The sequence below is a fragment of the Mucilaginibacter flavidus genome, assembly GCF_024055575.1.
GTDB classification, from domain to species: Bacteria; Bacteroidota; Bacteroidia; order Sphingobacteriales; family Sphingobacteriaceae; genus Mucilaginibacter; species Mucilaginibacter flavidus.
The window spans coordinates 115344-230686 of the sequence record NZ_JAMXOE010000003.1; the positions used below are offsets into that span (position 1 = coordinate 115344).

General features: G+C 43.1%; 102 protein-coding genes. 49 read left to right on the top strand and 53 right to left on the bottom strand.

From position 1 onward, the window contains the following. Positions 1 to 8: 8 nt before the first annotated feature. Complete coding sequence (locus NAF19_RS08385) at positions 9 to 1976, top strand: sialate O-acetylesterase (protein WP_252789472.1); 1968 nt, start codon at positions 9 to 11, stop codon at positions 1974 to 1976. Positions 1977 to 2032: 56 nt separating this feature from the next. On the opposite strand, the gene lysS is transcribed toward NAF19_RS08385, so the two are convergent. Beyond that, positions 2033 to 3754 (bottom strand): lysine--tRNA ligase, encoded by a 1722-nt coding sequence (gene lysS, locus NAF19_RS08390; protein ID WP_252789474.1) that lies wholly within the window; start codon positions 3752 to 3754, stop codon positions 2033 to 2035. Between the two features lie 165 nt (positions 3755 to 3919). Between lysS and NAF19_RS08395 the strand changes: the two genes are divergently transcribed. The 3 genes from NAF19_RS08395 to NAF19_RS08405 all read left to right on the top strand — a co-directional run bounded on the left by NAF19_RS08395 (position 3920) and on the right by NAF19_RS08405 (position 6276). After that, positions 3920 to 4603 carry an HAD family hydrolase gene (locus NAF19_RS08395; RefSeq protein ID WP_252789476.1) on the top strand — a complete coding sequence of 228 codons (684 nt, stop codon included), beginning with the start codon at positions 3920 to 3922 and terminating at the stop codon, positions 4601 to 4603. Positions 4604 to 4606: 3 nt separating this feature from the next. Further along, positions 4607 to 5497: a helix-turn-helix domain-containing protein gene (locus NAF19_RS08400; protein WP_252789477.1), complete on the top strand. Its 891-nt coding sequence runs from the start codon at positions 4607 to 4609 to the stop codon at positions 5495 to 5497. A gap of 107 nt (positions 5498 to 5604) precedes the next feature. After that, positions 5605 to 6276: an SDR family NAD(P)-dependent oxidoreductase gene (locus NAF19_RS08405; protein ID WP_252789479.1), complete on the top strand. Its 672-nt coding sequence runs from the start codon at positions 5605 to 5607 to the stop codon at positions 6274 to 6276. A gap of 1 nt (position 6277) precedes the next feature. Here the strand turns inward: NAF19_RS08405 and NAF19_RS08410 are convergent, their stop codons facing one another. Genes NAF19_RS08410 through NAF19_RS08420 form a run of 3 tightly spaced genes read right to left on the bottom strand, consistent with a single transcriptional unit; the run spans position 6278 to position 9380 of the window. Next, entirely contained in the window at positions 6278 to 7003 is a 726-nt protein-coding gene (locus NAF19_RS08410; protein ID WP_252789481.1) for a CPBP family glutamic-type intramembrane protease, read from the bottom strand. 27 nt (positions 7004 to 7030) lie between these two features. Then, a complete protein-coding gene (locus NAF19_RS08415; protein WP_252789482.1) occupies positions 7031 to 7456 on the bottom strand; it encodes an SMI1/KNR4 family protein in 426 nt (141 codons plus the stop codon). Between the two features lie 10 nt (positions 7457 to 7466). Beyond that, positions 7467 to 9380: an AMP-dependent synthetase/ligase gene (locus NAF19_RS08420; RefSeq protein WP_252789484.1), complete on the bottom strand. Its 1914-nt coding sequence runs from the start codon at positions 9378 to 9380 to the stop codon at positions 7467 to 7469. Between the two features lie 324 nt (positions 9381 to 9704). On the opposite strand from NAF19_RS08420, the gene NAF19_RS08425 reads away from it, so the two are divergent. Then, positions 9705 to 10085, top strand: a complete 381-nt coding sequence (locus NAF19_RS08425; RefSeq protein ID WP_252789485.1) for a nuclear transport factor 2 family protein — start codon at positions 9705 to 9707, stop codon at positions 10083 to 10085. A 35-nt stretch (positions 10086 to 10120) separates the two neighbouring features. Here the strand turns inward: NAF19_RS08425 and NAF19_RS08430 are convergent, their stop codons facing one another. The 4 genes from NAF19_RS08430 to NAF19_RS08445 all read right to left on the bottom strand — a co-directional run bounded on the left by NAF19_RS08430 (position 10121) and on the right by NAF19_RS08445 (position 13081). Then, a complete protein-coding gene (locus NAF19_RS08430; RefSeq protein ID WP_252789486.1) occupies positions 10121 to 10879 on the bottom strand; it encodes a DUF2625 domain-containing protein in 759 nt (252 codons plus the stop codon). 81 nt (positions 10880 to 10960) lie between these two features. Further along, entirely contained in the window at positions 10961 to 11287 is a 327-nt protein-coding gene (locus NAF19_RS08435) for a HesB/IscA family protein (RefSeq protein WP_252789489.1), read from the bottom strand. Between the two features lie 85 nt (positions 11288 to 11372). Continuing rightward, the gene (iscU, locus tag NAF19_RS08440) at positions 11373 to 11786 is read right to left on the bottom strand and encodes a Fe-S cluster assembly scaffold IscU (RefSeq protein ID WP_073401315.1); all 414 of its coding nucleotides are present in this window, start codon (positions 11784 to 11786) and stop codon (positions 11373 to 11375) included. A gap of 83 nt (positions 11787 to 11869) precedes the next feature. Further along, positions 11870 to 13081, bottom strand: coding sequence for an IscS subfamily cysteine desulfurase (locus tag NAF19_RS08445; RefSeq protein WP_252789491.1), 1212 nt, complete (start codon positions 13079 to 13081; stop codon positions 11870 to 11872). A gap of 105 nt (positions 13082 to 13186) precedes the next feature. On the opposite strand from NAF19_RS08445, the gene mce reads away from it, so the two are divergent. The 9 genes from mce to NAF19_RS08490 all read left to right on the top strand — a co-directional run bounded on the left by mce (position 13187) and on the right by NAF19_RS08490 (position 20859). Continuing rightward, positions 13187 to 13588, top strand: coding sequence for a methylmalonyl-CoA epimerase (gene mce, locus NAF19_RS08450; RefSeq protein ID WP_252789493.1), 402 nt, complete (start codon positions 13187 to 13189; stop codon positions 13586 to 13588). Between the two features lie 307 nt (positions 13589 to 13895). Further along, positions 13896 to 15272: a right-handed parallel beta-helix repeat-containing protein gene (locus NAF19_RS08455; protein ID WP_252789494.1), complete on the top strand. Its 1377-nt coding sequence runs from the start codon at positions 13896 to 13898 to the stop codon at positions 15270 to 15272. Positions 15273 to 15446: 174 nt separating this feature from the next. Continuing rightward, a complete protein-coding gene (locus NAF19_RS08460) occupies positions 15447 to 15695 on the top strand; it encodes a type B 50S ribosomal protein L31 (RefSeq protein ID WP_252789496.1) in 249 nt (82 codons plus the stop codon). A gap of 68 nt (positions 15696 to 15763) precedes the next feature. Further along, positions 15764 to 16948 (top strand): GlmU family protein, encoded by a 1185-nt coding sequence (locus NAF19_RS08465; RefSeq protein WP_252789498.1) that lies wholly within the window; start codon positions 15764 to 15766, stop codon positions 16946 to 16948. Positions 16949 to 17060: 112 nt separating this feature from the next. Further along, on the top strand, positions 17061 to 17825 hold the full coding sequence (gene tpiA, locus NAF19_RS08470; RefSeq protein ID WP_252789499.1) for a triose-phosphate isomerase: 765 nt from the start codon (positions 17061 to 17063) through the stop codon (positions 17823 to 17825). 110 nt (positions 17826 to 17935) lie between these two features. Continuing rightward, positions 17936 to 18358: a hypothetical protein gene (locus NAF19_RS08475; RefSeq protein ID WP_252789501.1), complete on the top strand. Its 423-nt coding sequence runs from the start codon at positions 17936 to 17938 to the stop codon at positions 18356 to 18358. A gap of 83 nt (positions 18359 to 18441) precedes the next feature. Further along, positions 18442 to 19278 carry a 50S ribosomal protein L11 methyltransferase gene (prmA, locus tag NAF19_RS08480; RefSeq protein WP_252789503.1) on the top strand — a complete coding sequence of 279 codons (837 nt, stop codon included), beginning with the start codon at positions 18442 to 18444 and terminating at the stop codon, positions 19276 to 19278. A 186-nt stretch (positions 19279 to 19464) separates the two neighbouring features. Beyond that, on the top strand, positions 19465 to 20313 hold the full coding sequence (locus NAF19_RS08485; RefSeq protein ID WP_252789504.1) for a universal stress protein: 849 nt from the start codon (positions 19465 to 19467) through the stop codon (positions 20311 to 20313). A gap of 204 nt (positions 20314 to 20517) precedes the next feature. Next, the gene (locus NAF19_RS08490; RefSeq protein ID WP_252789506.1) at positions 20518 to 20859 is read left to right on the top strand and encodes a helix-turn-helix domain-containing protein; all 342 of its coding nucleotides are present in this window, start codon (positions 20518 to 20520) and stop codon (positions 20857 to 20859) included. Positions 20860 to 21092: 233 nt separating this feature from the next. Here the strand turns inward: NAF19_RS08490 and NAF19_RS08495 are convergent, their stop codons facing one another. The 8 genes from NAF19_RS08495 to NAF19_RS08530 all read right to left on the bottom strand — a co-directional run bounded on the left by NAF19_RS08495 (position 21093) and on the right by NAF19_RS08530 (position 27351). Then, complete coding sequence (locus tag NAF19_RS08495; RefSeq protein WP_252789508.1) at positions 21093 to 22214, bottom strand: GNAT family N-acetyltransferase; 1122 nt, start codon at positions 22212 to 22214, stop codon at positions 21093 to 21095. Positions 22215 to 22390: 176 nt separating this feature from the next. Further along, positions 22391 to 22579, bottom strand: coding sequence for a hypothetical protein (locus NAF19_RS08500; RefSeq protein WP_252789510.1), 189 nt, complete (start codon positions 22577 to 22579; stop codon positions 22391 to 22393). A gap of 165 nt (positions 22580 to 22744) precedes the next feature. Continuing rightward, complete coding sequence (gene scpB, locus NAF19_RS08505) at positions 22745 to 23305, bottom strand: SMC-Scp complex subunit ScpB (protein WP_252789512.1); 561 nt, start codon at positions 23303 to 23305, stop codon at positions 22745 to 22747. Between the two features lie 182 nt (positions 23306 to 23487). Further along, entirely contained in the window at positions 23488 to 24612 is a 1125-nt protein-coding gene (mqnC, locus tag NAF19_RS08510; RefSeq protein ID WP_252789514.1) for a cyclic dehypoxanthinyl futalosine synthase, read from the bottom strand. Positions 24613 to 24712: 100 nt separating this feature from the next. After that, a complete protein-coding gene (locus NAF19_RS08515; RefSeq protein ID WP_252789515.1) occupies positions 24713 to 26248 on the bottom strand; it encodes an ATP-binding cassette domain-containing protein in 1536 nt (511 codons plus the stop codon). A 129-nt stretch (positions 26249 to 26377) separates the two neighbouring features. Beyond that, a complete protein-coding gene (locus tag NAF19_RS08520) occupies positions 26378 to 26599 on the bottom strand; it encodes a hypothetical protein (RefSeq protein ID WP_252789517.1) in 222 nt (73 codons plus the stop codon). Between the two features lie 140 nt (positions 26600 to 26739). Further along, the gene (locus NAF19_RS08525; protein ID WP_252789519.1) at positions 26740 to 26946 is read right to left on the bottom strand and encodes a hypothetical protein; all 207 of its coding nucleotides are present in this window, start codon (positions 26944 to 26946) and stop codon (positions 26740 to 26742) included. 129 nt (positions 26947 to 27075) lie between these two features. Then, entirely contained in the window at positions 27076 to 27351 is a 276-nt protein-coding gene (locus NAF19_RS08530) for a hypothetical protein (RefSeq protein ID WP_252789521.1), read from the bottom strand. Between the two features lie 269 nt (positions 27352 to 27620). On the opposite strand from NAF19_RS08530, the gene NAF19_RS08535 reads away from it, so the two are divergent. Both NAF19_RS08535 and NAF19_RS08540 read left to right on the top strand, forming a co-directional pair. Continuing rightward, complete coding sequence (locus NAF19_RS08535; RefSeq protein WP_252789522.1) at positions 27621 to 28190, top strand: RNA polymerase sigma factor; 570 nt, start codon at positions 27621 to 27623, stop codon at positions 28188 to 28190. 13 nt (positions 28191 to 28203) lie between these two features. Further along, the gene (locus NAF19_RS08540; RefSeq protein WP_252789525.1) at positions 28204 to 29304 is read left to right on the top strand and encodes a S1C family serine protease; all 1101 of its coding nucleotides are present in this window, start codon (positions 28204 to 28206) and stop codon (positions 29302 to 29304) included. 337 nt (positions 29305 to 29641) lie between these two features. Here the strand turns inward: NAF19_RS08540 and NAF19_RS08545 are convergent, their stop codons facing one another. The 4 genes from NAF19_RS08545 to pdxH form a co-directional block, all read right to left on the bottom strand. Beyond that, positions 29642 to 30766 (bottom strand): NADH-quinone oxidoreductase subunit D, encoded by a 1125-nt coding sequence (locus NAF19_RS08545; RefSeq protein ID WP_252789743.1) that lies wholly within the window; start codon positions 30764 to 30766, stop codon positions 29642 to 29644. Positions 30767 to 31044: 278 nt separating this feature from the next. Beyond that, positions 31045 to 31887 carry a cupin-like domain-containing protein gene (locus NAF19_RS08550; RefSeq protein WP_252789527.1) on the bottom strand — a complete coding sequence of 281 codons (843 nt, stop codon included), beginning with the start codon at positions 31885 to 31887 and terminating at the stop codon, positions 31045 to 31047. A 223-nt stretch (positions 31888 to 32110) separates the two neighbouring features. Continuing rightward, positions 32111 to 32608, bottom strand: a complete 498-nt coding sequence (locus NAF19_RS08555; RefSeq protein ID WP_252789529.1) for an NADH-quinone oxidoreductase subunit C — start codon at positions 32606 to 32608, stop codon at positions 32111 to 32113. Continuing rightward, positions 32605 to 33252, bottom strand: coding sequence for a pyridoxamine 5'-phosphate oxidase (gene pdxH, locus NAF19_RS08560; RefSeq protein WP_252789531.1), 648 nt, complete (start codon positions 33250 to 33252; stop codon positions 32605 to 32607). Before pdxH ends, NAF19_RS08555 begins: the two co-directional genes overlap by 4 nt. A gap of 211 nt (positions 33253 to 33463) precedes the next feature. Between pdxH and NAF19_RS08565 the strand changes: the two genes are divergently transcribed. Beyond that, positions 33464 to 34027 carry a YqgE/AlgH family protein gene (locus NAF19_RS08565; RefSeq protein ID WP_252789533.1) on the top strand — a complete coding sequence of 188 codons (564 nt, stop codon included), beginning with the start codon at positions 33464 to 33466 and terminating at the stop codon, positions 34025 to 34027. 104 nt (positions 34028 to 34131) lie between these two features. On the opposite strand, the gene purE is transcribed toward NAF19_RS08565, so the two are convergent. The 3 genes from purE to NAF19_RS08580 form a co-directional block, all read right to left on the bottom strand. Beyond that, entirely contained in the window at positions 34132 to 34629 is a 498-nt protein-coding gene (gene purE / locus NAF19_RS08570; protein WP_252789535.1) for a 5-(carboxyamino)imidazole ribonucleotide mutase, read from the bottom strand. 171 nt (positions 34630 to 34800) lie between these two features. Continuing rightward, on the bottom strand, positions 34801 to 35940 hold the full coding sequence (locus NAF19_RS08575; RefSeq protein ID WP_252789538.1) for a 5-(carboxyamino)imidazole ribonucleotide synthase: 1140 nt from the start codon (positions 35938 to 35940) through the stop codon (positions 34801 to 34803). 49 nt (positions 35941 to 35989) lie between these two features. After that, a complete protein-coding gene (locus NAF19_RS08580) occupies positions 35990 to 36382 on the bottom strand; it encodes a hypothetical protein (protein ID WP_252789539.1) in 393 nt (130 codons plus the stop codon). 176 nt (positions 36383 to 36558) lie between these two features. Between NAF19_RS08580 and NAF19_RS08585 the strand changes: the two genes are divergently transcribed. Next, positions 36559 to 38016, top strand: coding sequence for an NADP-dependent isocitrate dehydrogenase (locus NAF19_RS08585; RefSeq protein ID WP_252789541.1), 1458 nt, complete (start codon positions 36559 to 36561; stop codon positions 38014 to 38016). Between the two features lie 56 nt (positions 38017 to 38072). On the opposite strand, the gene NAF19_RS08590 is transcribed toward NAF19_RS08585, so the two are convergent. After that, on the bottom strand, positions 38073 to 38549 hold the full coding sequence (locus NAF19_RS08590; RefSeq protein ID WP_252789542.1) for a hypothetical protein: 477 nt from the start codon (positions 38547 to 38549) through the stop codon (positions 38073 to 38075). Positions 38550 to 38812: 263 nt separating this feature from the next. Between NAF19_RS08590 and NAF19_RS08595 the strand changes: the two genes are divergently transcribed. Continuing rightward, entirely contained in the window at positions 38813 to 39406 is a 594-nt protein-coding gene (locus NAF19_RS08595) for a fasciclin domain-containing protein (RefSeq protein ID WP_252789544.1), read from the top strand. A 104-nt stretch (positions 39407 to 39510) separates the two neighbouring features. On the opposite strand, the gene NAF19_RS08600 is transcribed toward NAF19_RS08595, so the two are convergent. The 4 genes from NAF19_RS08600 to NAF19_RS08615 all read right to left on the bottom strand — a co-directional run bounded on the left by NAF19_RS08600 (position 39511) and on the right by NAF19_RS08615 (position 42086). Continuing rightward, on the bottom strand, positions 39511 to 40416 hold the full coding sequence (locus NAF19_RS08600; RefSeq protein WP_252789546.1) for an alpha/beta hydrolase: 906 nt from the start codon (positions 40414 to 40416) through the stop codon (positions 39511 to 39513). A gap of 104 nt (positions 40417 to 40520) precedes the next feature. Beyond that, positions 40521 to 40850, bottom strand: coding sequence for a GIY-YIG nuclease family protein (locus NAF19_RS08605; protein ID WP_252789547.1), 330 nt, complete (start codon positions 40848 to 40850; stop codon positions 40521 to 40523). A 149-nt stretch (positions 40851 to 40999) separates the two neighbouring features. Next, positions 41000 to 41482 carry an NADH-quinone oxidoreductase subunit B gene (locus tag NAF19_RS08610; protein ID WP_305884788.1) on the bottom strand — a complete coding sequence of 161 codons (483 nt, stop codon included), beginning with the start codon at positions 41480 to 41482 and terminating at the stop codon, positions 41000 to 41002. Beyond that, positions 41472 to 42086: an NADH-quinone oxidoreductase subunit A gene (locus NAF19_RS08615; RefSeq protein ID WP_252789548.1), complete on the bottom strand. Its 615-nt coding sequence runs from the start codon at positions 42084 to 42086 to the stop codon at positions 41472 to 41474. Before NAF19_RS08615 ends, NAF19_RS08610 begins: the two co-directional genes overlap by 11 nt. Here NAF19_RS08615 and NAF19_RS08620 point away from each other — a divergent pair. Beyond that, on the top strand, positions 42085 to 43299 hold the full coding sequence (locus NAF19_RS08620; protein WP_252789550.1) for a BaiN/RdsA family NAD(P)/FAD-dependent oxidoreductase: 1215 nt from the start codon (positions 42085 to 42087) through the stop codon (positions 43297 to 43299). The genes NAF19_RS08615 and NAF19_RS08620 overlap by 2 nt on opposite strands. A gap of 84 nt (positions 43300 to 43383) precedes the next feature. Here NAF19_RS08620 and NAF19_RS08625 read toward each other — a convergent pair whose 3' ends face one another. After that, positions 43384 to 44058, bottom strand: a complete 675-nt coding sequence (locus tag NAF19_RS08625; RefSeq protein ID WP_252789552.1) for a hypothetical protein — start codon at positions 44056 to 44058, stop codon at positions 43384 to 43386. A 193-nt stretch (positions 44059 to 44251) separates the two neighbouring features. Here NAF19_RS08625 and NAF19_RS08630 point away from each other — a divergent pair, with 193 nt between their 5' ends. Further along, positions 44252 to 45268, top strand: coding sequence for a threonine aldolase family protein (locus NAF19_RS08630; protein ID WP_370362864.1), 1017 nt, complete (start codon positions 44252 to 44254; stop codon positions 45266 to 45268). A gap of 75 nt (positions 45269 to 45343) precedes the next feature. Here the strand turns inward: NAF19_RS08630 and NAF19_RS08635 are convergent, their stop codons facing one another. Further along, positions 45344 to 46372, bottom strand: coding sequence for an aldo/keto reductase (locus NAF19_RS08635; RefSeq protein ID WP_252789554.1), 1029 nt, complete (start codon positions 46370 to 46372; stop codon positions 45344 to 45346). Positions 46373 to 46624: 252 nt separating this feature from the next. Here NAF19_RS08635 and NAF19_RS08640 point away from each other — a divergent pair, with 252 nt between their 5' ends. Continuing rightward, entirely contained in the window at positions 46625 to 47632 is a 1008-nt protein-coding gene (locus NAF19_RS08640; RefSeq protein WP_252789556.1) for a DNA topoisomerase IB, read from the top strand. Positions 47633 to 47740: 108 nt separating this feature from the next. On the opposite strand, the gene NAF19_RS08645 is transcribed toward NAF19_RS08640, so the two are convergent. The 3 genes from NAF19_RS08645 to NAF19_RS08655 form a co-directional block, all read right to left on the bottom strand. Beyond that, the gene (locus tag NAF19_RS08645; RefSeq protein ID WP_252789557.1) at positions 47741 to 49669 is read right to left on the bottom strand and encodes a M56 family metallopeptidase; all 1929 of its coding nucleotides are present in this window, start codon (positions 49667 to 49669) and stop codon (positions 47741 to 47743) included. A gap of 5 nt (positions 49670 to 49674) precedes the next feature. Then, positions 49675 to 50037 carry a BlaI/MecI/CopY family transcriptional regulator gene (locus tag NAF19_RS08650; protein ID WP_252789559.1) on the bottom strand — a complete coding sequence of 121 codons (363 nt, stop codon included), beginning with the start codon at positions 50035 to 50037 and terminating at the stop codon, positions 49675 to 49677. Between the two features lie 86 nt (positions 50038 to 50123). After that, complete coding sequence (locus tag NAF19_RS08655; protein WP_252789561.1) at positions 50124 to 50993, bottom strand: hypothetical protein; 870 nt, start codon at positions 50991 to 50993, stop codon at positions 50124 to 50126. A gap of 211 nt (positions 50994 to 51204) precedes the next feature. Between NAF19_RS08655 and NAF19_RS08660 the strand changes: the two genes are divergently transcribed. Together NAF19_RS08660 and NAF19_RS08665 are read left to right on the top strand one after the other, a co-directional pair. Beyond that, positions 51205 to 51681 carry a c-type cytochrome gene (locus NAF19_RS08660; RefSeq protein ID WP_252789562.1) on the top strand — a complete coding sequence of 159 codons (477 nt, stop codon included), beginning with the start codon at positions 51205 to 51207 and terminating at the stop codon, positions 51679 to 51681. 63 nt (positions 51682 to 51744) lie between these two features. Then, complete coding sequence (locus NAF19_RS08665) at positions 51745 to 52263, top strand: GNAT family N-acetyltransferase (protein WP_252789564.1); 519 nt, start codon at positions 51745 to 51747, stop codon at positions 52261 to 52263. On the opposite strand, the gene NAF19_RS08670 is transcribed toward NAF19_RS08665, so the two are convergent. After that, entirely contained in the window at positions 52256 to 52447 is a 192-nt protein-coding gene (locus NAF19_RS08670) for a hypothetical protein (RefSeq protein ID WP_252789566.1), read from the bottom strand. The genes NAF19_RS08665 and NAF19_RS08670 overlap by 8 nt on opposite strands. Positions 52448 to 52767: 320 nt before the next feature. Here NAF19_RS08670 and accC point away from each other — a divergent pair, with 320 nt between their 5' ends. Beyond that, on the top strand, positions 52768 to 54249 hold the full coding sequence (accC, locus tag NAF19_RS08675; RefSeq protein WP_252789567.1) for an acetyl-CoA carboxylase biotin carboxylase subunit: 1482 nt from the start codon (positions 52768 to 52770) through the stop codon (positions 54247 to 54249). A 12-nt stretch (positions 54250 to 54261) separates the two neighbouring features. After that, on the top strand, positions 54262 to 54678 hold the full coding sequence (locus tag NAF19_RS08680; RefSeq protein WP_252789569.1) for a hypothetical protein: 417 nt from the start codon (positions 54262 to 54264) through the stop codon (positions 54676 to 54678). Here the strand turns inward: NAF19_RS08680 and NAF19_RS08685 are convergent. After that, on the bottom strand, positions 54675 to 55133 hold the full coding sequence (locus NAF19_RS08685) for an NUDIX hydrolase (RefSeq protein WP_252789571.1): 459 nt from the start codon (positions 55131 to 55133) through the stop codon (positions 54675 to 54677). The genes NAF19_RS08680 and NAF19_RS08685 overlap by 4 nt on opposite strands. A gap of 79 nt (positions 55134 to 55212) precedes the next feature. On the opposite strand from NAF19_RS08685, the gene NAF19_RS08690 reads away from it, so the two are divergent. Both NAF19_RS08690 and NAF19_RS08695 read left to right on the top strand, forming a co-directional pair. Then, complete coding sequence (locus NAF19_RS08690; protein WP_252789573.1) at positions 55213 to 55710, top strand: SRPBCC family protein; 498 nt, start codon at positions 55213 to 55215, stop codon at positions 55708 to 55710. Between the two features lie 133 nt (positions 55711 to 55843). After that, complete coding sequence (locus NAF19_RS08695) at positions 55844 to 56428, top strand: riboflavin synthase (protein WP_252789574.1); 585 nt, start codon at positions 55844 to 55846, stop codon at positions 56426 to 56428. Between the two features lie 194 nt (positions 56429 to 56622). Here the strand turns inward: NAF19_RS08695 and NAF19_RS08700 are convergent, their stop codons facing one another. After that, positions 56623 to 57768 (bottom strand): tetratricopeptide repeat protein, encoded by a 1146-nt coding sequence (locus NAF19_RS08700; protein WP_252789575.1) that lies wholly within the window; start codon positions 57766 to 57768, stop codon positions 56623 to 56625. Positions 57769 to 57862: 94 nt separating this feature from the next. On the opposite strand from NAF19_RS08700, the gene NAF19_RS08705 reads away from it, so the two are divergent. After that, positions 57863 to 58153: a hypothetical protein gene (locus NAF19_RS08705; protein ID WP_252789576.1), complete on the top strand. Its 291-nt coding sequence runs from the start codon at positions 57863 to 57865 to the stop codon at positions 58151 to 58153. 114 nt (positions 58154 to 58267) lie between these two features. Here the strand turns inward: NAF19_RS08705 and NAF19_RS08710 are convergent, their stop codons facing one another. Both NAF19_RS08710 and hscA read right to left on the bottom strand, forming a co-directional pair. Next, positions 58268 to 59254, bottom strand: coding sequence for a hypothetical protein (locus NAF19_RS08710; protein WP_252789577.1), 987 nt, complete (start codon positions 59252 to 59254; stop codon positions 58268 to 58270). A 129-nt stretch (positions 59255 to 59383) separates the two neighbouring features. Next, the gene (gene hscA / locus NAF19_RS08715) at positions 59384 to 61240 is read right to left on the bottom strand and encodes a Fe-S protein assembly chaperone HscA (protein WP_252789579.1); all 1857 of its coding nucleotides are present in this window, start codon (positions 61238 to 61240) and stop codon (positions 59384 to 59386) included. A gap of 177 nt (positions 61241 to 61417) precedes the next feature. On the opposite strand from hscA, the gene NAF19_RS08720 reads away from it, so the two are divergent. Beyond that, positions 61418 to 64237, top strand: coding sequence for a TolB family protein (locus NAF19_RS08720; protein WP_252789580.1), 2820 nt, complete (start codon positions 61418 to 61420; stop codon positions 64235 to 64237). Between the two features lie 113 nt (positions 64238 to 64350). Next, the gene (locus NAF19_RS08725; protein WP_252789582.1) at positions 64351 to 64776 is read left to right on the top strand and encodes a hypothetical protein; all 426 of its coding nucleotides are present in this window, start codon (positions 64351 to 64353) and stop codon (positions 64774 to 64776) included. 29 nt (positions 64777 to 64805) lie between these two features. Here NAF19_RS08725 and NAF19_RS08730 read toward each other — a convergent pair whose 3' ends face one another. Then, on the bottom strand, positions 64806 to 65516 hold the full coding sequence (locus NAF19_RS08730) for a hypothetical protein (RefSeq protein WP_252789583.1): 711 nt from the start codon (positions 65514 to 65516) through the stop codon (positions 64806 to 64808). Positions 65517 to 65594: 78 nt separating this feature from the next. After that, complete coding sequence (locus NAF19_RS08735; protein WP_252789585.1) at positions 65595 to 66929, bottom strand: sensor histidine kinase; 1335 nt, start codon at positions 66927 to 66929, stop codon at positions 65595 to 65597. 244 nt (positions 66930 to 67173) lie between these two features. On the opposite strand from NAF19_RS08735, the gene clpB reads away from it, so the two are divergent. The 5 genes from clpB to NAF19_RS08760 all read left to right on the top strand — a co-directional run bounded on the left by clpB (position 67174) and on the right by NAF19_RS08760 (position 75864). Further along, positions 67174 to 69792, top strand: a complete 2619-nt coding sequence (clpB, locus tag NAF19_RS08740; RefSeq protein ID WP_252789587.1) for an ATP-dependent chaperone ClpB — start codon at positions 67174 to 67176, stop codon at positions 69790 to 69792. Between the two features lie 274 nt (positions 69793 to 70066). After that, positions 70067 to 72232, top strand: a complete 2166-nt coding sequence (locus tag NAF19_RS08745; RefSeq protein WP_252789588.1) for a glycoside hydrolase family 3 protein — start codon at positions 70067 to 70069, stop codon at positions 72230 to 72232. A gap of 174 nt (positions 72233 to 72406) precedes the next feature. Next, positions 72407 to 72868: a DUF4268 domain-containing protein gene (locus tag NAF19_RS08750; protein ID WP_252789590.1), complete on the top strand. Its 462-nt coding sequence runs from the start codon at positions 72407 to 72409 to the stop codon at positions 72866 to 72868. A gap of 821 nt (positions 72869 to 73689) precedes the next feature. Beyond that, the gene (locus NAF19_RS08755; RefSeq protein ID WP_252789592.1) at positions 73690 to 75036 is read left to right on the top strand and encodes a PhoH family protein; all 1347 of its coding nucleotides are present in this window, start codon (positions 73690 to 73692) and stop codon (positions 75034 to 75036) included. Positions 75037 to 75042: 6 nt separating this feature from the next. Further along, positions 75043 to 75864 (top strand): hypothetical protein, encoded by an 822-nt coding sequence (locus NAF19_RS08760; RefSeq protein ID WP_252789593.1) that lies wholly within the window; start codon positions 75043 to 75045, stop codon positions 75862 to 75864. 1 nt (position 75865) lies between these two features. Here NAF19_RS08760 and NAF19_RS08765 read toward each other — a convergent pair whose 3' ends face one another. Continuing rightward, a complete protein-coding gene (locus NAF19_RS08765; RefSeq protein WP_252789595.1) occupies positions 75866 to 78010 on the bottom strand; it encodes an FUSC family membrane protein in 2145 nt (714 codons plus the stop codon). Positions 78011 to 78245: 235 nt separating this feature from the next. Here NAF19_RS08765 and NAF19_RS08770 point away from each other — a divergent pair, with 235 nt between their 5' ends. The 3 genes from NAF19_RS08770 to tmk all read left to right on the top strand — a co-directional run bounded on the left by NAF19_RS08770 (position 78246) and on the right by tmk (position 82301). Further along, positions 78246 to 80828, top strand: a complete 2583-nt coding sequence (locus tag NAF19_RS08770; RefSeq protein ID WP_252789597.1) for a phosphoenolpyruvate carboxylase — start codon at positions 78246 to 78248, stop codon at positions 80826 to 80828. Positions 80829 to 81059: 231 nt separating this feature from the next. Further along, positions 81060 to 81587, top strand: a complete 528-nt coding sequence (locus NAF19_RS08775) for a DUF4142 domain-containing protein (RefSeq protein WP_252789598.1) — start codon at positions 81060 to 81062, stop codon at positions 81585 to 81587. Between the two features lie 75 nt (positions 81588 to 81662). Next, positions 81663 to 82301 (top strand): dTMP kinase, encoded by a 639-nt coding sequence (tmk, locus tag NAF19_RS08780; RefSeq protein ID WP_252789601.1) that lies wholly within the window; start codon positions 81663 to 81665, stop codon positions 82299 to 82301. A gap of 20 nt (positions 82302 to 82321) precedes the next feature. On the opposite strand, the gene NAF19_RS30560 is transcribed toward tmk, so the two are convergent. Together NAF19_RS30560 and NAF19_RS08785 are read right to left on the bottom strand one after the other, a co-directional pair. Further along, a complete protein-coding gene (locus NAF19_RS30560; RefSeq protein ID WP_256484252.1) occupies positions 82322 to 82447 on the bottom strand; it encodes a hypothetical protein in 126 nt (41 codons plus the stop codon). A 144-nt stretch (positions 82448 to 82591) separates the two neighbouring features. Next, entirely contained in the window at positions 82592 to 83794 is a 1203-nt protein-coding gene (locus NAF19_RS08785) for a DUF763 domain-containing protein (protein WP_252789602.1), read from the bottom strand. Positions 83795 to 83989: 195 nt separating this feature from the next. Here NAF19_RS08785 and NAF19_RS08790 point away from each other — a divergent pair, with 195 nt between their 5' ends. Together NAF19_RS08790 and NAF19_RS08795 are read left to right on the top strand one after the other, a co-directional pair. Then, positions 83990 to 85411, top strand: coding sequence for an MFS transporter (locus tag NAF19_RS08790; RefSeq protein WP_252789604.1), 1422 nt, complete (start codon positions 83990 to 83992; stop codon positions 85409 to 85411). A gap of 2 nt (positions 85412 to 85413) precedes the next feature. Continuing rightward, positions 85414 to 86262, top strand: a complete 849-nt coding sequence (locus NAF19_RS08795; RefSeq protein WP_252789607.1) for an ROK family protein — start codon at positions 85414 to 85416, stop codon at positions 86260 to 86262. Positions 86263 to 86347: 85 nt separating this feature from the next. Here NAF19_RS08795 and guaB read toward each other — a convergent pair whose 3' ends face one another. The 4 genes from guaB to NAF19_RS08815 all read right to left on the bottom strand — a co-directional run bounded on the left by guaB (position 86348) and on the right by NAF19_RS08815 (position 91880). Beyond that, a complete protein-coding gene (gene guaB / locus NAF19_RS08800) occupies positions 86348 to 87817 on the bottom strand; it encodes an IMP dehydrogenase (protein WP_252789609.1) in 1470 nt (489 codons plus the stop codon). A 157-nt stretch (positions 87818 to 87974) separates the two neighbouring features. Beyond that, the gene (locus NAF19_RS08805) at positions 87975 to 89042 is read right to left on the bottom strand and encodes a DNA topoisomerase subunit B (protein ID WP_252789611.1); all 1068 of its coding nucleotides are present in this window, start codon (positions 89040 to 89042) and stop codon (positions 87975 to 87977) included. 180 nt (positions 89043 to 89222) lie between these two features. Further along, positions 89223 to 90503, bottom strand: a complete 1281-nt coding sequence (locus NAF19_RS08810) for a M16 family metallopeptidase (RefSeq protein ID WP_252789612.1) — start codon at positions 90501 to 90503, stop codon at positions 89223 to 89225. Between the two features lie 135 nt (positions 90504 to 90638). Then, on the bottom strand, positions 90639 to 91880 hold the full coding sequence (locus NAF19_RS08815) for a M16 family metallopeptidase (protein ID WP_252789614.1): 1242 nt from the start codon (positions 91878 to 91880) through the stop codon (positions 90639 to 90641). A gap of 149 nt (positions 91881 to 92029) precedes the next feature. On the opposite strand from NAF19_RS08815, the gene NAF19_RS08820 reads away from it, so the two are divergent. After that, positions 92030 to 92587, top strand: a complete 558-nt coding sequence (locus tag NAF19_RS08820; protein WP_252789616.1) for a HEAT-like fold family protein — start codon at positions 92030 to 92032, stop codon at positions 92585 to 92587. A 147-nt stretch (positions 92588 to 92734) separates the two neighbouring features. On the opposite strand, the gene NAF19_RS08825 is transcribed toward NAF19_RS08820, so the two are convergent. After that, positions 92735 to 93106 (bottom strand): phosphoribosylpyrophosphate synthetase, encoded by a 372-nt coding sequence (locus NAF19_RS08825; protein WP_252789618.1) that lies wholly within the window; start codon positions 93104 to 93106, stop codon positions 92735 to 92737. Positions 93107 to 93297: 191 nt separating this feature from the next. On the opposite strand from NAF19_RS08825, the gene NAF19_RS08830 reads away from it, so the two are divergent. Further along, the gene (locus NAF19_RS08830) at positions 93298 to 95631 is read left to right on the top strand and encodes an SMP-30/gluconolactonase/LRE family protein (protein ID WP_252789620.1); all 2334 of its coding nucleotides are present in this window, start codon (positions 93298 to 93300) and stop codon (positions 95629 to 95631) included. 58 nt (positions 95632 to 95689) lie between these two features. Here the strand turns inward: NAF19_RS08830 and NAF19_RS08835 are convergent, their stop codons facing one another. The 3 genes from NAF19_RS08835 to NAF19_RS08845 all read right to left on the bottom strand — a co-directional run bounded on the left by NAF19_RS08835 (position 95690) and on the right by NAF19_RS08845 (position 100260). Next, a complete protein-coding gene (locus NAF19_RS08835) occupies positions 95690 to 97618 on the bottom strand; it encodes an LTA synthase family protein (protein WP_252789622.1) in 1929 nt (642 codons plus the stop codon). Between the two features lie 337 nt (positions 97619 to 97955). Then, positions 97956 to 98786: a tetratricopeptide repeat protein gene (locus NAF19_RS08840; RefSeq protein ID WP_252789624.1), complete on the bottom strand. Its 831-nt coding sequence runs from the start codon at positions 98784 to 98786 to the stop codon at positions 97956 to 97958. 115 nt (positions 98787 to 98901) lie between these two features. Beyond that, the gene (locus NAF19_RS08845) at positions 98902 to 100260 is read right to left on the bottom strand and encodes a cystathionine beta-synthase (protein WP_252789626.1); all 1359 of its coding nucleotides are present in this window, start codon (positions 100258 to 100260) and stop codon (positions 98902 to 98904) included. A 201-nt stretch (positions 100261 to 100461) separates the two neighbouring features. Between NAF19_RS08845 and NAF19_RS08850 the strand changes: the two genes are divergently transcribed. From NAF19_RS08850 to NAF19_RS08875, 6 genes are all read left to right on the top strand, one after another. Next, on the top strand, positions 100462 to 100941 hold the full coding sequence (locus tag NAF19_RS08850) for a hypothetical protein (protein WP_252789628.1): 480 nt from the start codon (positions 100462 to 100464) through the stop codon (positions 100939 to 100941). Then, positions 100938 to 106370: an alpha-2-macroglobulin family protein gene (locus NAF19_RS08855; RefSeq protein ID WP_252789630.1), complete on the top strand. Its 5433-nt coding sequence runs from the start codon at positions 100938 to 100940 to the stop codon at positions 106368 to 106370. The genes NAF19_RS08850 and NAF19_RS08855 overlap by 4 nt, the downstream gene beginning before the upstream one ends. 18 nt (positions 106371 to 106388) lie before the next feature. Next, positions 106389 to 106838, top strand: a complete 450-nt coding sequence (locus tag NAF19_RS08860; protein ID WP_252789631.1) for a hypothetical protein — start codon at positions 106389 to 106391, stop codon at positions 106836 to 106838. A gap of 338 nt (positions 106839 to 107176) precedes the next feature. Then, positions 107177 to 110167: a SusC/RagA family TonB-linked outer membrane protein gene (locus NAF19_RS08865; protein ID WP_252789633.1), complete on the top strand. Its 2991-nt coding sequence runs from the start codon at positions 107177 to 107179 to the stop codon at positions 110165 to 110167. A gap of 21 nt (positions 110168 to 110188) precedes the next feature. Next, positions 110189 to 111781, top strand: a complete 1593-nt coding sequence (locus NAF19_RS08870) for a RagB/SusD family nutrient uptake outer membrane protein (RefSeq protein WP_252789635.1) — start codon at positions 110189 to 110191, stop codon at positions 111779 to 111781. A 10-nt stretch (positions 111782 to 111791) separates the two neighbouring features. Further along, complete coding sequence (locus tag NAF19_RS08875; protein WP_252789637.1) at positions 111792 to 112862, top strand: phosphatidylinositol-specific phospholipase C1-like protein; 1071 nt, start codon at positions 111792 to 111794, stop codon at positions 112860 to 112862. A 75-nt stretch (positions 112863 to 112937) separates the two neighbouring features. Here NAF19_RS08875 and NAF19_RS08880 read toward each other — a convergent pair whose 3' ends face one another. Together NAF19_RS08880 and clpX are read right to left on the bottom strand one after the other, a co-directional pair. Beyond that, positions 112938 to 113798, bottom strand: a complete 861-nt coding sequence (locus NAF19_RS08880) for an AMP nucleosidase (protein ID WP_252789639.1) — start codon at positions 113796 to 113798, stop codon at positions 112938 to 112940. A gap of 211 nt (positions 113799 to 114009) precedes the next feature. Beyond that, entirely contained in the window at positions 114010 to 115248 is a 1239-nt protein-coding gene (gene clpX, locus NAF19_RS08885; protein WP_252789641.1) for an ATP-dependent Clp protease ATP-binding subunit ClpX, read from the bottom strand. Between the last annotated feature and the right edge of the window lie 95 nt (positions 115249 to 115343).

Below are 115343 nucleotides of genomic sequence, written 5' to 3' on the forward strand. Positions count from 1 at the left end.
TATTTTTTATGAAATTTTTAGCTATTGTTTTTACGGCTTTGTTTGCCGCTACTGCCTGTTATGCGCAGTTATCGACCTCCAAATTATTTGGCAACCACATGGTGTTGCAGCGCAATCATAACATCCCGGTTTGGGGCCATAGTGATAAAAAAGCACGGGTTACGGTTATCATCAACGGCCAGATGGTGGCAACAAAGGCCGATGATAACGGAAGCTGGAGTTTAACCCTCCCACCCATGAAGGAAGGAGGGCCTTACGTAATGAATGTAGCTTCTGGTAAAGAACTAATCTCATATTCTGATGTAATGCTTGGTGAGGTCTGGCTTTGTTCAGGCCAATCAAATATGGAGTTCCAGTTAAAGAACGCATACGGGTACAAAGCCGAACAAAAGGTGGCGGATAAGATGCCTGTCCGCCAATTTCATGTGCAGGATAAACTAAGCCTGACCCCTGAAAAAGAAGTTGCAGGCGGCGAATGGGTATTGGCATCTGCAAATACGGTAGGTGATTTTACTGCTGTGGGGTATTTTTATGCGAAACAATTGGCCCAAAACCTGCATGTAACAATCGGCCTTATCAGCAGTAGTTGGGGTGGCACGGAGGCCGAAGATTGGATAAGCCGTGAAAGTATGGCCGCTTCGCCGGAGTTTACGGCGATTGTGCCAAACCTGCCGCATAATGCAGACGAATTGAAACTTCGCGCCGATAAGCAATTAAAGGCCTGGGCTTACCATAATGGTCCGGTTGTAAATTACATACCGTTGGAACTTGCTGGTAAACCTGCCAATTTTTTTGATAGCTGGCAGCATGGCTACGTACCCGGCGCTTGGGAATGGAATGGTAAACTATACTCGTATCGCGGGCAGGGCTTTATGCAGCGTACCTTGGGGTTGGATAGTTCTTATTCGTCGGTTAGCTCGACACTGTCGCTTGGGCAAACAGATGCCGATATGGCGGTTTATATAAATGGAAAGTTATTAAGTAAAGACGGCACGCCCGGTAATACCCTATTTACCGTACCAGCCGGTACCTGGAAAGGTGGGTTGAACAGCCTGCTGATAAATTTGCAATCGGCACAGAAAAATCCATCGTGGTTTGGGATCGGGCTAAACGGCACCGGGGCCAATGATCTGAATATCCGCTTTGCGGATACCACAGTTAATTTGGCCGATGGCAACTGGCACGTAATGCCCGATTTAAGCAAACCTTACCATTTTGATTTTCTGCCAAATAACAGCGCGTTTTCGCTGTATAACGCCATGATTAACCCGTTGATCCCTTACGCAATTGCCGGTGTAATCTGGTACCAGGGTGAATCAAACGCCGACAGGGCTTACCAATACCGCACTGTTTTCCCGATGCTGATTAACGATTGGCGCGCCAAATGGAAGGAGCAGCTGCCGTTTTTGTTCGTGCAGATTTCGGCTTTCGGCACCTCGCAAAGCAGTAATTTCGGCAGTAATTGGGCTGAACTGCGCGAGGCGCAAAATATGGCATTGCAGTTGCCAAATACGGGTGTTGCCATTACCACCGATATCGGCGATGCATTTAATATCCACCCGAAAGATAAAGCAGATGTTGGTTACCGCCTGGCGGCTACAGCGCTAACACAGGTTTATCACCAACAAGGGTTTTTCCAAAGCCCGCTGTTTACATCAGCTGATTTCAGCAATGGCTATGCAATGGTGAATTTCAACCACGCTGAAAATGGTTTAATGGCAAAAGATATTTACGGCTATGTAAAAGGCTTTGAACTTGCCGGCGCCGACCACAAATTTTATTACGCACAGGCAGTGATAACTGATAAGAACAAAGTAAAAGTATGGTGCAGTGCTGTACCCAACCCGGTTGCCGTACGCTATGGCTGGACAAATGCTCCCCTTGACGCTAATTTATTCAGTATACAAGGTTTCCCGGTGAGCCCGTTTCGGTCGGATAGTTGGGATGGGATTACGGTTGGGCATAAGTTTGAATAAAAAAGGGGTATCGAAATTGTTCGATATCCCTTTTTTAATGTAGAAACAAAATGTTTTTATGCAAACCAGGCCATTACTAATTCCTTATCGGGCATGGTAATATCCAGTTTTAATTTTTTGCGCATGCCGCCAAGGTCGTTAAATACCTTGTTGGGGTTGGCTGCTTTTAAATCTTCCAATGTATTAATGCCCATTTTATTCAATACGGGCACCCACTCAGCAGGTACGCCAATATGAATAAAGTCATCGGCAGTAACAGTTTTTGCTTTTTTCTCAGGGCGCATTTGCGGGAAGAATAGTACTTCCTGTATGGTGCTCTGATTGGTCATCAGCATAACCAAACGGTCGATACCTATACCCAGGCCAGACGTTGGCGGCATACCGTATTCAAGCGCACGCAAAAAGTCATCATCCATAGCCATGGCTTCATCATCACCGCGACCGGCTAATACCAGTTGTTCTTCCAGGCGTTCGCGCTGGTCAATGGCGTCGTTTAATTCCGAATACGCGTTGGCAATTTCCTTGCCATTTACAAATAGTTCGAAACGCTCAACCAATCCTGGTTTGCTGCGGTGCTTTTTGGCAAGCGGCGTCATTTCGATCGGGTAGTCGGTAATATAAGTCGGCTGTATAAGATTGTGCTCTACCTTTGCGCTAAATATCTCATCAACAAGCTTCCCTTTTCCCATGGTGTCGTTTACTTCGATACCAAGTTCTTTACATGTTTCACGTAAACCGGCTTCGTCCATGCCCGATACATCAATCCCGGTATATTTCAGGATCGAATCATACATCGACAATTTCTCGTATGGGCCAGCAAAGTTTATCTCGTTGGCGCCCACCTGCACTACCGGGATGCCGGTAACCGTGCGGGCAACAATTTCCAGGCACTCCTCAACCATGGCCATCATCCAGTTATAATCCTTGTATGCCACGTATATTTCCATGCTGGTAAATTCAGGGTTATGGGTACGGTCCATGCCCTCGTTACGGAACATTTTACCAAACTCATAAACACCGTCGAAACCGGCAACTATCAATCGCTTTAAATATAATTCGTTAGCTATGCGCAAATATAATGGCATATCCAGTGTGTTGTGGTGCGTATTAAACGGGCGGGCCGCTGCGCCGCCGTGCACAGGCTGTAATATTGGAGTTTCCACTTCCATCCAGCCTTGTTTGTTAAAGTACTCACGCATGCTGCTGATTACTTTCGAACGCTTTATGAATATCTGCCTGTACTCAGGGTTAACGGTTAAATCAACATAGCGCATCCTGTAGCGCAATTCAGGGTCGGTAAAGGCATCATGAACCTGTCCGTCTTCCCCACGTTTAACCACCGGCAACGGCTTCAGTGATTTCGAAAGCAAAACCAGTTCTTGTACGTGAACAGAAATTTCGCCGGTTTGAGTGGTAAAGACAAAACCCTTTACACCTATATAGTCCCCAAGGTCCATTAGGTTTTTGAAAACCGTGTTGTACATGGTTTTATCTTCACCAGGGCAAATATCATCCCGTTTAAGGTATATCTGTAATCTTCCTGTTGTGTCCTGCAATTCGGCAAAGGAGGCATTGCCCATAATGCGGCGCGTCATGATACGGCCGGCAAGGGTAACCTTTTTATAATGGTCCGGGAAGCGTACAAAGTTATCGTGTATATCCTGCGCAAAAGCAGTTACTTTATATTCTTCTGCGGGATAAGGGTTTATTCCTAAGTCGCGCAATTTCTGTAACGATTTACGGCGTTCAATTTCCTGTTCGGATAGGGCAGTGCTCATATTTTTAATAAAGCTGCAAAAATAGCGTTTTTGAGGCAAAAGGAGAAGGAAGATGCGAGATTTGAGGCCGGATATTTTAGATCGACAGAACCTGTTAGTGCAGATTTAGATTTGACAACTTTTAAAAAGTTGTCAAATCTTCCATACCAACATATCTTTGCCTTTATGAATTTAAAAGTAATTGCATTTGATGCCGATGATACACTTTGGGTAAATGAACCCTATTTCAGGCATACTGAAGAGCAGTTTTACGAATTGCTTGGCGGGTTTGCGTCGCAGCACGAACTGGAGCGTGAGTTACTTAAAACCGAGATTGAAAATCTCACCCTCTATGGATACGGAATAAAAGGTTTTATACTGTCGATGATAGAAACTGCGCTGCGGGTTACAAATAATACTATCACCAGCGAATTTGTTGGGCAGATACTGGATTTGGGAAAACAAATGCTTAACCAGCCGATAGAGTTGCTCGAGGGTGTTGAGGATGTGCTTAAAGCTTTAAAGGGGAAATACAGGTTGGTAGTGGCTACCAAAGGCGATCTGCTCGACCAGGAGCGCAAGCTAAAAAAATCGGGTTTGTCGCATTATTTTCACCATATCGAAATCATGTCGGAAAAAGACGATGCCAACTACCTGAAACTCATTCGCCACCTTGATATTAAACCCGGTGAACTGATGATGGTGGGCAACTCATTAAAAAGCGACATTTTACCGGTGCTGAATGTTGGCGGTTACGGCGTGCATGTGCCTTATCATATTACCTGGGCGCACGAGCAAATTGAGCATAGCATTGAGGACGAAAAGTTTAAAAGTGTTGTTAGCATTAAAGATATTCTTGAATTTTTATAGCCGATGAGTCAACTAACCGAAACAGCGATTCCATCATATTCATTAAAAGACACCAGCCTGGTTGGCAACAGTTTGTTTGAGATAATTGATATGAACGGGCAATATCCTCAGCAGTTTGAGTTGTTCTTAAGTCCTCACCGCAAGGATTTTTATTTTTTGGCGCTGGTGAGGCAAGGTAGCAGCCGGCATTGGATTGATATGGTGCCTTATACCTTAAAGCCGGACTCGTTTTATTTTACAGTGCCGCACCAAATTCATTTGAAAGAAAGATCCAAATCATCAGTCGGGAAGATTTTATGTTTTACAGATGAATTTTTGGCAATGGAGGAAAACGCTTCGCTGAAACAACTGCCGATTATCAAAAACCAGCTTAGCGGTCACGAGCTTAACCTAACCGCAGAAAACATAGCGTTTATCGAAGACGTGATGAACAAAATGCAGGCTGAATATGCTGAAAAAAAGAATTGGCTTAATGGTATGTTGCTGGGCTATTTGCGTGTATTATTGATTTATTTGAGCCGGTTATATAACGAACAGTTTAAAAGCGAAGAACCATCGGCCGACCGCATGCTACTGAAGAACTTCAGGCAGCTGATTGATGAACAGTATACCGAATTGCATGATGTAGCCGCTTATGCCGATCAGCTTAATATTTCTGCAGGCCACCTGGGCGAGGTTATAAAACAACAAAGCGGCAAAACTGCTATCGAACTTATTCACGAGCGGGTGGTGCTTGAGGCGCAAAGGCTGTTATTTCATACCGACCTCTCGATAAAGGAAATTGCCTGGCAGCTTGGTTTTGAGGATGCATCTTATTTTAACCGCTTTTTTAAAAGGCTTATTGCCGAAACGCCTATGCATTACCGCAAACAAAACCGCGAAATGTACCATTAATGCCTGCCTGAGTGAAGTTTTAGGAAGCCGCCTGTCCATACCTTTGTCCTATTCAAAACAAAAGGAAACAATGAAAAAAGTATTGATAACAGGCGCCAATAAAAGTATTGGCTTCGAAACGCCTATTTGCTTTAGGATATTATGTTTATTTAGGCAGCCGCGATTTGGAAAAAGGCGAAGCAACGGCAAAGCAACTGCAGTCGGCCAATGTAAAGGCAATACAGATTGATATTAGCAACTCTCAGTCGATAGCCGAAGCGCGGAAAAATATCGGTGAGTTGGACGTGCTGATAAATAACGCAGGCATCAGCGGCGGCTTTCCGCAGGATACTCACTCAACTTCTATCGCAACCATACGCCAAGTTTTTGACACCAATTTTTTCGGGACTATACAGGTTACACAGGCTTTTATTGATTTGCTTAGGAAATCGCCTGAACCGCGGATTGTAAATGTAACTTCGGGCCTGGCATCGTTAACCTTGCATAACGATCCGGCGTGGCAATACTATAAGGTGAAGGGAGCCGCATACGGGCCTTCGAAAACAGCATTGAACGCTTATACCGTTGTGTTAGCCTATGAGTTAAAAGATACCGCCTTTAAAGTGAATGTGGTAGACCCTGGTTATACCGCAACAGACTTTAATCACCATAGCGGCCCCCGGAATGTAACCGATGCAGCTGCCGATGTAGTAAAATTTGCCGTCCTGGATGCCGACGGGCCAAGCGGTATGTTTTATAGTGTGGATAATAATCCTGAAACAGGTGTTAGCCCCTGGTAAATTACATCCGCCCTGCGGTAAGCAAAAGCGATACACAGTTAATTATACAATGCAACGCATATCCCCACCAAAAACCATTTTTAAAACGGATAAACGTTATTGCCCAGCCCATTAAAAGCTGCGGCAATACGTATATGGGGTAAATCCATATCAGCGGCCATTGAATGGGTATGTAGTTGCCAATGTGCATTAAGCCAAATAAGCACATGGATAGGATAATTAACTGCTTACGGAAGCGGTGATCGCTAATGGAGAGGCCTGCCGGCACAAACAACATACCAGCCGTATAAATCAATACGCATGTGCTCAGCTGCAAGGCCAGGTTTAAACCTTTAATTTGAGTGAGATTATGAAAAATAGCGCCTGTAAATAAAAATACAGCAACCGAGCAAGCCAGCGCAATATGCCGTTTTTTTAAGGATAATGGGAGCCGGAAAACAACTTCTTCCAACAAGGGGCCGATGAGGGCGATGTAAACCACAGCCCGCCAATAACCCATTTTTTGAAAGAAATGTTTCATGCCGTCACGCCCTGCATTGCTAATCGTTTTTGCATGTAGTGTATGCACAACAAAATGGTCAGCAAGTACAATAAGTGGTGCGACTAAAAATAATGCGAGGAAAAGCAAGCCGTAGGTTTTGAAAAGGGTTGCTAAGCGCTCACCAACAGTTTGTGGTGATAACGAAAGTTCGGGAAACTGGCCAACGGTTAATAACTCTTTAAGCACAATGTAAGGATTAATGATCCGATTTAGTTATTTAAACCATCTTTCACCATTTGCCAGTCTTTGGATAAAATCTGTAAATGATGAACCAATGGCGATATTGTACTCTTTATCCAAGTCTATTAAAGGCGATAACACTATTCTGTACTTATTGCCTTCAAGAAATTCGATAGCTATAAATTCACTGCTCCCATTATTGCCAATACCAATAACATCGGGCATAGATTCAAATATTCCGTAGTTTAAATTGTAATCCATTAAAGCATCTGGATCTAAAAGGCGCAAAAACTCATTCCCAATAAAGTCGTCAAAGGGCTCAAAGTTTTCCAGGTAATACCTATAATCTTCGGGCAATTTGAATTTTATCAGGTCTTCAATTTCACTGCAAATACCACATGGGGTTACCTCTTTGAAATTAAAGCGATTGTCGATTAATAATTGCCCCAATGTATCCATTTTCAACATGTCAATCTGCTTCCGTCTCCCCTAAATACAAATCATCAATATCCTTCGCATATTTCTTTTCGATTACTTTGCGCTTGGCTTTCATGGTGGGGGTTATTTCGCCATCCTCAATGCTGAAAGGTTTGCGTTTTACCCGAAAGTTTTTTATTCGCTCAAATTTTGCCAGTTCGTTCGAGAATTTTTTGATATCCTGGCCAATCCATTCTACAATTTCTTTGTCATCGATAAATACGTCCGGCTTTTCAAAAAATTCATTGCTTAGTTTAAAAACTTCCTGCAGGGTTTCCTTCGCCGGTACAATTATGGCGGTAATGTACTCGCGTTTATCGCCAATTAAAAATAACTGTTCAATTTTGGGGCTTTTTAAATAGGTGTTTTCAACAGGTGTGGGGTATATGTTTTTACCATAGGCATTTACCAGCATGTTCTTCAACCTGTCGGTTATTTGCAGGTTGCCCCTGAAATACCGGCCAATATCGCCAGTATGGAACCAGCCATCCGCATCAATAACTGTCGCAGTTTCTTCTGGTTTGTTCCAATAGCCCTTCATCACACAATGCCCACGCACAATTATCTCACCTTCTTCCGATTGGAAATCTTCTTTAAAAGTATCGTGTGTTTGTATGGTATAAATTTGTTTGGTATCCACGTTTTGTATGGCCACCTCAATACCAGGAATAATACGTCCAACTGTACCGTAAATTATACGGTGATCCTCGGTAACTGACATTACCGGCGCTGTTTCTGTCAGCCCAAAGCCTTCCAGTATTTTGATTCCTAAATCGCCAAAAAACTCACCGATATTTTTAGGCAGAGCGCCGCCGCCAGACAGCATGATTTTTAATCTGCCGCCGGTCTTCTCCTTTATTTTACTGAATACCAATTTTTCGGCGAGTGCATGCTGGCTGCTCAATATCAGGCCCGGAGTTTTACCGGCTTCCTTTTTTAACCTAACCTCGCGGCCTACTTTAAGGGCCCACAAAAATATTTTCGATTTTACGCCGCCTGCGCTGGTGCCGTTTTTCATGGCCTTGTCGTGTATGCGCTCCAGTAAGCGGGGCACGCAGTTCATTATGGTGGGCCTAACTTCGGCCATGTTTTTTGCAAGCAGGTCGAGGCTTTGCGCAAAGGCTATCCGGCTGCCAGTAAAAAGGCAAACATGGTAAGTTGCGGTACGTTCAAATACATGCGATAGTGGCAAAAACGACAAGAAGATATCTGCGGTTTCAATAATCGGAATTTGTATTAAGCTTACCCTGGCATTTTCGGTAAGGTTATAATGGGTAAGCATCACACCTTTTGGCGTGCCGGTTGTGCCCGAAGTATAAATAAGGCACGATAAATCAGACGGTAAAATGCTTTCCCGGGCACCGTTAATCGCTCTTGTATAACTATCAACCAACGTTAAACCTTCCTCAATCACTTGTTTGAAGCCAATAACCCCTGCGTTGAGCGTTAGCTTGGCTACCGATTTTTCGAAATCGTCAAATGTCGGTATTACCCGTATTAAGTTGGGGCAGTTATTGGCTATCCGAACAATTTTCCGTAATAGGAAAGGGTTGCCGACAATAATCGTCCGTGCACCGGAGTCATTTAAAATATACTCTATATCCGTTTCTGAGAGGGTAGGGTAGATGGAGGTATTTACGGCGCCTATTTGCTGCAGCGCCTGGTCGTAATAAACGTAATCGGGGCCGTTTTCAACTATCAGGGCCAGCCTGTCGCCTTTTTTTATGCCGATGCTTAGTAACCAGGCCGAAATGGCATCTATCTTCTCAAGCGCCTGCCGGTAGCTGATCTCCACCCATACATCGCCAACTTTGTGGCTCATAAAGGTTTCAGTATCGGGATGGATGTTTTTTACAATATTGCGGATGAGGCTGGGGATAGTTGATTGTTCAGCGGCCGTGTTCATTCGTATAAAAAGGGTTTATAATGATAACAAATCTATTAAATGATTTCACAGATTGAAGAATATTTTAACACGATTAGAGGATTGAAAGGATTTTCAGGATTTGATTGGGATTTTGATTTTTTAAACTACATTTATGGCATAATTACTTTAACCACATATAAAATCAGGATTACCAAAAATCCGGCCTGCTAAACAGGTTGTTTTAGGTTGATTTACAAATTAGCCAGGGTACGTTACACCCAATTTCTTTCAAATTAATTAATACAATTTTGATACTTTAAGCATCTGCATTATTATGCGCTTTGCTTTTAATAATGATAAAAAATGGAACAAAAATCCAACAAAGAAATATTAGCCGACATGTATAGGCACATTATTCGCGATTTGCGCATTGATTTATTGGACGTATACGTCCACGAGGATTATATACAGCATAGCCCCATGCTGCCAGATGGAAAAGCCGGGCTGCTGAAAGCTTTAACTTATTTAAAAGCAATGCCAAAACCCGTAGAAGCGAGTCCTTCGCCGGTGGTGCGAATGATAGCGGAAGGCGATTTAGTAATGGCCCATCTTGATGTTACATTTATGGGTAAGCGCCGGGCAGTTATAGATATTTTCAGGTTTAGGGATGGCAAAGTAATTGAGCATTGGGATGTACAGCAGGATGTGCCGGATGAGATGCCACATGGGAATGGGATGTTTTAAAACTAATAAGCCCCGAATTTTCGGGGCTTATTAGTTTATTTTGTTATCGGTAACTGTTTTAACGCATCAGTCTCTAACCGGTATATTTCTTCAATGGGGACAACTTTGCGACTGTCTTTTTCTATATCCTTGCCTTCAACGGTCCACGTAAACGGGTAGATAGAAAATCCTTTATTGCCTGTTATTCCGGTCATATCGGCCCGCCAGCTCTTCCATCTTAACTTGTCATAAAATTGATCCATATTCCCCACCAAACAAAAATCGATAAACTCTGAGTAACCTATATGTAGCGATTCCCATTTTAAATCATCGGGCGCCAGGTAGTAAACCTTTCCCAACTCAGGGCCTAAAGCGCCGCCATTAATAGCAAAAAAGCCACCTATCACATCGTCGGCGACTAACAAAAATTGAGGCTTTTCTCCAAACTCCTTAAATGTTTTTCCTTTGTTCCATTCGGATAATGTGCGATCCAGTTTTTCATTTCCCGAACCTAATATTCTTATCCAGCCGTCATCAATTAAAATCCCACCAGAAAAATAAACGATAGCACCCATTATTGAATGCGTAGTTACCTGTGTTTGGTACAAAGTTTCGTTTGCCTTTGCCGGGTTTACAGGCAGAATTTCAAATTTATTCCGGGCTATTTTGGTAGCGTGCATAAATGCACCCCAGCCTGAAGTATCAGCAGTTAGCTCCTCAACCGGTCGCATTTTGCTCTGAGCAATAGAACTATTAATTCGGGCCAGCAAAAAGAAGCTTAGAATAAACAGGCTTAGTTTGAACGGATTTTTCATGACGTGTAAATATAGGAGGTAATATAAAACAAAAAAAAGCCCCGAAAAACGGGGCTTTTGAATTATAAAATATTTTGTGTTTTATACAGAAAAACTTTCCCCACACCCGCAAGTCCTGCTTGCATTCGGATTATGGAAATTAAACCCTTTGCCATTCAGTCCGTCCGAAAAATCAAGCTCGGTGCCGGCCAGGTAAAGGAACGATTTCATATCAAGGGCAATGCGTATATCCCGGTCTTCAAAAAACTGGTCGCCTTTTTTTATTTCGTTATCAAAATCAAGGTTGTATGATAAGCCCGAACATCCCCCTCCCTGTACAGATACCCTCAAGAAATAAGAAGCATCAAGCCCGGAATCAGTCATGAGATGATCTATTTTGCTTTTTGCTTTATCAGTTATTGTTATCATTTTTTGTTTAGATTCAAGAATCAAGAAAGCAAGAATCAAGAAAAATTAGTCTTGAATCTTGACTCTTATGGTCTTGGCTCTGTTCTTAGTGATGTACTTTTTCGCTTTCAATTGGCGCCATACCGTTTTTTACGCGGTAATCGTTAATTGCTGCTTTAATAGCATCTTCGGCCAATACCGAGCAGTGAATTTTTACCGGTGGCAAAGCCAGTTCTTCAACAATATCCATGTTGTCAATCTTCATGGCATCGTCAATGCTTTTACCTTTAAGCCATTCTGTAGCTAATGATGATGATGCAATAGCCGAACCGCAGCCGAATGTTTTAAACTTGGCGTCAGTAATCATATTGTTATCATCAACCTGGATTTGCAGGCGCATAACGTCGCCGCATTCAGGGGCACCAACCAAACCTGTACCTACCTTGTGGTTACTTTTGTCCAAAGTGCCAACATTGCGGGGGTTGGTGTAGTGGTCAATTACTTTTTCTGAATAAGCCATTTTTATCTTTATTAATAGTCGTTGTAATAGTTGTTATATCAAAAATAATTCCGAAATCGACAATCCGACTCCCGAAATCAATATTAATGTTCTGCCCACTCAATCGAGTCAAGGTCAATTCCTTCTTTAAACATTTCCCAAAGTGGTGAAAGTTCACGAAGGTGGGTTACTGCTTTTTTGGTTACCTCAACAGCGTAGTCAACTTCCTCATCGGTTGTAAACCTGCCCAAGCCAAAACGGATTGAAGAATGCGCCAAATCGTCTGACAAACCAAGGCTTTTCAACACGTATGATGGCTCCAATGAAGCTGATGTACAGGCCGAACCGGATGACACTGCCAGATCTTTCATAGCCATCATTAAGCCTTCGCCTTCAACATATTTGAAGGAAATATTGGCTACATGTGGTAAGCGATGCTCAACATTGCCGTTTACATAGCTTTCTTCTAGCACAGTTAATTCAGCCTGCAGCCTGTCGCGCATTACAGATAAGCGTTTTGCTTCGCTTTCCATTTCAAGTCCGCAAAGCTCACAAGCTTTACCAAGACCAACAATACCCGGAACGTTCAAGGTGCCAGAACGCATGCCGCGCTCGTGGCCGCCACCGTCCATTTGAGCGGTAACTTTAACCCTTGGGCCTTTGCGGCGCACGTATAATGCACCAACGCCCTTAGGTCCGTATATTTTGTGTGCCGATAAAGCCAGTAAGTCGATACCGTCTTTATTTACATCCACAGGGATTTTGCCAACTGCTTGCACAGCATCTGTCATAAACAATGCGCCGTGTTTGTGTGCAATGGCAGATATTTCTTTTATGGGTTGGATAACGCCGATCTCGTTATTGCCATACATTACCGATACCAGGATAGTTTCAGGTGTCATAGCTGCTTCAAGCAGGGCAAGGTCAAGTATGCCATCTTCTTTAACAGGCAGGTAAGTAACTTTTCCGCCTAGTTTTTCAACGTGTTTGCAGGCATCCAGCACAGCTTTATGTTCTGTAACCGTGGTTATAATATGGTTGCCTTTTTCTTTGTACATCTCAAACACGCCTTTAATTGCAAGGTTGTCTGACTCTGTTGCACCCGATGTGAAAATAATTTCCTTTTCGCTGGCGCCTATTAATTTGGCCACCTGCTCGCGCGCATAATCGACACCTTCTTCGGCTACCCAGCCAAATGGGTGGTTACGGCTTGCGGCATTGCCAAATTTTGTAGTGAAATAAGGCAGCATGGCCTCAAGTACCCTTGGGTCCATCGGCGTTGTGGCGTTATTATCTAAATAGATCGGGAGATTCATAGTTCAAAAATATTAACAAAACAAAGGTAGGTAACTTTTATTTAAAATCATTAAAAATAAGGACTAAAATACCTTAAACCAGTCAATAATTTACAATATTTGGACATGAAGAAGATAGAGCATATTGGAATTGCCGTAAGTAACCTGCAAACCGCCGGCGAGATATACCAAAAGCTGCTGAATACAACTGTTTATAAAACAGAAGAAGTGCTATCTGAAGGAGTAAAAACGGCTTTTTTGATGAATGGGCCCAATAAAATAGAGTTGCTGGAAGCTACCAACCCCGACAGCCCGATAGCCAAATTTATCGCTAAAAAAGGGGAGGGGATACATCATATAGCGTTTGATGTGAGCGATATAAGGGCCGAAATGTCGAGGTTAAAGACTGAAGGTTTTGTGTTGTTGAATGATGAACCAAAGCCAGGTGCTGATAATAAACTGGTTTGTTTTGTGCACCCCAAGAGTGCGAATGGGGTGCTGATAGAGTTGTGCCAGGAGGTTAAATAACAGGTAGCTTTTTTGAGAAAGTGGGTTTACGTTGGGTTTACACTTTTTAGGGTTTACACTTTATTATATCGTTGATAATCAAATATTTAAGTCGAAATACTATATGACTTGGGGTTTGCACTGTTAACTCAAAATATAAGCACTCCACTTATCTGCAAAATTTCCGAAAAGTTAAGAAAACCATATCTTCAGGCAACAATCCGTCCAAAATAACGTATTAAACGACTGTAAGTCGTTTTGATCAAATCGAAAAATAAAGCATCACGACTAAAAGCAGATTTCAGTTGAAACGGATAGTTTGTGAACGATGAACAGTAACTACATGATGCGTGGAATAATAGCAATAATGGCCTTAGCATCATTTACGATGTGTGCCAAAAAAACGGTAGGTGTTGAAATCGGACAGCCGGCCGGCGACACAATAACTAATCCTGTAAACCCCACCGATCCCACAATTGATTGTACCTATACTGTTCGGCCACCTCAATGGCAGGTTGACGGAACTAAAATAACAGCAGGATCTGTTTTATGCATACCCGCGGGAACCAGGGGGGCTTTATTATTAAAAAATTTGAAGGGCACTGCCGACAAACCGATTATTATTATAAATAAGGGTGGCCAGGTAATTTTTACAGCAGCGCTTACCGCTGGGTACGCATTTAAAACACAAAATTGCCAGTACTTTAAGATAAAGGGGAATGGTGCATCCGGCATAAAATATGGATTTGCAGTAGATGGTGGTAACATCGGCATGACGATGGATGATCTCAGCTCTGACTTTGAAATTCAAAATGTTGAAGTCCGCAATAGCGGATTTGCCGGCATCATGGCAAAAACGGACCCGACATGTGATGCAGCAACGCAACGTGGTCACTTCACCATGAAAAATGTACTGCTGCACGATAATTATGTACATAAAACCGGTGGCGAAGGCTTTTATATCGGCAATTCTTTCTATGCAGATGGAATGTCGATAGCATGTGGCAAGGTTTTACCTCACGACGTAGTAAATGCCAGGGTGTACAATAACATTACCGATTCCACGGGTTGCGAAGGTATACAGGTTGGCAGTGCCGTTTCAGGATGCGAGATTTATGGTAATACAGTTAAGTCGCCGGGATTAACACCTTTTGCAAACGGCCAGAACAATGGCATACAAATAGGCGAGGGCACCGGCGGGAAATGTTATAACAATCTTATTAAAAACGCACCCGGCAACGGGATAATAGTATTGGGCCTTGGCGACAACCTGGTGTTTAACAATTATATTCTTAACTCCGGCGACAACGGCATTTTTGCGGATTCGAGGTATACGCCTGGGCCTAATTTTCAGTTTATAAATAATACCATTGTCGCGCCAGCATCTGATGGCATTAAGTTAGACTCCGAAACTATCCCGATGAATACCGTTATTAATAATGTTATTATAAATCCCGGGTCCGGCACCGCCGTGTTCAAAAAGAGCAGTAGTGTTAAGCTCACGGCATCAAATAACTTTATTAATAAAGATATCAACACCTGCAAGTTTATTAATTATACCGGCGGTGACTTTCATTTGCAACCGTCGTCCCCGCTTATCGACGCCGGTGTAGATATGTCATCGTATGGTGTAGCTTTTGACTATTATCATATTGTGCGCCCATCCGGCATCGGTTTTGATATCGGGGCGACGGAATACAAATAGAACCGGGATTGAGCGGATTTGGGGATTTTCTCGATTTTAATCACAGCTAATCCCAATCCGATGAATCCTTGAATCCGTTTAATCCTGGTTCAGACACAAAAAATAAATTACCTATTTCTACTTTTAAATATAATTACTACATTTGCACCTCTTTTATAAGGAAGTTATAACACAATGAAAAAAGATCTGCATCCATCAAACTATAGATTAGTTGTTTTTAAAGACATGTCGAACGACTACGCTTTTATAACTAAATCATGCATCGACAGCCGCGAGACCATAAAATGGGAAGATGGCAATGATTACCCGTTGATTAAATTAGAAATTTCGCATACATCGCACCCTTTCTACACCGGTAAAATGAAACTGGTTGATACTGCAGGGCGTATTGATAAATTCCGTACCCGTTACAACAAAAAGTAATTTTGCTTTTTCGATAAAATATTTACGAGTCTCCCGGTACATCGGGGGACTTTTTTTATTTTTGCAGCATGGCTATTATCTTATTCGACGATAACGCACACCAAACACTTCTGCCTTTAACTTTTACCCGGCCGGTTGCCGATTTACGAATCGGTATACTTACCATTGCGGAAAAGTGGGGGAAATATTTAAATCTTTCAGCCTCGTACCATACCCAGCCCTGGCTGCAGGGCAAGTTTCCCTTTAAAATAGAGCAGGAGAACATATTCATTTTTGGTGGCGTTTGCCCCGACGAATATTTGCTCGACGTAATAGCTAAGCTGCAAAATGGCGGGGCATTAAAATATGCCGACCAATTATTGGCTGTAAGGCTAAATGCTGCCGATGCCGCAGATTTTGATCCGAAAGCCGATTTTTCATCTGTCACCGTCCTGGAGAATACCCCGGTAATCATCAGGTTTCCAGAGGATATTTTCCGCAAAAACGATATTGAGCTTCGCAAGGACTATACGCTGCTTACCAAAGGCCGCACCAGCGCGACTATCGATGCGACTAATATTATTATAGGTAACGATTTTTTTGCCGAGGAAGGCGCTATTGCTCATTGCTCAACCTTTAACACCACCAACGGGCCAATTTACCTGGCCGCCAAAACCGAGGTCTGGGAAGGTTCCCACATACGCGGTGCTTTTGCCATTTGCGAAAACTCGCATGTAAAAATGGGCTCAAAAATTTATGGCGCAACCACCGTTGGACCGTATTGCAGGGTAGGGGGCGAAATAAACAATGCTGTTATTTGGGGTTATTCGTCAAAAGGACATGAAGGTTATTTAGGAAATGCTGTTTTAGGCGAATGGTGCAACATAGGCGCCGATACCAATAACTCGAACCTTAAAAATAATTACGATGGCGTGAAGCTGTGGGATTACAATACCCAGCGCTTCCGCAAAACCGGCCTCCAATTCTGCGGACTAATAATGGCCGATCATGCCAAGTGCGCTATCAACACCATGTTTAACACAGGTACAGTAGTGGGCGTAAGCGCCAATGTATTTGGCGCTGGTTTTCCCCGCAATTTTGTACCCGATTTTTCGTGGGGCGGCGCACAGGGCTACGAGGTGTATTCCATAAAAAAAATGTTTGAAACTGCCGAACGTGTTTTTGCCCGCCGCGATCACCGTACGTTTGATGAACACGAAAAGCATATTTTACAGGCAGTATTTGAACTAACGGAAGAATTTAGGCGCTTTTAGTGAGCGGTTGAATAAGTTGATTAGGTGAATGGTTAATCAACAATCAACAGGCATAACAATTTGACCCAACTCAATCAACTCAATCAACATAATCCAATTAATCAACTTTAAAATGAGAAAAAAAATTGTCGCTGGAAACTGGAAAATGAACCTTGACTATAACGAAGGTTTGGCCCTGTTTTCTGAAATCATAAATATGTTTAAAGACGAGGCTACCGGACAGCAACATGCTGTGGTTTGCAGCCCGTTTATACACTTGCATAGCCTGGTGCAATTGGCAAAAGGTTATCATAATGTAGGCGTTGGCGCACAAAATGCCCACCAGGCCGAAGCCGGTGCCTATACCGGTGAAATTTCAGCCAAAATGGTTAAATCTGTTGGTGCAGGTTATGTTATTTTGGGCCACTCAGAGCGCCGCCAGTATTTTGGTGAAAGTAACGAATTGCTTGCCAAAAAAACGGACACCGCTTTAGCTCACGATCTTACCCCAATATTTTGTATAGGCGAAACATTGCAGGAGCGCGAAGCTAACCAGCATTTTGATATTATTAAAAGCCAGCTGGTTGAAGGTATCTTCCATTTGGATGCAACGCAATTTGGCAAACTTGTAATTGCTTATGAGCCGGTTTGGGCTATTGGTACGGGCGTAACCGCATCGTCAGACCAGGCACAGGAGATACACGCCTTTATCCGTAAGGAAATTGCCGCGAAATACAACCAGCAGGTAGCCAATGACACCTCCATTTTGTACGGTGGCAGCTGCAACCCCAAAAACGCCCCAGAGCTTTTTGCCCAGCCAGATATTGATGGCGGTTTGATCGGCGGCGCATCGCTTAAGTCGCGCGATTTTATCGATATTGTGAAAGTGTTTAACTAGAAGTCCGAAAGACCGAAAGTCAGTAAAGTCCGAAAGACGAAAGGTGTTGTAGTTCACTGCAAGTCATCTTCCGGACTTTCGGACTTTTCCGACTTCGGACTCCCATCCCCATGAAAAAGCTGCTGCGATTCTTTCTGCCGCCTTTTATTGGCTTTTCCGCTTTTTTTGTGGGGATACGGTACAGCTCGCTCTATTTTGAACTAAAATTTGATGAGATGGGCCTGGGCGACCTGAAAAGCTTTATGGCTTTTTACCGGTACACAATGCCCTTGCTGTTTGTTGTTGCTGTGTTAACGCAATTATTGGTGATAGCGCCTGTATGGCGTGCCATGAAGGTGAAGACTGCCGCAGACAAGATAAACGTCATCATCGACCTTTGTTTTATATGCGTTTTATTTGCCTTCGGGATAGCTTACATCATTTGGGACCCCCACGCGGGCATTAACAGACTGGTTAAGCTCACCGGTTTCCTATCAGCAGTACAATTGGCTTATTGGTTTATAAATTTGATAATATTGTATTTGATAGAATAGGAACCGCTGAATTTTTTGATTTCGCTGATTGTTTGTTCAGGGAAAAAACTCAAATCACTCGTCTTAAATCTCATATCTAAAAAATGAACTACTACGAATTACTTTTTACCACTATAACTACCGAGGATTATCAGCAGGATTTACTGATAAATGCTTTGGGCGAAATTGGGTTTGATACTTTTGAGGAGCTTGATTTTGGGTTTAAAGCCTACATACCAGCAAACGATTTTAATCAGCAGTTGCTCGACGAAACGCTAACTGCTTACCAGGATATGTTTACGTTTAGCTACGACATTACGCTGATACCACAAAAAAACTGGAATGAGGTGTGGGAGAGTAATTTTGAGCCGATTGAAATTGGTAACCAGATTTTTGTGCGGGCTACCTTTCACCAGCCAAGGCCCGAGTTTAAATACGAGATTGTTATCGATCCTAAAATGGCGTTCGGCACCGGGCACCATCAAACCACATCAATGATGCTGCAACTGATGCTTGAGAATGATTTTTCAGGTAAGAAAGTACTTGACATGGGCTGCGGTACAGGTATTTTAGCCATAATGGCATCCAAACTTGGCGCTGCGGAGATTGTCGCTATTGATTATGACCCGGTTTGCTATGAAAGCACTATCGAGAACGCTAATTTGAATAATACCGATAACATTACGGCTCTTTGCGGTTCGAAAGAAGTTATACCGGCAGTAGTTTTCGATACCATATTGGCCAACATCAACCGTAATATCCTTATAGATCAGATGGAAAGCTACAGTGAAGTGCTGAAACCGGGCAACGAGATTTATTTCAGCGGATTTTACGAAACGCCCGATCTGGAAATAATTACAGATGAGGCCCGTAAATATGGCCTGAAATATATCAGCCACAAAAAGGATAAGGACTGGGTTGCCGCCAAGTTTGTAAAGTAAAGAAACAATGCTGCGCATCTTTACTCCATAGGGTCGTACCGTATATTTACATTAACACTATGTAAATATTTACTAATTTTTTTCTTATATTTAGGGTAATAAATTAATGTTGTTTTTTTAACTCGAACGATATTAATTTATTTGGTAATGCGTTTCCATTGTAGCTTGCAACACTGATTTGGTGAAATGAAAACTTATCTTGTCCCTATTGATTTTTCGGCCGCGGCTGAACATGCTGCCGAATTTGCCGCTGCATTGAGCCACCAAACCGAGGTTGAGCACATTATTTTGTTGAATGCCTACTACGTTTCGATGTACGAAACTATACTGCCTAACCCCGATATGGTGTTGGTGAGAGAAGAGGAAGTTGAACAAAATGCCGCCGAAAGGCTGCGAAACCTGGAGAAATACGCAGAAAAGCTTCAGGAAAAGGTCAGGCCGGGTGTTAAAATAACCACGCATCTAAACCGTACCCACCTGTTGCGGGCGGTTGTCGAAAATGCAATCAGTAAAAATGCCGACCTCGTTATACTGGGGAGCAAGGGCAACAGTAGCAACAGCGATGCAAAAATAGGCAGCCACGTTGTTAAAATTGCAAAAGCATGCCCGGTTCCGGTAATTGTCGTGCCGCCGGTGTATGGCATCGAAGACATTAACCGTGTTGTGGTGGCCTGCGACTTTAATAAAGTGACGGAAGCTGCGCCGTTGGCTTCATTAATAAAGGTATTAAACCGGAGAAAGTTTAACCCCTTGGTTGTAAATATTGATAATAGAGCAGGTACTGCAGAAGGGGAGGCCGAAAAAATAGCAGAAGGTACTGCCCTTTATGATACCTTGAAGCCATATCACCCTAAGTATTATTTTATTAACCACCCGGATATTATTAATGGCATACTGCATTTTGCCAAGCAGCATGATGCCCAGATAGTGATAGCGCTTCCGCATAAGTATAGTTTTTTACAGTCGTTATTACATACAAGCATATCGCAGCAATTGCTCGAGAGTTCTGCTGTACCGGTATTATTATTAAAATAGCTAATATGATTTTGAATGCTTTTTAAAGGAAACGAACAATTATTAGCTATAAATAATAATTATTAATATATTAGATTTTTTAAAGTAATAGTTCAGCTTCTGCCTCAAATAAAATATTATACAAAATAGTTGATAATTAGATAGATATTAGATATTATTGTAACTTTATTAACTATCGCGAAATCTTTTAACCTTTAATATTAAATGAAGACACTCGGAAAAAAAATCAGGTTATTACGCCACCAAAAAGGATGGAGCCAGGAGGATGTTGCTAAAAGATTGGATATTTCTATCCCTGCCTTTTCGAAAATTGAAACGGGTATTACCGATATCAATTTATCAAGGCTTGAGCAGATAGCTGCTTTGTTTGAAATGTCGGTAGTGCAATTACTTACTTTTACTGATGCCGAACAGGATCAGAAAGTAATTAATGAGCTGGAAACCATTAACAAAAAATTAATGGACCGCGAAACGGAAGTTATCGATCTGCAAAAAAAGGTTATAGAGTTATTTGAAGAATTAAGGCACAACAAAATAACTGCCTGAAAATAGTCGGCACGAATGAGCTCGAATTGAATTAGCACAAATTCGTTCGAATTTATTCGAATTTCACGAATTTGTTAAAAGCGGGCTCACAGGTTATTTACCAAATCAACCTGATTCTTAATTAAGGGCTTGTTAAATTTAAAGGCAAATCATGGCCGCTATCGAACTAACCCAACTCGTGTAATTCGATAAAATTCGTGATGATTAGTGCCAATAAATTCGTGAAATTAGTGTCAATTAAAAATGTAGCGCATCGTTAAGTGCTTCTTTCCAAATACCGCCCCCATTGCATTGTGCATCGCTATCATCTTATCGTTAAAGTCGCCAACCCACGATAGTTCGAGTTCGGTATATTGGTTTAATGGCAAAACATATTCGCCCAGCGTAATAAACAACGCTGACTCGATGCCATGATTTTGAAATTTTTGTTTGGTGCCCATCACAATTGCCCGCATACGGTTAACGCCTCTCCATTTCTTGTATACAAACTTTAACTTGCCAATTAAATCCAGTTTGCCTTTTAACGGCTTTATCATAGGGTTAGCATCTGGTAAAACTATTAAAAACGATACCGGTTCATTGTTTACATAGGCAAACCATATGAGGTTTTCATCCATTAATGGTTTCATTTTATTGAAACTCTCAGCAATGGTAGCCTGGGTAATAGGTACAAAATTTTCGAAGTCCTTCCAGGCATCGTTGTAAATCTCCTCAAAGTCGGTCGCAAATTTTTCTATCTTACCTGCCGTCAGGTGTTTAAATTCATAGCCCGGCTTTTGTGTAACCCATTTAGCTATTTTATAAAATCGCTCGGGGAAGGGTTTTACAATATCCAGGTGATTGGTGATCTGCGCATATAAGGTCTTAAAGCCGTAATGTTCAAAAAAGGGCTGGTAATACGGCGGATTATAGTTCATCCCATATGACGGCGAAATGAAGCCGTCAACCAGCAGGCCCCAAAAATTATCATTCTCGCCAAAGTTTATCGGGCCATCCATTGCCTGCATGCCGTTTTCGGTCAGCCACTTTTTTGCAGTGTCGAAAAGTAGAAACGCGGCTTTTTCGTCGTCAATACATTCAAAAAAGCCAATGCCGCCGGTGGGCTGCTCATAGTTATATGCCTTTTTGTTATTGATGAACGCGGCTATGCGGCCAATAAGTTTACCATCATCGCCGGTAAGTATCCACCGTGTGCATTTACCGTCGTTATGAAAGTTGTTTTTCGCCGGGTCAAATACGGCTTCTATGTCGTTATCAAGCGGGCAAACCCACACATCGTCGTTTTTGTAAATTATTCTTGCAGTATCTAAAAAAGCTTTTTTTGTTGCTTTGTCTTTTACTTCGGTTATTGTCATAATTATCAGGGCTTTTTGGTGAGTATCGGTATATCTCACGTAAATCCTTCTCGGAGGGCGAGGGTTAAAACGCCGCCGCTTTTTAGAACCCTCTCCTTTAGGAGAGGGCAGGGTGAGGCAAAAAAAAGCATCCACAGGCATTGCCGGGATGCTTTAAAGTAGATCTTATTTACAGATTAATAATCGTCGTCGTCGTCGTCATCACCATAACTCTCAAATCCTAAATCGTCTAAAGGGCCGTCAAAATCATCGTCGTCGTCATCTACCTTCTTTTTGGGTGTCTGATCAAGCGTGCTATCATCATCATCTTCATCCTCGCCCGTGTTTTCAACTTTTTTTGTTACAGGTTTTTTTGGAGTTCCCATTGCCATGAATTTTATAGTAAAACTGTTTTCATTAAATAAATGCACACAAGTGCAATTATCGTGTTGCTGTTTTTATTTCTTAGTAAAAATAATCAAAATCATTTTCATTAAAAACATCATTTACAAAAAAAATATTTTCTGATTGTTTTTCAGGAAATTACAAAATTATTCGGACTGTTCGCCTATTGAAACGCCATTACTGGCAAAATCTTTCATTTGTGGCAGTTCGGCGATGTCGTTTATGCCAAAATAGTCCATAAACAGCGCACTGGTGCCATAAAGTATGGGCTTACCCAAAGCTTCAGATTTACCAACAATGGTAATTAATTCTTTTTCCAGCAGTTTTTGTATCGAGTAATCGCAGTTTACGCCGCGTATTTGCTCTACATCGGGCTTGGTTACCGGTTGTTTATAAGCGATAATCGCAAGCGTTTCCAATGCAGCCTGGCTCAGTTTCTTTTTCGACCGTTGGGCCTGCAGCAGGCTGATGACCTGGTGATAATCCTTTTTTGTTAAAAACTGGTAGCCGTTGTTGAGTTTAACTATCTCAATGGCAAACCGGCTGTCGTGGTATTTATTGGTGATATTTTGCAGGTGGGTATTTATTTCATCCTCACTAAAATCCTGGCCAAAGGCTGATTGCAGACAATAAAGAATTTCTTCGGTACGAATACTTTGTTCCGATGCAAATATTAAAGCTTCAATGTATTGTCCGATGTTGTCCATTTGTAGTCCCGGAGAGCCCGGAAAGTTAGTAAAGCCCGAAAGTAGGAAAAAGTTGGGACAAGTCCGAAAGTCGTAAAAGTCCGAAAGATAAAAATAGCTGGAACAAGCTATAAGCTTACCTTCCTATAAAAGCGATGAAGCGTCTTTCGGACTTACCGGACTTTTCCGAATTTCGGACTTCCTTAATAATTAATTACCTGTTCTTCAATAGCTGCCGGTATTTCACGCCATTCGTATTTTTGGGTGCGCAGCTGGGGTTCAAAGCCTGCTTCTTTTATCGATTCCTGGATGCCTTTTGCGGTAAAGCGATGCGGCGCACCGGCGGCCGATACTACATTTTCCTCAATCATAATCGACCCAAAATCGTTTGCGCCAGCATGCAGGCAAAGCTGGGCAACCTGTTTGCCAACGGTTAGCCATGAGGCCTGGATGTTTTTTATATTAGGCAGCATAATACGGCTAAGCGCTATCATGCGAATATATTCGTCGCCGGTAACGTTGTTGGTAATGCCTCTCAGTTTACGCAGCAAGGTGCCGTCATCCTGGAAAGGCCATGGTATAAAGGCTACAAAGCCGTATGCGCCTTCAGGCTTTTCCGCCTGCACTTCACGTATCCAAACCAAATGTTCAAAGCGCTCCTCAATGGTTTCGATATGCCCGAACATCATGGTGGCCGAGCTTGGCAGGTTAAGCTGATGGGCTGCACGCATAACATCCAGCCATTCCTTACCACCGCATTTGCCTTTGCTTATCAGGCGGCGTACGCGGTCGTTCAATATTTCAGCGCCTGCGCCGGGTAACGAATCGAGGCCGGCGGCTTTCAATTCTCTTAGTACGTCGATATGGCTCATGCCTTCCAGTTTGGCAACGTGCGCAATTTCTGGCGGGCCTAATGAGTGTAATTTAAGAGTAGGGTATAGTTCCTTTAGCTGGCGGAAAGTATCCGCATAGAATTTTAAACCTAAATCCGGGTGATGTCCGCCTTGCAATAAAAGCTGGTCGCCGCCATAGCGGAAGGTTTCTTCTATTTTCTGCTTGTAGGTTTCAATATCGGTTATGTAGCTATCCTCGTGACCGGGACGGCGAAAAAAATTACAGAACTTGCAATTGGCTATGCACACGTTGGTGGTGTTAACGTTGCGGTCTATCTGCCAGGTAACCTTGCCGTGGGGTACCTGAATTTTGCGCAGCTCGTTGGCTGTGTACATCAAGTCGGCAGTTGAAGCATTTTTGTATAGAAAAACGCCCTCATCCTGGCTCAAAAAATCAAACTGCAAAGCGCGCTGCAACAGGTTAGCTGTGTTCATGCACAAATATAGTGAACAGCACGAAGTTGCACGAATTTATGCGAATTTCACGAATTAAATAACACTAAAGTGACTGATAATCGCTGTGTTATTATTTGATTCAAATTCGTGAAATTCGGTCAAATTCGTGCTCATTAGTGTTAATTCCCTTATCCAACCTCAATACCTTAGTCACACTATCCGGAATTTCATGCTGATAATGCGTTACATAAATTAGCGTAACATTACTCAACCGGCAAATGGTATCAACCAAAGTTTTAAAATGATGTTGCTGATGGTCGTCAAGTCCCTGGCAGGGTTCGTCGAAAATTAATAAATCCGGATTTTTTATCAGTGCGCGGGCAAGCAGACACAGGCGTTGGGCGCTGGCGGGTATGTTTTTTAGTAATACTCTCGCGTACTTATCTATCTCCAGAGCTTTCATCCAACGTAACGCCGTATCCGCCTTTGTTTTTTGCGATGGACGGAAAAGCCCCAGCGTATCATAATATCCCGATTCAATCACCTGCAGGCAACTGTTGTCAGTAGGGAAGTATTGGTGCAACTCGGGCGATACAAAACCGATTTTACTTTTTATATCCCAGATGCTCTCGCCAGTGCCGCGTTTTTTATCAAACAAAATAATGTCGTTGGCATAAGCCTGCGGATTATCGGCATTTATTAAACTAAGCAAGGTTGACTTACCGGCGCCGTTTGGCCCAAGCAGCGCCCATCTGTCGCCGGGTGTTATCTGCCAGTTTATTTTGTTTAAAATTACCTTATCGCCATACTTAATAATCACATCGTTCATTTTTACAATGTATTGATATGTGGTTTTTCCAGTCCCGGTGTTTAAGAGTGCCTTAAGTTCTTCGTTGTCAACCTCGTCCGGCGTTTGATCTAAAAACAATTCCGCTTTAAATTCTGCCCTGGTAAAAGTTTCGGTAACAGTGCCGGCCTCCAAAACGGCCACGTTTGTTACGGCATTGGGTATTTCATATGGCGATGTCGCCATTATTACTGAAATACCCGATCCTATAATTTCATCAATAATTGAATTGAATTTATTCCGGGTGTTAACATCCAACCCGGTTAGCGGGCTGTCAAGCAGCAACAAAATCGGTTTTTTAAGCAGTGCCGCAGCCAGCATCAGGCGCTTGGTTTCGCCGTTCGAAAGTTTGATGATCTGTTTGTTAAGCAACTCACCAAGACTTAATAGGGTAGTGGTTTTTTCAAAGGTCCAATAGTTATTGTGCGGTAGTGCCGGAACTATTGTTCCCAGGTATTGTTCAACGGTAAGTGCATCTTCCGAGTCGGACGAGTTATAGCGTTGCTGGTAATAAAAATCGGTGGTGTTGGACAGGTTTTTGAAATGATGCCGTGGCTCAACCAAAGCTATCAGTTTATGCCAAGTAAAGTTGATGCTGTTGTCATCTTCATCACTAATGAAATCTTCAAAAAAGTTATAGTCGATATTGCCGCCGGTAATATTAAACCTGCCTGCAAGCGTATGCAGTAACGCACTTTTACCTGAGCCGCTTTTTCCTACCAGGGCCCAGCTCTCGCCTTTGTTAACTAAAAAACTAAGATGGGTAAACAGCGTATTGTTTAAATACCTTACTGTAATATTATTAATGGATATTAAAGGTAGATGCATGATTGCGCTTTGCCGGTAAAATTAATTAACCGTTTTAATTATGCCGGCACTTTAACAACAAAAAACGCCTGTAAACAAAAACGCCCGGCTATTACTAGCCAGGCGTTCTGTTTTTCTACAAAAAGAAAATTATTTTTTCTTGGTAGTGTCTTTAGCCATTTTCTTAGCAGTGTCAGCCATTTTCTTAGCAGTGTCAGCCATTTTCTTAGCAGTATCAGCCATTTTCATTGCAGTGTCAGCTTTTTTAGTAGTGTCAGAATCAGCTGAACCAGCAGAACCTTTACCTTTACAAGCAGCGAAAGAAACAGCGATAACTAAGGCTAAAGCGCCCATTTTGAATGAATTTTTCATGTTAATTTTCTTTTTAAGTGATTAAATAGTTTAGCATTAATACCGCAAAAAGCAAAAGGTAACCCATAAATTTTAAAAAAAAATCACAGGTCACCTTTTTGCAGTGTAAAAAACTAAAAAATCAACAGAAAAACCAGGAATTATTTTTTCTTGGTAGTATCGGCTTTCTTAGTAGTGTCTGCTTTTTTAACAGTGTCAACAACAACTTTCTTAGTTGTATCAACAACTTTAGTAGTATCAGTTACTTTGGTAGTGTCACCAGCAGCCGAATCAGATTTACCTTTGCAAGCCGCGAAAGAAACTGCAATAACTAAGGCTAAAGCGCCCATTTTGAATGAATTTTTCATCTTTTTATATTTTAAAATTTGAGTGTTTGTAGTGATTAATACGGCAGTTTAAAAAAGGTAACCCAATTATTTAAAAAATATATATAAAGTCTATAGTTTCGGTAGTGTAACTATAAAAGTACCAGTTAATTACTGCTCCTTAGCTTTTTTTACGCTGATTTTTTTTATTTCGGTTTTACTGTGAACGGTTTTACTCACAGTGTCGGTTTTCGCGTCTGATGTATCGGTGGCCCGTTTTATGGTGTCAACCTTTACAATTGAATCAGCATGCCGTGTGGTGTCTTTGACAGACGTAGATGTGGTTGTTACTGAATCGCCGTTTGAGCTTGATTTGTTTCCATTACAGGCTGCAATTGATACAGCCAAGGCTAAGATCAACCCCTGGAGTTTGAATTTATTTTTCATATTATTTGTTAAAATGTTGATAGTTAACAAAATAGAATCGCGATTAGTTTTAATTATTGTTACTGAAGATTGTGAAGAGGCTTAATGTTGCCAGACTTTAGGATATCTTGACCCCAGGATATTTCGAACCAATCGGAATTTATCAACATTTAGAACTTATACTGCAACCCCAACGTTTACAGCTACTTCAACCGAAAGCTAAAAATATTTTAGTTTTAATTTTTTTTTATCAATAATGGGTTACAATTTCGCATAAATAGTATTAATAAGTGAGTAAAGAGACAAATAGCGGAATACCAACCGATAGCGAGGTAATACTCGGTATCCTGAATAATTCGGAAAACGTATTGAAAAGGCTGTATTTGGCCTATTTTCCGATGATTTTGCAATTAGTAATCAATAACAACGGCAATACCGACGATGCTAAGGACATTTACCAGGAGGCCATTATCGTTCTTTATAATAAGGTTAAAACAGGCGATTTTGAATTAAGCAGTAAGCTCAAAACCTATATATACAGTATTTGTCGGAGGCTTTGGCTAAAAAGGCTTACGCAAATGAACAGGTATGGCGGCGACATCAAAGATTTCCAGGAATTTTTGGTTGTAGACGACGAGACGGAAAAGAATAATGAGCGCGATATACAGTTTAATAAAATGGGAAGCGCGCTGCAACAACTGGGCGAACCCTGTAAAACCATTATAGAAGACTTTTATATCAACAACAAATCGATGCAGGAGATTTGTGAAGAGTTTGGGTATACCAATGCAGACAATGCCAAAACCCAAAAATATAAGTGCCTGCAAAGGCTGAAGAAATTATTTTTTCAGCAAAAATAAGGAGCGTAACGAGATGAGCGAGAACAACGAGTTAACCGAAAGCATTGAACGTTATCTTAATGGTGAGATGACTAAACCCGAGCGTGCCCAGTTCGAAGAACTGCGTGCGAAGGATGCCAGCATCAATAAAAAAGTAGCCGAGCATAAGCATTTCATCAACCTGGTAAAGCAATACGGCGAACGCCTTGAGCTTGAAAGGCGTTTGGATGCTATTCACGATGAAATTGATGTACACGCATTGGAAGAGGAGCTGATGATACACCCATCATGGGTAGTAAGGATGTGGCGCAATCACCATTCAAAAATATCTGTGGCAGCATCGATAGCTATTTTTGCTGTTTTGAGTACTTTATTTTTTACAGGGTATTTAAACAATAGAAATGCGAATTATGGTCCATTGAAAGGTAAGATCGATCAGTTAGAGCGCGACCAGAATAACCTAAAAAATAAATTTAATAATTTGCCTGTACAGCGTCCTCAAATGACTAATCCAGGTAATTTCCGTGGCACAGGTTTTGCAATTTCAACTAACGGTTACATTGTTACTGATAACCATGTTATACGCAACGCTGATTCAGTTTATGTACAAGCCGCTGACGGTAAATCGTACCGCACAAAGGTGGTTTATACTGAACCCTTAAACGATATTGCAATTTTGGAAATAACCGACCCGTCGTTTAAACCATTGGCGCCTTTGCCTTATACTTTCAAAAAAACTGAGACTGATTTGGGAGAAGGAGTATTTACCATAGGGTATCCAAAGGATAACATCGTATTGGGTTCGGGGCTCTTAACATCAAGCACAGGCGATAGGGGAGATACAACGCAATACCAGATATCTGCACTGCTTGATTACGGTCATAGTGGCGGACCGCTGCTCGATAGTAAAGGCAATATTATAGGTATAATAAACGGTAAACAAACCCGTGTTGCGGGAGCTGCGTTTGCGGTTAAAACCAGCTACTTATTAAAAGCTATAAAAGATATTCCGACTGACTCATTGAACAAGCCGTTGAATGCAAACGGTAAAAATACGCTGGCTGGTTTGGCCCGTCCGCAACAGATAAAAAGGTTAGAAAACTACGTGTTTATGGTTCGGGTTTATAACCAGTAAAGATCCCAAAAAACTATCTTACATAGTTCAGGGCGTTATGATTTGGTCATAGCGCCCTGTTTTTTTTGCCGGGCGCCCTAACCCGCGATCGCGTGCCGTCTTGGCGTTATCAGTGGCGCAAAAGGGGAGAATCAACTTTGCCCGATTTATCATTATATGGCACGCAAAGTTATAGTGGCATATTGAACAAACATCAATTTATAGAGCTCGATATCGATCACTTACACTTAATTGATTTACTTGTAAAAGTAAAATATCTGATAATCAGAATGTTTCATAGCGTTCCGGGCGTTCCGCGTGAAAAAATGGAACGCCGTTGCCTGAAGTTTCCGCGAGTCTATCTATCTACTTCCCCCAGCACAAAATCTATCGAACCCACAATGGCTATCAAATCGGCTATCATCACGCCTTTGGCAAGTTCAGGCAGTACAGACAGGTTATGAAAGCTGGGAGCCCGGCATTTCACCCGGGTAGGGATTTCTGATTTGCCGTCGGCCATAAAATAAAAGCCCAGTTCGCCTTTGGCGCCTTCGCAGCGCACATAGTAGTCTTGCGCTTTTGGGGTTATTTTACGCGGCATTTTTGAACGTGGGTCAAAATCAGTCGTTCGTTTTAATTCGTTTTGCAGACGGCCAAGGCATTGTTCAACTATTTTAAGCGATTGTTCAATTTCATCAACACGCACCTTATAGCGGTCCCAGCAGTCGCCCACAGCGCCCATTTTACCTTCCCCTATAGGTATTTCGAACTCCAATTCTGGATAGACAGAATAGCCATCAATGCGGCGTAAATCCCACTTTAAACCCGAACCACGCAGCATAGGCCCTGAGCAACCGTAGTTTATAGCCACATCAAGCGGCAGCACACCAACATTGGCTGTGCGACTGATAAATACCTGGTTATCGGTTAAAAGTTCGTTAAGCTCAACCATTTTAGGCTTAAAGTAGGTGACAAACTCGGCGCAGCGTTCTTCAAAGCCTACGGGCAGATCGTAAAACACGCCGCCAACCCAGATATAGTTATACAGCATGCGTGAACCCGATGCCCATTCCAGCATACCCATTATATGCTCCCTATCTCTAAAACACCATAAAAACGGTGTGAAAGCGCCAATATCGATACCATAGGTACCAATTGCTATCAGGTGCGCTGCAATGCGGTTCAGCTCACAAACCAGCACACGAATGTATTCAACCCGTTTGGGGATATCCTTATCAATACCCATCATTCGCTCAACGCCCATTACAAAGGCATGGCTGTTGTTCATCGATGCCAGGTAATCCAGCCTGTCGGTAAAAGGGATAGTTTGCTGGTAAGTTAACGATTCGGCATGTTTTTCAAAGCAGCGGTGCAGGTAGCCTATGTGAGGGATGACTTCTTTTACAATCTCGCCGTCGGTAATTAATTCCAGTCGCAAAACACCGTGGGTGGAGGGGTGCTGGGGCCCCATGTTAAGCACCATATCTTCGGTAGCGGCATCGGCTATCTTTTTATAGTAGTTGTTTAAAGCGGTATCGTATTTTGGGTGAGTCAATTTGATGTCGGATGTCGGATGTTCGATGTCGGATTTATTTTAGATTTCAAATTTAGGAAATTCCTATGCAAACGGTCGACTTTAATTCACTTCTAACCCGAAATTTTATAAATAAAAAACGCCCGCAGTTACTAAGCTACGGGCGACTGATAAACTATAATTACTAATCCCGAAATGGAACTTTCGAAATTAAATTATGTTCTTTTTTAAGCGAAGCTTTCTGCAAGCTTGCTGCTTTGGGTTGCCAGCCAGGCATATCCGTACATTGCAACGGCTTTTGCTTTACTTTGGCGGCTTTTAAATGTCCACACATCCTTCATGAATTCCTTGTGATTTTTGCTGTTAAGCGTGTCAAAAGCAACAGAGATGGTGCGGGTCAATGAATATGCCGAGTGCCATGTGCCAAACGGAATAAACAGGGTTTCGCCTGGGCCGACCGTAAAATGTATCGGCGTGGCGTCTTTATATTTCGGATATTTTTCAAAATCCGGTTCAAAAATATTCAGTTCAGAACGCCACGGATCATCGGGGCGGGGGTACAATAAATCGTCCTGGCCACGCGGGAACACGGTGAAACGTTTTTCGCCATATAACTGCGTTATCCAGGCGTTTAGGTGATAATAATCGATATGAAGGTAAGGGAACTTACCGCCCGGGCCGCCAATAAACAATTCGGTTGCGCCGCCCCATTTACCCACCTGGAACATCGGGTTTTTTAGCCAGTTTGATTTTGCATAGTGCAGGTCAAGTGGGTCGAGCAATTGCATCACTTCCGGCAAGGTTTCCGGTATATTAAAAATAATAGGATAGGGGGCAGGCTTTTCAACCGTGCTGGTTTCAACCATGTCCATTATGTCCTTCATTTTGTAGGCGGTGCCGCGGCAATCCGTTTCGCGTTCAGGATAGTTTTCCCTGAACCAATCGGGGGTAAATAAGCCGTTTGCCTTCCAAACTTTTGCAGCATTGGTAAACACCAGCGGTATGCCGGGTTTATAATGCTCTTCCATAAATTCGTCGTAGGTAATATTATCCCTTCTAATAATCTCCATGGGCCAAAATTGATTTAGTGATTGGTACTAATTTATGCTGGCTTATACGAGGGAGATATTTAAAAGGTTATGGGGGAAGTCAGTAAAGTCCGGGAAGTCAGTAAGTCCGAAAAGATAAAAAAGTTAAATAGGTTCAATCGTCACGCGGTGCTAAACGAGGCCAACTATGCAGGCAGTGATGCGTCTTTCAGACTTTGCTGACTTTTCCGACTTCCGACAAAACTCAATCCACTTTTATCCCCTTATAATACTCCGCCGCTTTATAATCCTTGCGGAGCGGGAATCCATCCCAGTCGTCGGGCAGTAAAATGCGGCGCAGGTCGGGGTGGTTTTCGAAGAATATGCCAAACAGGTCATAAGCTTCGCGTTCGTGCCAGTCGGCAGTGCGATAAACCGGTGTTATGCTGGGGAATGTTGGCAGGTTATCGAGGCTGCGGTCGTTTTCGGTGCTTATTTTTAAAGTAAGTTGTGTTTTATAAGGAATAGAAGCCAGGTGGTAAACCACGCCAAAGCGGCCTGCCTCAACGCCATAGTCGACCCCGGTTATACTGCTTAAAAAATCAAAATAAGTTTTTGGGTTGTTGCGCAGTTCGAGGCATACATTGGTAATTTGGTCTGGCGCAACGAGCAATGCAGGCTGAAGCCCGGTTGTTTCCTCGCCAACAACCACGCCCTCACCGAACTTTTCTATCAGCAACAACTTAATTTCCTCAAAACTCATGGCGCAAGGCGAACTTTTTTCCAGGTTTTATTATCGATTTTTTTATAAACAATACGGTCGTGCAGGCGGCTGCTGCGCCCTTGCCAAAATTCAATCATGCGTGGTTTTACGATGTAGCCACCCCAAAACGATGGTTTAGGCACTTCCTTATCGGCATACTCGGTAGTCAGTTCTTCCCATTTCTTTTCCAACACGTCACGGCTGTCGATCTCCTGGCTTTGCGGCGAAACCATGGCGCCAACCTGGCTGCTTTTTGGGCGGGAATGAAAGTATTTTTCGGATTGCTCTTTGGTGATCTTTTCAAGAGTGCCTTCTATACGTACCTGGCGTTCCATCGATGGCCAAAAGAAGGTTAACGCACACACCGGGTTTTTGGCTATCTCTTTTCCCTTGCGACTGAGGTAATTAGTATAAAAAACAAAACCATCCGGATAAACGCCTTTCAGCAACACGATCCTGGCAGACGGCCGGCCATCGTGTGTCGCTGTAGCCAGGTTCATGGCACTGCGTTCCGGCTCTTTCGCCTCTTCTGCATCTGCAAACCAGGCCTCGAACTGTTTTATCGGGTCGGCTTTCGTCTCTTTTTCGGATAAGGCGGATGCTGTATAATCCTTCCTTAAGTTTTCTAATTTTTCCTGGTCCATCGATGCAAAAATACAAATTAAAAAGGGAATGGAATGAAAGAACCAAGAGTCAAGAATTAAAACCCAAGACAAGGCAAACCTCTCAAATCGGAACAGAGAATGCCAGCAGTTTTATCTTGATTCTTGACTCTCAAAATAAATTTCATCTCAATTTCAGGGAAATGAACATATTTTTGTAATACTTGTTATATTAAACAAAAATTTCACCTGTATGCTTAGTTCTATTGCTGCCGCCGCCGGGCGTTTATTAATATCGGAGCCCTTTATGATGGACCCAAACTTCAAGCGGTCCGTTATTTTATTAACGGAATATTCTGAGGCAGGGGCTATGGGCTTTATATTAAACCATGCAAGTGAATTTTTGCTGGGCGATATTTTGCCCGACTTATCCTATTCCGAAATCCCGGTGTTTATTGGTGGTCCTGTATCTGTTAATACCCTGCATTTTATACATCGCTGCCCCGAAAAAATTGAAGATGGCATAGAGATAGCCGACGGTATTTTTTGGGGTGGAGATTTTGAGATGGTTAAAGAATTGATAACCAGCTACCAGCTTAGTGCCGATGAAATACGATTTTTTACCGGCTACTCCGGCTGGACACCCAAACAACTCGATGATGAAATAAAAGAAGATAGCTGGATTGTGGCCAACCAGTTAAACATCGATACCATATTTTCACAAAACGAAGAAACTTTATGGCGCGAGGTGGTGATTGGGTTAGGGCAACGATATGCGCATATCGCTAATTTTCCGGAAAATCCGGCGTTGAATTAGTTCATAGTTGATTGTTCATAGTTCATAGCCGAAAATGGCACCCATACCCAAGGGCTGTGTCCTCACAGCCGCTTTTTCCCTAATCTTCAGTATCTAATCTCTAATCATTTTCCACCTTCCATCTCTCTGGCTGATTCTTCAACCTTTTTCTTCAGATCTTCTTTAAAAGCAATCAGGTTTTTAACGATCTGCTCATCAGCGGTAGATACAATTTGTGCGGCCAGTATACCAGCATTTTTTGCCGCATTTAGCGCCACAGTTGCTACCGGGATACCATTCGGCATTTGCAGGATAGATAGGATAGAGTCCCAACCATCAATTGAGTTGCTTGATTTTACGGGCACGCCAATTACAGGCAGGTGTGTCAATGATGCCACCATGCCGGGTAAATGCGCTGCACCACCCGCGCCGGCAATAATAACTTTCAGCCCACGGCCTGCCGCTTCGCGGGCGTAAGTAAACATACGGTCGGGTGTGCGGTGGGCGGATACCACAGTAATTTCATAGGCAACGCCTAATTCTTTTAATACATCGGCAGCATCCTGCATAACGTTCAGGTCAGACTTGCTGCCCATAATGATACCTACTTTTATTTCGCTCATTTGTTATAATTTTCCGTCATTGTGAGGAACGAAGCAATCTTTGCACAGGACGTTCACGGAACTAATGTTTGTGAAAAGAATGCGGCCGCCTGCTCTCCAAAATACTCATACTTCTTGATTTGCATGTGAAGGGTTTGCTTCGTTCCTCGCAATGACGCGTGGTGAATTTGTTTAACTTATCACTTTCAACGTCGCCTGCACAAACCTTGCCTTCTCAATCGCCTTCTCCCTATCCGCATCCACTATGGTAACATGCCCCATCTTGCGGAAGGGCTTGGTTAAGGCTTTGCCATATAAATGTACATAAACGCCGGGGCATTTTAATACTTTTTCAATGCCTTCGTACACCGCTGGGCCCTCGTAGCCGGCCTCGCCTAAAACATTCACCATTATGGCGTTATTCAGGCAGGCAGTATCACCAAGGGGCTGATTGAATATGGCCCGTAAATGTTGTTCGAATTGTGATACAACGTTACCCTCAATACTCTGGTGCCCGCTGTTGTGTGGCCTTGGCGCAAGTTCATTAACTAATATTTTGCCATGCTTATCTAAAAACATCTCTACAGCTAAAAGCCCGACAATTTTTAGATCTTCCGCTATTTTTACGGCTATTTGGGCCGCATCCTGCTGTATTTCAAACGGCAGGGTTGACGGCGATATCAAAAACTCCACCAGGTTGGCCTGCGGGTTAAATTCCATCTCGACCAATGGGAAGGTTTTTACCGCGCCACTTTCATTGCGCGCCACTATTATGCCTATCTCTTTTTCGAAATCGATCCAGCGCTCTATGAGGCTGGGCTCGGTAAAGGCTTTATCAAGGTACGATTCATCAATAACCTTATAAACACCGCGACCATCGTATCCGTCCTTTCTTAATTTTTGGATGTACGGAAAAGGAATATGGCTTTCTTTCAACTGTTTTGCCGACGATATTACCTGGAACTCGGCAGTAGGGATATTGTTCTCTTTAAAAAACTGTTTTTGAGTACCCTTGTCCTGAATAAGCCTGATAATGCGTGGCTGGGGATAAACCATTACACCTTCTTTTTCCAACTGCTCCAGCGCATCAACGTTAACTTTTTCGATCTCGATAGTAAGCAGGTCTACCTTTTTGCCGAAGTTGTATACAGTTTCGTAATCGCCTAACGAGCCAACTACAAATTCATCGCACAGTTTGCGGCAGGGGGCTTCGCGATCGGGGTCGAGTACCTTTACGGTAACGTTGTAATTTATGGCCTGCTGTATCAGCATGCGCCCAAGCTGGCCGCCGCCTAATATTCCGAGTTTAAGATCTCCGTAAAATGCTTTCATTATAGTTGTGCAAGTTTACCCTAAATTGTTCAAAAAGCCTAAATAGTGTTTATTGGACGGGCGTTTTTTTAGTGAGTTTATAATAAAAAACAAGATGGATAATAAAAAATACCACGCCGGTAATAATATAGATAGCGTTATTTCCGCCTGACTGCGGGGTAACAAAATTGGTGATGATAAAAGCCAAAGGGCCGGCAAAAAATAAAAACAGTCGCCATACGGTATTATTCCAGATGGACGGGTTTGGCGTGAATAAGGCGGGAGCCGCCATAATCAGTAATATCCCGTTCAGATAAAACTGAGCCGATATGATCACTGGGATTGCTTTGCTATAATCGTTGCCCTTTTCAACCACCGCGTAATAAATGCAAGACGCTGCTATTGATACAACCAGTGAAAAGATAAATGTTTTTACCAGGTTAAGCAAGATTGTTTTTAGCATAGCCGATTTAATTTTTGCCAAATTTCCGAATTTTAAGCGGCTATTTAATAAATAGTAACCAAAAAAATATCGGCCCGGCTATATTGTCACAAAAGTAATATATCAGGCGCCTGTGCTTCAAATAAGCGAGTGAAACCTCTATATTTGCGCCATATTTACCATAAAGTTCTTTATTAATGAAAACTAAGATAGCTGTAGCTAACGGCGATGGCATAGGCCCCGAAATAATGCAGGCCGTTCTCCGGATTTTTGAAGCTACTAACGTGCCGCTTGAGTATGAATTTGTTGAAATGGGCAAATCTTACTTCGATGCAGGTCACTCAACAGGGATGACACCTGCGGCAAAAGAAACTATAGAAACCCTTGGCATCCTTTTTAAAGGGCCTATGGAAACACCTAAAGGTAAGGGTGTGAAAAGCATAAATGTTACCGCACGCAAGGTATGGAATACCTATGCAAATCAGCGCGATTTCAGGACTCTCAACGGTGTTGAAACTGTTTTTTCAAAAGCCGGTATCCCAATCAACCTTACTATTATTCGTGAAAATATTGAAGACACTTACGGCGGCATCGAGCACCTGTTGACCTATGACGTTGCTGTGGGCCGCAGAATTATTACCCGCCCGGGCTCTGCCCAGGTTATTCGTTATGCCTTTGAAATGGCGAGGCGCAAGGGCTATACAAAGCTGGCTTGTGCGCATAAGGCCAATATCATGAAGCTTACCGACGGCTTGTTTTTAGAAACTTTCCAGGAGATCGCTGAGGAATACCCGGATATTCAATCGTCAGATATTATTGTCGACGACCTTTGTATGAAACTGGTTACCCAGCCGCAAAACTTCCAGGCCATTGTGTTAACCAACTTGCAGGGCGATATCGTATCCGACCTTTGCGCCGGTTTGGTAGGTGGGCTTGGTTTTGCTCCATCGGCCAATATTGGGGATAATATTTCCATTTTTGAAGCCGTGCATGGCACTGCGCCTGATATTATGGGCAAGGGCATTGCAAACCCTACAGCCTTGTTGCTTTCAGGCATATTAATGCTGCGTTATATGGGCTTAACTGAAAGTGCGGCAACGATCGAAAACGCATTACTTTATACTTTAGAACAAGGTGTGCACACCGGCGATTTTGGCGATAGGTCTATTCAATCGGTTAATACTAATGGGTTTGCTGATGCTGTGATTGCCAACCTGGGCAAGTTGCCGGCAAATGGCGGCGTTAAGGGGCAGGCAAACATGCAGCTTAAAGCCACCCAACCACATCTTTCAAAAAATAAATTAACCGTTACCAGGGGTATAAAAGAAGAAATGGTTGGGGTCGATGTGTTTGTTGAGGCTGGCGAGTTACAACCCAATGAACTAGCTGAGCTTGCTAAAAAACGCCTGACTGATAATTTCGACCTGGTGATGATATCAAACCGTGGTACACAGGTTTGGCCCACCGGCTCAATTTATACCGAACTGGTTAACGAATACCGCGTGCGTTTTGAAAAGAAACCCGGGACCACTGTTAGCCAAAAAGAACTGTTGCACATAGCAGCTGATTTTTCAGAAGACGCCAAAGTTTGCTCGGTTGAGTTTCTGATGAAATTTGGCGATAAAATTGGCTATACATTAGCACAGGGTCAGTAACGGAGTCCGTAGTCGAAAGTCCTGAGTTCATCCGATTCAAGACTTTCGACTCCAGACTAACGACTTCTCTTCCTCCGCTGCCAATCGGCTATTATAGCAACCGGCATCCCAACACATAAAATCAATATCCCAATACCTATAACTACCGGCCAAACGTGCAAAAACGGCTTAAATCCTATTTTGCTTAATGGCACTACAAAAAGGTTCATAATTATCCAGGTAACCATCCCGTAAATAAGACCTGTGACATACTTGTTTTGGCTTATTTTATAGGCAGTGGGGTAACCCAAGTAAAAGACAATAGTAAAGGAACAGGCAATTATATAGTGAAATAAAATGCCCCACAGCAGCATCGGTGCGCCGCCAGTATATGCGGCTTTGCCGAATACACCACTGGCTATATAATCAAAAATCACAGCGGGCGGAACTTTATGGGCCCATATTATTGCTGCGAGTGCATCCAAAGTTCCCGTCAAAAAACCGGTTAAAACAATAATTAAAAAAGTGTTGCGTTTTTTTGTCGCTATCGTCATTCGTAAAATTTGTGTTATTAAAGGTATACAAATTTGCAAAATTGCCGGTAGATTGTATTTTTAGAACTTTGTTTTTAGTTGCAGCGGGAAGAAAATTAAGATTTTAACTTGTTGTTTACTAAATGTTTTCACGCCTGTTTTTATTTCGTTAAAACTATATTATATAATTATTGGTTATAATATGGAAAATAAATTGGATGCAGGCATTTATTAAGAACATTATATAATGCTAACAAACAACCACTAAATAAATAGAACTTAACATGAAAAAATCAATTTTAATTGTAGCCGCAGCTTTATCAATAGGGCTATTAACAAATAATGTATTTGCGCAAACGCAGCCTACCACACCTGTGTCAACAGCACCTCCGACCCAAACGGCCCCTGTCGCAGTTCCGGCTGCAAAGGCCGACTCGGTAAAAGATATTGATGCTACTATAGCTAATGTTGCTGACCTTTCGTCGCTTACAGCCGACATAAAGGCTGCAAATTTGGATGCAAGCCTAAAAACAGCTGGTCCGTTTACCGTATTTGCGCCTGATAACGCCGCTTTTAGCGCGCTGCCAAAAACAACGCTTGATAGTTTGGCTAAGGACCCTATAAAGCTTGCTACCCTGGTGAATGCCCACGTAGTTGCGGGCACTTACGACAAAAAAGGCATTATTAAAGCATTAACTAATGCAACCCGCACGGCAACCTTAAAAACTGTCGACGGGCAAACCCTTACTATAGCAGTTGTAAACAAAAAAGTGCAGATAAAGGATGCTCACGGCAACACTGCCGAAATAACATCATTTGACACGCCTGCCACCAATGGAGTTATCCATGGGGTAAACGGGGTATTGATGGCCAAGTAAAGAATATTAAAATCGTTATAAGCCCGGTACTGGAAACAGCCCGGGCTTTTTTATTAGCCCGGGCTCTTTTAGCCGCAGTTATAGAAGATGTTTTTTAGGATATATTATTTCATGTACCTGTCCAAAAGTGCAAACATACTTTTCCTGATATAATCTGCATCAAACATCACCCCATAATGAGGTGCGCCAGGTACAATAATCAGCTCGTTTTTTACCCCGACAGTCGTTAGCTGTGAGCTCAGCAATTTCGATTGTTCAGGATTTACCGATTCATCTTTTTCACCCTGTACAATTAAAAATGGCGGGTCGTTTTTGTCGATATAGGTAATTGGGCTGGCTATTTTAGCTAAATCGGGCCGCGCCGTTACAGTCGCACCAAGTAAAAACGACACCGGCGATTTTGGATCGGCAGTCTCATTCCCATTTAGCATTGAGAAATCCGAAGGTCCATAAAAATCAAGGCAAAGCCTGATTTTGAATTTTGCTTTTTTGCTATCAGCGTAAAAAGCCTTCACATTATTATTGGCCGATAGCGCCATCATATTGGCCAAATGACCACCCGCCGAAAAGCCTATAAGGGCGATGCGATTTTTATCCAAACGGTATTTACCTGCATTATCATACAAAAATTCCAGCGCCTGGTTACAATCCTGCATTTGCGCTGGGAACACTGCGGTCGTGCTGTATCTGTAATCGATGGACGCTACGGCATAGCCGCTGTCGGCAAAGGCTTTTAGCGTTTGGGTCATGTAGCCCATGTCGGCATATTTATCATTCAGCATCCAGGCACCGCCGTGTATCCAAACAATTAGAGGGTAGCTGGCCTTTTTAACCGGTGGCAGGTAGATGTCGAGCAGGTGCTTTTTTAGGGTATCGTTGGCGTAGTGGATGTTTCCGTACAGCGTTGTTCCTTGTGGGAAGATGGAGACTTTGGGATTGATGGGTTGGGCAATGGCGGTGTTTAAGAGCACAACAACCATGGCGAAGAGTGTGATTAGTTTCTTTTTCATTATTTCTTTGTCATTCTGAGCTACAGCGAAGAATCTTGTGCAAGGGACAGGTCGTCTGCTATCCATTTACCGCAAACCATAAAGTTAGCACAATCCGATCATATTTAGTGTTCCTGAACATACCTGGGCGGCCACTCCATAATATCTTTATTTAAAAATCTCCAGTATGGGTTTTCTTCATCGATCAATTTTATCTTCTTGCTTCTCAACCACCCTTTTATTTCCGTTTCCCGCTCAATGGCATGGCTAATGTATTGATACCTTTCGAACCAAACCAAATAATAGCATTTGTACTTGCTGGTAAAGCTATCTTTCTGATCGGTACCGAAGTAGTGCTCACAAAGCCTTCGGTCGAGGTCATTGGTGACACTTGTGTATAAAACTTTTTTAGTTGAATTTGTAAGGATATAGGTATAGAAATTATAGGTGCGCATTGTATAATAAATATAGAGACTTTTTATATCTAAACATTTTGACTCATAGCCGTAAAAAATGTTTATTACAAAGTTCGATACCGTTCAATCGCATACTTGTCGCAAGCAGAAGATTCTTCGCTCGCGCTCAGAATGACAAAGAAGGCGTTCTAAACCCCCAATAATTTTTCCCCCTCAATCTTCTTTTGCAATTCCAAAATAGCCCCTATCAAAGCTTCTGGTCGTGGGGGGCAGCCTTGCACATAAACATCAACAGGTATCACCCTGTCCACTCCCTTAACAACATGATAACCGTGCTGCCAGTAAGGCCCGCCGCAGTTGGAACATGAACCCATGGAGATTACATATTTTGGCTCAGGCATTTGCTCATACAAACGTTTAATGCGTTCGGCCATTTTAAAGGTGACGGTGCCAGCTATAATGATAACATCTGCCTGCCGGGCCGATGGACGCGGGAAAACGCCATAACGGTCCAAATCGTAAGTTGATGCAAAAGCGCCCATAAACTCGATGGCGCAACAGGCTATGCCAAAACTTAAAGGCCACAGCGATGATAACCGCGCCCAGTTAAGCAGGTCGTTCATTTTGGTGATTACCACACCTCCGCTTTCACTTGTCAAATCACTGCTCATTGGTAGGCTTTTTAAAGGTTGGTTTAAACAAGGGGCGTTTCACTTCGGTTGGAGTGGTTGTAGATGTTGTAAGGGTTGTAGCGGTTTCTAACGGCTCAGGCACGGCGTTAAATGCTTTTATTTTGTAGCTGCTTTGCTCTGCGTTTAGGTTTTCATAAAATGATTTGGGTATAAACGTATCGGTAGTTGGTACTATTGGCTTTGGTTTTATCCAGTCCAGGTCGCCTTTTACCCAAACGTAGGCCAGGCCGAGTATCAATATCCCTAAAAATACAAACATTTCGGTTAATGCCAGCCAGCCCCACCGTGGCTCAAAATTGTTTATCTCGTGGCTGCCAAATACCGTTGCCCAGGGGAAAATAAATACCATTTCTACATCGAACAATAAGAATACCAGCGCAATAACATAAAACCGTGAGTTAAACGGCAGCCAGGCATTGCCGGTAACTTCTTCGCCGCATTCGTACGACGTCAGCTTTTCAGGAGTTGGATTTTTGGGTGCGAGAAGCTTGTTTATGAAAAAAGCGAAGCATACCATTATTATTCCTGTAATTAAGAAGATAAGTATCTTGCCAAATTCTGATATTTGCGAAACCCCTGCCATGACAGCAAATTTAACAAAACAAACTCATTTTGATGCTATAATTATTGGCGGCGGCGCCTGTGGTTTAATGTGTGCCGTGCAAGCCGGCTTTTTAGGTAAGCGCACGCTGGTGTTGGAGAAGAACGATAAAGTGGGCGCAAAAATACTCATCAGCGGTGGCGGGCGCTGTAATTATACCAACCTGTATGCTTCTGCACAGCAGTTTATTTCGGCAAATCCGCATTTTTGTAAATCAACGCTGTCACAATGGACAGTTGAAGATACCATCAGTTTTTTTGAAACTTACGGAATCACCGGCAAAGAGAAAACCCTGGGCCAGCTTTTCCCCGAAAGCGATAACGCCCGCGATGTGGTAAAGATATTCACCTCGCTTTGCGCCGATTTAGGCCAGGAGATATGGTGCGATGCTGCCGTTGAAAATGTTGAACAAACCGATAGCGGCTTTACCGTCTCGCTGGAAAGGCATGGCAAAACCCAAAACCTGTTTGCACCGAAGGTGGTAATTGCTTCCGGCGGTTTGCCCATCCCCAAAATGGGCGCTACCGATTTTGGCTTACGTATTGCCCGTAAATTCAACCTTAAAATAGACTATACTGCGCCTGCGCTGGTGCCGCTTACCATTACCGGTAAAGACCAGCCTTGGTACGAACAGTTATCAGGCAATAGCATTTTCTGCCGGGTTTGGAACGACAGGATTAGCTTTGAGGAAAATATCCTGTTTACTCATTGGGGGCTGAGCGGCCCGGCTATCCTGCAAATATCATCCTACTGGCGCCCCGGGGAGTTTATTTATATCGATTTATTGCCGAATCAAAATATAGCAGAACTTATCCAGGCAGAACGCGAGGCCAATGGAAAAAAAATGCTGTTGGCGTACCTAGCCAACCTGTTTACCCGAAAATTTGCCGAGGCATTAAGCGATAAGCTGCCGGTTGATAAAAACCTTGCATCGTTAAGTAAACCTGATATCGAAAACATCAATAGCCTTATCCACGAGTTTAAAGTAAAACCGGCAGGGGATAAGGGCTATGACAAGGCCGAGGTAATGCGCGGCGGTGTATCAACGGATGAACTGTCGTCCAAAACCCTCGAGGTGAAAAATATGCCCGGCCTGTACTACGGCGGCGAATGCGTGGATGTTACCGGCTGGCTGGGGGGCTACAACTTTCAATGGGCCTGGGCAAGCGGTTTTGTAATAGCGCAGGGGATTTAAGAGTCCATAGCCCATGGACGATTGACCATAGTAGAACCTGCTGATTTATTAATGCATTCACAACTATGGCCCATGGTCTATTGCCTATGGTCTCTTCGCCTTCTTCACCTGGTTAAAATAAACAATCAATCGATCTACGTTTGCCAGCATATAAACCTTGGCGTGTATTTTATCAACTACTTCAGGTTCATCGCCCATAATATCACTCATTACATCTTCAAAGTTCTCGTTGGTCAGGCGTTTCATTGCGGCGGTGTTTTCGCCATAGTACCAGGCCGTTTTTTCGTTGCTGCCATCGCCACCTTTGCCGCCAAAAATCGGGATTGTACCACCAACACCCACACCCACACCGCTCCCGTACCCACCAGTACCTGCCCCAATTCCTATTCCGGGGGAGAACCCGAAGCCCGAGCCGCCACCGCCTTTACCCGCTCCGCCGGTCATGTACACCTTTATATCTTCGTTTACCACAACTTTTACAAAGTCGAGTTCGCGTTTTGCCCATTGCTCGTTGCCGGGTGCATGGGCAACCACAAAACTATCACGGCCCGCTACAAACGATTTGAGTTCGCCGGCACTTAACTTAAATGGATTTGATTTATCGTTTTCCCGAAATTCGATGAAGCCTTCATCCTTAACCGGCCCTTTGGCCGATGGGTTTATGCGGATAAAACCTGTTTCGGTATTACCTTTTATATCGGTAAAACGACCGGGCTGCCATTTCTGAGCCTGCAATTTTGCTGATACAAATGTCAGCATGAAAAATAAAATGATTAAAATTGAGCGCATAATAATTATTGAACACTAATTTTCACGAATTAAACCGAATTGCACGAATTGACTCGTCTAATTAATTCGGACTAATTTAAAGCGAATTTGCTTTTTAATTCGTGTAATTCGCAATAATTACTGGGAATTCGTGCCCATTTAACGCAATTTTAGCAGATTTAATATGATGATTGTTGATCTTAGAAGCGATACCGTTACCAATCCTACCCCCGGCATGCTGGAGGCAATGTTTAATGCCAAAGTGGGCGACGATGTTTTTGGCGAGGACGAAACTGTAAATGCGCTTGAAGCAAAGGCAGCTGAAATGTTCGGAATGGAAGCGGGGATATTTTGCCCATCAGGCACCATGACCAATCAAATTGCCATTAAATCCTTTACCCAGCCATTGGATGAATTGATTGCCGACCAAACTGCACACGTTTACCGCTACGAGGGTGGAGGAATAGCCTTTAATTCTGCCGTGTCGACCTGCTTATTAAATGGTTACCGTGGAATCATCACCGCCGAAATGATAGAGCCGGAAATTAATGCCGAAAACGTTCACTACCCGAATACGAGCCTGGTCGTGCTGGAAAACACGGTAAACAAAGGTGGTGGCAGCTGTTATACTTTAGAGCAGATAAAACCCATAGCCGAACTTTGTAAAAACAAAGGCCTGAAGCTACACCTGGACGGCGCGCGCATATTTAATGCGCTTGCGCATACCGGCGATAATGCTGCAGATTACGGCAATTATTTCGATGGCATATCTGTTTGCCTGTCAAAAGGCTTGGGAGCGCCGGTGGGTTCCGTCTTTTTAGCTGATAAACAAACCATAATATATGCCCGTCGTGTGCGCAAGGTTTTGGGTGGTGGCATGCGCCAGGCTGGCTTTTTGGCTGCAGCCGGTATTTATGCGCTCGATCATCATGTTGAGCGGTTAAAGGTCGATCACGCGCACGCGCGCATATTGGCCACTGAACTAAGCCACTGTGGTTGGGTAGCCAACATGCTCCCGCAGGAAACCAATATCATTTTGTTTGATACAGTTGAACCTGCAGCTGTTGTATTGGAAAAACTTGCCGAACATGGTGTGAAGGCCAACTCAACCGATAAGCACCGCATTCGGTTTGTGTTGCACCTTGATGTGCACCCCGAACAGGTGGAGTACGTAATCGACGTTCTTAAAAAACTTTCCTAAAGTCCTAAGTCTTAAGTCGGAAGTCTTGAGCCAAAAAACAAAGCAAACATCCGACTTAAGACTCAGAACTTAAGACTAAGACTTTATCAGCCTGTCTCCCGATTGGCGCTCAACCATCCAGCCGGGGTATTCTTTTGGCAGGGCGCTTACTTTATTAATCTTTTCTAAGTCGTCGGCACTTAATTGTAAATCAACCGATTTGATGTTGGCGTTCAGCTGTTCAATGGTTTTGGCGCCGATAATGGTGCTGGTTATACCTTTTTGCTGGCGTACCCACGCCAGGGCAACTTCGGCTACGGTGGCGCTATGCTGCTTGCTAATTTCGGCAATCACATCAATAATGTCGTAAGCTTTTTCTTTGTCAATTGGCGGGAAATCGAAAGTATCCCGGCGTGTTCCTTCTGCCTTAGCTGCGTTGCGCGAATATTTTCCACCTAAAAAACCGCCAGCCAACGGGCTCCATGGCATTACTGCAAGGTTTTCTGAAGTTGCGAGCGGCAATATCTCGCGCTCAATATCGCGGCTTGCTAACGAGAAGTAATATTGCAGGCCCACAAACTTATTCCAGCCGTGTTTTTCAGCAATGCCTAAAGCTTTCATTACCACCCATGCAGGCCAGTTGCAAACAGCTATGTAACGCACCTTTCCGCTCAACACGATGTCGTTAAGCGAGCGCATTATTTCTTCCACCGGGGTGTATGGGTCAAAGCCATGCACATATAAAACGTCGATATGATCCAGCTGCAAACGCTTAAGGCTTTCATCAACTGAATGAAAAATATGGTAACGCGACAAGCCCACATTGTTAAGTCCCGGGCTCATCCGGCTGCGAACTTTGGTGGCTATAACCAGTTCATTGCGGTTTAGGCCAAGGTCTTTAATGGATTGGCCGAGAATTTTTTCAGATTCGCCATAAGAGTAAACATTAGCGGTATCGATAAAGTTAATGCCCGAGTCGACAACAACCTTCATCAGGTCGTTAACTTCCTGCTGCTGTTGCTTGCCGATATTTTCCCATATGCCGCCCTTCCCGGCGAATGTCATGGTGCCAAAGCAAATCTCAGACACCACCAGTCCGGTGTTTCCTAATAAATTGTATTTCATAAAAGTTTGATGTTTGTTTAAGCGTAAAATTGAGCGTTTATGGGTTAAGAATAGTCAGTGGATGGTCAAAAAGACTTTTAATCTGCGCATCAAGCTTATTATGTGTTGCACCAACCTAAACCTGCATAATCAGACTTATTTCGTTCTAATTTAAAAACTTATGCCGAGGGTCTGTGTTGTTCGCTATTAACCAAACTCGAGAAAATAGGGCGCGACCCTAAAATTACTGCAAAATCCGTCGGCTTGCGCTATGTGGCCGATTCTACACCCGGCTACACCCGAAAAAAATCGGGAAAAGGGTGGAGCTATTACAATGCCGACGGCAGTTTGGTTAAAGATAAAAACTTGATAATCCGTTTTAATAAATTGGTTATACCGCCAGCTTATACCAATGTTTGGATATCGCCCCACGAAAACGGCCACCTGCAATTTACAGGTACGGATGCCGCCGGCCGCAAACAATACCGTTACCATCCCGACTGGAACAAAATACGCAACCAATCAAAATACCATCGCCTGCAGGCATTTGCCGGGTATTTACCGGCCATACGCAGGCAGGTCGATAAAGATCTCGCACGACCCAATCCCGACCACGACAAAATTGTAGCCCTTATAGTAAGGTTAATGGAGCTCACCAGCATACGCGTTGGTAATGAATCGTACAAAAAGCTCTACGGCTCTTTTGGTTTAACTACGCTGCTGAACCGACATGTTAAAATTGAAGGCTCAACCATAAATTTTGAGTTTAAAGGCAAAAAAGGTGTATATCACAAAGTATCACTACAAAGCAGGAAATTGGCCCGGCTGGTAAAGCAATGCCGCGAGATACCGGGGAAAGAACTTTTTCAATACTATAACGCTAACGGCGAGCGGTGTACTATCGGTTCGGGCGATGTAAATACCTATCTAAAGGAAATAACAGGCGAAGACTTTACAGCCAAAGATTTCCGCACCTGGGCGGGCAGTGTAAGCGCACTATATGCATTTAAACATGCCGGCGAATTCGACACCGTTACCGAATGCCGCAAAAAAATAGTAAGTGTTTTGGATGAGGTAGCGCTAAACCTGGGCAACACGCGTACTGTTTGCAAAAAATACTATGTACACCCCACAGTGATAAAAAGCTACGAAGATGGCGCTATATTTAAATATCTCAAACAGATCGATGAAGATAAGGATGTCAATTCGGTCGAGTTAAACGTCGCCGAAAAGGTGCTGCTGGAAATACTGGAAAAAGAAAAACTGGCGGAGGCCAGTTGATCGGTTGATTGAGTTGGATTAAGTTGATTAGGTTTGATATTCAATAACTATTAACTGACCTCATATTATCGAATTTTTAACCTAATCAACTTAATCCAACTTATAAACTCATTTCGTGCTTTTACGTGTAACTATAAATACAATCCCGTTTTTGGCCTTATCGCCATAGAGATCTTTTGTTTCTTCATCGTTTTTGAAAACCATGCGATCAATATCAAAGGCTGATATTTTCTTCAGGTCGGCCTGCGAGGCTATTTTGCCGTTAATGATAATCATCTTATCCGAAATATGGTCGATGCTTGATACCGAGCGCAGGTTTGATGACCAGGCTACGTTGGTCCCCGGCTTAACTGTATACCTGCCGACGCTGCCGTAACCGCGTGTAACCACCGGGGTATATGCCGATGATGACGCGCTGTCAACCGATAAGGAGTAGGTAATAATGCTTTTTAGCGAGCTGTCACCGTATAACTTACCTGAGTATGCTTTTGTGCTTTTAAGGGTGCTGTAATTTCTGCTGCTGGCAAGTACAGTTACAGGTTTGTTACCCCTGGTTTTTAGGGCATAAGCCTGGACTTTTGTTGGTTTACCTGAGCCTACTATCGCAACATTGTTCAATGTGTCGGTATCATCGGAATTATATGAAATACCGGTACTGTTCGAGGAACCGCTCACTACCGTTAGGTTGCTTTTTCCGGTTCCAATTGCGGTATAGCTTGTGCCTGCCAGTTTAAAACCGTTGCCGTCTGCTTTATCAATTTTTTCTTTGAATTTCTTGCCGGTTTCCGAGTCGTTAGTGGTGACGAAAATAGTACCATACCTGTTGTCAAGATTATTCATAACTCTTGCTGCGGACTCGGACGACATAATGTTTACACTGTAAATCTTCTTTTCGTCAAGCTTCATCAAGTCAGCTTTCGTGGATTTAACGCCGTCTATTACATAATTCAATGAATCTGATTTACCATTGGTGCTTAAAAAGAATCCGCCTTTTCTAATTGTATCCGTAGTTTTGGTTGTGATTTTTGCCCCGGCAAGCGTGCTTTTTAACACTTCAACAAAGTCTGGGTTTGTTTTTGCGACAGCGGCGGCCGGTCTGCTGCTTTTTTCGGCCAATTTATGTTCTGTAGCAGAAAATGACTTTATAGGTTTGTTGTTTTTCTTTACAAATGCTGCTTTTGATATACTGAAAATGAGCAGCAGGGCAACCACGGCAGGCACCAAAAATGCGTACCGGGTTAGATTGTATTTCGAAGATCGTTTAGCATTCATCATGATAATTCGTTTTTTAATAGTTGATATATTAAAATGGTTAACTATGCCCTGAGGTGCAGCCCCGAAGCTGACATTCACCAGGCTATATTGATATTGTTTAGTATCCGCTCCGTTATTTAATATTTTGCGGTCGGTTATAAATTCAATGTTTTCGCGCACAGCCTTTTTCATCAGCCAGACACCAGGGTTAAACCAATAAAAAACCGTGCTCAGTTCAGCCAGTAAAACATCCAGCGTATGCAGTTCGCTAACATGTACCTGTTCGTGCAGTAATATCGAATGCAGGTCGGCAGGTTCATGGTTGGCAGGGTTTATAAAAATGCTTTTCCAAAACGAAAACGGCCCGCTGCTGCCTTTAATAATCCGGACATCGTGGTTGTAAATTTTGGCCGCCGTTGAGCTGCGGTACAACCTGTAGAGCGAATACAATTGTATGAATAGCCTTATCGCAAGGAATATAACGCCAGCCCACAAAGTAACTTCGGCCCAAAGCCAATAGTTGGGTAATGGGCTCACCAGGGCTTTGGCAGGCGCCTGCCAATTAAAAATTACCACCTGCACCGGTTTTGCTATTTGCTGGTGATGCTGCCAAAAATCGGACAGGTTGATTTTTGGATAAACCGTAGCGAACAATATGGCAGCAACGAGGTAAATACGGTTTAAAGTATAAAATGTTAAATGCCTTATTACCAGGTAATAACCTGCGCAAAATAGCAACAGGGCGACATTTACTTTCAATAAGAAAACAAATAAGGCTGGCATGGCTTTTAGGATTTAGGGTTTTCTATCAGTTTAATTATTTCCTTTAACTCATTAGCGCTGATTTTTTTCTCGTTGGCGAAAAAAGTAACCAGGTTTTTATAGGAGTTTTCAAAATAGTCGCTCACAAAACCGTTCATAAACTTCTTTTTATAGTCCTCTTCCAAAATAGCCGGAGCGTACCTGAACGAGTTGCCCATTTTTTCGCTTTTTATAAAGCCTTTACGCTCCAGGTTCTTTATGGTTGACGCAAGGGTGGTGTAGGGGGGCTTAGGCTCTTCAAGCACATCTAAAAAGTCCTTTATAAAACCTATACCACATTGCCATACTGCCAGCATTGCTTCTTCCTCTTGTTTCGATAGTTTTTCCATAATAGTACGGTTGTTTCGTAAATCTACGAATTGTTCGTAAATAAACAAGTTATTTAACATATTTTAACTGAGCGGGCAATAGCGGCTTATTGTTTAGCCTTTTTGGTGTAGATGTACACAACGCCCTTTTTAGCTTTATCGCCATACTGCTGCCTGGTGTGATCATCATTTTTGTAATTGATTTTTTCGATGTCGAAGGCTGACAGCTTCTTCAAATCATCGGCGGTGGCTTCCTTATCGTTTATAATTACAAGCTTTTCGTTCATGCGATTGATAACAGGGCCCATAATAGGTTTTCCGTCAACCAGTGCGATAACGCCGTTTCCTGAACCGCCTTCAGCCAACACGTAGGGCCTGGCCGAACTGGTAATATTGGCTGCATGTGCCTTTGATTTATAACCTTTAACCGTACTAACCTCGCTGTTGCCTTTTCCAACCGCTATCTGCGGTTCAACACTCGTTGCGTCATAACTGCCTTCCGAGTCCAAATTCAATACACCTGCTGTTTTATTGTCGGAGTTACCGATATTAACCGACTGCTTACCATCGCGCACAATGTGTGCACGGTTGTTGAGCAGTTTATTGATTTTAGCCAGTATTTTTTTTCCTTCGTCCGAGTCTTTAGTAGTAACAAAAAGTACACTGGCCCCGCTGGTAAAATTATCCAGCACCCTGGCAGCTTTTTCTGCCGAAACCCAGCTCACGTTCAAAATACCTTTCTGCTCAATTTTTTCAAATTCAGCCTTTGATATCTTTTTGCCGTTAAGTACATATATCGACGAATTGGTTGTCGACAGGTTTCCGAACGTTGTAATATTATAGACCTTTTTACTCGTGTCTGGCCCTGTAACGTTTGATGCATTTAATTTGACCGGGTTAATCATTAGCATCGCGATTGCTGACACCGTAAGCACCGCAAAGGTTGCGACGCCGCTCCTGTTTTCTTTAGTTTTCATTCTCATATTTTTTTATTTGATTTAAGAATATTATAAATTTACGATTGTTTCGTAAATCTACGAATTGTTCGTAATAAAGCAAATTTATTTACATTTTTTGAAAAAAAGGTTTGTTTACACACGGAAATGGCAGTGTTTATAATTAAAATTATATTAACTGTTGGAACATTGTTGCCAATGATTTAACTTAGGTGACTTAATCATGACAATTATGCTAATCAATAAAAAAATTGTTGCAACGCTGTGTTTATCTTCGGTGATAACCATTGTGGCGCTTACCTCCATGAAAAAACCGGATGAACCCGGATTTAAAAACATTAAAGTGCTCCCCAAACACATCACTCACGACCAGTTGGATAAAGTAATGCACGAGTGGACAGCGTCGTTAAATGTACATTGCGATTTCTGCCACGTGCGTAACGAAGCAGAAAAGAAAATGGATTTCGCGGCCGACTCAAAACCCGAAAAGAATATGGCCCGCAAAATGTTTAAGATGATGAACAAAATCAATGACAAATTTTTTGATGCCAAAAAAGATTCAGTAGGCTTTGTGATGACCAGCGGTGTAAATTGCTACACCTGTCACCGTGGTGAGTCGCACCCCGAGGTGAAATTACCTGAAAGAAAACGGCCGGGTGGCCCTGGCCCGGGTGGCCCTCCTCCAGGCAATCCACCTGCAAAACAGTAAAATATAAAAACGCTCTTTAGCAAAATGCTAAGGAGCGTTTTACATTATGTAATGATTAACAATATGGACAAAGTACTTATCAGGGATGCGGGGGAAGGCGACCTGCCGGTTATATTGGATATTTATAACGATGTAATAGTAAACACCACAGCCGTTTACAGCGAAAAACCACACAGCCTACAAATGCGAAAAGACTGGTACCTGGATAGAATAAATAATGGCTTTCCTGTATTTATTGCAGAGACAGACAGAAATATAGCAGGCTTTTGCAGTTTTGGCCATTTCCGTGTATGGCCTTGCTACCGCTACACTGCCGAACTATCGTTATATGTTGAAGGAAGTTATCGCGGAAAGGGGATCAGCAAAATAATGCTGCAGGCGTTGATTGACCGGGCGCAGCAGATGAATATACATGCTCTGCTGGCCGGTATAAGTGCCGATAATCAAATAAGTATAAACCTCCACAGTTCTTTCGGTTTTGCGGAGGTTGCACATTTTAAAGAAGTAGGATATAAGTTTGGCCGCTGGCTCGACCTGAAATTTCTTGAACTTATTTTGAACAATTCGCCAAAAGCTATTTGATGCTTCGTTTTATGTATTTATTGTATAAATACTCAGCATATCCAACGCTGACGTAGTCCGGGAATTTCCAGTTTGGGTAACGGGTTCTTTTTAGGTACTTAAGGTAGCTAAAAAATAAAACGCCGATACACAATACTGCCCCAAGGACCATCAGTGTTTTTACAAAAGCTAAAAAAATGTTCATAATAAATAATTTTCCTGGTGATGGAGGGTTTTACGGTAAATGCTATCCGAGGGTTACACTGAAAACAATTATTCTTCAATAATCTCTGATAAAATAGGTAGGGCAACAAAATAGTAGCACTCTGGTAAATTAAGGGTTTCTGCCAGTCGTTGATCAGCTATTATTGGGTCAATTATCTTCTTATAAACCTCGGGCGTTGCCGATGTTCAGCTAAACCAATAGACTGCAAAAGTACAATACACAGGCGCTTAAAATACCAACCTGTTTGTATTGTTAAGCTAACCATGCAACTTTTACCCAAATCCATTACATTTGTCACTATGCAAAAAATATTGGTTGCCAACCGGGGCGAAATAGCTTTAAGAGTAATGCGCTCCGCGCGCGAAATGGGTATCAAAACCGTAGCCGTTTACTCCGACGCCGACCGCAACGCCCTGCACGTGCGTTATGCTGATGAAGCCGTGCATATCGGCCCGGCTCCTTCAAGCCAATCGTACCTGGTTGGTGATAAAATAATTGATGCCTGCCGCAAAACAGGGGCGGAGGCAATCCATCCGGGCTATGGTTTTTTAAGTGAAAATGCTGCATTTGCCAGGCAAGTCAGGGAAGCGGGGCTGATTTTGATAGGTCCCTCGCCCGAGGCAATGGAAGTAATGGGCAACAAGCTGTCGGCAAAGGCAGCAGCGCTGAAATATAATATACCCATGGTGCCCGGCACCGAGGAAGCCATCACTGATGTGGCTGAAGCAAAACTCCGCGCGGTTGAAGTTGGCTTCCCTATATTAATAAAAGCAGCTGCCGGCGGCGGTGGCAAAGGCATGCGTATAGTTGAAAGCCCGGCCGACTTTGAAGAACAAATGCAGCTGGCGGTTTCCGAAGCTGTTTCGGCTTTTGGTGATGGCTCGGTATTTATTGAACGGTATGTATCATCTCCAAGACATATAGAGATTCAGGTTTTGGGCGACACCCATGGTAATATCTTGCACCTTTTTGAACGCGATTGCTCGGTGCAGCGCCGCCACCAAAAGGTGATTGAAGAAGCGCCGTCATCAGTTTTAACGCCTGATATACGTGAGCGCATGGGCAAATGCGCCGTTGATGTGGCCCGTTCTGTTAACTATACCGGCGCCGGCACGGTGGAGTTTATAATGGATGAACAGCTAAACTTTTATTTCCTGGAGATGAACACCCGCTTGCAAGTGGAGCACCCGGTAACGGAATTTATCAGCGGGATTGATTTGGTTAAAGAGCAAATCAGCATAGCAAGGGGCGAAGCCATCAGCTTTAAACAAGAAGACCTTAAAATTAACGGTCACGCCATTGAGCTGCGGGTGTATGCCGAAGATCCCGATAACAACTTCCTGCCGGATATTGGCACGCTGCAAACTTACGTTACCCCAAAAGGCCCCGGCGTACGGGTTGATGACGGCTTTGAACAAGGCATGGAAATTCCTATCTACTACGACCCGATGATCGCCAAGCTGGTGACTTATGGTAAGGACAGGACAGAGGCCATCGAACGCATGATACGTGCCATCGACGAATATCATATAACCGGCATTACCACCACATTAGGCTTTGGCAAATTTGTAATGCAGCACGAGGCATTTACCTCGGGTAATTTTGATACGCATTTTGTAAAAAAATATTTTACGCCGGGTTCATTGCAAACCGATAATGAGGACGAGGCATTGGTTGCCGCCATGATAATGGAAAAACTTTTGGGCACCCAACGTTTAAAGGTTGCTGAAGTTGCTGATGCCGAGGTTTCTAATTGGGTAAAGAATAGGCGCGAGGTTTAATAAGCAACAATTATGGTGACAGGTGACTGGTTTGTTGAAAAGGTAAAAAACTATTTTTCATTTTTAATAGACGAGTTCTGCTATGTTTTAACAGACGAAGAAATAGTCGGCAATTACTATTATACTTTGAGCTATAGTGACGGCATCAGAAGCGTTTCGGTTTCGTACGAAAATATTGAGGACTATTTTACGACAACCGTTTTCATTCTACAAAATGGGGCGCGTCCAAATTACGACGATAAAACCAAAACACTTCATCTAAACAAACTGAATGAAATAATACGACCTTCAATTAAAAATGAGGAGGTACTTTCGAATAATGGATATTTTAAGCAGTTTCAAGCAGAGAATGAATTTGACCGGAAGCTGTTAAAATCTGCGAAGGAGATTCGATTGTGTCTAAAACACTTTGGTGAGATAAATCTTTAAAAATACATGTTTATCAACTCTTCTATAAACCCCACCTGCGCACCATTTATCTTCAATTTTGCCTCTTCAACCTCAAACCACCCGGCCCGGTCAATTTCGGGAAATGACTGCTTTTTGCCCGATTTCGGTGGCCATTCCATCTCGAACAAATTACTGGTTATGGTCTCATGGTTAATATCGCCTTCAATGGCCCAGGCATAAACAGTTTTGCCGCTTTTTAATCTCACCGGTTTTAGTTCGATAAAATTCCCTTCGACAGCCTTCCCGGTTTCTTCTTCAAATTCGCGTTTAGCGGTCGCTAAGGCATCTTCATCATCCAAAAACTCACCTTTGGGGATCGACCATGTGCCAAGGTCTTTGTTTTTGAAAAACGGGCCGCCTGGGTGCACGAGGAAAAACTGCATTTTACCGGCTGTTTTGCGGTAGAGTAATATACCTGCGCTTTGAGTTGGCATTTTTATAATTTATTGGCAAGTTAACAAACACAAAAACTATTATGGTTAAATTCGCTTTAATAAAAACTATATTACCGATATGACTGACAACAAATGGGCCAGCTTTAAAGTGGCCGGCGATTACAGTACCGATGTGCGCAGCCTTTACGAGGCCTGGGCCACCACCGAAGGCATCGAAAAATGGTTTTTGCGCAAAGCCAATTTTTATACCATACCGCGCCGCACCCGCGAACCGCACGAATTTATCATGACCGAAGATACTTACGAGTGGTTCTGGCATGGCTGGCCCGATGATGCATCCGAAAAAGGCCAGATACTGGAAGCCAACGGTACCGACACGCTAAAGTTTACCTTTAGCGGCGGGAGTATCGTTACCGTTTACATTTACAGCCGAAATGGCGTCTCGATTGTGGAGCTTACCCAGGAGAACATTCCGGAGGAACCCGACCTTACCAAAAACCTTTATGTGCAATGTCAGCTGGGCTGGACATTTTATCTCGCCAATCTAAAATCGGTGATTGAAGGCGACGTTGATTTAAGGAATAAGAATGTTGATTTGAAAAGTAATTTTAAATAAACGCAGTACAGCCCCCAAGCCCCCTAAAGGGGGTGTTGAACAGCCAATTTATAAAACATTTTGCTGACACTTAAATAACGGCAGTTGTTTAACTTCGCAAATCAAAAGCTCCCCCTTTAGGGGGCTGGAGGGTATGTTTACAGGAATAATAGAAACTTTAGGAACAATAATCGATTTACGCCGCGAGCACGGTAATTTGCACATTACAGTTGAATCAACAATTGCTGCGGAATTAAAAATCGACCAGTCTGTGGCCCATAACGGCGTTTGCTTAACTGTGATTGCATTGGCCGATGGCAAGCACACTGTTACAGCTATTGAAGAAACCCTTAGCAAAACGAGCCTCGGCCATCTCAAAACCGGCGACTTGGTTAACCTGGAACGCTGCATGCAGATGAATGCCCGCCTTGATGGTCACATCGTTCAGGGCCATGTTGACCAAACTGCAACCTGTATAGCTTTTAACGAGTTGGATGGCAGCTGGGAATATACTTTCGAATACGATCCGGCTAATGGCAACATAACGGTTGAAAAAGGCTCCATCTGTGTAAATGGCATCAGCCTTACCGTGGTTAACTCGCAGGCCAATAGTTTTTCGGTAGCTATAATCCCTTACACTTTTGAGCATACCAATCTACAGCAGGTAAGGGTTGGTTCAGTAGTTAATCTTGAATTTGATATTATCGGCAAATATGTTGCGCGATTGATGCAGCGTTGATTTTTGATAGCTGATTTGGCTAAAGGCGTTTAGTGTATACTTGTATTCCGTCACTTAAAAGTGACGGCAATGAATTTATATATCAGCGATTTATTTTCATTGCCGTCCGGCTTTAGCCGACTGAATATACAAATTGTTAAATGGGCTTTAGCCAAATTCCACCGTGGTTAATATGCTTAGCACACGCACCTTGATCAATTCTGTAACTGCCCAATGCGGCTTTTTACAAAAGTTATATAAGTAGTTTGTTTTTCTGACGGTCGGGACGCCAGGTACTTTTTATAATACATTAAGGCATTCTTCTTATCCTTCAATTTATTATCGTACAAATTAGCCAGCAGGTAAAATAATATCGGGCTTTCGCTAAACTGCAAGGCCTTTTGATAGGCAAGGGCTGCTTTTTTATGCCAGTCGAGCTTTTGGTCGGCATCGGCAATTTCGCCATAGTAGGTAGCAATATTTGGCGATAATCCTTGTAAAATGGATTGTTTTAGAAAATAAATGCACTGCCTTTGGTCATTTAATCCCTTAAAGCATAATGCGGTATAATAATAGGTGTATTCAGTTTGCTCAATGCCGCGTATGCCTGCAAATGTTTCGGCCCCGCAGGCGTAATTTTTAAGGTTATAGTAGGATATACCGAGTTTGTTTAATATTTCACCGTTACTAACACCCATTTTAAGCAGCTTGTTACACTCGTCAACAGTTTCCGCCCATTTCTTTTCGGTATAAGTCAACTTCATCATACTCAGTAGAATTGCCACGTTTTCCGGGTCGCTTTCGGCAGCTTTGTTTAACACCCGCAGCGCGTCATCAAAACGTTTCAGCGATGTATAATAATTGCCCAGCTCGCTGGCCACATCAGTATCAAACGGGTTAAGCCTGTTAGCTTTATCATAATATAAAACTGCGTTAACCGTATCATGGTTGCCCTGGGCAATTGCACCGAGATGACTGTAAACCGCAACGTTGGTGGTATCTTTAGCAATAATCATTTTATAATATTGCTCAGCCTTCGCCATATTCCCGCGTCGCACATTTATCCCTGCCATGTTAAACAGCATATTTTGGTTGGTTGTATCAAGGTTATAAGCACGCTGGTAGTAACCCTCGGCTTCGGGTAATTTGTTAGCCATTTGCGATGCATAAGCCAGGCGCGATAGTACCTTCAAATCGGTAACAGGCTCTGGGAAATTCTTTTTCAGATAATCCGCAGCTTCCAGGTAACGTTGCCCCTGGTAATATTCCATCAGCAGACCGTCGTCAACCTTGGTGGTTTGCTGCGCAAAAGCTGTAAATAGTGTAAGTGATAGCAGGAGGGAGATAAATACGCCTTTCATGTAACTAAATTATTAGTTATAAATGATAAAAGCAAGTTTTCAAACAATTTAATATAAACAGGGTTGTAATATTACATACAAAAAACACATCACTATGGATAAGTTAAAGAAATTTGGGCTAATGGAAAAGATTGTCCATGAACTGGAAGATTTAAAAAATAGCCAGCAGGCTATCATACAAAAACTGGCAAAAATAGAAGTAGATAACATGGAGCTGGGCGACAAGCGCCTTGAAAAAGACCTGCCCGATATGCACCAGCGCGTAGCCGACAACCTGGATACCATTGCAGCCATCCTTGAAGATTTTGCCGCTCAAACTGATAAGTTTAGCGACAGAAATAACATTGCAGCCCTGAAAGAACAGGACGCTATAGATAAGCTGTAAAAAGCAATTGCTGATAAGGTAAAAGGCGAAGGATAGATTATCGTTCGCCTTTTATTATTTATAGGAAGAGATTCGTCAACTTTTTAAAAGTTGACAAATCTAACTTCTATTTCCCTATTGATACTGTATGTAAATAGGCGCCGGTTTCAATTGCAGCACCTCTTTCATAGTCAGCAACCGGTGCGGCGGCTTTTGAATGTCGTTTTTATAAAACAATTTAAAGCCGGTAAACTGTACAGGTTCGCCTTCAATAAAATAATGGTAAGTGCCTTTCTTTAAATCAGGACCGCCCCAGCCGTCCATATCCATAACAAACTGTACTTCTGGGCGCAGCTTTACGTTTTGATAGTTGGTTACCATTTTTTTGGTAAAACGGTGTACAATAAAAATTTTGGGCGGCAGGTTATTCTTTTTCACCAGCCCTGCCAGGTAGCCCGTAACATAATTTATATCCTCCGCATCGAAAGTGCCGATACGTTTGCCGGGGATGCTGCCTTCCTTCATCGAAAACTCAGGGTCGATGCCCAAGTGTACGTTGGGCATGCTCAGGTATTTCTCCAGCAGGGGCACTTCCTTTTGTACGGTGCTAAAACCTACCTGTAAATCCAAAAACACGATGGCGTTTATACTTGCCGCCATGTGCAGCACACTGTCAATGTGTTTAAAGGGCATGCGCAGGTTATGGAGCCCGTTGCGGCCGGCATCAGCCTGGGCGGTTACGCATATGTAATGCAGGGCAGGGATTACAGGTGTTGCAGTGTCGGCCTTCTCCCAGTTTTTTACTTCGGCCTTTAATTTAGCCAACATAATCTTTGGCGGATATTGCCCCAGCACCCCCATATTTTTGGAGTACATATTGCCATAATAAGCTACAATGCGGTTAAAAGGCAAAATAGCACCGGGCAGGGGATAGGCCTTGGTTTTCACTGGCCACCGCTTATGGCCATTGGCCAGTTTATGCATTAATGAATCGTAAAGGGCTGTGTCCAACGGTTTCAGTGAGGTATCCCTGAAACGATTGATTTTTTCAGTTGATGCTTGCGCAGCGACGAAAAAACAAACTGAAATTATTAAAAGGAAGATGGATTTGATGTTTTTCAAAATAGGTAGATTTATTGGTGATGTTTGTTGAGACGCAATACTTTGCGTCTCTGAATCATTCTTTGATATGTGTTTGGGACCTGCATGGCGGGAGACACAAGTATTGTGTCTCCTACGGTAGTCAAACCCTTATTCAATGCTTTTCCCCTTCATTGCAGTATTTATCGCGTGATCCATCAGCCTTTCAGCAAACGGTCGGGTAAATTCATTCAACTCATCAATGGCTTTGTGGATAGCGTCCTTATCGCCCGCGGATAAGGCACTTTGCAATGACTGGATATACTCATTAGTCTTGGTGGCTTCGTCTTTTTCAACAAAACCGGCATTTTTTTGTAAAAAGGTCTCAACAGTCCTGATCATCGATTCACCTTCAACCCGCGCCTCAATCAGCATACGCTGGCTCACATCATCCTTAGCGTGGGTAATACTGTCCAACAGCATTTGTTCCACCTGGTTGTCGGTGATGCCGTAGGTGGGCTTTACTTCCACCTCTTGCTTAACTCCCGAGCGCAGTTCGATGGCCTGTATCTTTAATATCCCATCTGCATTCAGCAAAAAGTTAATATCCACTTTGGGGAACCCTGCGGGCATAGAAGGGATGCCTTTCAAATCAAATTCGGCAAGTTTGCGGTTTTCTTTTATCAAATCGCGTTCACCCTGGTAAACGGCAATCTTCATATTCACCTGCCCGTCTATCGAGGTGGTGTACTGCCTGCCTGCCTTGGTAGGCACTTTGGAGTTGCGGGGGATAATTACATCCATTAATCCACCCATGGTTTCGATACCCAGCGAAAGCGGCGTAACATCAAGCAACAAAATATCGCTGCGATTACCGGCCAGCACGTCGGCTTGTATGGCGGCGCCCAGGGCAACCACTTCATCCGGGTTCACCTCATCGTGCACCGGCCGGCCAAAAAACTCAGCCACCATCTTTTTAACCAGTGCAGTCCGGGTGGAGCCGCCGACCATGATCACCTCGTCAATCTGGGTTTTATCAACTTTGGCATCCTTTAATGCATTCTGACAGCAGGTTATGGTTTGTTGTACTTTGGGCAATATCAGTTGTTCAAATGTGGTGCGGTCGATGGTGCACCATATATCGCCAATTTTGTCGTTCACCAAACTTTGGTGGGCAAACGCCTTTTTAGCTTCTTCCGCTTTTAGGCGAAGTTGCTGTGCAAGCTTATTGTCGGCTATCACTTCAGCCTTGTCCAGTTGGTTCTTCTCAATCCAATAATCGACTATGGCGCTGTCGAAATCGTCGCCACCTAAAAAAGTGTCGCCATTGGTGGCCAGCACTTCGAAAATGCCGTTTTGTATTTGCAGTATAGATACGTCAAAGGTGCCGCCGCCAAGGTCGTACACGGCAACTGTACGGGTTTCCTCGGGATTAAGGCCGATGCCGTAAGCCAGGCTTGCGGCGGTAGGCTCGTTTACAATACGTAAAACATCAAGCCCGGCAAGTTTCCCTGCATCGCGGGTAGCCTGGCGCTGCGAATCGTTAAAATAAGCAGGCACAGTAATAACAGCACGGTTAACCGGTGTTTTTAAAGCGTGCTCAGCGCGTGCCTTAAGTTCTTTCAATATCAGGCCCGATAGCTCAATCGGCGTATAAAATTTATCGCCAACCTTTATTTTTACCAGGCTTTCCGAATCATCGTCGATAACCTTGTAGCTGAAAAAGTCTTTATAATTTTCAATATCATGATAAGACCGGCCCAACAAACGTTTTACTGAGAACACGGTATTTTGCGGGTCGGTTATTAAATATTCCTTAGCTTCGTTACCTACTGAAATTTCTCCGGCTGGCCCAAAATGCACTACCGAAGGTACTAAAACACCCTTTCCGGTATCATTTATTACCTGTGGATTTTTATCCGGGTTAATGAACGCCACCAGCGAATTTGTGGTGCCTAAATCAATCCCCACAATCAATTCTTCTTTTTGTATAGAACCCGTTGCCAGGTTGATAGAAACTTTAGCCATTGCCTTTTATTAACAAAGCGCAAATGTAGTATGTTTTAGCTGATGGTGTGTCATTTGAATTTCGGATTTCGGATGGGTAGATTCGGAATTGTCTTGAATGCGGAAGTCGGAATGCCGATTGCGGAAGTGTAAATTCTTATTTAAACATTCCACAAAATGTGCTTACTTTCACACCTAATGAAATTTTGCCGCAAATTACCCCTCTTACTGCTACTAACAACTGCCACTGCCACTATCACAAAGGCCCAAACCTTCGGTGGTAACCCGCCATCTATCAAATGGAGCCAGGTAAATACGCCGGCAGCAAAGGTGATCTTCCCATCCGGGCTCGATTCCGTTGCGCGCCAGGTGGCCAGCATTGTGCAGCAAATGAACGGGTACATATTGCCCACCATCGGTAGCAAGCAAAGGCAGGTAAGCATTGTGCTGCAAAACCAAACCACGGTATCAAATGCTTATGTCGGTTTGGCGCCTTTCCGCAGTGAATTTTATTTAACGCCCGAGCAAAATAGCTTTGATGTAGGCAGCCTGCCCTGGCACCAACAGCTGGCCATACACGAGTTTAGGCACGTGCAACAGTATAATAACTTTAATGTGGGCCTGTCGCACGTTTTAAAAGTGCTTTTTGGCGAGGGTGGGCAGGCGCTGGGTAATGATTTGGCCATACCCAACTGGTTTTTTGAGGGCGATGCTGTTTATAACGAAACCCATGTAAGCGAACAGGGCAGGGGGCGATTACCTTATTTCTTCAATGGATTTAGGGCTTTATGGGCTGCGGGTAAGGATCATAGTTATATGAAAATTCGCAATGGCTCGTACCTTGATTATACTCCCGACTGGTATCCATTAGGCTATATGCTGGTGTCTTATGGACGGGATAAATATGGCGATGACTTCTGGAAAAAGGTAACGCTTGATGCAGCAGCTTATAAAGGTGGCTTTTACCCGTTGCAGAGGGCGATAAAAAAATATTCGGGGAAAAGTTTTGAGGACTTTAGGAATGATGCTATGGCTCATTTCAAGAAACAGTTTGCGGCAGATGCAACCACAAAAACCAAAGAAGAAACCAGGCATTTTGAGGCAAATCGCGAATTCCCGGCTTATGTAAACGATAGCACAATGGTTTACATTAAAAGCACCTATAATAATTTACCGGCCTTTGTTTTAAAAAGCGGGAACGTAGAAAAAAAGATAAGTACCAGGGATGTTACCCAGGATAACTACTTTGATTACCATGATGGCAAGATAATTTACACTACTTATCGCCCCGATGCCCGCTGGGGTTATCGTAACTACAGCGAACTAACCTTGCTGGATATAAATACCGGCCAGGAGCAAACTATAACCAGCAAAACAAAATATTTTTCACCGGCGTTTAGTAATGATGGCAAAACCATCGTAACTGTTGAAGAGGCCACCTCAGGCAAAAGCGATATCCGCCTTATAAATACTGCCGATGGAAAATTGCTGTCGGTGCTCCCCAATAAAAACAACCTCTATTTTACATTTCCAAAATTTTATGGCGATGATAAATTAATCTCGGCGGTTAGAGATGTAAAGGGCAGGATGTCGTTGGCGTTAATGGATATCAAGACCGGAGATGCTAAATGCCTGCTACCGTTCAGTTATCAACCCATAGTTTACCCGGTTGTAAAAAACGATACCGTTTACTTTTCGGCTACATCAGGCATCAATGACAAATTGTTCGCTTTGAGTATCAAAACGGGTAAGCTGTTTGAACTGGCGAATGCAAATCAAAATGCCTCGATAGGCAATTACCAGGCTGCTATCAGCAACACTAAAATTGCCTGGGTTAGCTTTTCTGCAACCGGTTACAAGGTGAATCAAGATGATAAAAAAGTATTACAATGGACGGAAGTTAAAAATCTGCCGGGTGGTTTGCCCGACCTCGGCATTGCTGCCTTAAAACGAGATTCATCCGCCAATATTCTTGCCGGGATTAAAACCGAACAGTTGGCTGTAACCAAATACCCTGCCCTTTACCATCCATTCAATTTCCACAGCATCATTCCCAACTTCAGTGACCCTAATTACGAAATATCCATCGCCGGCGAAAACGTTTTAAACACCCTGCAAACCAATATTTCGTTTGATTATAATCGCGATGAGGGCTACAAGCAATTTGGCTTTGATGCCGTTTATGGGGCCTTGTTTCCCTACATTTCAGCAGGCGCCAATTACACTGCCGATCGCCGGGGCTATAGTAAAGGCCGAAATATTTACTGGAACGAAACCCAGTTTAACGCAGGTTTGCAGGTGCCTTTAGATTTGTCGGCAGGCAAAAACTTAACGGGCCTTCAATTTGGCAGCGGGCTGGTTTATTCGCAAACTAATTTTCAGCAAGCCTACAAAGCCCAATTCGCCGACAGGAGCTATCTGTATAGCAGCAACTTTATATCGTTCAGCAACAGCACGCAGCAGGCCCGTAAAAACATCAGTCCCCCATTTGCGCAAAATATATTTTTATCCTACAAAACGGCGGTGTCGGGGTTAACAGCCAACCAGTTCTTGGCATTGGGCAGCTTCTTTTTCCCGGGATTGGTTGCTAACCATAGTTTTGTGATCAGCGCCGCACATCAGCAAAAAAATAAAAACAGCGTAATCAGCTTTTCAAACGATTTTCCCTTTTCGCGCGGATACCAGGCCGAAAACCTGTATGATATGAACAAACTGGGTGCAAACTACCGTTTTCCTATTGCCTATCCCGATGCTGGCGTGGCCAACACCATTTACCTGATGCGCATACGTGGCAACGCTTTTTACGATTATACCCGCGCCACCGACTTTTTTACCAGCGGCGCACAATTTAAAGGCACCTTCCGCTCAACCGGCGCCGAGATTTTTTTCGATACCCGCTGGTTTAACCAGGCATCCATCAGCTTTGGCGTCAGGTACAGTCGTTTGATTGATGAAGATATCTTTGGAGGCAATGGGCGCAACAGGTTTGAATTGATAGTGCCTGTAACGATTTTTTAATTGTACCGATAGATTTACGAGGTTTTTAAACGGCGAAGCCCACAACGAGGCAAAAAAATTACAACATCGAGTTAAACTTCGTAAATCTGACAAGGCTACGTATATTTGAAGTAATGAAACGCATCATCCCTTTTGTATTAATTTCTGCCTGCTTTTTCGGTTGTTCGCACCCAAATTATAAGCTAAATGCTATTGAATATTTAAAAAAGAATGTACCCAACCCCAAATCTGTCGATACGGTTAAATTTTTAAAACCAGATAGCATTTATAGCACTTTCCATGATAACCCCGAGTACCGCACGTTAATGGTTGCGCTTAATAACTTCTACATCAATGCCGATTCGGCTAAAATTAGAGAAACCAGGGAGTTAATTAAGCAAAAGGAAAAGTTGTACAAAAACAAGCTCACCGGCTGGGACGTGCGCCTTATCTATAGAGCAAAGGATAAAAAAGGCGTTATGAAAACCGATACCTGCCGGTTTTTATTTGAATCGACGTTAACGGGTGTGCGGGACGTAAATGGGGTTGATATAAAATAGCCCATTTGCTATTTTGATGGAGCCAGGGATTATTTTTTTAGTTGACGTTCGACAAGTATTAGGCAGCCGGCACAAATAACCAGGTCTGATTTCCTGCTCTCAATATGCTTTATAATTTCATCTATTTTCCTAGGAACTTTTTTTCCGCTTTTTTCTATCAACTTAAATCCTGCCAAACCATACTCCTGCTCTTCGCAGCAAAAGCTTTGAAGCATATGCAAGAACTTTTTTTGGCTATTATCTTTGGCTTGTGTCTGCAATTTCTTCCATCGGTGTGTCATTGGCGAACCGTCACCACAGCGACTGGCATATTCCTCGGCGATATTTAACTCTGCGTGTAAGTCGGCAAGAGATTTATTTGAACCGTAAAATGCGTTCCTTAAGGACAAGTATCGTAACGAATTGAGCGTGTCTACCTTAGCAAATTTTCTTTTTGAATAGAAGTTATTGTATAAATCATCATCAAACCTAACGGATGTTGAATAAATCGAGTCGTTTTTTGTCAAAAGGTCAACCTGGTAACGCCAACTGTTTAGAGTAACACTAATCCGTTCATGCCGATATCCAAAATCCACGTCCCTATCAAAATAAATATCCACATTGCTATCATGTGGCTGGCGGGTTTTCTTTAAACTATCGAGTTTTTGGAAGAATTGAGAAGCGCGTGTTTCTTTCTTTGCAATATCCTCAATTTTATGGTATTGGAATATTTCCGGCTGTGCAAATGCACCGAAAGCCATAAATTGAAGAAATAATACCCAAGGCCATCGCATAAATAAATGTAAACAAATTCCAACTAATCTCTAATCAACCAACCTCTAATCTCTAACTTCCGGTAACACAACCCTAAAGGTTGAACCTTTACCTACCTCGCTTTCAACTTCAATTTTGCCGTTGTGCTTTTCAATTATCTGCTTCACAATGCTCAGGCCAAGCCCGGTGGATTGCTCGCCTTTTAAACCGGTACGGCCGGCTTTTGAAAATGGGGTGAATATAATGGTCAGCATATCTTTAGGTATCCCAAGTCCGCGATCTTTTATTTCGATGATGATATTTTGATTGCGCTTACTAATAAATACCTCGATCTTGCTTTTTTCTTTCGAAAACTTTAGCGCGTTGCCAATCAGGTTGTCGAGCACACGGGTAAATTTTTCGTGATTGATTTGGGCATAAGCCGGGTTTATAGAGGTTATGAGTTCAATGGTATTTTTTGCCTCATTTTGCAGTTTCCAAACATCAATATTTTGCTGCACAAGGGCATTAAGTTCGGTTTTAATAGTAACAAACTCACCTGAGTTATCATTCCTTGCCGATTCCAGCAGGTCGTCGATAATTGTACGCGCCCTTATGCACGAGGCCTTCATCAGGTTCAGGGTGTCCTGGGTGTCGGCATTGATCTCTTCCATCTCCATCATCATGGCCAGTGTTTCAACCGCAGCGATGGGATTACGTAAATCGTGTGCTACTGTGCCAAGCAATTGGCTTTTAAAATCGCTTGCCTTTGCAATCTCCAGGTTCTTTTCGCGTATTTCATTTACCTGCATCCAGTAGTTGGCCTTGTACGAGAAAAAGTACCGCGATATCCAGTAAAACCCGCCAAGCAAAATAATTGACACCATTTGGTTGTAGATCATCTCGGTAGGGTCGGTATGGGCGTGTATCAACAGAGACGTGAACATCAGCTCGACAGCGATGATAAGTATGATGGTCTCGTAATATTCAAAAACGCATAGTACGCCTATAACTGTTAACGATATTAAGTAAAGCACCAGGGCATTGCGCGGGTTTGAGGTAGCAATAAAGCTGCTGAACATACCGCAAAGAATAATATACAGCGCGAATGTGAAAACAAACAGCGACATTATGGCAGTAGCTTTTTTGTTTTTGTTGATTTCATCTATCAAAAAATTGCTGATGATATAGAAAAAAAGTGCCGAGCCCATAAATACCCAGTTGGTGATATCAAATTCCGGAAAGTTCTCGGCTTTGGTAAGGCTGAGCGGGAAAATAAGGTACAGCGCCCTGATGACCACGTTTAGTACTAAAAAAATAATGGCCCCTACACGCACCGAAGACAGGTTTTCGCGGGTGTAGTAGTCGCGGTAGGCGTTTTTATGCTTACCAGTAAGGTCCTTAAATAAGTACTTATCCAAACGTTTTGATTATTAGGGTGAACCAAAAATAAAGCTTTTTTAAATAATAAACCTTTTTGATGAGCAGAATTTAGAGATGACAAACCAGCGGTCCATTTTAATTTTAGCCGACAATTTAACAGGTTAGCGTGTATGGCAGGGGAATTGAGGGTATTGAGTAGTTAAGTTGATTAAGTTTAATAGTTTATTAAGTTAAACATCCGGAGACTCAATTCTGCTTAACACATCAAACAAAAACATTACCATGAATTTTAACAATTTTACCATAAAAGCGCAGGAAGCCGTTCAAAAGGCTTCGGAAATTGCAGTAGGCAACCAGCAGCAAGCCATTGAGACTGCGCACCTGCTTAAAGGGTTGTTGCTGGTCGATGAGAACGTAGTATCGTACCTTTTAAAAAAATTAAACGTAAATATTAACCGCCTGAACGAAACGCTGGACACACAAATTGCCTCGTTTCCGAAAGTTAGCGGCAGCAACGCTTATTTGTCATCAGGCTCAAATTCGGCTTTGCAAAAAGCGACCGCTTATTTAAAAGAGTTTAAAGACGAGTTTGTATCGGTTGAACATATCTTGTTGGGTATTTTATCTGTAAATGATAAAACCAGCACCGCTTTAAAAGACTATGGTGTAAACGAAAAAGACCTGAAAAAGGCAATTGTGGCACTGCGCGGTGATAATAAGGTTACCGACCAGAACGCCGAAGCAACTTACAACGCGCTAAACAAATATGCCCGTAACCTGAATGAGTACGCCGAATCAGGAAAGCTCGACCCGGTAATTGGTCGCGATGAGGAAATTCGCCGCGTTATACAAATACTTTCACGCCGTACAAAAAACAACCCGATTTTGGTTGGTGAACCGGGCGTTGGTAAGACAGCCATCGCCGAAGGTATTGCCTTCCGTATAATCAAAGGTGATGTACCCGAGAGCCTGAAAACAAAAACAGTTTACTCGCTGGATATGGGTGCGTTGATTGCAGGCGCCAAGTACAAAGGTGAGTTTGAGGAACGCTTAAAAGCCGTTATAAAAGAAGTTACCCAGGCCGATGGCGAAATCATCATGTTTATCGACGAGATACACACGCTGGTTGGCGCCGGTGGTGGCGAAGGTGCAATGGATGCAGCCAATATATTAAAGCCAGCTTTGGCCCGTGGCGAACTGAGGGCAATTGGCGCAACCACCTTAAACGAGTACCAGAAGTTTTTTGAAAAAGATAAAGCCCTGGAGCGCCGTTTCCAGATGGTGCTTGTTGATGAACCTGATACTGCCGATGCGATCTCTATTTTGCGCGGACTAAAAGAACGCTATGAAACACACCATAAGGTACGGATTAAAGACGAGGCTATTATAGCTGCAGTTGAAATGTCGCAACGCTATATTTCCGACAGGTTTTTGCCTGATAAGGCTATCGACTTAATGGATGAGGCCGCTTCAAAACTTCGGCTTGAAATGGATTCGGTACCCGAAGTGGTGGACGAACTGGAACGCCGGATAATGCAACTTGAAATTGAACGCGAAGCCATTAAACGCGAGCGCGACGATAAAAAAGTAAAGGAACTGAGCGAAGAAATAGCCAATCTATCGGCCGAACGTGATTCGTTACGCGCCAAGTGGCAGGGCGAAAAGGATTTGGTTGACGGTATTAACCTAAAGGTTGAGCAGATTGAAAACTACAAGCTTGAAGCCGAACAGGCCGAACGCGCCGGTGATTACGGCAAAGTAGCCGAATTGCGCTATGGCACCATAGTAAAAGCCCAGCAGGAAGTTGAAGACCTGAAAAAAGCACTGCTTGAAAACCAGAGCGACAGCCGCATGTTGAAAGAGGAAGTTACTGCAGATGATATTGCCGGCGTTGTTTCCCGCTGGACAGGCATCCCTGTTTCTAAAATGATACAGAGCGAGCGCGACAAGCTGTTGAGCCTGGAAGATGAACTGCACAAACGCGTTGCCGGCCAGGAAGAAGCCATTGAGGCCATTAGTGATGCTATACGCCGTAGTCGTGCTGGTTTGCAGGATAAGCGGAAGCCAATAGGCTCGTTTATATTCCTGGGGACGACTGGTGTTGGTAAAACCGAGCTTGCGAAGGCCCTTGCCGAATATTTATTCAATGATGAAGGCGCGTTGGTGCGTATCGATATGAGCGAATACCAGGAACGCCATGCCGTATCGAGGTTAATAGGTGCGCCTCCGGGCTACGTTGGTTACGATGAAGGCGGGCAGTTAACCGAGGCCGTACGTCGTAAACCATACAGTGTGATATTGCTGGATGAGATTGAAAAGGCACACCCAGACGTGTTTAACATATTGTTGCAGGTGCTTGATGATGGCCGCTTGACCGATAACAAAGGCCGCGTGGTGAACTTTAAAAACACTATCATCATCATGACATCGAATATCGGCTCAAACCTGATCCAGGAAAACTTCCAGGATTTTGACGAGAATGAAAAAGACGAGGTAATTGCTAAAACCAAGAACCAGTTGTTTGATTTGCTGCGGAAAACCATCCGTCCGGAGTTCTTAAACCGGATCGACGAGATCATCATGTTTACACCGCTTAGTCGCAATGAAATAACTGATATTGTTAAGATGCAGTTTAAACAGTTGCAGCAAACCCTTGCCGAAATGGGCATTACCCTGGATGCATCGGAAGAGGCTTTGGACTGGCTTGCACAGCTTGGCTACGACCCTCAGTTTGGCGCCAGGCCGTTGAAACGGGTTATCCAAAAGAAAATCCTGAACGAGCTTTCTAAACAAATACTCGCAGGTAAGGTGGATAAAGACAGCAAGATAAGGCTGGATATGTTTGACAACAACTTTGTTTTCCTGAACGAGGATTTGTTGGAGTCGAATAAAGTTGATTAAGTTAGATTAAGTTAAATAGGTTGATTAAGTTGAATCAATTGCAGTTAATAAAATAATTAACTCCATCATATAGATAAGGGCTTCTGCCAATGGCAGGGGCCTTTGTCGTTTCATGCGTTTTTTTGTAGAGATGTAATACTTTCCGCCTCCCGCTTATAGACAGTCGAAAACGCTTTGAAATGTTTTTCAGAAATGCAAAATATTGCATCCGTAAGCGCGAAGGTTTTAATTTTTCTCCCTATGTTTAACCCCTCATTACCAACCCTCGCAAAACATGGGAAAACATACATTCAAATACGTACTGTTTATATTATTAATATCGTCAAACATCATATCCGCCCAGGATAAACCAGCCTACAGAGACGCCTCAAAATCAATCGATGCCCGCGTAAATGATTTGCTCTCGCGCCTGACCCTCGAAGAAAAGGTTTCATTGCTTGGTTATAACAGCAAAGCTGTACCCCGTTTGGGTATTCCCGCCTACAATTGGTGGAACGAGGCCCTGCATGGCGTAGCAAGGGCGGGGGAGGCCACCATTTTTCCGCAAGCAATAGGAATGGCAGCTACGTTTAATGATGATTTGCTGCACCAGGTATCGACCGCAATATCAACCGAAGCCCGCGCAAAATACAACCTCGCGATAGCAAAAGACAGGCACCTGCAATACATGGGCTTGACCTTCTGGACACCAAATATTAACATCTTCCGCGACCCACGCTGGGGCAGGGGACAGGAAACTTATGGGGAAGACCCGTACCTGACCGGCACGATGGGCACTGCATTTGTGCAGGGCCTGCAGGGTAACGACCCTAACCATTTAAAAGCATCGGCCACTGCCAAACACTTTGCTGTTCACAGCGGCCCCGAAGCGACCCGCGATTATTTCGACGCCCGGGTAGATGAAAAAGATTTGCGCGAAACCTACCTGTATGCCTTTCACGCACTTGTCGACGGCGGGGTTGAATCGGTAATGAGTGCTTATAATAAGGTAAACGGTACGCCAAATTCTATCAATAAATTTTTGCTGACAGATGTATTGCGGAAAGAATGGGGCTTTAAGGGGCATGTAGTTACCGACTGCGGCGCGCTGGATGACGTTTACTCCACCCATAAATCGTTGCCCGGTCCGGTTGAAACAGCCGCCGCAGCCATAAAAGCGGGGATTGATCTGGACTGCTCAACTGTTTTACAAAACGACGCTATTAAAGCTGTGCAAAAAGGCCTCCTTACCGAAAATGAAATTGATGGCGCCCTGGCAGCTTTGCTCCGCACCGAAATTAAACTCGGTTTTTATGACGATGCCGCGGCTTCGCCATATTATGGTTACGGGGCAGACAGTGTTCACAACGCAGCCCACGTTGCGCTCGCCCGCAAATCTGCACAGCAAAGCATGGTGTTATTGAAAAATGATAATAACGTTTTACCGCTTAAAAAAGCCAGTTACAGCAGCATTATGGTGCTTGGTCCTAATGCCGCCTCATTGGATGCCATGGTAGCCAACTACCACGGCACCAGCAGCAAGGTGGTAAATTTTGTAGAAGGCATTACTGCTGCGGTTGGCCCGGGGACCCGGGTTGAATACGATCAGGGTTCGGATTATAAAGATACCGTCCACTTTGGCGGCACCTGGGCCGCTGGTAACGCCGATGCCACTATTGCAGTAATCGGTCTTTCACCCGTATTGGAAGGTGAGGCAGGTGACGCGTTTTTATCCGAAACAGGCGGCGACCGCAAAAACTTAAGCCTGCCCGCCAGCGAAATAGCTTTTATGAAGGAACTTCGGAAATCGGTTAAAAATAAGCCCATCGTAGCTGTGATAACCGCCGGAAGTGATGTTGATATAGATGCTGTTGCTCCTTATGCTGATGCCATCATCCTTGCCTGGTATCCCGGAGAGCAGGGTGGCAATGCATTGGCAGATGTTGTTTTCGGAGATGTGTCGCCATCCGGCCACCTGCCTTTAACTTTCTACAAAGCCTTAAGCAACGTGCCCGATTATAAAGACTATAGCATGAAAGGCCGCACTTACCGCTATTATACCGGCCCGGTGCAATTCCCGTTTGGCTTTGGCTTAAGCTATACTTCGTTTGCTTATTCGCTTAAAAATGAAATTAAACATGGTTATAAATCAACCGATACCATTAGCGTAAATGTACAGGTAAAAAATACCGGCGCTATGGATGGCGATGACGTGGTGCAGGCTTATATCCAATATCCGCAAATTGACCGTATGCCGGTAAAAGAGCTAAAGGGTTTTAAACGGGTTACTGTAAGTAAAGGGAATGAGCAAACCATCACCCTGAAAATAGCCGTAAAAGAGCTGCAAAAATGGGATATGACATCACATGGCTGGAAAGTATATCCCGGTAGCTATAAACTGGTATTAGGCAGCAACTCGCAGGATGAAAAGCTTGTGCTGCCGTTCACAATTAACAAATAACTCCCTTTGTCATTCTGAGCGATAGCGAAGAATCTTCGACGTGCGATATTAACGTTTGATAGGTATGGAGGCGACTTGTCCGGCGTACACTTATCGTTCTTATAAGATTTTTCGCTGCGCTCAAGAGATAGTTCTTCGCTGTGCTCAGAATGACAAAAAGTTTGACTCTCAAAAATGTACAGCAAAGACGAAGCATCGCAGCTAAAACAGCAATTCTGGACGGCCTTTGGGCAGTACGTATCGCCGCACCCGTCTGCCGAAGGCTTAAAAGTAAATTGGGTAAATTATAAAACCGGCATCAAGCATGTTTACTTTAAAATGCAGGCCGATAAGCGCAGCGCGTCGATTGCCATAGAACTAACTCATTCAGATCCAGGAATACAGGAATTGTTTTTTGAACAGTTTAAGGAGTACAAAAACATTCTAAACGCCGCCCTCGGCGAAACCTGGGAGTGGCAATTGCATACCACAGACGAGTACGGCAAAACCACCAGCCGTATATTTAAACAAATAGATGGCGTAAATATCTTCAACAAAAACGACTGGCCGGAATTGATATCTTTTTTCAAGCCCCGCATAATTGCATTGGATGAGTTTTGGAATGACGTTAAGTATGGGTTTCATGCTTTGAAGTAGAATTTTTAACCACGGAGGCACGGAGGGAAAACTCAGCGAGCACAGAGATAAAAAAACAGAGTATTGACAGGCTCAGTGTCCTCCGTGCGTTCTTTGCATCTCTGCGGTTAAATCTTACCACCCAAATTGTTCCAAATCACTGTTTTTTAACCATTATTTCACCCGCTTTTAACAAGAAATTTTCAAAAAAAATCAATTTTAAGAATTTTCGTCTTTTCAAAAATTGGGTATTTGGTTATTCGATGTGAATAACCAATATGTTAATAACCCCAATAAATAAGCCTAAATCCGCTTCAATTATCTATGCATCAATCAATATAGCTATGGTATAAAATTGTTAAAAACATGTTAACAAAAAATAAAAAAAACTCTTGACAGATATCGCCCACACTACTATCTTAGAATCATCAAGAACGACGTACTTTGACAACCTTACAGGATTACAGAATTGAATCGGGCGAACCTTCGGGGGAGCTAAAGATCACGGAAGTGCCTGGATTACCGGAAAATGAAACGGCGCAAGCCACTGAAAATGAAGGGTCATAAAAAGAGGTATTAGAGAGGAGTTGCAATTTTTTACGGAGAAAAGCAGTAACCGCTAATGTACTGAAAGGATCAATGTCCGCAAGGACAACAGAATAGCAGTCGGTCAATATACACAACACTTGGTGCTTTGCAGGAGACTACGGTCGAGCGCAGAGTCAGAGAACGGAAGAAGAATCGCAAGAGGACGCTTCCGTTTTCGTTTTTATAGCATTTTTTTCCTGGCGAATTGAATTTCCATTTTTCTGGCAGGCTGAAAATGGCTAATTTAGCAGGACATGAGCAAGGAAGGCAAAAGCAAGAGCAACGGAAGGCCAAAAATATTTGTTTTAGATACCTCGGTAATCTTGTACGACCACAACGCCTTCGAAAATTTCCAGGAGCACGATGTAGCCATACCTATACAGGTGCTGGAGGAATTGGATAACATGAAAAGCGGGAATGACACCCGCAACTTCGAGGCCCGCAGCTTTATCAGGCTGATGGACGATATCTCGCAAAACCATTTAATAAACGAATGGCGTCCCATAAACGGCAAAAGCAAAGGCAATTTTAAAGTAATTATCGATACCGTAGCGGCGCAAACCGACGCTACGGAAGTATTTGGTTCGGATAAAACCGACCACCGCATACTCAATGCTGCTTTGGGCCTGCAGGACGAAAACCCTGATAAAAAGGTGGTGCTGGTATCAAAAGACATCTGCCTGCGCCTAAAAGCCAAGGCGCTGAACCTGCATGCCGAAGATTACGAAACCGGCAAAATTAAAAACCTGGATGAACTGTATACCGGAGAGACCACTTTAAATAAGGTCTCCGAAAAACTAATTAACCAGCTAAATAAAACTGAAAGCTTGCCCGGCGAAGATTTTGATATGCAACCGCATAATCATTTTTATATATTAAACGGCAAAAAAGGAGCGACACCGGGGTTTTATAATTCGCAAACTGGCCAGCTGGAGAAAATTACCGAGCAGCCTGTATTTAATATTTTTCCTAAGAACATTGAGCAGTCGTTTGCTATCCATGCCCTATTACATCCCGATATTAAGCTGGTAACCATACAGGGCAACGCAGGCACCGGCAAAACCTTGCTGGCCCTTGCAAGCGCATTGGAGCAACGCAAATATTACCGCCAGATATATGTTACCCGTCCAATAGTTCCGCTGAGCAATAAGGACATCGGCTTTTTGCCGGGCGATATCAAATCGAAAATAGATCCCTACATGGCGCCAATCTGGGATAACCTTAAATTTATTAAGGACAGTTTTGCTGACGACGAAAAAATGCAGGCCAAAATTGACGAGTTGGTAGCGAACGATAAAATAGCCATTGCCCCGCTGGCTTTTATCCGCGGCCGTACCCTAAGCAAGATATTTTTTATTGTTGACGAGGCCCAAAACCTTACCCCGCACGAAGTGAAAACCATTATATCCCGCGCAGGAGAAAACAGCAAATTCGTTTTTACCGGCGATATTTACCAGATCGATACTCCGTATTTGGATGCAGAAAGTAACGGGCTTTCTTATTTAATTGATAAGGCGAAGGGGCACCCGCTGTATGCGCATATTACGCTGCAGAAAGGGGAGCGGAGTGAGTTGGCTAATTTGGCGACGGAATTATTGTAAATCACTATGAAAAATTTTATCCTATTTGTTCTTCTAAGTTGTTTTATCCCTCAAATTGTAAATGCCCAGGCGGCAATAGATGCTGACACCGAGCCTAAATTAAAAGGACGCGTAAAAAAGGTTATTGAATATTCTTATCATAGTGTCAGGGAAGATATAAATCTTGATTCGTTAAAATACCCCGAAAAAACGGTTGAAAACTTTAATGAAAATGGGGATAAAACGGATGAGTCTAATTTTGATAGAAAAGGGGGCTTGATTGGCAAAATGGTTTTTGACAATACAGACCCCAAAAAAATAATACAGACCATGTACGATAACAGGGGAGATTTAATGGCGAAATATATTTCTATCTATGATAAAAACGGCAACGTAATAGAGGAAGGTACTTATTTAGGTTGGACGCAGCTATTAGAAAACGCAGTATATAACTTCAAATTTATTTATAAATACGATAACAGAAACAATAGAATAGAAGCAGATTCGTATCGACCTGGAGATGCGTCTAAGGATAGACCTGGCTATGTCAACACCTATGTTTACAATGAACAGAATCAAATGACTAACGAATATGAAATAAAATATTTGCCGAAGGTTATTAGAAAAGGAAGTCGAATTGTGACATGTAGCCTGGATGGCAATGAACGAAAATTTCAAATTTATGACTCAAATAATAAATTGATCTCCGGGCATACTTTTTCGTATAGCAATATTGATACACAAGGGAACTGGCTATTAATGATAGATGATTTCAGAGAAAAAAGCAAAATAAATGGAAATGTTGTAATTAAAGACATTGTCAAAAGAGAAATTACTTACTATGAATGAACTAATTCACAATACTCTCCGTCACCCTCGCTATATCGGTACTAATCTTATTAATAAACCCTAATTGGTCTTTTAGCAATAAATCATCTGCTGAAACTGCTTTCGGCTCATTTTCAGGATTAGCAATAAAAGTTTTTGATGAACCAACCTCCGTCACCAGTCCCCCAAGTTTTTTGTTCGAATCATTCAGCACCGCAATGCTGCGTTTAAGCAATTTTAGGTTCTCTGCTGCTGATTTATGGATAGCTTTAGTTGTTACAGCAGATGCGATGGTGGCAATGTAAGAAGACAGAATATGGTTAAGTACCACAAACTTGTGCACGTCTTTAACCTTCCGTTGCTTGCTCTTCGGCTCAGAAGTCATCCGCTCAAAGGCGGCCGAAAGGTTGGCCGATTTTACGTACACGTCCTTTCGGGTTAATTTGTACTCGGTGGGGGTAACGTCCTTACCTAAAATGCTTTCGGCAATTTTTGCCAGGTACCTGGTGTTGGCATGCAACACATCGGCGAGGTTCTCTTGTATTAATTCAAACTCCCAGCTCGGGAAAATAAGATAGCTCGCAATAAACGCAATAGTAGAACCAATAACGGTGTCGATAATTCGCTCTTCCACCACCTGACCCACACCTAAAAACTTAAAAAGTATCAGCACATAAGGCGTCATCAATATCACACTCACCACGTAATTCAACCGTAAAAAACTATAGGTGCCAATCATTAAAACTACCAGTAATATAAACTCAACAGTTTTATTGGGGATAAAAAGTAAAATAGCAATACCTATAACCCCGCCTGCGATGGTGCCGATAAGGCGCTGGTAATTGCGTTGTTTGGACAGGCTGAAGCCGGGCTTTAAAATAACGATGATAGTGAGCAGCACCCAATAACTGTGATGGCCAAGCGCAATAAATTTTGCCGTAGTAAAGCCGATTAAACATACCAGGGACACCCGCAAGGCATGCTTAAACGTCGCCGAGCTAAGCGACAGGTTATCGAAAAATATATGTGGCGCGTAATCCTGGTGTGTTACAAATTTGGAGTATTCGTAATTATCATTTTTTTCCTGCAGTGCCTCGTACGATTTGGAGTTGTAATAGCCGAAAATGCTTTTAATCCGCTCGTTTAAGTCGCGCAGGTTTATCAGTATTTTTTTTAGTGCGATGTTGCTTACCGCCTGGTCGCCGGCACCAATTTCATCGATCCGTAGTTTTAGCTTTTCAAGCCCTGTATTAAAATCGGGTTTGTGTTTGCTGCGGGTGTTTGACAGCACCATGTAAGCAATTTTATCAAGTTCGTCGCCCATTTCCTGCAAAAGGTCAGCTATTTGCTTTAACACCCCGGTAGGCCCAAATTTTTCGCGGATACGATTATAGTCGTAGCTGGTAGCCATGATCTGCTCATACATGTCCACCAAATCCACAAAAGTTAAAACCAAAACCCGGCTCGGGTTGGTCGACTCCTTTGCCATTATCCGGCTTTTAAATAGTATTTCGCGCACGGCATCCTGGTGCTGGCTAACCTTTATTTGCTGCGACACCAGCTTGCGGTAGTTTTCGTCGATGTCAGTATCCGAAAGGTAGAAATCGGCCTTAATGCGAATAAATCGTGCTATGTCTGCAATGTTTTCGCCCAGGGTTTGTTGAGCAGCCCGGTAGGGCCTTATGCCAAAGAATATCAGGCTGAATATTAAATACCAAACGCCGCCTGCCAAAACAATAAGACTTATGTTTAGAACTTCGTTGGGTTTAGCATCTTTATCCATCATAAATATCATAATCAGTAAGGCGCAGGTGCCTACTGACGCCGCGCGGTTGCCGTATACGATAAACATGGAGAACAGGAAGGAAAAGACGGTAATTTCCAGTCCCAGCGTAAAAACATTTAGCCGGGCAAAACCGGTGATAACCGCCACAACAAACAGGCATAAATTGCCGATGGCCATTGAATTGCGTTTGTGATAAAGCGGCCCCGGGCTGTCGATGGTGCAAATGCAAAGCGCGCCCAAACTCATGGTAATCCCTGTGTCGAAATGGTTAAATTGCATCAGTAACAGAGATGGAAACAGGATGCCTATCGACATTCGGATACCGTCAGAAAAATACTGGCTGTAAAAAAAGCTTTTTATTTCCCTGAAGTCTGTTTTCATAAATGTTTTTTTGGGGCTTAAACAGGCCTGCAAATTTACAAAAATTAAATTATAACGACTTATTTTAATAAAAATGGCATTAATAACACATAACCATTATTAATTACTCATTATTTCCTATTTTTAGCCTTGAATTTGAAATTCAGCCCCTGCTATGAAATGCCCGGTTGCTGAATCATTTACCAGTACCAATTGTTGCAAACCTGTACTACTAAACTTTTTATTCGACTGCTTTATGCCATCTACGTTAAAACTCAGCCAAAGAGAAACAGCTTTTAACAACGAAGTTGTAACCCGTTTTGAGTTATATAACAGCTTATTTCAAACCCTGCCCTTTTACCAGGTAAAAGATACGGGTATTTTGCTGCCTTTTTTTAGCTCCCATTGCGAAAAAGAAGCAAATAAGCAGTTGTCTCCATCAGAAATTATTGAGTCGTTCTTTAAAAAATACGTTCCGGATATTGATCATCGCGAGCAGATAAATCGCATGTTCAGGTTTATTCAATATATTGAACGCCAGGTGGTTTTGTTTGATGCCATTGAAGATTCGTCATTCAGCAAAATAGGTCGTGAAGACGAAACCGGTACCATGCAAAGCTTGTTGCAACAGGCATCGGTTAGCGAGCAGCAGCGCACCAACATCGCGAAAAAATTAGACGACTTCACGTTACGATTGGTGCTTACTGCGCATCCAACCCAGTTTTATCCCGGGTCGGTTTTGGGCATCATGACGGATTTGATTGAAGCCCTCAAAACAAACGACATCAACACTATTGACGTTTTGTTACAACAACTGGGCAAAACGCCGTTCTTTAATAAAAAATCTCCGACCCCATTTGATGAAGCTGTGAGCCTGGCCTGGTTTTTGGAAAATATTTTTTACCACGCTGTTTCGGGCATACAAACCAAATTAGAGGACGAGTTTGAGCTGGATACCCACCGCGTTAACCAGTTGCTTGAAATGGGCTTTTGGCCTGGTGGCGACCGCGACGGCAACCCAAATGTAACTGCAGATAGCACAAAATCTGTAGCTGCGTTTTTAAGGCAACGGGTTTTCCGGGCGTACTACCGCGATTTCAGGGTGCTGAAGCGCAGGATAACTTTCCGCGGCGTCGAGAAATTTATGGTGACGCTTGAAAAACTGGTTTACGACAATGCCTACAGTAAGCAGGACCCCAAAAACGTTGCCCCCGAAATACTAGATACGCTATATGCTATAAGGCAAACCCTTATTGCCGATCACGATAGCCTTTTTGTTAAAGTTGTTGACGACTTGATTAAAAAGGTACGCTTATTTGGCTGTTATTTTGCCACACTTGATATAAGGCAGGACAGCCGCGTACTTAGAAAAGTATTCAACTACGTTACCGAACATCGTAAAGCGGAAACCGGCATAATTGATGGCTACGAAAAGTTGGATGAAGCAGAAAAACTTGAACAATTAACATTTAATAAAGTTGATTTCCATTGCCCGGCTGACGCTGATTTTCTAATTGCCGATACGCTGAATACCATCAGGCTGATGAAGCAAATTCAGCATACTAATGGCGAGAAGGCCTGCCAGCGTTTTATCATCAGCAATTGTCAGCAAGCATCGGATATTTTGCAGCTGATTGATTTGTTTTTGTGGAGCGGCTGGGATAAAGATGGCCTTACTGTCGACTTTATGCCGCTTTTTGAAACCGTAAACGATCTTACCCATGCAGCAGGCGTTATGGAGAGTTTGTACACGCATCCATTTTATAAGGAACACTTGAAAAAAAGGGGTAACCTGCAAACCATTATGCTTGGCTTTTCAGACAGCACCAAGGATGGCGGTTACCTGATGGCCAACTGGTCTATTTACAAAGCCAAAGTTGAACTTACCTCAATGGCCCGTAAGTATGGCATCGATTTGGCCTTTTTTGATGGCCGTGGCGGACCGCCGGCACGGGGAGGGGGTAAAACACACCGGTTTTATGCCTCAATGGGCACCGAAATTGAAAATCAGCATATACAGCTTACGATACAGGGCCAAACCGTAAGTTCGCAATATGGCTCGGTTGAGACTGCGCGTTTCAATATGGAACAGTTGATAAACGCAGGCATTATATCAGCCCTGCACCCCAATCGTAACGATTTGCTGGATACCCGCCATAAAGAGTTGATAGCAAAAATGGCCGATGAAAGTTATAAAATGTTCCTCGATCTGCGCCAGCATCCATTGTTTGTGGAATATCTGGAGAAGTTTAGTCCGCTGAAATTGTTGTCGCACATCAATATCAGCAGCCGGCCAACCAAGCGTAATACAGATGCCCAGCTAAAGCTGGAAGATTTGCGCGCCATCAGCTTTGTAACTTCATGGAGCCAGCTAAAACAAAGCATTCCGGGTTTTTATGGTGTAGGTACGGCGCTAAATAAAATGAAAGACAGCGGGCATTGGGAAGAGATTAAAGACCTATACAGCCGTTCGGGGTTTTTTAAGACAATGGTTGATAACTGTACCATGTCAATGTCCAAGTCCGATTTCAGGGTGACAGCTTATTTGGAGAAGGACAAAAAATTCGGCGCATTCTGGAAAATGCTGAAGGACGAATTTGAACTGACTAAAGCAATGCTGCTCGAACTAACCGGTAGCACAGTTTTGATGCAGGAATACCCCGTGGAGCGCAAATCGATCGCCATACGCGAAAAAATAGTATTGCCGCTGGTAATTATGCAGCATTATGCCCTACAATGTTTAAATGATTGCCAGGACGAGGAGTTAACCAAAATTTACAACAAACTGGTAATTCGTACAGTTTACGGTATAGTAAATGCCGGGCGAAACTTAGCCTAGCGGCAGTCCAAAGAGCCGGGAAAGTCAGTAAAGTCCGAAAGATGGTTTTGTGTTGAGCAAACTGGCTTTCGGACTTTTTACTTCCAGGCCTGCTTGCTTTTTGTCATTACTGAATTTCGGACTTTCCGGACTTTTCCCGACTTAAATGATATTCCTCACAATCATCCTTATGCTCAAACCTCTTGTGAGTTTAATTGTTATATTCGTAAGCATATAAGCTAACCACCATTAATGAAGAACTTAATTTACCTGGCTGCGGGAATGATATTCCTGTTTTTTGCACAGGGTTGCCAGGATAAAAAAGGGAAGAACTACAACCAAATAAACGACGACCAGGATGGTATCGCATTTATAAAAAATGGTATCGAGGGTGGGCTTATGGAAATAAAAGCATCGGGTATGGTTATCACCAAATCAAATAATCATCGGGTTATCAGCCTGGCAAAAATGATAATAGACGACCATACACAATTTGGCGACGACCTGGAAAAGCTCAAAGCAGATAAAAAGATAACTGAAGCCGACAGTATCAGCCCCGCACATCAGGTACAGTTAAACGACCTCGAGAAGAAAAAAGGGGCCGAATTTGACAAAGCCTACCTGCAAATGATTGTGGTTGACCACGAGGGTGCTGTAAAACTATTTACCAGTGCTACGGCAAACACTGATAGCAAAATAAAAAAAGTTGCATCGCAAAATCTGCCCACTATTAAAATGCATTTAGATTCGGCAAATGCTATTTGTGTAGGCTTGAAATAAATTTGTCACTTCGCTGCTGATAAAATCAAGGATTTCTTTTGCAAGGCTGTATATTTGGGCGCATACAACTATTTAATGAAGAAAAACTTTTTTATAGCCTTTGAAGGTATAGATGGCAGCGGCAAAAGCACCCAGGTAAAATTATTGAAAGAGAAACTGGAAGCAGCCGGCCAGAAAGTTTACGTTACCTGTGAGCCAACCGATAGCCCTCCCGGCAAAATGATCAGGGATATGTTCAATCACAGGATCGACAGCGACCACCGGACCATAGCGGCGCTGTTCGTGGCCGACCGGTTAAACCATATCCTGAACAAAAAAGATGGGATACTGAAAATGTTATCGGAAGGATATACGGTTATCACCGACAGGTATTACTTTTCATCATATGCCTACCAAAGCCCGCATATCGACCAGGATTGGGTGATAAAGGCCAACTCCCTCAGTGCGGGTTTGCTGCGCCCCGATCTAAACATTTACATAGATATTTCGCCTGAAATAAGCATAGAACGACTTAACAAGGGCCGTACATCCATCGAACTTTACGAGACGCTGGATAATTTGCGTGCGGTACGCGACAAATACATTAAAATAATTGATTTGTTGAAGGACGAGGAAAAGGTCTTTATCGCAAACGGCAATCAAAGCCCGGAAAATACATCAAAAGAAATTTGGGACAACGTGGCAAGCATGCTGCAGGAAAATTCTGAGAAATAAAAGCTGTGATATTTACGCTATTAATTGCCTTTACGCGCGGGAAGCGGAGATTTACTCTTAACAGGCACAGGTGCTAAAACAGGTTTTTTATTGTTTGGCAGGAAACCATTTCTAACTAAGAAGTCTATCAGTATATTCCCTTTCATGATGTTCAATTTTAATGATTATATCTATCAAACGCATTCTGTTCTTCAAAATTATAAATTATTAGCACAATTCCAAATTTATTTGGTTTCTAATTAAGCAAAACCACCTTTTATTATGATTTATACAATTAAATGCCCTATAAATTAAAATAATTTAAGCTGTTGTTGCTTAGGCGGTTGCGCTTTACCAAAAACAGTGCGACCGCCGTACTTCCATGAGTTGTGCTTTTCTTGTTCAATAACTTTATCAAAATTTGCATTCGGTGTAAAATTCTCTTCAGCACGCTGAGCAACTTGCGTTAAACGCCTTATGGCCTCATTTTTTTCATTTAAGCCTAGTTTTGACTTATGGATAGCTGTTTTCAGCACACTTATAGTTTCGTCGTAAACTTTGGTAGGAACCGGAAAGGGGTGTCCATCCTTACCGCCATGGGCAAACGAAAATCGGGCCGGGTCTTTAAACCGAGATGGGGTGCCATGTATAACCTCGCTAACCAATGCCAGCGATTGCAATGTGCGCGGCCCAAGCCCCTGCAATTGCAGCAGCCCTTCAAAATCTTTTGGCTGTTTCTCGTGCGCCAGCCATAGTACCGCGCCAAGCCTTTTTAAGTCGACATCCTTCGCCCTGACATCATGGTGAGCGGGCATGGTCAGCTTGCCAATTTCTTTCAGCATAGTATCCGGGTTTTCGCCGGCAATTTGCATAATGCCTTTGCGCGAGCTGTCGGCATGTTTATCAGCCATGTTTAAAATGCTGCCTGTGTTTTGCCCGTAAATAAAAGTGTGCGGGTTGTTAACAAACGACGTTAGTTGTTCTGAATGCCAGTGATATCGGCGGGCGGTTTTGCTCTCGGCGCTCATGCCTTGCTGTACCACGGCCCATTTGCCGCTGCTGCTTAAAATAAAATTGTGGGTGTATAGCTGGAAGCCGTCTTGTATGGCAGTATTATCCACCTTGGCGCTTAGCTTGCTGCATTTTACCAGGTGGTTGCCGTCGAGCCCGGTGGTTTCGCTAACTTTCATCAACTCCTCGGGTGTACGGCGGGAATGGTTGCCTTTACCGCCACAGATATAAATGCCCAGTTCTTTGCTGTGCGGGTTAACGGAACGCTTCAGCGCGCCCATTACGGAAGTGGTGATACCCGACGAATGCCAGTCCATCCCCATTACTGTACCCAGGCTCTGGAACCAGAATGGGTCGCTCAGGCGACGCAAAACCTCGTCGCGACCATAGTCAAGCACAATGTTCTCAACCACCGCCAGTCCCAGCTTTGCCATCCGCTCGGCAAGCCAAACAGGTACGTAGCCATAATGCAAAGGCAAGTCCGCAATCCCGGAACGCTTCATGCTAACAAAATTAGTAAATTATTCGGAAAATTAAAAGAGGTGCCCGATTTCTTCTCGTTTAACTTAATGGCTAAATAAGTCCTTCAAACCCTACAACCGCACTCCAAACTTTTTAAATTGTTTTAATAACTTGTAACTACTAAACTTTTGCGTTAAATATGTAAGTCAATCCAAACCGGCTATTAAACCAAACTCATGAAACGCAGTTATTACATTGTAGGGCTCATAATGCTAACGTTTTTTGTTATATCGTTTATAACAAACATCATAGGCCCATTGTCCCCGGCATTTATTACCAATTTTAAATTGAGCGATTTAATGGCGGGGGTATTGCCGTTTGCATTTTTTATTGCTTACGGCGTAATGTCAATCCCATCAAGTATGCTGGTGCAGAAGTATAACGAGAAAACCATTATGGTGGCTGCTTTTGTGGTTGCGTTTTTGGGTTCGTTATTGCTGGCTGCACAACCTAACTATCTAACAGCGCTGCTGTCGTTATTTTTAATAGGCTGCGGTATGGCGATGCTGCAGGTAGTCATAAACCCGCTGTTGCGCACGGCCGGCGGCGAAGAAAATTACGCTTTTACATCGGTGCTGGCCCAGCTAATCTTCGGCGGGGCTTCTTTCCTGAGCCCGTTGGTTTATTCGTACATGGTTTTAAACCTCGCTAAAAAGAGCCATCCGGGCGTTTTTTCTATTCTGGCGCCACTAGTTCCTGCCGATATGCCATGGTTATCGCTTTACTGGCTTTTTGTGGTCATGTCGTTGTTGATGGTTGTGCTGATGCTGGTTTCAAGATTCCCGAAAGTTGAATTGGCTGCCGATGAAAAGGCGGGTGCATGGGAAACGCATGTAATGCTGTTTAAACGCCCTGTTGTTAAAGCGTATTTCATCGCGCTATTCTGCTATGTAGGTACTGAGCAAGGTGTATCTTATTGGATGTCGGAGTTTTTGAAACGCTATCACCAAATCGACCCCGAAACTACCGGCGCAAGTGCCGTGGCGTACTTTTGGGGATTAATGACGGTTGGTGGAATATTTGGTTTGATTTTGTTAAAAATAATGGATAGCCGCAGGCTATTAATAGCTTTTACCATTCCGGCAATTATTGCCCTGTCATTTGGGTTATTTGGGAGCACGCAGGTCTCGTTAATCGCATTCCCTGTTGTCGGGTTTTTTATGTCGGTGATGTATCCTATTATTTTTTCGCTGGCTCTAAGTTCGGTTGATGAACATCATGGCTCATTCGCCGGTATCCTGGTAACGGGCATAATCGGCGGAGCTGTTGTTCAGTTGCTTATCGGTGGATTGGCCGATTTTATTGGTCTACGTGGTGGTATGATGTTCCTGTATATTACAATGGGTTACATGTTATCGATCGGTTTTTGGGCAAAGCCGTTGGTTACCAATAATACATCATCAAAACTCGCCGCAATAATTGGCTTTACAGGTTTGCTTATTGCTGAATTTGTTCTTTTTAAGTTTGCTAAGATAACATCTGTCGATAGGGTGGCGTTTAATGCAAACACGATTCTTCTAGTCGGAGCACTTGGGTTTTTTGTTCCTTACTTTATTACAACTCTATTTGCTAAGAAACGACAGGCCGCTAATAAATAAACATGGACAATATAAAAATTATAGGCATCGATTTAGGCGCCACGAATATTCGCGGTGCTGTTGTTACAGGTGATGCCATGGGCGATATCATTTCACGCCGCATCAATACCAAAGGAACAGAAGAACAAGTGCTGGAGGATGTTTATTTTGTAGTTGATAAGCTGATAGGCAAAGACGTAAAAGCAATCGGCATAGGCGTTCCCAGCGTGGTTGATGTGGAACTTGGCATTGTTTACGATGTGGTACACATACCATCGTGGAAGGAAGTGCATCTAAAACAGATACTGGAGGATAAATATAAAGTACCTGTATTTGTAAATAACGATGCCAACTGTTTTATACTTGGTGAGTATTATTTCGGCAAGGCAAAAGGCATAAAAAATATGGTTGGCCTTACCATTGGCACCGGGCTTGGTGCAGGCATCATCATCAACAACCAACTTTACGCCGGCCCCAACTGCGGCGCAGGCGAATTTGGCTGTGTTGATTACCTTGATAACAACTACGAATTTTACTGCAGTGGGTCGTTCTTCAACAACGTATATGGCCTGGATGGCCAGCAGGTGTTTAAAGATGCTCAAAACGGCGATGCACGTGCCCTGGAACTTTATGCCGAAATGGGCACCCACCTCGGCAACGCCATCAAACTGGTAATGTACACTTACGACCCGGCATTGATTATATTAGGTGGCTCGGTTCATTTGGCGTATGATTATTTTGAGAAAACCATGTGGGAGCGTATCCGTACGCTGGTTTACCCCAAAAGCGTTGAGCGATTAACAATTGAAGGATCTGAATTGGAAAACAGCGGGATATTAGGCGCGGCAGGTTTATACTTCGATTCCCTATAAAACGAAAAAACTTGCGAAGGAAAAAACTTCGCAAGTCTAAATATGCTTTCGTCTTTCGGTCTTTACTGACTTTCCGGACTTCGGACTACCTCGTGTAGTTCGGCGCTTCCTTAGTTATTGTAATATCATGCGGATGGCTTTCTCTCATGCCGGCCGCGGTTATGCGAACAAACTTGGCTTTCTGCAAATCCTCAATTACAGCTGCACCGCAATAGTGCATACCTGCACGCAGACCGCCAATATATTGATACACAACTTCAGCAAGGTTGCCTTTGTATGGTACACGTCCAACTATGCCTTCAGGAACCAGCTTGGTAACCACATCGGTTTCATCCTGAAAGTAACGGTCCTTCGAACCTTTGTCCATCGCCTCTACTGAACCCATGCCACGGTACGATTTAAACTTACGGCCTTCGTATATAATAGTCTCACCCGGTGATTCTTCAACCCCCGCAAACAGCGAGCCAGCCATTATTGAGCTGGCGCCCGCAGCTATTGCTTTTACAATATCGCCGGTCTGTTTAATGCCGCCATCGGCAATAACAGGTATGCCACGGCCCTTAAGTGCTTTTGCGCATTCGTAAACGGCAAACAATTGCGGAACACCAACTCCAGCTACAATACGGGTAGTGCATATAGAGCCTGGACCTATGCCGACTTTAACGGCGTCAGCACCCGCATCGGCAAGCGCTATAGCCGCTTCGCCGGTGGCTATGTTGCCAGCTATTACCTGCAGATCAGGGAATAGCGCTTTAACGCTCTTCACCATGTCAATAACCCCTTTTGAGTGGCCGTGGGCGGTATCAACTGTAATTACGTCAACACCGGCAGCAACCAGGGCCTTTACGCGGTCGATATTATCCGCAGCTACTCCAACCGCTGCGCCAACGCGTAAACGCCCAAACTCGTCCTTACAAGCACTTGGGAAGTTCTTGAATTTCTGTATATCCTTAAATGTAATTAACCCCCGTAAAATGCCATCGGCATCGACAACCGGTAATTTTTCAATTTTGTGGTTTTGTAAAATCTCTTCTGCCTGTATCAGGTTTGTACCTTGCGGGGCTACAACCAGGTTCTCTTTGGTCATTACTTCGCTAACCGGGCGATCCATTTCTTTTTGGAAACGCAGGTCGCGATTGGTGATGATGCCTTTTAGCTTGTTCGCGCCATCAACAATAGGGATACCGCCAATGCGGTATTCGCGCATAATTTTTACCGCATCAGCTACGGTAGCCGCTTCATGCAAAGTTACCGGGTCTTGTATCATGCCGCTTTCCGAGCGTTTTACTTTACGCACCTCATCAGCCTGTGCAGCCACGGTCATGTTTTTATGCAGGATGCCTATGCCGCCGGCCTGCGCAATGGCAATAGCCAATGCCGATTCGGTAACCGTATCCATAGCTGCCGAAATAACAGGGATATTAAGCCTTATTTTTTTGGTGAGCCAGGTGCTGGTGTCAACATCGCGCGGTAAAACTTCTGAGTAGGCGGGGAGGAGTAAAACGTCGTCGTAAGTTAATCCTTCAGCGACAAATTTTTCGGGGTCTAATTGCATAGCAAATAATGTGTTTGGAGTTATTATTTGCCGGGCAAAGCTAATAAATTATTTCGGATTTCGGAAGTAGGATTGCGGAATTGTTAGATGATAGCCAAGTGATGACTTAAAAATGGCCTTATAATGATATTTCGGAAAGTTGCCTTTCAAACGGCAGTTAGTCCCGTTTATCAAAATAGAACGCAAACGAGTTGCTTAGCTCTTTATCGTTTTGTAAACAACCATAAATCCAGCTAAAAACCAACTTTTTCGACTGAGATTTAACAGAGTTCGATAAAAGCTTTTGTTTCGTACTTCCGCCATACTCAAATTCCGAACCTTTTACCGAACACACGATGATGAGACTTTTGAGAATTCTTTTCCTTGTGGCTTTAAAGTACTTAATGTTATTTTCCTTAGCATATTTCTTACAAGCCGAAATAATCCCTTCAATAATCCCGTCTACAAGCGAGCCGTGACACACGGTGTCTATATAATTTGCAAAACTTGTAACAGATGGCGCCCATTTGTAGCCGGCGATGGCAATCTGATATTCATTTTCGTCCACCTTCCCCTCGTATTTTATTTGAAACCGAGGTTCGCCAATAAGTGATTTTATTATTTTATTAAAAACAAAATAAAAGCCTTCAGGAATGCTATAGTAGCTTTGATTTAGATATTTGGTACGTTCGTCCCTAATAATGACCTCCGTCTGTCGGTTTATAATCGGAATAAGTATCAACTCCTGATTTAAATAAAGGTAATCTATGTTCGTATACCGGAATATCGTTTCGTCGATTTCGCAGGTTATAGTTACGCGCTTTTGAGGGGTATTGTCATCCTTGTAGTTATTAAACTGCCATTGACCTTTAGTGAAAAGCGCTTGAATTTTGTCGTTTGATATTTCAAGTCTTTTAGATACGGGCGTTACGGTTCTGGCGTAAGTTAGTCTATCCGGGCTAGGTGTCGCGCTGTCAAATATTTGAAGAAACGGTTCAAGATTGGCTTTGCCATCAATCTCTATTGAAAAACTGTTGTTAGTATTTATTGAAACTGTGAATAGTGAATTTTCGGATTTGCATAGCAATATGCACTCCAGTATCAACTCCTTAATAAGACGAACCGCACCTTTACCGCCTAACTCACCAAAATACATTCCGGGTCTTTTTTTGACGCTTTCTTCAAAAAATATCGGAGTTATTGAATCGTTCGCGTAGGGAGAATTTATAGAATCTGTATCAGGCATAGAGGCTGCTTTTAACCATTTTTAATAGTTAAATATAAGCAATTTAACCCGAAAATTAATACTAAATGGAGCGCTTTTAGAAGAAATAATTCAAAAAATAATTACTTATTTCCAAAATTCTCCCGGCTCTTATTTTTACATCCGCACACTTGCACATCTGTAAATTCGCACATCATTGAATCAATATTTCCCGACGATCACCTTATAAAATCCGTCAAAATCCAAATACACGTTTGCCAGCTCTTTCAACCGTTCAGCACTGATGGTTTTTACGGTTTCCACGTATCTGTCGTAATAATCATAGTCCAACCCGGCGAAGTACAGGTTTTTGAATTTATCGGCATGCGAAAAGACATTTTCCAAACTGCCCAGTAATGAGCCAAGCATGTAATTGCGGACCAGCGAAAGCTCTTCTTCAGGTATCAAATCGCTTTTTAGCAGGTTTATTTCCTTTTCAATTTCTGCGATTGCAGCTTTGCAAACATCAGCGCCAACTTCGGTGGCTATAAACATAGCCCCAGCATGCTTCAGCGAGCTCATGCCCGACCCAATTCCGTAGGTGTAACCTTTGTCCTCGCGGATATTAGCCATCAGCCTGGAGCCGAAGTAGCCGCCCAGCACGGTGTTCAGCACCTGCAGTGCCGGGAAATCCGGATGGGTACGGTTAATTACCGGCAAACCCATGCGTATGGCCGATTGCAAAGCATCTGGCTTTTCGGTAAAGTAAAAATGTTCGGTTGATGGTTTTATTTCGGGCTGGGTCGCATCCGGTTTAATATCCGGGTTTGTCCAGCTTTTATCGAAAGTATCGGTTATCAGTTCCAATATTTGCGGCTCAATTTTGCCCGATATAATAATGGTGCAGTTTGATGGCTGGTACATTTGCTTAAAATGGGCCAGCATGTCATCGCGTTTTAACGTTTTAAAGGTGTCAGCGTCAGCCCCTAAGCCGTAGGCTGTATCGCCATACAAGGCTTTATTGAAGGCACGGCGCGCAACAAAATCATTTTTCTGCAGGCTTACCTGTAGCTTTTGCTGCTGATTGCGGATATAGGTAGCCAGTTCTTTTTCGGGGAAAATAGAATCAGTCAGAATATCTTTTATTACCGGAAGCGTATGCTGCAAATGCTTGTTCAAGCTGTACAGCGTTACCAGCGAATTATCGTATCCGTAATCCACCTGTAAAAATGCGCCGTAAAAGTCAACCTTGTCTGATATTTGCGCCTGGGTCATGTTGTTGGTACCCTCGGTGAGCATGGTGTTCACCGCTACGTTCAGCAAAGGCTTTTCAGGGTTGTAGCGCTGGTTGGCAAAAATCCATTCAATACGCACCAATTCCTGATCGCCGCTGTTAAAGCAAAATACGTTGCAGCCGTTATCGAGCGCCTGGTGCGCAGGCCTCAGCAAATTTATATTATCTATCGCCCTGAATTCCGGGGCTTGTTTTCTGTCTATGGTCATTGGTCAGTAGTCATTGGTCAACGGGGTGACCTGTTATAAAACTTTGTCTGTATCCGAAAAATCCTCAAATCCGCTTAACTGCGAAGCTATCTTGAACACCAATTTAAAACAAATTAAATTGTGAAAAATCCCGGTTCAGACTTTCTCAGCCAAATAAATCAGCGTCGATGAATTATCTTTCCTGAATAAATTATTTGCCAGTTCTTTTATTTGCGCAGCGGTTACCTGTAAATATTTACCGGTTTCGTGGTTCAGCAAATCGGCATCGCCCAGCAATTCGAACGAAGCCAGGTTCATGGCCTTATCGAGCAACGACATTTCCGAGAATATCATCGTCGACTCCGTTTTGTTTTGAACCTTAGTTAACTCGTCAGCCGGGATGTTGATGGTTTTTATCTTCTCCAATTCATCCCAGATTGCAGCCTCTGCCATTTCAATGCTGATGTTTTCAAGGGGTTTACCTTCAAATACAAACATGCCTTTATCAAGGCTGCCTGTCATATAGGCATGTACTTCGCTGAAAATCTGTTTTTCTTTTACCAGGCTGCGGTAAAGGCGCGATGAATTGCCACGCGATAAAATATCGGACAGCAACTCTGCCACGTAATAGGTTTTGTCCAACCTGTCGCCCATTTGAAAGGCAATATAAACATCGTTCAAAGGCACCTTTGCGGTAACGGTTGCACGGCGCTCGTCGTGCTGTTCAGGCTCCTGCGGTAAATTGCGAACGTATTTTTCGCCCGGAGGTATTGGCCCAAACCATTTTTCAGCAAGCTGTTTTACCTGTTCCAAATTAATATCACCGCCTACAACCATAATGGCATTTTGGGGTGTATAATGCTTTTTAAAAAAGGCTTTTACATCCTCAATTTTTGCATCCTCAATATGTTTGAGCTCTTTACCTATGGTAGCCCATTGGTACGGGTGCTTTTTATAAACCATGGGGCGCAGCTTCAGCCAAACATCGCCGTAAGGCTGGTTGAGGTAGCGCTGTTTAAATTCTTCAATTACCACATTGCGTTGTACTTCCAGGCTTTTTTCGCTAAAGGCAAGGCTAAGCATTCGGTCGCTTTCCAGCCAAAAGGCAGTCTCGATATTTGAAGATGGCAGGGTAATATAATAATTGGTGATATCGTTGCTGGTGAAAGCGTTGTTTTCGCCGCCTACACGTTGCAGGGGTTCATCATAACTGGGTATATTTACCGAGCCGCCAAACATCAGGTGCTCAAATAAATGTGCAAATCCTGTTTGCTCGGGATTTTCGTCGCGGGCGCCAACATCATAAAGAATGTTCAGCACCGCCATAGGGGTAGTATGGTCTTCATGCACTAAAACGCGCAAACCATTATCTAAAGTAAATCGGTTGAATTTAACCATTTGTAAATTTTCAATTAACGGATAGCAAATGTAGAGTTTTTGTTGATTGTGAATATAATTTGAAAATTTGTTTTAATTTGAAGATTTGAAAATGGCTTTAAGATAACATATCGTCAAATTTTCAAATCACCGAATTTTCAAATTACCCCATGACACAAGGCGAACTCGTTAAAATAATATCAAATACGCTGGGTAAACCAAAGGTACTGGAGCTCGGGCGTATTTTAACTGAGCAAAAATTTTCGTTACACGACCTGATTGACATTACCTTTTACCCTGACAGTACGATAGCCTTCAGGGCGAGCTGGATATTAGAGAATATGCTACTTGCCGACCCGATAAAATATGAGCCTGAGCTGGAATATTTCTTTTCGCGTTTCAAAGAGGTTAAATATCATGGTCCGCAAAGGCATTATATTAAGATATTGATGCATCTGACTGATCCTAAAATGCATCCGGTAATTAAAAGACAGCTGGAAACAATTGACCTTGAGCCCGCAGTTGAGCGATGTTTCGATTCAATGATTGATCCCAAAGCGAAAATTGCGGTAAAAGTGTTCTCCTCCGAAGCCCTGTTTAACCTGCGTCACCGGTACGATTGGGTTGCTGAAGAACTTGCCAATCAAATCCAGTTCCTGATGCGCAATGGCTCGCCGGGAATCCAATCCCGGGGTAAGAAATTGTTGGCAATGTTATTTGTTAATTAAGCGCTGCCACATAATTCAATCAAAACAGGTAAAGTCGTAAAGTTAAAAGTCCTGATAATGAGTGTGTTTCATAGCGTTCCGGGTGTTCCACTATAAAAAATGGAACGCTTTGCCGACTACACTGGACTTTAAACTTTAGACTCAGGGCTATTTAGCAATCGTCCCCGCTTCGGCATCAGCCTCGGGTTTATCGGCCCGGTTTAAATTATCGCTTACCTGGTCGTGGTTTAATTTGGCGGCAATGGCCGATGAAGCGTTATCGGCATAGGTGCCAAACGCGTTAATCAACACGCCCTTTAAATCGTACTTTTTTGAGGTGACTGCATAAACAATGGACATATCCGACGGGTTGCTGGCACCCTCAAAGCGGTAAAACTCGTCAATCTCTATATCGTCCGCCGTCATCTGGATGTTTTTATCTTTATCGTCAACCGTATCGCCCTCAAGGCTAAGGTTTTCGGTATATCCTCTTTTCATCAAATCGTTAGTGGCTTCCACTAAATTATTATATGTTTTCATGGTCATGCTTTGGTTAAGTAAAAAGATGCCCCTAAAAAAGGCGCTGATGATATAACCACGGAACGCGGTGGTTGTTTGAAGAGATGTCAATTGGAGGAGTCAAGCCTGCTATTGTAATATCTTCATATCCCTGTTAATACGCTTTAAACCAAATTTATTACATTCGTAAACTGATTAAATTTATGCCTCCCGTGAAAAAAATCGTATTCTTTTTTAGCTTTTTATTGTTCATACAATTTGCATTTTGCCAGCCGGCTCCCAAGCCCTACGGCCCGCTACCCACCAAAGGGCAATTAAACTGGCAGGAAACTGAAATGTATTGCCTGATCCATTTCGGACCGGATACTTATACTGATAAAGAATGGGGCTACGGCGATGAAGACCCCGCAATATTTAACCCGGTGCAGTTTAATGCCATGCAGATTGTGGGCGCTGCGAAAGCAGGAGGATTCAAGGGCATAGTTGTAGTAGCTAAGCACCACGATGGTTTTTGCCTGTGGCCAACCAAAACCACGGAACATAATATTTCAAAAAGTCCCTATAAAAATGGCAAGGGCGATATACTACAGGAGTATCGCGATGCCTGTAACAAACTGGGCATGAAGATGGGCGTTTACTGCTCGCCCTGGGATAGGAACAGTGCACTTTATGGCAAACCTGAATACGTAACCGAAGTATATCGCAAACAACTGGAAGAATTATACAGCCACTACGGACCCATATTTATATCATGGTTTGACGGTGCAAACGGCGGCGACGGCTATTACGGAGGCGCAAAAGAAGTAAGAAAGATTGACCGCTCTACCTATTATGGCTGGAAAGATACCTGGGCAATCCCGCGTAGGATGCAACCAAACGCCGTTTTATTTGGCGATGTTGGCCCCGATGTGCGTTGGGTAGGCAACGAGGCCGGCCATGCGGGGGTAACCAGCTGGGCAACTTACACTCCTCATGCACCTGACGAAGGCAAAGAGCCCAGCAACGGTTATACAAAAGATTACGAAGGCACCGAAGGCCATCGGGATGGTAAATACTGGATACCCGCCGAATGCGACGTGCCATTCCGCCCCGGATGGTTTTACCATAAGAGCCAGGACGGTAAAGCTAAAAATGCTGACTCGTTGCTGAACCTTTATTACCAAAGCGTAGGGCGCGGCGCCTGTCTCGACCTTGGCCTTGAGCCGAACCAGCGCGGACTTCTTAACGACGATGATGTTGCCAAGTTGAAAGACTTCGGGAATCGGCTAAAAAATACGTTCGCTGTAAACCTTGCTAAAGGGGCCACATTGAAGGCCAGCAACACGCGTGGTGGTAACCAGGTAAAATTCGGCGCAGCAAACCTCATGGATAACGACCGTTACAGCTATTGGGCAACCGACGATAAAGTGACCACTCCCGAGTTGATACTCGACCTGCATAAGAATAAAACGTTCAATGTTATTCGTTTGCGAGAGAATATAAAATTGGGTCAGCGTATAGATGCTGTCGCCGTTGACGTCTGGAAAAATGGTAAATGGCAACAGATAGCAGAAGCAACAAGCATAGGCGGCAACCGGTTGATCCGTCTGCCGGAGAATATTAAAACTAGCAAGGTAAGACTGCGTGTAACCAAAGCGGCTGTTTGCATTGCGCTAAGCGATTTTGGATTGTATAACGAAGTTCGCTTTCCGCAACCGCTATTCGAAGATGAACACGCGCAAACCGCGTTGTATGATACCACAAAGAGACCAGAATTAATCTCTAAACAATTCGCATTTACCGAAGGCGCTTCTGTCGACAAAAAAGGCAATGTATTTTTTACGGACCAGCCTAACAATAAAATATGGAAATACAGTGTGGATGGAAAGCTGACAATGTGGATGGATAATACCGGTCGCTCAAACGGGACTTATTTTGATAAGGAAGGCAACCTGGTAACCTGTGCCGATGAACATAACCAGCTATGGTCTATTGCGCTTGACCAGAAAGTAACCATTTTACTAACCGACTATAACGGCAAGTTGATGAACGGCCCGAATGATATTTGGATAGACAGCAAAGGTGGTATTTACATGACCGATCCATATTACCAACGCGATTACTGGGCAAGAAAAAAGTCCGACCTCGATGGCCAGCGGGTGTATTATTTGCCCAAAGGCTCAAAGCAACCTATATTAATAGACGCCAGTTTGAAGCAGCCCAACGGCATTGTTGGAACGCCGGACGGTCAATTCCTTTTTGTGACGGATATTGCCGATAATAAGTTGTACAAATTCAGCATCGAAAAAGACGGCAAGCTAAGCAACCGGTTGCTGTTCTGCAACCAGGGCGGCGACGGTATAACGCTTGATGAGCGGGGCAATCTTTATTTAGCAGGTAATGGTGTTACCATTTACAATCCCCAGGGACAGAAAATAGGCCACATACCCGTTCCCGAGCAATGGACAGCCAACTTATGCTTTGGCGGTGTAAATAAGGATATCCTTTTTATCACCGCATCAAAAGGATTTTATAAGCTGAAGATGAATGTGAAAGGGGTGGAGTGATTTAGAATTTCGGAATTCGGATGTTCGATTTCGGATTTGGTAATGCGGTGAGGTATTACTACTTCAATTTTCCGTTGACAATCCGGTCTGAATAGTCTTGTATAAAGGCTTTAAAATCAGCAACACCTTTATTTATTTCGGGGTTTAAAGTGCCATTCATCAGGTTCTTTTCAAAGCTTTTATCTTCAGCTGCAAATATGCCGGTGATCTTTTTCCCGTCGAACAGGTAGATATAGTTGCCCTGCAAAAACTGGTAAATATTACCTAATGAATTTATAGCCCTTGGCGTTTCGCCGGGCAGGTTGCTGGTTAAGCTGCGTCCCCATGAACGGAATGGTTTGTTGTAGCCAATCAGGCTTACTATCGATGGATAAATATCCATCTGCTGGGCAATATCGGTACGTACGCCGGTTAAGCCATATGCTTTATTGGCGCTATAGAACAATATCGGCACAGCAAAGCGGTTAACAGGTTTGTTGTAAGCCGGGTAATATGTCTGGTTGGTATGGTCGGCAGTAATTACAAATATGGTGTTGTTGTACCAGGGCTGGGTTTTGGCATAGTTAAAAAACTCACGCAGCGAATAATCAGTATACTGCACGCATTTGTCGATGGCCAGCGGGCCGCCTTTGAACCTGTTTTTATATTTAGCCGGAATTTTAAATGGATCGTGAGAGGATAGGGTAAACAACGTTGCCATAAACGGCTGTTTCTGCATACCCAGCGTTTTGCCCATAAATTGGAAGAAAGGCTCGTCCCAGATGCCCCAGATATCGTCGAAATCTTTGTCGTTATTGTATTCTGTGCGGCCGTAATAATTTTTCATCCCTAAAATATTGCCGAATCCTTCAAAGCCCATCGAACCATTTGCCGCGCCATGAAAAAACGAGGTCTGATATCCCATGCTATCGCAGATGGATACCAGCGACTGGATTTTTTGCTTGGCATATGGCGAAGAAGTAAAAGCAGTCTGAAAAGACGGTATCCCCGCCAATACCGACGACATGGCGTGGATAGATTGGCGTCCATTAGCATAGGCGTTGGTAAATATCAAACTGCTATCTGAAAGTGAATCCAGGAACGGCGTATACGATTTAAAACCGGGGATTTTAGCATCCCTGTTCATGCTGCCCCAAAACTCGCGGGCCACGCTCTCCAATATAATCACAACCACATTGGGCTTTACCGCAGGGTTGCTGGTGTATTGCTTGATGGGTTTAATGTTGGCGTTAATATAATCCGCAGTGGTAAAATGTTCCAGCTTAAAGCTGTTGCTGCTCAGCGTACGGAAAATGGCGAATGGGGTATTGAGTATGATGTCGCCCTGGTTAGGTATCACAACATGTTTATAGGCATCAACCATATTAATTGGGCGGGTACTGTGCTTGTAGTCGCCACGTATGCCGCCTACCATCAATACAAGTACCGCAACAAATACAATTGCAGAACTAACAAAATAGGCTTTTGTGTTTTTTACGATAGCAGGTTTAACTTTTACCAGCCTGTACAGCCATATCCAGCAAACACAGCATGCCAGGTAAATGAAAATTACATACCAGTATTCCCATGTGAAATGTTCAAAAAGGGCTTTTTTGTTGCTTTCGTCGGACAGCAAATCGAGGGTGGCTTTGGTTGACCGTACCTGGCTGAAACGGTAGTAAATGATATCGACAAAGTTTGTGGCATAAAACAGCAAATTGCTGACGAAGTATAAAATGGTTAATCCCTTTTGGAATTTTGGTTGTGTATTGATTTTTAGGGGCAATACACTTAAAATAATAAACAGGCTGTTGATATAAAGCAGGGCAGTAGTATCGAATGAGATGCCATACCAGCAAAGTTTTAGCAGTGTGATAAAGTCATCGACCGCAAACAAATTGGTATTATAAGCAAAGAACAATACCCTGCTGATAAAGTAAAACAGGTAGGCCAATAGTAGCCGGTATAAAAGAGCTTTGTATTCGGTTAGCCTGGATGTAAACCCCATTAATATTGCGTTTTTTAAATCCCAGGGCTATTTTTTAGCGACCGGGGCATTTAAAAGCGAAACTACTAAAAACGCAATTAATTAATATGGATTTTACATGGTGTTTATACCGACGGTGGTTTAAACTACAAAATATTGACAATTAAGGAGCGGTATATTCATGTGGTTTACAAATTTCGAATAGCTGAGCGTTCCATTTTTACATACGGAACACCCGGAACGCTGTGGAACATGCTGATTATCAAGTCTTCTATTTTTATGGAAATGTCGAATAAATCTAAATGATTGTTATTGACCGCTATAAAACTGGAGTTTTTGACCCGGCTGACAATGCTTTCTACTTCGATTTACAATTCTCCCTAATAACGTCCACTGCGCGCTTATCACCTAATGCTAACGCGCCATTAAAATCGATGCAGGCGCCGGTTTTGTCGCCCTGGTCCAGTTTCATGGCGCCGCGGCTTAAAAGCGCCTGGCTGTTTTTGGGGTTGATGTTAAGGCACTTTGCAAAGTCATCGACAGCACCGGGAAAATCCCGCATCAGGCTTTTGGTGGTCGCCCGGTACAAATAAGCCTGCTCAAAAGCCGGTTCTATTTTAATTGCATTACTAAAAGATTCAACAGCGGCCGCGTAGTCCTCTAATGCCCCTTGGGCCACCCCGATATTAAAATACAAGTTGGCATTATCGGGACTCAATGTTAAGGCGATATTAAAGTCGGCGACGGCTTCTTTAAATTGGCCCAGCTTGCTCTTAAGTCCTCCGCGGTTAAGATACGGCCGCATGATATTTGCGTTTAGCGTGATAGATTTATTATAATCGGCCATTGCCCCGTCATTATCACCCAATAAAAATCTCGAATATCCCCGGTCATCAAACGCCATTGCCGATTCCGGATTAGCGGCTATAAATTTTGTATAATCATCAACCGAACCTTTAAAATCGAGCAGGTAATACTTTACCAGCCCCCGGTATAAATATACTTTGTTGTAATTAGGGTTTGCCGTTACGCAGGAGTCATATTCAGCGAGCGCTTCTTTATATTTTTTAGCAGCTTCCAGTCCGTAACCTTTCTGAAAGTATTTGGCGGCAGCCGCAGTATCCGCCTGGCAAAAGGCCATCGAACTAAAAAATAAAAATGCAATAGTTATTAAAGGGGATTTAAACATAGGGCAAAGATAAAGCCGCTCCAAATAAAATCAAACTACCAACGGCACTGATACCCAATGTTTAACATTATTTAACGATAACAACTATTCACCACTCTCTACTCACCATTCTCCATTAAGCCGAAATCGCATTTATAATATCATACTGCGTAATAATCTCAATCTGTCCGTTATCCTCAACCAGCACCGCAATGTTATCCTTATTTATCATCGCCGATATTTTATCTATCGACGTAGTTAAATCCACAAACGGGAACGGTGCGGTGGTGATGTTTTTTATCGGTTGCGATTTAATAGACGGGTTTTCAATGAGTGAGTTTAGGATATCACTTTCGGTAATTTTACCTATCACCATGCCTGTTTGCGTAACCGGTATCTGCGATATATTGAGCGATTTAATGGTATTAATAGCTTCCAGCACTGTTTTCTCGCAATCAATGGTAACGATTTGCTGGTTTTCCTTTTTTGCAATAATATCGCGGGCGGTTAGCTTGCCATCTTTCAGGAAGCCACGATCGCGCAGCCAGTCGTCATTATACATTTTGCCGAGATAGCGGGTGCCATGATCGGGGAAAATTACTACCACTACATCGCCTTCCTTAAACTTATCCTTCATTTGCAGCACCCCGGCAATTGCCGATCCGGTTGAGTTACCTGCGAAAATGCCTTCCTTGCGGGCAATTTCGCGGGTCATTAAGGCAGCATCCTTATCTGTTACTTTTTCGAAGTGATCGATCAGGCTAAAGTCAACGTTTTGAGGCAAAAAATCTTCACCGATGCCTTCGGTGATATATGGATAGATTTCGTGTTTATCCATAATGCCGGTTTCCTTATACTTTTTAAACACGGAACCATAAGTGTCTATCCCCAAAATCTGTATGGCAGGGTTCTTTTCTTTCAGATATTTGGCAATGCCGGATATAGTACCCCCTGTACCAACGCCTGCTACCAGGTGGGTTATTTTGCCCTCGGTTTGTTCCCAAATCTCCGGCCCGGTCGACTCATAATGCGCCTGCGAATTGGATAAGTTATCATACTGGTTTGGCTTCCACGAATTCGGCACCTCGCGCTCCAAACGCGATGAAACCGAATAATAGGAGCGGGAATCCTCCGGGTCAACATTGGTAGGGCATACAATTACTTCGGCGCCAAAAGCACGCAGGGCATCAAATTTCTCCTTCGACTGTTTATCCGTACTGGTGAAAATACATTTATAACCTTTTATCACAGCCGCAATAGCCAGCCCCATGCCGGTATTACCCGATGTACCCTCGATAATCGTTCCACCCGGTTTAAGCTTACCACTTTTTTCGGCGTCCTCTATCATCTTCAGCGCCATACGGTCCTTAATGGAATTGCCCGGGTTGGTGGTCTCAATTTTGGCCAGTACGGTAGCCGGGATGTCTTTAGTTACTTTGTTCAAGCGCACCATGGGCGTGTTGCCAATGGTATCTAATATATTGTTATGCCACATAAATTTAAGTCTTGTAAACCCGGCTGCGGGTTGGTTATGGGTCAAAATTAGCTTTAACTTTTCAGATTTACGAAGTTTTAAAAACTTCGTAAATCTTTGCGGCGAACCCAGTCGCGGTCAATCAGCAAAAAATGCAAAATACTTTATGGAAAACATAACATTCCTGCATCCTATTACAAATCAACCTTAAATAAATTGCTTATGTTTAACCGGCAGGCTAAATCAACTTCACAATTGCAGCTTCAGTTTATGGCGAAATGTTTGTTTTTTTTTATCGGTTTAAGTTTAATTACATTTTGCTGCTACGCTCAAAGGCCACTCACTGATAGCAGGCAGAGTAGTGTTTATACCTATATCTATAAGATTACGGATGAAGACTTGCTGGATTTTTACATGCATCCGGATAAAAAACCCGACGACAAAATACTCCATAACCCAATTGACTCATTTAAAACCAGTAGGTATTGGGAAAATAACCTGCCACGGGGTAATTATTTAAAAGTTTTTGCTGAGAAAAATAAATTGGTTTACGACTTGGTTGAGAATCACACAGCATTCATCAAATTCCTTGATAATGGTTACGACCAGCGTTTTGCTTTATTTGACCGTAATGGTAATGTTGTGTCGACCGCCGTAGTTCGGGTGAATAATAAGCCTTGTTATTTGATACCAGGAGCATGAACTATCACTTGCGCCGTTCAAAAGAAAAGAACATTGTACAGGTTGATTATGCCGGGGTGACAAATATTTATGTTACAAAGCAGCGCGATAATTACTATAATAATAATGATGATGATAATAAAAAAAGTTGGCTTGCACGCATATGGGCTTCTGTAGAAAGTGTTTTTAAAAAGCCTGAAAAAGAGCAAACCTACAACTACTCCAAAAGCTACTTTAAGGCCTTTTTGATATTAAATAAACCCATATACAAGCCGCTCGATACATTAAAACTTAAGGCATTTATATTAAAAGCCAGGTCAAACAAACCAATGACCGAAAATCGGTTGCTGGTGCGGCTGAAGCAACAATATGGCGACGAAGAGAAAACCATAGCTACAGTGAACAGCTATCGTGATGGCGGATTTGAATACAGTTTTGTATTGGCTGATAGCTTAAAGCTAAAGCTCGACGCGAGATATTCCGTTATGCTGGTCTCGGAAAAAGTAAACGTTAAAAAAAACGATGACGACAATGATAGGAGTTATGATGCTGCCGGCCATAAAATTTTGGTCAGCGAAATGTTCAAATATGAAGACTATGAGTTGAAATCGCTAAAATTTGAAGCACGCATTGATAAAAAGGAACACAGGCCTGGCGAAAGTGCAGCAATCTATCTAAAAGCAACAGACGAAAATGATTTGCCTGTACCTGATGGGCGGGTGAATTTAATTTTAACGATTAATGCGATGGATAAATATACTGGAAACAACGTTTTTGTTCCGGACACCCTTTGGCAGCATAAAGTTACGCTCGACCCGATTGGTGAAACCAAGGTTGATATACCTGATTCAATTTTTCCGAAAGCCAATATTAGTTACCGGTTATTTGCTGAATTTTTAAACTCGACGAACGAACGGCACGCTCAATACGCCAGCAGCACCTTTAAATACGAACGATACCACATTAAAACTGAACTAAGCAATGATACGCTAAAAGCTAATTACTATGATAACGGGAGAGAGATAAAAGGGTTAGCAACGATAGTTGCCCTCGGCGGGGACGATGAAGGTACGATATCGACAGAAAAAATAATGCTTCCGGCGAAAATTCATGTGAATCCTTATGCCCAAAGTTACACCATTGAAGCAGATAGCGCTAGTACTGAATTTGAGCTTAAAAAAGAAAAGGTTGATATGAGTTTTTCAGCCGAACGCACTGCCGATTCGCTTTTGGTGAAGATTAACAACCCTTGTAATCTCAACTTTTGGTATTCGGTATATGCTAATAATAGACTCATAGATGCAGGCGAAGCGAAGCAGTTGTTTTATAAAAAAGCATATAGTCAACAAAAATTAGTTACATTTTTGGTAAATTATATATGGGCTGGTCAAAGCAAATATGTACAAACTGCCCTGGCTTACAGGACTGACCTTTTAAATATCACCGTTAAACAACCGGTTACTATTTATCCCGGCCAACAGGTTAAAACGGATGTTGTAGTAACTGATGCATTAGGGAAACCTGTAGTAAATACAGATATCACAGCATGGTCAGTTACCAAAAAGTTTAAAGATTACTACCCGCCATATGTGCCTTACCTGGGCAGAGAATATCCCTACGTTAAGCCTAATAAAATATTTATGAAGGATGACGACGTTTCAACAGGTGGCGAAATGAAACTCAGGTGGGAGAGATGGGGAAAAGGAATTGGGTTAGACAGCATTATTTACTTTCAATTCACCCATGCCAAAACGGTTTTCCAAAGAGAAGAGTCAGGAATTGACACCGTAACACAAATTGCCCCGTTTGTAGTGAGCGACGGCGACATTATACCGGTGCATATCCTTTATATCGACGAAAAACCGGTATATTTTAGCCAAGCCGACCACTTGCAACAATACAGTTTCATGGTGAAACCTGGTATTCATTCGTTAAGGTTCAGAACAAGTAATCAATTAATAAAACTCGACAGCATCTGTGTTGAGGCATCAAAAAGACTTATACTGGGGGTAAATGCTGATTACCGGACTTCGATAAAAATGCCTGATACACTAACGACATATGAGGCGGGGTTGATTAATAAATACATGATTACCGTGATAGATAATTTTGGCGATAAAATGGCAACGATTAAGCAGGATAACCGAATTTTTTTCCTGAATGCCGAACCGGGTCGTCACCGCTCTATCCTCACTGGCCCGCTATCAGATACTTTTACCCTTTTTGATTTGAAGGGCGAAGACAGCCGTTCATTTACTGCGGAGCCGGGTTATTCATACTTATTCGAGCCCGGCTTAATAAAACAGAAGAGCATTGATGCCCGATATCCATTCAATACAAAGTTGTCGACATCGCCGGGGATTTACAATCTACGGCAGTATGTAATTACTCAGGCACATGCCGACAGTATTTGGAATGAGTTTCTTGATACACGCAGCAACAGCCAGGAGCTTTTTGAAAACCCGTTAATATACGACAGTAGTGTGGGTAAGTTTATCATTAACAGGGAGATAAATAAAAATCATCCAGCGGTATTTATCAAAAACATAATTATTTACAAGTATGATAACCCTGATTACATGAGAATTTACCCGGGTAACACTACCAACTTTGGGAACCTCGCCGCAGGCCGTTATCGATTATTCTTTTTGTTGAAAGAAGGGGCTTATGATATAAAAGAAAACATAATAATTAAATCATATGGTACCAATGCCTACAAAATGTCAGTTGATGCAATTCATTCGAGAGATTCGGTGAGTATAAAAATTAGCACCATAATCAACAATAGAACTGGCAAGCATAGCTACACCGATTACGAAATAAATAACGATGCTTTAAAAATTAAAGAAGCTTTTAACGAAAGATATTTGAATACAAAGGATTTTGGACGAGCTATGTCAGGAGAGGTTATTGCCCAGGACGATGGGTTCCCCTTACCGGGTGTAATCATAAGGATTAAAGGCACTAATATCGGAACAGTAACTAATGATTATGGCCGTTTTGCGATAAAAGTCCCGGAACACGGGGCATTAACTTTTACCTTTGTTGGTTTTAATCCAGTGGAGTTACCGATACAATCGGGCGCCGTAATCAAAGTAAAATTAACGGCAAATGCACATGAGTTAAAGGAAGTAGTTGTTACCGGAGGATATGGAATAAAGCAAACGTCCCGTTCAAACTCAGCCCAAATTATTACCAGCTCTTCCCTTTACGGTAAAGTTTCGGCGCTTTCTGCGGCTACAATAAAGGGAACTCCGGGTGGAGGTGTTGAAATCAGGTTGCGCGGAGCCTCGGGGACTGCTGAAAGTGGTGAGCCATTATATGTGGTTGACGGCGTTTTAGTTAAGAATCTGAATGGAATTGAGCTTTCATCTATCAGCGATGTTAGTGTTTTGAAGGAAGCTGCTGCAAAGGCCCTGTATGGCGTTAGCGGCGCTAATGGCGTTGTGATAATTACTACCACTAAACAAAATAAACAAGGCGCCGCTGCCGGACAGTCCCAATCAACAGAACAATCCATCCGCAAAAACTTCTCCGATTACGCCTACTGGCAGCCAAAACTTACAACCGACGAAAACGGCAAAGCCAGCTTTACAACCGTTTTCCCCGATGATATTACCAACTGGCGCACGTTTGTAATTGGGATAAACGGCAACCGGCAGTCTGGTTTTGCGGAGAATCAAATAAAATCGTTTAAACCGCTGAGCGCATCATTTTTGGCTCCTTTGTTTGCGGTTGAGGGCGACGAGTTAAATGCACTTGGTAAAATATCCAACTACAATAGCGACGCGGCCAAGCTTACCCGCACATTCGCTTATAATGGCAAGCAGGTTAAACAGGATAATTTAGAGGTAAGCAATTCAAAAATCGACACCCTTTCCCTAACCGCTGCCAACATCGATAGCCTTACTTTTGAGTATAGCATTAAACGCGATAACGGCTATTTCGATGGCGAACGGCGTAAAATACCGGTTATTAAACAAGGCGTGCAGGAAACGGTAGGCGTATTTGAAGCCTTAAATGGTGATACCACCGTAAACTTAAAATTCGACGCGGCAAAAGGGCCGGTCACCTTCCACGCCGAAGCGTCGGTGCTGCCGGCATTGATGGCTGAAACCGAAAAGTTGCGTACCTACAAATATCTATGCAACGAGCAGCTTGCCTCCAAACTAAAAGGACTGCTGATGGAAAAACGCATCAAAAAGTTTTTAGGCGAGGATTTTAAGTATGAAAAGAACATAAACGAAGTAATTAAAAAACTACAGGAAAATCGCAAAAGCCAGGGCACCTGGGGCTGGTGGAAAGACAGCGATGAGGAACTTTGGATAAGCCTGCATGTTATAGAGTCATTGGTGGAGGCGCAAAAAGACGGTTATCAAACGCAATTGGATAAGCAAAAACTTACAGATTACCTGGTTTACCAAATGGAGAGTTACAAGGGCCAGGACAAACTGGTTTGCCTTGAGTTGTTGCACAAACTAGGCGCTAAAGTTGATTACCCGAAATATTTCGGTGTAATAGAAAAGGAGAACGCCAGGGTCAAAGAAAAATTGGGGCTGTACACTGCATCAGGTTATGATAAATTACGGCTATTACTACTGAAGCAGGAAGCCGGCCAAGCCATTAAGTTGGATAGTCTGCTGGCCACGCAGCACCGCACCCTATTTGGTAATATTTATTGGGGCGAAGACAGCTACCGCTTTTTCGATAACAGCATCCAGTTAACGGTGCTCGCCTACAAAATCATAAAAAACGAAGGCAAACATAACAAACTATTACCCAAAATACAGGCTTACTTTTTAGAGCAGCGTAAAGAAGGGGAGTGGCGCAACACCTACGAATCTGCCCTGATACTGGAAACCATTTTACCTGATGTACTCACCACCGATAAGCAAACCAAACCTTCGGCGTTAATACTGTCCGGTGCAAAGACCGAAATGGTTACCAAATTTCCCTATACCGCCAATATAACCGGTAACCAGTTTTCCATCAGTAAAACCGGTACGCTTCCTGTTTACATTACCGGTTACCAGCAGTTTTGGAACACGAAGCCGGAAAAGGTTAGCAAAGACTTTACGGTTAATACCTGGTTCGAGAGAAAAGAAACCCGCCTAACTAAACTAAACGGCGGCCAGCCTGTACTGTTAAAAGCCGAACTAACCGCCAAAGGCGATGCCGATTTTGTGATGATTGAAATTCCTATCCCGGCGGGCTGCTCGTACGAAAGCAAAGAACAAAGCTGGCAAAATAACGAAGTGCATCGCGAATATTTTAAAGAGAAAGTAAGCATATTTTGCCGCAAGCTAAAACAGGGTAAATATGAGTTTACTGTAAATCTTATTCCACGTTACGACGGTAAATACACCCTTAACCCCGCCAAGGCCGAAATGATGTATTTCCCGGTGTTCTATGGCAGGGAAGGGATGAAGAAGGTTGTAGTTGGGCAATAATTGTGGTTAATTTGAATTATGAATTTACTTAGATGGATATTAGGCATTCCTTTGTCATTATCAATAACCTTCGGCTTAATTGTTCTCTTTGTAGAATTAAATATTGCCAACGAGCTTACTTCCCGTAATTTTTATTTTTATCTCGTATATCACCTGTTTTTAACAATTAGCTCTTTTTCTCTTTGCGTTTTTTTGTCATGCTTATTTGTTCCTCATATCAAAAAAATTGCTGGCCTTATAACTGTCATCATTGTATTTGCCCTCGCCGTTTGTGGTTTTTATATTCATATTAAAGAAGACTATTATCAAGGTGTTACCCTTCAGTTTGCGATAAATTATGTGGGCATATTCACAGGTCTGCTAATAGGATTTTATATTAGCTATGAAAAATTTAAAAAAAAGGGTTGGCACAAACTCAATGAACAAAATAGTTATCAGCAGGGTCAGGAAGATAAGCCTACTTTTTGAAAAATTAACCGCTCACATAATCAACCCAACTTACCTGATCCAAGATATATTTCACAATATCCGGATAACAATTCCAGGTCCTTTTTAAAATCATTTTGAAAGACCGGCATCTTATTTACAATTTAACAAACCTGGGTTTACCGGTAGTTAATTTTTGTTCCATATTGCGTTTAGGTGTTTTGTTTGTAATTGTTTGATTGCAAGTATTTTGAGTGTTTTATTGTAATAAGTTATTTATTTATTTCTTTACAATTCATAACACCCAGTTTATTTTTTGCTAATAGTTAAATTGTTGTTTTGACATTAAATAGGTCAACTCAACTCAAACTATGGAAAAAATGTACAATCAGATTTTGCGGGCATTTATCAAATCGAAACATAAAGCCCGGTTTCTGCTGTTAATCATGCTGTTTGCTTTAACGGCGTCAGCGCAGCAATCAAAGGTAATTAGCGGGACTGTTACCGATGAAAAGAACTTACCGCTGCCCGGCGTTATCATTACGGCAAAGGGTTCCGGCAAAAGCGCTTCCAGTGATGGCAATGGAAAATTCTCCATCCAGGTAAGCGGCCCGGATGATGTTATTCATTTTAACTTTTTAGGATATGTAGCAAAGGACGTGCCCGCCGGTGACGGTGTTTTGAATGTTACTCTTTTACCCGACACCAAACAACTAAAAGATGTGGTTGTAATCGGGTACGGCACAGCAAGCCGCAAGGATGTTACAGGCGCCATTACTTCGCTGAAAGCCGAAGACTTTAACCTGGGCGTAATAACAACCCCGGCTGAATTGCTGCAAGGCAAAGTGGCCGGCCTGAACGTTACCAAAAGCGGCGACCCTAACAAACAACCCGCAACAATTCTGCGTGGTCCCTCAACCCTGCGCGAAGGCGCGGCGCAGGAGCCTTTTTATGTAATTGATGGTGTGCCCGGCGCTTCAATTGATTTATTGGCACCAGACGATATCGAAAGTATTGATGTTTTAAAAGATGCGTCTTCAACAGCCATTTACGGTTCAAGGGCTGCCAACGGTGTAATTATAGTTACCACCAAAAGGGCAAAAACTGGTCAAACAAGGTTAAACTACAGCGCCTATGTGGCGATGGAAAACGTATCAAAAAAAATTGATATGCTAACTGCCGACCAGTTGCGCAAATATTTAAGCGATAACGGCGTAAAACCGCTTGCCAAGCCGATTGATGATGACGGCTCAAATACTAACTGGCAAAACCTGGTGGAAAGGAGAGGCTACTCTCATAATCACAATTTATCCTACGGCGGCGCATCTAAAAGTGCTGACTATGGTGCAAGCGTTAACTATTTGAAAAACGAAGGCGTATTAATAAACACCAGCCTCGAACGTACCATTTTCAGGGGGTATATTAACCAGCGCTTTTTTAATGACAAGTTAAAGCTGGGTATTACGTTAACAAACAGCGTTACCAACAACAAAGACATCCCGCAGGGAAGCGTGTTGCCGGGTATGCTGTTTTATTTACCTACGGTAAGTCCGTTTAACCCCGATGGCAGCTACAAGGAAAACTACACCCGAACCGGTAGCGGGCCTTTAAACCCATTATCGCTGGCAAACAATAACAGTATTAAAACTAACGATAATAAAACCTTAATCAACGGTATTGCACAGGTTGATATCTTGCCTGGCTTAAGGTTTACGCTTACGGGATCGACCCAAAAAGATCAAAACAATATTAATATTTACGAAAACAGCCAGTCGGGCCTGGCAGTAGGGGTTGGCGGCGTTGCTAACCGGACGTCATTTTTAAACACCAGCAGTGTTTTTGAATCATATTTTAACTACGACAAGGAGTTTGGACAGCACAGTATTAAGTTGTTAGCAGGTTATTCGTACCAGCAGGACAAGACCAATGACGGTTTTGGTGTACAGACACAAAACTTTTCGAACGACAACTTAACGTATAACAACCTGTTTTTGTCGAACCCGTCTTCGCTGTCGCAGATAGCTTTTAACCCGAATGTAATATCTACCTTGAGGTTAATATCTTACTACGGTCGTGCGCAATACCAGTTTGGTGATAAGTATTTGCTGCAGGCATCGCTCAGGGACGACGGCTCGTCGGCATTTGGTAGAAATAACCGTTACGGTTTATTCCCTGCGGTATCTGCCGGTTGGAGAATTATCAATGAGAAATTCATGGAAAGCATGCCGGTTATCAGCGATCTGAAATTAAGGGCAGGTTATGGCGTGTCGGGTAATAGCTTAGGCTTTAACGCGTTCTCGGCATTGCTTATTTATGGAACTCCTCCCGGGAATAGTAAATTCCTGTACAATGGCAACATTACCAATGCTTTAGGCCCGGTGAGAAATGATAACCCGGATTTGAAGTGGGAAAGTACCGCTACAACCAACATCGGTATAGACTTTGGTGTATTAAAAAACCGCATCACAGGCTCGTTTGATTATTACATCAAAAAAACATCCGACCTGATTTATGACCAATACCTCGTTTCAACCACACAATATTTTGTACCTACAATTACCGCGAATGTTGGTAAAATAAAAAACACCGGTGTGGAGTTAGTGATAAACGCAGTGCCGGTAAAAACTTCAGCATTTACCTGGAAAACTTCATTCAATATATCGCACAACAAAAACGTTGTCGAAACCTTATCGAACACGCTGTTTGCAACACCATATATCCAGACTGCACAGTTAGGCGGCAAGGGCCAATCTGGTAACTATAGCCAGATTGTACAACCAGGGGATGCTTTGGGTACTTTTTATTTATGGCACTATGTGGGTAAAAATGGCTCGGGAGTAAGTTCTTATCAAAATGCTGCCGGGCAGGTAATAGCTACACAGCCTTTAACAACAGATCAACGGGTAGCAGGCAACGCTCAGCCAAGTTTTATATACGGCTGGACCAACAGCTTTTTCTACAAAGGTTTCGATCTGAACTTCCTGGTTCGCGGCGTATGGGGCAACAAAATTTTGAATGCTACCCTGGCCTCGCTGAACAACCCTGCGGATTCCAAAATACAAAACATCCCAAGATTTACCCTTGGCGAATCATTTAATGATATTAACGGTTATTTAATATCCGATCGCTTTTTAGAGAGCGGGGCCTATTTACGCCTCGATAATGCCACACTTGGTTACACAATTAAACCAAAAATACAGGCTGTCAAAAGCATCCGCTTTTATCTATCGGCCAATAACGTTTTTATCATTACCAAATACAGGGGGATCGATCCTGAAGTTAATATCGGTGGCTTAACCCCCGGTATCGACAACCAAAACTATTACCCGCGCACGCGGACCTTCATTTTTGGTTTAAACACATCGTTTTAATAAAATTTCAACACGACAGAAATGAAAAGAACAATATTATTTTTAGCAGCGATTGCAACGGCAGTCACCATAAATTCCTGCACAAAATTGGATGTGCCTGTTGAATCGCAATATGTAAAATCCAACTTCCCGGTAACACAACAGGACTATATTGCCTTGTTAGGCACCATGTACTCTAACTTATCGTCGAACTATGCAGTGCCTTACTGGCGCATGCAGGAGCTTTCGACCGATGAGGCTATTATCCCGGCAAGGGATGGCAATTATGACGATGGCGGCCAGTACAGACAATTGCATTATCACACCTGGACATTCGACCATCCCAACGTTACCGGCGTTTGGCAATGGGGATTTGGTGGTATCAACAATTGTAACCGTCTAATTAACCTGGTTAAAGCATCCTCTTCAAGCGCTACGTTAAAAACATCAAGCATTGCTGAAATAACTGCTATGCGCGATTTGTATTACTTTTTTATGATGGATTTGTATGGTAATGTACCCATCATCAACACCTTCCCCGTAGCCGATCTGCCATCAACACAATCACGGGCCGAAGTCTTTAAGTTCATAGAGGCAGACCTGAAAAGTGTTTTACAGCAGTTGCCATCAAAAACTAGCGTTGCCGCAACCAACACATTGCAATATGGTCGGCCAACCAAAGAAATGGCGTTTGCCCTGTTGGAAAAAATGTATTTGAATGCCGAAGTATATACTGGCACCCAGCGTTATAATGACGCCGTTGCAATGGCCGATAGCGTAATGAAGAATCAGAACTACAGCCTTGACGCGAAATACAGGGATATATTCCTACCCAACAACGGCCCCCAAATAAAGGAAACTATTTTTGCAGTGCCTTACGATCAGCAGATTCCGGGCAACCAGTTTACCAGGTTCGGCTTCTTTTACTACCTCGCGCCATATTACAACATGAACGTAGGCCTTAGTATTGCCATGAGTACCACTCACGAGTTTTATAACAGGTTTAATTTGCCGGGTGATGCGCGTACAAATACTTGGCTGGTTGGGCCTCAATATTTGCCTGATGGCAATGGCGGTTTTACTAATCAACCTGCATACTACCCTAATACCACAACCCAAATAGTTATCACACCCGATTTGATTTTGGTGCCGCCTAAACCAATGGACGTAGGCAACACCATCGCAAGCCAGTCTGAAGGTATCCGTTCGTTGAAATATTACCCGGACGTAAACATTATTCAGGCAACCCGTTTAAATGGTAACGATGTGCCAGTGTTCAGGTTAGCCGACGTGATGCTGATGAAAGCAGAAGCCATATTAAAAGGCGCTACAGCTACGACGGTAAACGGGCAGCTGCAAACACCATTGTATTTGGTTAACCAGGTAAGGGCGCGCGCCGGCGCAACCTTAGCAGGCACAGTTGATTTACCGTCGCTGCTTGATGAACGCGCAAGGGAATTTTCGTGGGAAGGATGGCGCAGGAATGACCTGATCCGTTTTGGACAATTTGAAGTAGAGTATCCTCTAGCTAACGACCCGCTGTCGATGAATAAAGATGCAAGCAGGAGGCTTTATCCAATTCCTGCCACGGAAATCAAGCTTAATCCGAAATTAACTCAAAACCCGGGCTATTAATTTATTTTGTATGAGAAATGTATTTTTGAGTATCCTGGTAATTGCCTGTTTATCGTTTAAAACCGGTAACCCTATTAGCGATGATTTGCCTATAAACCGGATTCAGGTAATAGGCTCACACAATAGCTATAAACAATCTATCGACCCGGTGTTATTTAAGTTTATTAAAGAAAAGGACTCCGTAGGATCGAAGAAAATAGATTATAGCCATATCACCTTATCGCAACAACTCGACCTGGGCTTGCTGGATCTTGAAATCGACATTTATGCCGACACTAAGGGTGGGAGATATGCACATCCTAAAGGCCTGGCCTGGGCACCCGGACAGGCGCCCTATGACAAGGATGGTGTTATGAACGAACCTGGGTTTAAAGTATTTCATATCCAAGATATTGATTTCAGGAGCAATTGTTTTACATTTAAACAGTGTTTACAGGAGCTGAGGCAATGGTCGGACCAGCACAAAGATCACGACGTGATTTTTATTACCATGAATGCGAAGGACGAACGTATGAAAAAGCCGTACTACACTATCCCCGAAACGTTCACCAGCGCGATTTTCGACCAGTTGGATAAGGCGCTTTTGGAAAACCTGGGCAGGGAGCGCCTGGTTGTGCCTGATGATGTAAGGGGAAAATATAAAACCCTGCAAAGCGCCGTCATACATGGTAACTGGCCAAGGGTAAAACAGGCAAAGGGCAAATTTATATTTGTACTGGATGAAGTTGGGAAAAAGAGGGCGGCTTACATAGCCGGCCACCCCTCATTAAAAAACAGGGTTCTGTTTACCGATTCTGAACCAGGCACACCCGAGTCGGCAATACACATTATGAATAACCCCAAAAAGGACCTTAAAAAAATAAAGGCACTGGTTAAAAAGGGGTATATCATACGCACCCGAGCCGATAGCGATACTGAAGAGGCAAGGGACAACGATAAATCAACATTTGAAGCCGCATTGGCTTCTGATGCGCAGATTATCACTACCGACTACTACCAAAAAAGCACACATTTTAAATCAGACTATGTGGTCAGTTTTGGTGATGGAACCTATTGCCGCCCAAACCCTTTGTTTAAATAACGGTAAATACTTTATATGACAAAGCCTGTGCTCACAATTAAGCACAGGCTTTGTTTATTGTAGGAGAGTTACAATTTAAAATATCAGGTGCTTAACAGTTAACCCGTTATTTATTAGTTGTTTTAACGACTCAATCCCTATTCTTAAATGCGTTTCAACAAATTGTTCGGTTACACTTGAGTCACTTTCGGCGGTTTTGACGCCTTCAGGTATCATTGGTTGGTCGGATACCAGCAGCAGGGCACCTGTTGGTATTTTGTTGGCGAAGCCTGTAGTAAATACCGTTGCTGTTTCCATATCAACAGCCATTGCGCGCAGTTTTTTCAGATATTTTTTAAACTCCTTGTCGTGCTCCCAAACGCGGCGGTTGGTGGTGTAACATGTTCCGGTGAAATAATCACGGCCAAAGTCACGTATGGTGGTTGATATAGCCTTTTGCAGGGCGAACGCCGGGAGTGCTGGTACTTCTGCTGGAAGGTAGTCGTTTGATGTTCCTTCGCCACGTATGGCAGCTATGGGCAGTATCAGATCGCCAACGTTGTTCTTCTTTTTAAGGCCACCGCATTTCCCCAGGAATATTACGGCTTTAGGTTTAATGGCGGTTAGCAGATCCATTATAGTTGCCGCTACCGAGCTGCCCATGCCGAAATTAATGATGGTGATGCCGTTGGCGGTTACACTTTGCATGGGTTTGTCAAGACCCAGTATCGGTGCATTATCATTCCATTGCGAAAATAATTGTATGTATTTCGAAAAGTTGGTGAGGATGATGTACTGGCCAAAATCGGCCAGCGGGCGGCCTGTGTAGCGCGGCAGCCAGTTAGTAACAATACCTTCTTTTGTTTTTAAACCGGGGGTAATGGGGGTGTGTACCTCTTTGATTTTTTTTGCTTCTGTCTTCGGCTGATCTTTCTTTACGTCTAATTGTTCGTTCATCGTCATATAATTTTAATCTCGTCTCCCGTCTGCCAACTGATCGGATCGGGATCTCACAGGGCAGGTTGCCAGCGAGAGGGGTAACTTGTCAGAAGGGGCTGTGCTTGCGGAGAATAAGTTCGGCATGCCCCTTTATTTAACAACAAACCCCGGTTAAAAACCAGGGTCTGCGTTGTATATTCAAATATAAGTACTGGTTGTGTCTTCAACATTAAGCCACTTTTAACTTTTTAAGGTCCGATTTTTCGAATTTCTCGCGGGCGTAATCAAGCGTTACATTTAAGCGCTTAATTTCTTTTTTTGACGGAAACTCAAACATGGCATCAATCATTATCGCTTCGCATATCGAGCGCAAACCGCGTGCGCCAAGTTTAAACTCAACCGCTTTGTCAACAATAAAATCAAGCACATCGTCTTCAAATTCAAGCTTTACGCCTTCGTATTCAAACAGCTTTTTATACTGTTTCAACAACGAGTTTTTCGGCTCGGTTAAAATATTGTGCAAGGCTTCCCTGTCGAGCGGGTTTAAATACGTAAGCACAGGTAAACGGCCAATCAACTCTGGTATTAATCCGAATGATTTTAAATCCTGCGGCGTAATGTACTTATATAGGTTTTTCAGATCAACCTCACCATCATCACGTTTCATTTTGTAACCAACAGTTTGGGTACGCAGGCGGTTGGCTATTTTACGGTCGATACCATCGAAAGCCCCACCACATATAAACAGGATATTGTTGGTGTTAACTGTAATCATTTTCTGGTCGGGATGTTTACGGCCACCCTGCGGCGGTACGTTAACATTTGTTCCTTCCAAAATTTTCAGCAATGCCTGTTGTACGCCTTCGCCCGAAACGTCACGGGTGATAGAAGCATTGTCGCTTTTGCGGGCAATTTTATCAACCTCATCAATATAAACAATACCACGTTCGGCGGTTGCTACATCATAATCGGCCGATTGCAGCAAACGGGTTAAGATACTTTCAACATCCTCGCCCACATAGCCAGCTTCGGTTAATACCGTAGCATCGCAAATACAGAAAGGAACGTTTAATATTTTAGCAAGGGTTTTTGCCAGTAGGGTTTTACCGGTCCCGGTTTCGCCCACCATAATGATATTTGATTTTTCAATCTCCACATCATCCTTTTCAACACGCTGGTTAAGGCGCTTGTAATGGTTGTAAACGGCAACGGCAAGTATCTTTTTGGCATCATCTTGTCCAATAACATATTGGTCCAGGTGTCCTTTAATTTCAGCGGGTTTTAGCACTGCAGGTACCGACGGCGAAGTTTTTACCTTGCGCACTTTCAGCTCCTCAGCCAGTATTTCATTAGCCTGGTTAACGCACTTATCACAAATGTGCGCATCAAGGCCCGCAATCAGCATCAGGGAGTCCTGTTTACCTGCCCCACAAAACGAACACCTGATCTCCTTGCTGTTTTTATTCATTACCGGTTTTTTTGTTTAAACAAATGTAAATAAATGATATGAGAATATCAAAATACCAAGCCTGCAGCCGCTTGTTCGGCAACCGCAGACCTATA

Excerpts from the sequence above, each read along its gene's own strand:
- NAF19_RS08385 (WP_252789472.1), top strand. The coding sequence starts at position 9 with ATGAAATTTTTAGCTATTGTTTTTACGGCTTTGTTTGCCGCTACTGCC.
- lysS (WP_252789474.1), bottom strand. The coding sequence starts at position 3,754 with ATGAGCACTGCCCTATCCGAACAGGAAATTGAACGCCGTAAATCGTTA.
- NAF19_RS08395 (WP_252789476.1), top strand. The coding sequence starts at position 3,920 with ATGAATTTAAAAGTAATTGCATTTGATGCCGATGATACACTTTGGGTA.
- NAF19_RS08400 (WP_252789477.1), top strand. The coding sequence starts at position 4,607 with ATGAGTCAACTAACCGAAACAGCGATTCCATCATATTCATTAAAAGAC.
- NAF19_RS08415 (WP_252789482.1), bottom strand. The coding sequence starts at position 7,456 with ATGGATACATTGGGGCAATTATTAATCGACAATCGCTTTAATTTCAAA.
- NAF19_RS08420 (WP_252789484.1), bottom strand. The coding sequence starts at position 9,380 with ATGAACACGGCCGCTGAACAATCAACTATCCCCAGCCTCATCCGCAAT.
- NAF19_RS08425 (WP_252789485.1), top strand. The coding sequence starts at position 9,705 with ATGGAACAAAAATCCAACAAAGAAATATTAGCCGACATGTATAGGCAC.
- NAF19_RS08430 (WP_252789486.1), bottom strand. The coding sequence starts at position 10,879 with ATGAAAAATCCGTTCAAACTAAGCCTGTTTATTCTAAGCTTCTTTTTG.
- NAF19_RS08435 (WP_252789489.1), bottom strand. The coding sequence starts at position 11,287 with ATGATAACAATAACTGATAAAGCAAAAAGCAAAATAGATCATCTCATG.
- iscU (WP_073401315.1), bottom strand. The coding sequence starts at position 11,786 with ATGGCTTATTCAGAAAAAGTAATTGACCACTACACCAACCCCCGCAAT.
- NAF19_RS08445 (WP_252789491.1), bottom strand. The coding sequence starts at position 13,081 with ATGAATCTCCCGATCTATTTAGATAATAACGCCACAACGCCGATGGAC.
- mce (WP_252789493.1), top strand. The coding sequence starts at position 13,187 with ATGAAGAAGATAGAGCATATTGGAATTGCCGTAAGTAACCTGCAAACC.
- NAF19_RS08455 (WP_252789494.1), top strand. The coding sequence starts at position 13,896 with ATGAACAGTAACTACATGATGCGTGGAATAATAGCAATAATGGCCTTA.
- NAF19_RS08460 (WP_252789496.1), top strand. The coding sequence starts at position 15,447 with ATGAAAAAAGATCTGCATCCATCAAACTATAGATTAGTTGTTTTTAAA.
- NAF19_RS08465 (WP_252789498.1), top strand. The coding sequence starts at position 15,764 with ATGGCTATTATCTTATTCGACGATAACGCACACCAAACACTTCTGCCT.
- tpiA (WP_252789499.1), top strand. The coding sequence starts at position 17,061 with ATGAGAAAAAAAATTGTCGCTGGAAACTGGAAAATGAACCTTGACTAT.
- NAF19_RS08475 (WP_252789501.1), top strand. The coding sequence starts at position 17,936 with ATGAAAAAGCTGCTGCGATTCTTTCTGCCGCCTTTTATTGGCTTTTCC.
- prmA (WP_252789503.1), top strand. The coding sequence starts at position 18,442 with ATGAACTACTACGAATTACTTTTTACCACTATAACTACCGAGGATTAT.
- NAF19_RS08485 (WP_252789504.1), top strand. The coding sequence starts at position 19,465 with ATGAAAACTTATCTTGTCCCTATTGATTTTTCGGCCGCGGCTGAACAT.
- NAF19_RS08490 (WP_252789506.1), top strand. The coding sequence starts at position 20,518 with ATGAAGACACTCGGAAAAAAAATCAGGTTATTACGCCACCAAAAAGGA.
- NAF19_RS08495 (WP_252789508.1), bottom strand. The coding sequence starts at position 22,214 with ATGACAATAACCGAAGTAAAAGACAAAGCAACAAAAAAAGCTTTTTTA.
- NAF19_RS08500 (WP_252789510.1), bottom strand. The coding sequence starts at position 22,579 with ATGGGAACTCCAAAAAAACCTGTAACAAAAAAAGTTGAAAACACGGGC.
- scpB (WP_252789512.1), bottom strand. The coding sequence starts at position 23,305 with ATGGACAACATCGGACAATACATTGAAGCTTTAATATTTGCATCGGAA.
- mqnC (WP_252789514.1), bottom strand. The coding sequence starts at position 24,612 with ATGAACACAGCTAACCTGTTGCAGCGCGCTTTGCAGTTTGATTTTTTG.
- NAF19_RS08515 (WP_252789515.1), bottom strand. The coding sequence starts at position 26,248 with ATGCATCTACCTTTAATATCCATTAATAATATTACAGTAAGGTATTTA.
- NAF19_RS08520 (WP_252789517.1), bottom strand. The coding sequence starts at position 26,599 with ATGAAAAATTCATTCAAAATGGGCGCTTTAGCCTTAGTTATCGCTGTT.
- NAF19_RS08525 (WP_252789519.1), bottom strand. The coding sequence starts at position 26,946 with ATGAAAAATTCATTCAAAATGGGCGCTTTAGCCTTAGTTATTGCAGTT.
- NAF19_RS08530 (WP_252789521.1), bottom strand. The coding sequence starts at position 27,351 with ATGAAAAATAAATTCAAACTCCAGGGGTTGATCTTAGCCTTGGCTGTA.
- NAF19_RS08540 (WP_252789525.1), top strand. The coding sequence starts at position 28,204 with ATGAGCGAGAACAACGAGTTAACCGAAAGCATTGAACGTTATCTTAAT.
- NAF19_RS08545 (WP_252789743.1), bottom strand. The coding sequence starts at position 30,766 with ATGGTGCTTAACATGGGGCCCCAGCACCCCTCCACCCACGGTGTTTTG.
- NAF19_RS08550 (WP_252789527.1), bottom strand. The coding sequence starts at position 31,887 with ATGGAGATTATTAGAAGGGATAATATTACCTACGACGAATTTATGGAA.
- NAF19_RS08555 (WP_252789529.1), bottom strand. The coding sequence starts at position 32,608 with ATGAGTTTTGAGGAAATTAAGTTGTTGCTGATAGAAAAGTTCGGTGAG.
- pdxH (WP_252789531.1), bottom strand. The coding sequence starts at position 33,252 with ATGGACCAGGAAAAATTAGAAAACTTAAGGAAGGATTATACAGCATCC.
- NAF19_RS08565 (WP_252789533.1), top strand. The coding sequence starts at position 33,464 with ATGCTTAGTTCTATTGCTGCCGCCGCCGGGCGTTTATTAATATCGGAG.
- purE (WP_252789535.1), bottom strand. The coding sequence starts at position 34,629 with ATGAGCGAAATAAAAGTAGGTATCATTATGGGCAGCAAGTCTGACCTG.
- NAF19_RS08575 (WP_252789538.1), bottom strand. The coding sequence starts at position 35,940 with ATGAAAGCATTTTACGGAGATCTTAAACTCGGAATATTAGGCGGCGGC.
- NAF19_RS08580 (WP_252789539.1), bottom strand. The coding sequence starts at position 36,382 with ATGCTAAAAACAATCTTGCTTAACCTGGTAAAAACATTTATCTTTTCA.
- NAF19_RS08585 (WP_252789541.1), top strand. The coding sequence starts at position 36,559 with ATGAAAACTAAGATAGCTGTAGCTAACGGCGATGGCATAGGCCCCGAA.
- NAF19_RS08590 (WP_252789542.1), bottom strand. The coding sequence starts at position 38,549 with ATGACGATAGCGACAAAAAAACGCAACACTTTTTTAATTATTGTTTTA.
- NAF19_RS08595 (WP_252789544.1), top strand. The coding sequence starts at position 38,813 with ATGAAAAAATCAATTTTAATTGTAGCCGCAGCTTTATCAATAGGGCTA.
- NAF19_RS08600 (WP_252789546.1), bottom strand. The coding sequence starts at position 40,416 with ATGAAAAAGAAACTAATCACACTCTTCGCCATGGTTGTTGTGCTCTTA.
- NAF19_RS08605 (WP_252789547.1), bottom strand. The coding sequence starts at position 40,850 with ATGCGCACCTATAATTTCTATACCTATATCCTTACAAATTCAACTAAA.
- NAF19_RS08610 (WP_305884788.1), bottom strand. The coding sequence starts at position 41,482 with ATGAGCAGTGATTTGACAAGTGAAAGCGGAGGTGTGGTAATCACCAAA.
- NAF19_RS08620 (WP_252789550.1), top strand. The coding sequence starts at position 42,085 with ATGACAGCAAATTTAACAAAACAAACTCATTTTGATGCTATAATTATT.
- NAF19_RS08615 (WP_252789548.1), bottom strand. The coding sequence starts at position 42,086 with ATGGCAGGGGTTTCGCAAATATCAGAATTTGGCAAGATACTTATCTTC.
- NAF19_RS08625 (WP_252789552.1), bottom strand. The coding sequence starts at position 44,058 with ATGCTGACATTTGTATCAGCAAAATTGCAGGCTCAGAAATGGCAGCCC.
- NAF19_RS08630 (WP_370362864.1), top strand. The coding sequence starts at position 44,252 with ATGATGATTGTTGATCTTAGAAGCGATACCGTTACCAATCCTACCCCC.
- NAF19_RS08635 (WP_252789554.1), bottom strand. The coding sequence starts at position 46,372 with ATGAAATACAATTTATTAGGAAACACCGGACTGGTGGTGTCTGAGATT.
- NAF19_RS08645 (WP_252789557.1), bottom strand. The coding sequence starts at position 49,669 with ATGCCAGCCTTATTTGTTTTCTTATTGAAAGTAAATGTCGCCCTGTTG.
- NAF19_RS08650 (WP_252789559.1), bottom strand. The coding sequence starts at position 50,037 with ATGGAAAAACTATCGAAACAAGAGGAAGAAGCAATGCTGGCAGTATGG.
- NAF19_RS08655 (WP_252789561.1), bottom strand. The coding sequence starts at position 50,993 with ATGAAAACTAAAGAAAACAGGAGCGGCGTCGCAACCTTTGCGGTGCTT.
- NAF19_RS08660 (WP_252789562.1), top strand. The coding sequence starts at position 51,205 with ATGCTAATCAATAAAAAAATTGTTGCAACGCTGTGTTTATCTTCGGTG.
- NAF19_RS08665 (WP_252789564.1), top strand. The coding sequence starts at position 51,745 with ATGGACAAAGTACTTATCAGGGATGCGGGGGAAGGCGACCTGCCGGTT.
- NAF19_RS08670 (WP_252789566.1), bottom strand. The coding sequence starts at position 52,447 with ATGAACATTTTTTTAGCTTTTGTAAAAACACTGATGGTCCTTGGGGCA.
- accC (WP_252789567.1), top strand. The coding sequence starts at position 52,768 with ATGCAAAAAATATTGGTTGCCAACCGGGGCGAAATAGCTTTAAGAGTA.
- NAF19_RS08680 (WP_252789569.1), top strand. The coding sequence starts at position 54,262 with ATGGTGACAGGTGACTGGTTTGTTGAAAAGGTAAAAAACTATTTTTCA.
- NAF19_RS08685 (WP_252789571.1), bottom strand. The coding sequence starts at position 55,133 with ATGCCAACTCAAAGCGCAGGTATATTACTCTACCGCAAAACAGCCGGT.
- NAF19_RS08690 (WP_252789573.1), top strand. The coding sequence starts at position 55,213 with ATGACTGACAACAAATGGGCCAGCTTTAAAGTGGCCGGCGATTACAGT.
- NAF19_RS08695 (WP_252789574.1), top strand. The coding sequence starts at position 55,844 with ATGTTTACAGGAATAATAGAAACTTTAGGAACAATAATCGATTTACGC.
- NAF19_RS08700 (WP_252789575.1), bottom strand. The coding sequence starts at position 57,768 with ATGAAAGGCGTATTTATCTCCCTCCTGCTATCACTTACACTATTTACA.
- NAF19_RS08705 (WP_252789576.1), top strand. The coding sequence starts at position 57,863 with ATGGATAAGTTAAAGAAATTTGGGCTAATGGAAAAGATTGTCCATGAA.
- hscA (WP_252789579.1), bottom strand. The coding sequence starts at position 61,240 with ATGGCTAAAGTTTCTATCAACCTGGCAACGGGTTCTATACAAAAAGAA.
- NAF19_RS08720 (WP_252789580.1), top strand. The coding sequence starts at position 61,418 with ATGAAATTTTGCCGCAAATTACCCCTCTTACTGCTACTAACAACTGCC.
- NAF19_RS08725 (WP_252789582.1), top strand. The coding sequence starts at position 64,351 with ATGAAACGCATCATCCCTTTTGTATTAATTTCTGCCTGCTTTTTCGGT.
- NAF19_RS08730 (WP_252789583.1), bottom strand. The coding sequence starts at position 65,516 with ATGGCTTTCGGTGCATTTGCACAGCCGGAAATATTCCAATACCATAAA.
- clpB (WP_252789587.1), top strand. The coding sequence starts at position 67,174 with ATGAATTTTAACAATTTTACCATAAAAGCGCAGGAAGCCGTTCAAAAG.
- NAF19_RS08745 (WP_252789588.1), top strand. The coding sequence starts at position 70,067 with ATGGGAAAACATACATTCAAATACGTACTGTTTATATTATTAATATCG.
- NAF19_RS08750 (WP_252789590.1), top strand. The coding sequence starts at position 72,407 with ATGTACAGCAAAGACGAAGCATCGCAGCTAAAACAGCAATTCTGGACG.
- NAF19_RS08755 (WP_252789592.1), top strand. The coding sequence starts at position 73,690 with ATGAGCAAGGAAGGCAAAAGCAAGAGCAACGGAAGGCCAAAAATATTT.
- NAF19_RS08760 (WP_252789593.1), top strand. The coding sequence starts at position 75,043 with ATGAAAAATTTTATCCTATTTGTTCTTCTAAGTTGTTTTATCCCTCAA.
- NAF19_RS08765 (WP_252789595.1), bottom strand. The coding sequence starts at position 78,010 with ATGAAAACAGACTTCAGGGAAATAAAAAGCTTTTTTTACAGCCAGTAT.
- NAF19_RS08770 (WP_252789597.1), top strand. The coding sequence starts at position 78,246 with ATGCCATCTACGTTAAAACTCAGCCAAAGAGAAACAGCTTTTAACAAC.
- NAF19_RS08775 (WP_252789598.1), top strand. The coding sequence starts at position 81,060 with ATGAAGAACTTAATTTACCTGGCTGCGGGAATGATATTCCTGTTTTTT.
- tmk (WP_252789601.1), top strand. The coding sequence starts at position 81,663 with ATGAAGAAAAACTTTTTTATAGCCTTTGAAGGTATAGATGGCAGCGGC.
- NAF19_RS30560 (WP_256484252.1), bottom strand. The coding sequence starts at position 82,447 with ATGAAAGGGAATATACTGATAGACTTCTTAGTTAGAAATGGTTTCCTG.
- NAF19_RS08785 (WP_252789602.1), bottom strand. The coding sequence starts at position 83,794 with ATGAAGCGTTCCGGGATTGCGGACTTGCCTTTGCATTATGGCTACGTA.
- NAF19_RS08790 (WP_252789604.1), top strand. The coding sequence starts at position 83,990 with ATGAAACGCAGTTATTACATTGTAGGGCTCATAATGCTAACGTTTTTT.
- NAF19_RS08795 (WP_252789607.1), top strand. The coding sequence starts at position 85,414 with ATGGACAATATAAAAATTATAGGCATCGATTTAGGCGCCACGAATATT.
- guaB (WP_252789609.1), bottom strand. The coding sequence starts at position 87,817 with ATGCAATTAGACCCCGAAAAATTTGTCGCTGAAGGATTAACTTACGAC.
- NAF19_RS08805 (WP_252789611.1), bottom strand. The coding sequence starts at position 89,042 with ATGCCTGATACAGATTCTATAAATTCTCCCTACGCGAACGATTCAATA.
- NAF19_RS08810 (WP_252789612.1), bottom strand. The coding sequence starts at position 90,503 with ATGACCATAGACAGAAAACAAGCCCCGGAATTCAGGGCGATAGATAAT.
- NAF19_RS08815 (WP_252789614.1), bottom strand. The coding sequence starts at position 91,880 with ATGGTTAAATTCAACCGATTTACTTTAGATAATGGTTTGCGCGTTTTA.
- NAF19_RS08820 (WP_252789616.1), top strand. The coding sequence starts at position 92,030 with ATGACACAAGGCGAACTCGTTAAAATAATATCAAATACGCTGGGTAAA.
- NAF19_RS08825 (WP_252789618.1), bottom strand. The coding sequence starts at position 93,106 with ATGAAAACATATAATAATTTAGTGGAAGCCACTAACGATTTGATGAAA.
- NAF19_RS08835 (WP_252789622.1), bottom strand. The coding sequence starts at position 97,618 with ATGGGGTTTACATCCAGGCTAACCGAATACAAAGCTCTTTTATACCGG.
- NAF19_RS08840 (WP_252789624.1), bottom strand. The coding sequence starts at position 98,786 with ATGTTTAAATCCCCTTTAATAACTATTGCATTTTTATTTTTTAGTTCG.
- NAF19_RS08845 (WP_252789626.1), bottom strand. The coding sequence starts at position 100,260 with ATGTGGCATAACAATATATTAGATACCATTGGCAACACGCCCATGGTG.
- NAF19_RS08850 (WP_252789628.1), top strand. The coding sequence starts at position 100,462 with ATGTTTAACCGGCAGGCTAAATCAACTTCACAATTGCAGCTTCAGTTT.
- NAF19_RS08855 (WP_252789630.1), top strand. The coding sequence starts at position 100,938 with ATGAACTATCACTTGCGCCGTTCAAAAGAAAAGAACATTGTACAGGTT.
- NAF19_RS08860 (WP_252789631.1), top strand. The coding sequence starts at position 106,389 with ATGAATTTACTTAGATGGATATTAGGCATTCCTTTGTCATTATCAATA.
- NAF19_RS08865 (WP_252789633.1), top strand. The coding sequence starts at position 107,177 with ATGTACAATCAGATTTTGCGGGCATTTATCAAATCGAAACATAAAGCC.
- NAF19_RS08870 (WP_252789635.1), top strand. The coding sequence starts at position 110,189 with ATGAAAAGAACAATATTATTTTTAGCAGCGATTGCAACGGCAGTCACC.
- NAF19_RS08875 (WP_252789637.1), top strand. The coding sequence starts at position 111,792 with ATGAGAAATGTATTTTTGAGTATCCTGGTAATTGCCTGTTTATCGTTT.
- NAF19_RS08880 (WP_252789639.1), bottom strand. The coding sequence starts at position 113,798 with ATGAACGAACAATTAGACGTAAAGAAAGATCAGCCGAAGACAGAAGCA.
- clpX (WP_252789641.1), bottom strand. The coding sequence starts at position 115,248 with ATGAATAAAAACAGCAAGGAGATCAGGTGTTCGTTTTGTGGGGCAGGT.